A 114,756-nucleotide genomic window follows, 5' to 3' on the forward strand; every position below is an offset into this window, starting at 1 on the left:
GTCCTTGGCAACCGGGATCTGATGCTGCTCGGCAAAGGCGAGCAGGTCGGTGCGGCTCTTGAACGCCCAGTCGCGCCAAGGCGCGATGATCTTGATATCGGGGTTCAGGGCATAGGCGGACAGTTCGAAACGAACCTGGTCGTTACCCTTGCCGGTCGCGCCGTGAGCGATCGCATCCGCACCCGTCTTGCGGGCGATATCGATCAGATGCTTGGAAATCAGAGGCCGGGCGATCGAGGTGCCGAGCAGGTAGACGCCTTCGTAGACGGCATTGGCGCGGAACATCGGGAAGACGAAATCGCGCACGAATTCCTCGCGCACATCCTCGATGTAGATCTCCTTGATGCCGAGCATCTCGGCCTTCTTGCGCGCCGGCTCCAGCTCTTCGCCCTGGCCGAGATCGGCGGTGAAGGTGACGACTTCGGCGCCGAGCTCCGTCTGCAGCCACTTCAGGATGATCGAGGTGTCGAGACCGCCGGAATAGGCGAGAACGACTTTCTTCACGTCTTTGTATGATGCCATGATGATGAGGTCCGTTGCATAAAAGGCCGGCAAAACCCGGTGTCGCGGCACTTTTAGCGAGATTGGCGCGTGACGCAAGGCCAAGTGCGACGGTGATGGTGCCGATACCGTTTGACAGCGCCAAAGCGGAGCCCATATTCGCCAGCGTCCGCAAATGCTCGAGGAGAGGCTGCCCCGTGACGAATATTCAAGACATTTTCAAGAAGTCCAATGTTGCCGTCATCACCGGCGGCGCCTCCGGCATCGGTCTTGCCGCGGCGAAATACTTCGCCGGACGCGGCATGAGCGTCGCTATCGCCGATCTCGGCGGCGATCGGCTGGCCGACGCCGCCAATGAACTCAAGGCCATTGCCGGCGAGGAAAATGTGATGGCGGTCGAGACCGACGTCGCAGTCAAGGAATCCCTGGAGGCGCTCGAGCGCGCCGTGCTCCAGCGTTTCGGCCGTGTGCACGTGCTGATGAACAATGCCGGCATCGGCCCGGAAACCTCGATCTTCAGCCCGCAGGCGAACTGGGACCATATCTTCGCCGTCAACCTGATGGGTGTGATCAATGGCACGCGCACCTTCGGCCCGAAGATGCTGTCGCACGGTGAGCCCGGCCTGATCATCAACACCGGCTCCAAGCAGGGCATCACTACACCGCCCGGCAACCCCGCCTACAACATCTCCAAGGCTGGCGTGAAAGCCTTCACCGAAGCATTGCAGCATGAGCTTCGCAACACCGAAGGCGGAAAGATCTCCGCCCATCTTCTGATCCCAGGCTTCGTCTTCACCGGCCTCACCAAGGGCGACCGCGCGGAGAAGCCGGCCGCGGCCTGGACGCCGGAACAGACCGTCGATTTTATGGTCGAAAGCCTCGAACGCGGCGATTTCTATATCCTTTGCCCTGACAATGATGTGGCGCGTCCGGTCGACGAACGCCGGATGGCCTGGGCGGCCGGCGATATCATCGAGAACCGTCCGCCGCTGTCACGCTGGCACAAGGACTATGCTGACAAGTTCAAGGCCTTCCTCGAACAGAAGTGATCGGCGCCATCATCAGGTTTGATTGGTAATTTTCTGAAGGCCGGGTAAGAGATCCCCAGATCCTTCCGGCTTTCAGAGTGTGTCATGGATTTTCTGCCCAGCCTGCCGACCCTTCTGGCCTTTGCCGCCGCGACGCTGCTGCTCGCGGCAACCCCAGGCCCTGACATGACGCTGTCGATCAGCCGCGCGCTCGCCCAGGGCAAGAAGGCGGCTCTCTTCGTTGTCGTCGGCACCAGCCTCGGCATCGTCGTCCACACCATGCTGGTCGCTTTCGGCATTTCGGCGCTGATCACCGCCTCGCCAACCGCCTTCCTGATCCTGAAGACCGGCGGTGCCGCCTATCTGCTCTGGCTGGCGGTGCAGGCGATCCGCTTCGGCTCGAAGCTCACCGTCGCCAAGGTCGAGGAGCAGAAGGGCACGCCACTTTCGAACATCTCGTCGGGCTTCTGGGTCAATCTTCTGAACCCCAAGGTCATAATCTTCTTCATGACCTTCCTGCCGCAATTCGTCAGCGCCGGCGATCCGGCCGTCACTCAAAAGCTGCTCTTTCTCGGCTTCTGCTTCATCCTGATCGGCATGCCGGTCAATGCCAGCGTCGTCTTTGCCGCCGACTGGCTGGCCTCCTGGCTGCAGAACAACAAGAAGGTGCTGCGCGGCATAGACTATACCTTCGCCGGCGTCTTCTCGATCTTCGCCGCGAAGATCCTGCTCACCCAGGCGAGATAGCCGCGGTTGCGAAGCAATCCGCCCGCGGTCGGCTTATCGATCCGCCCGCGGTCGTGAAACGATCCGCCGCCAGCTACACCAATATTCGCGAGACGCCATGCCGGAGCAGGCAGTGACCGCGAATTTCGTCGACCTCCAAAATTATTCCATGCCTTTCGCGCGATTACTTGTGATCAACATATGATCGTAAGTCGGTAATTGTGGCTAGGCCACGCCACCTTCGCTGCCCACATATCCTTTACGGCTCACGAAGAGCTACCTTGAAAGGATAAGTCAATGATTACGTTCCGCAATATCATAACAGCAGGAGTTGTTGCGCTGACGTTTGCCGCCACGTCCCTTACAGCGACAACACCTGCCTTAGCTCACGGCGGCGGAGGCCATGGCGGTGGCGGCTTCTCGCGTGACGGCGGCCACTTCGGCGGTGGTGCGCATATGGGCGGCGGCAATTTCGCCGATCGCGGCTTCGGAGCGCATCATTTCGGCGGAGCCGGCCATTTTGGCGGACACCGCGACGGCCGTTTCGCCTTCCATGATAGAAATCGTCTGTTCTTCGGCGATGACGACTATGACCCGGAACAGTGCCAGCCGGAATGGCTCAACCAGTATGGCCATCGCGTGCTGGTGGAAGTCTGCTCTTGATGACGGTCCCACAGGCCTCTGAGGAGTCGTGAAACGATCAGTTGCCCGCTAACCGATCAGCAACGCATCGTCATCCAGCGTCTGGCCGCGCATCTTGCGAAACATTGCGATCAGATCCTCGACCTGCAACGTCTTGCGGCTGTCGCCGGCGACATCGAGCACGATCTCGCCGCCGTGCAGCATCACCGTCCGGTGGCCATAATCGAGCGCCTGGCGCATCGAATGCGTCACCATCAGCGTCGTCAGCTTGCGCTCGGAAACGATTTTCTGGGTCAGGCCCATGATGAATTCCGCCATGCCGGGGTCGAGGGCGGCCGTATGTTCGTCGAGCAGCAGCACTTCCGAGCCCGCCAGCGTCGCCATGACAAGCGAGACCGCCTGCCGCTGGCCACCGGAGAGCAGGTCCATGCGGTCCTTCATGCGGTTCTCCAGCCCGAGATTGAGCTCGGCGATCCTCGCGCGAAAATGGTCGCGCCGTTTTGCGCCAAGCGCCGAAACAAGCCCGCGCCGCTCGCCGCGCCGCGCCGCAAGCGCCAGGTTCTCCTCGATCGACAAGGCACCGCAGCTTCCGGTCAGCGGGTCCTGAAAGACACGGGCGACAAGTCCGGCGCGCGCCGCCGTCGTCTTGCGCGTCACGTCGCTGTTTCCGATCAGCACCTGCCCCTCGCTTGCCAGCACATCGCCGGCGAGCACGCCGAGCAGCGTCGATTTGCCGGCGCCGTTCGAGCCGATGACGGTGACGAAGGAGCCCTCCTCGATCGTCAGGCTGACGCCCGAAAGCGCCTGCTTCTGCAGCGGCGTGCCACGCCCGAAGACGACCTTGATGTTCTTGAGGTTGATCACGACGCCGCACCTCCGCGCAAACGGGGAAGGATGAGCGCCACGGTCACCAGCACGGCCGTGACGAAATTGAGATCGGACGCCTGCAGGCCGATGACGTCGCTCGAAAGCGCCAGCTGGATCGCGATGCGGTAGAGGATCGAGCCGAGCACGCAGCCGATCAGAGCGATCAGCAGACCGCGGCGCCCGAGCAGTGTCTCGCCGATGATGACGGCAGCAAGACCGACGACGATCGTGCCGACGCCTGAGGTGACGTCGGCAAAGCCGTTCGTCTGGGCAAACAGGGCGCCGCCGAGCGCCACCAGCGCATTCGAGATCGCCATGCCGAGATAGATCTGCCGGCTGGTATCGACGCCCTGGGCCCGCGCCATCCTTGCATTGGCGCCGGTCGCCCGCATTGCCAGCCCCGCATCGCTTTCCAGGAAACGCCAGACCAGGATGAGGGCGATGACGACCAAAACACCGACGAAGAGCGGCCGCACGTAGAAATCGCGAAGGCCATGGCCAAAGAACGGGCTGATCATCGTGTCGGCATTGATGAGCGCGACATTGGGTTTGCCCATCACGCGCAGATTGACGGAAAACAGTGCGATCATCGTCAGGATCGAGGCGAGCAGGTTGAGGATCTTGAAGCGTACGTTGAGCAGCGCCGTCACCATGCCCGCAGCGGCACCGGCCGCCATGGCGATCAGAGCCGCAAGCCAGGCATTGACGCCGGCAATGATCAACACGGCCGTCACCGCCGCGCCAAGCGGAAAGGAGCCATCGACCGTCAGGTCGGGAAAGTCGAGAACTCGAAAGGCGAGATAGACGCCGAGAGCGACGAAAGAATAGACCAAGCCGAGCTCGACGGCCCCCCAGAATGCGATTTGGCTCAAGGCTTTCAGCCCCTTTTTATGTCCGTTCCGCCCGTCGCGAAACGGAGCCTTTTAATACAAACAACCGCTCCCGTGCAAACGAGAGCGGCTGAATACGACGAAGGCGTTAGACGTACCGGCCGACTATTCGATGACTTTGTTAGCGCGGGAAAGCACGCTTTGCGGCAGCGTGACCCCCATCTTCTCGGCCGCCGCCTTGTTGACGACGAGGTCGCTGCCGGCAGCAGTCTTGACCGCGATATCGCCGGGGTTTTCGCCCTTCAGCACGCGCACGACGATCTCGCCGGTCTGCTTGCCGACATCATAATAGTTGAAGCCGAGGGCGGCGATCGAACCGCGCGAAACCGAATCCGTATCGGCGGTAAAGAGTGGCAGCTTGCTCTCCTCGGCAACCGCGACAGCGCCTTCGAGCGCGGAGATGATCGTGTTGTCGGTCGGAATGTAGATCGCATCGGCGCGGCCGACGAGCGCACGCGCAGCTCCCTGGACCTCGGCCGACTTGGTGGCGGCCGATTCGACCACCTTCAGGCCAGCCTTTTCGGCTTCGGCCTTCAGCACGGCGAGCAGCGAAACGGAATTGGCCTCGCCGGAATTGTAGAGATAGCCGATGGTTTTCACATCAGGCAAGATTTCCTTGATCAGCGCTATGTGCTCGGCGACCGGCGACATGTCGGAAAGGCCGGTGACATTGCCGCCGGGCTTGTCCATGTTCTTGACGAGTTGGGCGCCGAGCGGATCGGAGACGGCCGTGAAGACGACGGGAATGTCACGCGTCGAGGAGACGACGGCCTGAGCTGATGGCGTCGAGATCGGCACGATGACATTGGGCTCGTCGCCGGCGAACTGGCGGGCAATCTGGGCTGCCGTCGCCGGATTGCCCTGCGCCGATTCGAACACGAATTTCAGATTCTCGCCCTCTTTGTAGCCGGCGGCCGTCAGCGCATCGAGAACACCCTTGCGCGCCGCATCCAGCGCCGGATGCTCGACGATCGCGGTCACGGCAACGGTGACGTCATCGGCCTTTGCGGGCAGGGAAAGGGCTAAAGTGGCGACAAGAGCGAGCAAAATCGGGCGCATGGGGATCCTCCTGAATGATTTTGGCGCCACTTTTAGGAAAAGCACCCCCTGAAATCAATCGCGGAGAATTGTAGCGAGGATCAAACTTGCTGATCAGTCGTCGGCGCCGTGATTGGCGATCATCATCGCCTCGAAGGCCAGACGTTCGGTCTTGCGCATGCGTTCCGATTCCGATTTCAGCTGGCCGCAGGCGGCAAGAATGTCGCGGCCGCGGGGCGTGCGGATCGGCGAAGCATAGCCTGCCGAATTGATGAAATCGGCGAACTTCTCGATCTGCTCCCAGTCGGAACACTGGTAATTGGTGCCGGGCCAGGGATTGAACGGAATGAGGTTGATCTTCGCCGGCACGCCCTTCAAGAGCTTGATCAGCCCCTTGGCGTCTTCCAGGCTGTCATTGACATCCTTCAGCATCACATATTCGAAGGTGATGCGCCGCGCGTTCGAAAGGCCCGGATAGGTCCGGCAGGCCTCGATCAGCTCCTTCAGCGGGTACTTCTTGTTGATCGGCACGAGAATGTCGCGCAGATCGTCGCGCACCGCATGCAGCGAAATCGCCAGCATGACACCGATTTCCTCGCCGGTGCGGAAGATCTCCGGCACGACACCGGAGGTGGAAAGCGTCACGCGGCGCCTGGACAGCGACAGGCCGTCACCATCCGTGGCGATCAGCAATGCCTGCTTGACGGCATCGAAGTTATAAAGCGGCTCACCCATGCCCATCATGACGATGTTGCTGACCTTGCGGCCCTCGGCAGGCATGATCGTACCCTGCGGCGCTTCACGGTCCGGGAAATCCCCAAGTCGGTCGCGGGCAAGCAGCAGCTGCGAAAGAATTTCCTCCGCCGTCAGGTTGCGCACCAGACGCTGCGTCCCTGTATGACAGAAGGAACAGGTGAGCGTACAGCCGACCTGGCTTGAGATACAGAGCGTGCCGCGGCCCTCTTCCGGAATGTAGACGGCCTCGATCTCGACGGGACGCCCGGCGCCCCGCGGGGGAAAGCGCAGCAGCCATTTGCGCGTGCCGTCGTTGGAGACCTGCTCCTCGACGATCTCGGGACGTTCGATGGTGAAATGCTGCTTCAGCATCTCGCGCATGTCCTTGGCGACATTCGTCATATGGTCGAAGTCGGAGACCCCTCGCACATAGATCCAGTTCCAGAGCTGCGAGACGCGCATCTTGATCTGCTTCTCGGCCACACCCTTTTCCCGCAGTGCCGCCCCCATCTCCTCGCGCGACATGCCGATCAACGACGGCTTCTCGAGGCTGGCGGACGTGCGCGCCTGCGGCTTGGTGACAACGATCGCATCCATGACGGACATAGTCTTTAATCCCGAATTCGAACACGTAACCGCCCCGCAAGCCCTGCGAACTTCAGGGCTAAGCCGGAAGACTGGCGGGTGCATGACGGCACATTAGCAGAAATTGAATGGCGGAACGGCGACTGAAATCGCGATCTGTCCGCTGTTGGCGCCGGCTTTAGCATCATTTTGCCCGCGCGTCACCATAGATGGAAATGACAAGGGCCGGCGCAAGGCCGGCCCATGAAATTCTTCGGCCTAAAGGACCGCTTACTTGCAGGTTTCGATCTGCTTCAGCGCAGCCGAGATACCCGAGAGCGAATAGCTGTAGGAGGTGCCCGTGCCCTTGCGCGAAACGGCATTGACCGTCATCGAATGACCGGTCTTCATTGCCGCGACGAGGGCCGGCTCCTGGGCAGCATTCTCGACCCAGCCAGCCTTGTCCTTGGTGAACATCACGAAGGTCTTGTTGTCGATGACGACATTGATCTTCGAATTTTCCTTGACCGTGTAGCCCATCATCGCCTGCGGCTCGTAGGAGATGTTCTGGCCCGGACGCTGGGAGACGATGAAGAAATTGTCGCCGTGGTCGACGCTTGCCGGCTGCTTTGCCGTCGGAACGGAAAGCACGTAGCAGACGGTGCTGCTGCCTGACTTGTAGGAGTAGGCGCCCCATGCCTGGAACTGCTGGATGCGGTTCGGCGCGGCCTGCTGCGCTGTCGCAACTCCGGCCATAACAAGGGTGAGTGCGAGAGCGGATACGATACTTTTTACAAACATGGATTCCTGCCGGTTCTTGCGATTCAAGGCCCGAAGCGATCATAGCGGGCGCCGCATAATCACGATCTGCTTTATTTTGACTTAATTCAGGTTACCAAATGGTCAACAATAGCTGCGATTTGTATGTGCCTGTGTCATTTCAGCTCGAGTGTCAATTTTCGCCCCTTTGACGGTATCGACCGCGACACCGTGCCCCAATGGCACTGGCCGTCCGTTCGGCTGAATTTAAGACACAAAGATTCAGGCAAGAGTTTGACCTTTCCCAAATCCGTTGTACCTCATTAAGACTTGGAAATCCGGGACGAAATTATTGCCGCAGGGGGCTGGTGAGGGGACATGGATGCCGAGGAAAGACAGCGTTTCGCTGCCCTCGCGAAGGCCGTCGCGAACGATCGCGACCAGCAGGCCTTTTCCATCCTGTTCGACTATTTCGCACCCCGCCTGAAGGCCTGGCTGATGCGCCAGAGGATGACATCAAGCGAGGCCGAGGAACTGGTCCAGGAGATCATGATCGTGCTCTGGCACAAGGCAGAGCTCTATGATGCCACGCGATCCTCCCTTTCGACCTGGCTTTTCCGCATTGCCCGCAATCGCCGCATCGACATGCAACGCCGCGCCAATACCCGCATCTTCGATGAGACCGATCCGGCCCTGCAGCCGCCGGGCGATATCGGCGCGGAAGAAATCATCGCCAATGACGATCGCGACGCCAAGATACGCGCCGCCGTCGGACAATTGCCGGAGGAACAGCGCGACATGCTGCGCGCCGCCTTCTTCCTCGGTCAATCGCATTCGGAGATCGCCGAATCGACCGGGCTGCCGCTCGGCACGGTGAAGTCGCGTATCCGGCTTGCCTTCGGCAAGCTCCGCAAGGTGCTGGAACGCGAAATCGCCTGACGTATGTCGCCCAAAAGTGTGCAGCGGACGCGCTTTAGATCGTCTTCATTGCTTCTTCCGGCCGATCGGCGAGAACGCGGTCGGCCGCTTCGTAGTGGCCCGGCCGGATGTGGCCGCGCACCATCGCGAAGGCGGCCGAGAGCACGGCGATGTCATCGGAAAAGCCGATGACCGCGAAAACATCCGGGATCATGTCGATCGGCATGACGAAATAGGCGAGTGCCGCAAGCAGCACGCCGCGCACCTTCGTCGGCGTCTGCGGATCGAGCGCGCAATAGAAACCGGCGACCACATCGCGTGAGAAGGGGATCTGCCGCACCGCCCGCCGGAATGTCGGCCAGAATTTCTGCCTGACGGTCTTCTCGCGTCGGCTCTGCGTGTCCTCGTCGCCCGGCAAGAGGATTTCCCCGAATTTGACCTCGTCCATCCCTGCATCCCTTTCGTCCAAGCGAACATATGGTGACGGCGCCCAGTCTTTCAATCGGCCCCTTTCAATCGGCCCCGCTTTCAAACAACACCGCGCGCCGCAGCCTTCTCCATTGCTTTGGCGAGCTTGAAATCCAGCTCCGTCAGTCCGCCAGCATCATGCGTGTTCAGCGTCACATCCACCCTGGAATAGACGTTGAACCATTCGGGATGATGGTTGAGCTTCTCGGCCGCAAGTGCTGCCTGCGTCATGAAGCCGAAAGCCTCGACGAAATTAGCGAACTTGAACGTCTTCGATATCGACGAACCCGCATCATTGAGCACCCAGCCCGAAAGCTCGGTCAGTTGCGCCTCAACTGCCGTCCGTTCCAGTCTTTCCATTTTCATGCCATGGTCCTCTTCTCTGTCCGACAGGTTTACCGATGAAACGCATCAGCATCCTCTTCGTTTGCATGGGCAATATATGCCGTTCTCCGCTCGCGGAGGGAATTTTTGGACATCTCGTCGCCGAGGCAGGGTTGACCGGCGGTTTTACGATCGATTCCGCCGGCACCGGCGGCTGGCATGAAGGCGAGTCGCCCGACCAGCGTTCGATCGCCACCGCGAATAACCACGGCATCGACATATCGGGGCAGCGCGCCCGGCGCATTCAGTCGAGGGATTTCAGGGATTTCGATCTGATCCTCGCCATGGACCGCGACAACCTGGCGGCGCTCGAAAAGAGCGCGCCGCATGGGGCGAATATCCACCTTTTCGGTGACACCGCGCTGGGAACGGGAGAGGACATTCCCGATCCCTATTATGGCGGCCCGGGCGGTTTCGAGCTGGTCTACACCAGGCTCTTGACCGGCTGCTGCAGGCTGCTCGAAACGCTGGGCGTCGAGCGCGCCTCGTGTAGCGGAAACACTTCCTCGGTGAGGTAAGGCCCGCCGCCGACCGATTCGCGCGACGAAAGCAGCACGAAGCGCGGTGCGGTGAAGGTTGCTGTGTGGAAGTTGCCGCGTCCGGCCAGATATTGCACGACATCGTCGAGCCGCGAGGATTTGAGCCGCGCCAGCGTCACATGTGGCATGAATTTGCGGGGATCCGGCGGCAGGCCGATGCGCTGGCAGATGCGCTCGATCTCGCCCTGCAGAGCATGCATTTCAGGCGACTGCGAGACGCCGGCCCAGACGGAATGTGGTTTCTTGGAGCCGAACGAACCGATGCCTTCCAGCCGGAACTGGAATTCCGGCCGGTCGATCCGGTCGAGGCGTTCAACGATTTCATCGGCCGTGCGGCCGTCGACATCACCGATGAAGCGCAGGGTGATGTGGTAATTTTCCACATCGATCCATCGTGCTCCGGGGAGGCCACCGCGCAGCAATGAAAGACTCATCGCCGCATTGCGCGGAATTTCGAGGGCGGTAAACAGTCTCGGCATCACGAGCACTCCCCGAATCTTTTGCAGGTGCTCACACGGAATCACGCAATCAACAACCGCGCAAGCCCCTATTTCTTCACAGAAGAAATCGTTTCGACGAAATTTGTGACAGCAGGCTCCATCTTTTCGACCATGACGTCGACGCCTTTCGTATTTGGATGCATGCCGTCGTCGAGCTTCAACCCGGCCTCCAGCGCGACGCCGTCGAGGAAGAAGGCATAGAGTGGAAGCCCATGTTTTTCCGAGAGCTTCTGATAGATCGGGTTGAATCGTCCGGCATAATCCGCCCCCATGTTCGGCGGCGCTATGATACCGGCAAGCAGCACGGCAATCCCGCGCTCCTTTAGCCGGGTAATCATTTGATCGAGATTCTTTTCGCTCTCCTCCGGCGGGATGCCGCGCAGCGCATCGTTGGCGCCAAGCTCAAGAATGACGCCATCGGTGCCGTCGGGTACCGACCAGTCGACGCGCGCGAGCCCTGCTGTCGTCGTGTCGCCGGAGACCCCGGCATTGGCAATGGTGACGTCGAGCCCCTTCGCCTTCAAGGCCGCCTGCAGCTTTTCCGGAAAGCCATCGCCGGGCGGCAACTGGTAGCCCGCCATCAAACTGTCCCCAAAACCGACGAGATTGATCGTCCGGGCATCGGCTGCAGTAGCAAGGATCAGCGAGACGGCAATGACGGTGAATTGAAGGGCGGCAACTTTAAATCTCATGCTGGCTTCCCTAGATTGGCGAGGTGCCGTTATGCGGCCATTCGATTACGGACTTATATAGGGCGATTTCTGTTGGCAAAAACCATTATCGAGTTGAAGGGCGCCGATCTGACCCTTGGCAGCGCAGCCGCCTCCGTCCATGTGTTGAAGGGCATCGATCTCGATATCGCTGCCGGTGAATCCGTCGGCATCGTCGGCCCTTCCGGTTCCGGCAAATCCACCCTGCTGATGGTGCTTGCCGGGTTGGAGAAACTCGACAGCGGTGAGATCAACATCAACGATACGCCGCTCCATAGCCTCAGCGAGGACCAGGTCGCCGATTTCCGCGGCCGCAACATCGGCATCGTCTTCCAGTCCTTCCACCTGATCGCCAACATGACGGCGCTGGAAAACGTCGCCGTGCCGCTCGAGCTCGCCAATGTCAGCAACGCCTTCGAGATCGCTCATCGCGAGCTGAAATCGGTCGGCCTCGGCGAACGGCTGAACCACTACCCCGGCCAGTTGTCCGGCGGTGAACAGCAGCGCGTGGCGATCGCCAGGGCGCTCGCCCCGTCACCGGCCCTGCTGATCGCCGATGAGCCGACCGGCAATCTCGATACCGAGACCGGCCGCCAGATCGCCGACCTTCTGTTCTCCAAGCAGGCCGAACGCGGCATGACCCTGCTTCTCGTCACCCACGACGTCTCGCTTGCAAACCGATGCTCGCGCCAGATTCGCGTCCGCTCCGGCAGGATCGAAGGCGACAGCGCCGCCCGCCGCAGCGAAGCGGCGATCGCATGAGGATCATCACGCCACGCGTCTCGCTCGCTTTTCGCCTGGCACTGCGTGAGCTGCGCGGCGGCATCCGCGGCTTCTACATCTTTCTTGCCTGCATCGCGCTCGGCACGGGCGCGATTGCCGCCGTCAATTCCGTTTCGCAGTCGATCACCGATACGATCGCCTCGCAGGGGCAGGAACTGCTGGCCGGCGACGTCCGTTTCGAACTCAACAACCGCGAAGCCACACCTCAGGAAATAGGCTTCCTCGAAGGCCTCGGCACCGTTTCGGTGTCAACGGGCCTACGTTCGATGGCCCGCAAGCCCGACGGTTCCGATCAGGCGCTGGTCGAGGTCAAGGCCGTCGATGACGCCTACCCGCTCTACGGCAAGTTCGTGGCCGAGCCGGACTATCCGCTTGCCGCACTGCTTTCGGGCCAAAGCGGCACCTATGGCGCGGTCGCAGCCCCACTGCTTCTCGATCGGCTCGGGCTTGCGGTCGGCGACGAATTGCTGCTCGGCAACGTCAAGCTCAGCATCACCGGCACGGTGAAAACCGAGCCGGACGCACTGTCGGAAGGTTTTGGCTTTGCGCCGCGTCTGCTCGTCGGCCGCCAGGCGCTCCAAGCCTCCGGGCTGATCCAGACGGGAAGCCTGGTCGAACACGCCTACAAGATCCGGCTGGAAGACAAGGCCGCGATGTCGGGCATCCAGGCGCGCGCCTCCAAAGAATTCCCCTCCGCCGGCTGGGCGATCCGCACCAGCGACCGTGCCGCGCCCTCGCTCACCGAAAACATCACCCGCTTCTCGCAGTTCCTGACGCTGGTCGGCCTCACCGCACTGATCGTCGGCGGCGTCGGTGTCGCCAATGCGGTGCGCGCCTTTCTCGATTCCAAACGCACCACCATCGCCACTTTCAAATGTCTCGGTGCGCCGGCGCAGGTCGTCGTTCTGATCTATCTCATCCAGATCGCCATCATCGCTCTCGGCGGCATTCTGATCGGCCTCGTCATCGGCGCCCTGTCGCCGATGTTCGCCGCGCAATTCCTGGCGCAATTCCTGCCGGTCTCCACGACGCCGACACTTTATCCCGGCGCCCTGCTGCTCGCCACGCTCTTCGGCATCCTGACGACGCTCGCCTTCGCCATCCTGCCGCTCGGCCACGCCCGCGAAGTGCCGGCGACCGCACTCTTCCGCGAGCAGGGCTTCGAGGCCCGCCGTCTGCCCTCCTGGCCCTACATCCTGCTTGCCGCCCTGTTCATGGCCGCCCTTGCCGGGCTTGCCATCCTCACTGCCTATGACCGCTTCATCGCCGTCGTCTTCGTCGGCGCGATCGTCTTCGCCTTCGTCGTCCTGCGCCTGGTCGCCGCGCTGATCGCCTGGCTCGCGCGCCGCAGCCCGCGCGTCAATTCGCCAGCGCTGCGACTTGCGATCGGCAACATCCACCGCCCCGGCGCACTGACCCCCTCGGTCGTGCTCTCGCTCGGCCTTGGCCTGGCATTGCTGGTGACCCTCACCCTGATCGACGGGAACCTGCGCCAGCAGCTGACCGGCCGGATGAACGAGGGTGCGCCGAACTTCTTCTTCGTCGATATCCAGAGCGCCGAGGTCGATGCCTTCCGCGATCTCGTCCAGGGCCAGGCGCCGCAGGGCAAGCTTGTTGAAGTGCCGATGCTGCGTGGCCGGATCATCGCCTTCAACGGCGAGGACGTCACCAAGATGAACGTGCCGGCAGCCGGCCGCTGGGTGCTGAACGGCGATCGCGGCATCACCTATGCCGAAACCCTGCCGGAGAACGCCGCCCTCACCGAAGGCAAATGGTGGGACAAGGATTACAGCGGCGAGCCACTCGTCTCCTTCTCCTCGGAAGAGGCGCATGAGCTCGGCCTCAAGATCGGCGATAAGGTCACCGTCAACGTGCTCGGCCGCAACATTACGGCGAAGATCGCCAATCTGCGCCGCGTCGAGTGGGAATCGCTGTCGATCAATTTCGTCATGGTCTTCTCGCCGAATACCTTCCGCGGCGCCCCGCATGCGTGGCTGGCGACGCTGACCGATCCCTCCTCGACACCGGCCGAAGATGCGGCGATCCTGAAATCGGTCACCAATACCTATCCGACGATCACCAGTGTGCGCGTCAAGGACGCGATCGATATCGTCAACCAGCTGGTCGGGCAGCTTGCGACCGCGATCCGCGCTGCGGCCTCCGTCGCCCTCATCGCCTCGATCCTCGTCCTTGCCGGCGCGCTTGCCGCCGGAAATCGGGCGCGCACCCACGACGCGGTGGTGCTGAAGACGCTCGGCGCCACGCGCGCCATGCTGATCCGCGCCTTCAGCTACGAATATCTGATCCTCGGGCTTGCGACTGCGATCTTCGCGTTGATCGCCGGCGGCGTTGCCGCCTGGTTCATCGTCGCCCGCATCATGCGTCTGCCCTCGACCTTTCTGCCCGACGTGGCGGGACTGACGCTTGTGACCGCGCTCGTCCTGACGGTCGGCATCGGCCTTATCGGCACCTGGCGCATCCTTGGGAAAAAGGCGGCCCCCGTTTTGCGCGAGCTTTGACCGGGCAGCGGCACTCAAACCCTTCACCTTACGGCGATTTAACCGGCCGAGGCTTTGCAAGCCTCTTGTTTGCAATGGGCGAAAGCCTCATATTGTTCGCAGGCATGCTGGAGCTCCGCAGCGGCGCCCGGGTCGAAAACCCCGACACCGTATTTCCATCGGAGCTTGTAAGAGGAAATTATGGCTGATCTTCGTAACTATCAAAGCCGCGCTCAGACCGGCGAGATGATTGATCAAGGCCTGCGCGCTTATATGCTCAAGGTCTACAACCTGATGGCGCTGGGTCTGGCGATCACCGGTGTGGCCGCATATCTGTCGTTCCAATTCGCCTTCGCCAATGGCGAGCTGACCGCTTTCGGTCAGGCGATCTATGTGAGCCCGCTGAAGTGGGTGGTCATTCTGGCGCCGCTGGCCCTGGTGTTCTTCCTGAGCTTCCGGATCAATACCATGACGGTGGCCGCCGCCCAGACGACCTTTGCGGTCTATGCCGCGCTCGTCGGTCTGTCGCTCTCGTCGATCTTCCTGATCTACACGGGCCAGAGCGTCGTCCAGACTTTCTTCGTCACCGCCGCCTCCTTTGGCGCGCTGTCGCTTTACGGCTACACGACGAAGCGTAACCTGTCGGCGATGGGCTCGTTCCTGATCATGGGTCTCTTCGGCCTGATCATCGCCTCGATCGTCAACATCTTCCTGGCGTCGTCCGCCGTGCAGTTCGCAATCTCGGTGCTCGGCGTCCTGATCTTCGCAGGCCTAACCGCCTACGATACACAGCGGATCAAGGAATTGTACCTGGAAGCCGATGACGTCGCCGTCGCCGGTCGCAAGGCGATCATGGGCGCGCTGACGCTCTATCTCGACTTCATCAACCTCTTCATGTTCCTGCTGCAGTTCATGGGCAACCGTAAATAAGCAGGACAGACTGAGATCGAAAAGGCGGCTTCGGCCGCCTTTTTTGTTGCGCGGGCTTTCGCGGGGTGGTTTGAAGGCCTTACCCACTCCTATGGACCTGCCGCGAAATGTCCTTCCTCCTGCGCGATGCCTCGAACGCCGATATTCCCGCCATTGCCGATATCTATCGCGAATCCGTCCTGAACGGCGTCGCGAGCTATGAGATCGTGCCGCCCTCCGAGGCCGAGATGGCGCTGCGTTTTTCGGCGATCGTCAGCCAGCAATATCCCTATATTGCCGCAACCGATGCGGATGGAACCCTGCTCGGCTACGCCTATGCCTCAGCCTTTCGCACGCGTCCTGCCTATCGCTGGCTGGTCGAGGATTCGATCTATCTGGCGCCTGAAGCCCGGGGCCGGGGCATCGGCAAGGCGCTGCTCGCCGAACTGATCGACCGCTGCACCGGACTCGGTTTCCGTCAGATGGCAGCCGTCATCGGCGGCGCCAGCCCCGCCTCGATCGCGCTTCATCGCACGGCCGGCTTCGAGGAGGTTGGTCTAATGAAGGGCACCGGCTACAAGCACGGCCGCTGGCTGGACACGATGTTCATGCAGCGCGCGCTCGGCGAAGCCATGACGAGCGATCCGGATCCGTCCGTCTATCCCGGCACGCTGTTTGACGGCTGATGCGGGTTTATTTGTCGACCAGCTTCAGGGCCTTGTCGAACACCTTCAGCACCTGGTTCAGCTCGTGACCGCGCTTCAGGATCGTGCCGTTGGTGTTGATCACGGAATAGGCGCCCTGCTTGGCGGCGAGCTTCGGGTTTTTCTCGATGCGGAAGAGCGGCATTTCGCCGGAACGCTTGAAGACGGAAAAGACTGCCCGGTCCTTCAGGTGATCGATGGCGTAGTCGCGCCATTCACCGTCACCGACCATACGGCCGTAGATCCAGAGGATCGCGTCCAGTTCGCGCCGGTGAAAGGTCACCGGAAGCGGGTCCTTGCTTTGCTTGTATTCCCTGAGATCGACGACGACTGAGGAACTGTGGTCGACGGAACGGCTTTCGCCGTGTCGCAAATCCGGCTGATCTGTCATCAGTCTCACAAGGCCTCCACATGTGACAGGAGAGTGACAGTTTGCCCGAGCCGCTGCAAATTGCAAGAGTGCCGTCCGCCACATTCGGCCGCACCACAGCGCCGCGCGTCTCTCGCGCAAGGACGCTCTAGCACTTGAGTCTGCGCATCATGCCTCCCGAAAGCTGGGTCCGATTTTCGGAAGCCGTGATGTGCTGGGCAGACCAACGCTTTCTCTACAGCGCCGCATTTCAGTCAAAACAGCGCCTCATTTGCAGGAGATTTATGAATTCCAGTTTGGCGCCAGCGCGCCAAAGGGCCCGGCGGAGCGTATCGACCTTAACCCCAGCCCCGAATACGCTCGGCCGGGCCGCCCCAGCATTTCATCCGTAACCGGATGAAATTTCAGATATTTTTTCCAGCCATCACTACGGTCGCGCCAAGTATCGCAGCCGGATCGCCGTCTGCGGTCGCCGATTGCAGCAGAATCGCGCAGCCCTCGAGCTGCGGCCGCTGCAGGACGCTGGCCGGCAGCGTCAGACTGGTCGCCTTGCCGTCCCACATGCCGACGGTTTCGACATTGGTGACGCTATGCAGATAGGAGATCTTCTGGCCGCTGTTCTCGCCCTTTTCGACGTCGATTGTCTTTTCCTTGTCGAAATAGACCATCACGACATTGGCTTTGCCCTGCCCCGCGCCGATCTTGATCTCCAGCTCATCGCCGCGCATCGCGGCACTGATGGGAACGGTCAGGCCGTTGCCTTCGCTGCTAAAGGTGTCGATCTTGCTGTTGATGCCGTTGAGATCGGCGCCGGCCAGATGGCCGCGTCCGTTGACGATGGCTTGCGGCGTGTAGACGTTGCTGCGGCCCATCGTCCTGGCATAGCCATACTGCCGCTCGGTGTTTTCCTTGGAGCTTAGCGTATCGGCCCAGCCGAGATAATTCCAGTAATCGACATGATAGGCGAGCGCGATGACATCGCCCTGGTTCACCAGCTTGCGGAAAGCGGCATCAGCGGGAGGACAGGAGGAGCAGCCCTGCGCCGTGAAGAGTTCGACGACACCTTTCGGCGTGCCGTCTTCAGCCTGCAACGGGCCTGAGAGAACAACGCCGGCGATCAGCGGAATCAAAAAACGGGGGGACATTCACCTGCACCTCTTTTTCAGCGCCGACGGCCTGTTCGAACCGGAGGCTCTGACATATGAACGTACGAATAATCCTTCCGGGCCCAAACGAAAAGTCACGAACGGGTGAGACGTAGCTCGACGGGAACTTGCGCAAAACAAATCATCGTGAGCCCCGTTTAAATACTGTCGCCGCAAAGAAAAGCCGCCGGAAACTGCTCTCCGGCGGCCATTATCAGTCAAGTCTCCTAGATCCGGATGATTTTAGGCCGACCCGGCCTAAAATCTGAATCCGGATCTAGATCAAAGAAGAAGAGCATGATGTCGTCCGAAAACCGCTCACACTTTTCGGCATCATGCTCTGAAAATCAGGCAGCGAGATCACGCAGAACCGTCTGCAGGATGCCGCCATTGTTGAGGTAGATCACCTCGTCGAGCGTATCGACGCGCGACAGCAGCGGAACCTCCTTCACGGTGCCGTCGCCATAGGTGATCCTGGCGATCTTCTTTTCGCGCGGCTTGATCTTTTCCAGGCCTTCGATGGTGACGAGTTCATCGCCCTTGAGGCCAAGGCTCTGCCAGGTCGTGCCCTCTTCGAAGACGAAGGGAATGATGCCCATGCCGACGAGGTTCGAGCGATGGATGCGCTCGAAGGACTGGGCGACCACCGCCTTGACGCCGAGCAGGTTGGTGCCCTTGGCAGCCCAGTCACGCGAGGAGCCGTTGCCGTATTCGACACCGGCGAAGATGACGAGCGGCACGCCTTCCTGCTTGTACTGCATCGCGGCGTCGTAGATCGAGGTCTCTTCCTTCGACGGGTAATGGATGGTGTAGCCACCCTCCTTGCCGTTCGGGCCGAGCATGTGGTTGCGGATGCGGATATTGGCGAAGGTGCCGCGCATCATCACTTCATGGTTGCCGCGGCGCGTGCCGTACTGGTTGAAGTCGGCAACGGCGACGTCGTGGCCGATGAGGTAGGCGCCGGCTGGCGATGCCGCCTTGATCGAACCGGCTGGCGAGATGTGGTCGGTGGTGATCTTGTCGCCGAACAGACCAAGCACGCGGGCGCCCTTAATGTCGGAAACGCCGGTGCCCTTCTTGCCCATGCCGACGAAGTAAGGCGGGTTCTGCACGTAGGTCGAATTGTCGTCCCAGGCATAGGTCTGCCCCGGCGGAACCTGGACGGCCTGCCAGTTGACGTCGCCCTTGAAGACATCGGCGTACTTGGATTCGTAAAGCTCGCGGGTCACGTATTTCAGGATGAATTCCTGGACTTCCTTCGAAGTCGGCCAGATGTCCTTGAGATAAACAGGGTTGCCGCTCTGGTCTTCACCGATCGGCTCCTTGGTCAGATCCATCTGCACGGTGCCGGCAAGCGCATAAGCGACAACCAGCGGCGGAGATGCGAGATAGTTCGCCTGCACGTCAGGCGAGATGCGGCCTTCGAAGTTACGGTTGCCGGAGAGAACGCCGGAAACGATAAGACCCTTGTCGTTGATCGTCTTCGAGATCGGTGCCGGAAGCGGGCCGGAATTGCCGATGCAGGTGGTGCAGCCGAAGCCGACGAGGTTGAAGCCGAGCTTGTCGAGATCGGCCTGCAGGCCCGACTTGGCGAGATATTCGCCGACGACTTGGCTTCCAGGTGCCAGCGAGGTCTTCACCCACGGCTTCGTCTTCAGGCCCTTGGCAACGGCGTTGCGGGCAAGAAGGCCGGCGGCGATCAGCACTGACGGGTTGGAGGTGTTGGTGCACGACGTGATGGCAGCGATCGCCACGTCACCGTGGCCGAGATCGAAATCGGTGCCTTCAACCGCATAGCGGTTGTTCAACTGGCCGGGCTTCTTGTAGTCGGCATCCATGGAGCCGGCAAAACCGGTCGCGATGTTCTCAAGCGAAATGCGGCCTTCCGGACGCTTCGGGCCAGCCATCGACGGCACGACGTCGTTAAGATCGAGTTCCAGCGTATCGGTGAAGACGAGCTCGGAGCCGTCGCCCTCGCGCCACATCCCTTGCGCCTTCGAATAGGCTTCGACGAGGGCGATCCGGTCATGCGTACGGCCGGACATGGTAAGGTAGTTGATCGTTTCGCCGTCAACCGGGAAGAACCCGCAGGTGGCGCCATATTCCGGGCCCATGTTGCCGATCGTCGCGCGGTCGGCGAGCGGCATATTGTCCATGCCAGGGCCGAAGAATTCGACGAACTTTGAAACGACGCCCTTCTTGCGCAGCATCTGCACGACGGTGAGAACGAGGTCGGTCGCCGTGACGCCTTCCTTGAGCTTGCCGGTCAGCTTGAAGCCGATGACTTCGGGAAGCAGCATCGAGACCGGCTGGCCGAGCATCGCAGCTTCCGCTTCGATACCGCCCACACCCCAGCCGAGAACGCCGAGACCGTTGATCATCGTCGTGTGGCTGTCGGTGCCGACGCAGGTATCGGGATAGGCGATCGTCTCGCCGTCCTCTTCCTTGGTCCAGACGGTCTGGCCGAGATATTCGAGATTGACCTGATGACAGATGCCGGTGCCGGGAGGCACGACGCGGAAATTCTTGAAGGCCTGCTGGCCCCACTTCAGGAAGCGGTAGCGCTCGCCGTTGCGCTGGTATTCCAGCTCGACGTTGCGGGCGAAGGCCTGCGGCGTGCCGAATTCGTCGACGATGACGGAGTGGTCGATGACTAGATCGACGGGAACGAGCGGGTTGATCTTCTCGGGATCGCCGCCGAGCGACACCATCGCGTCGCGCATCGCGGCGAGATCGACGACGGCGGGAACGCCGGTGAAGTCCTGCATCAGCACGCGCGCCGGGCGATAGGCGATTTCGTTTTCGACCGCACCCTTATTGTTCAGCCACTCGGCAACGGCCAGGATGTGCTCCTTGGTGACCGACTGGCCGTCTTCGAAGCGCAGCAGGTTTTCGAGCAGCACTTTCATCGAATAGGGAAGCTTCGACACGCCGGCCAGACCGTTTGCCTCAGCCTTGGGCAGGCTGTAATAGACATAGTCCTTCCCGTTGACGGAAAGCGTGGAACGACAATTGAAACTGTCAAGAGATTTAGACACGAGATACCCCGTTTCTGATAGCCAACACAGTCGTGCGAACGCCTATGCACTTAATGCACATCAGGATGCGGGTACGGCCATTTCCGCTGTCCGCACGTGGAACAGACGCTCCAAGTTCGGCGCAAGGATGAAATTCACGCCGACCGCTGGCGTGGTTGCAGGTCTTATAGATAATTTCCTAAAAACTTGCCATACCCGAGGACAGTCAAAATCGGACATTTTTTGACCCCGCCGCAAGCCGAAACCAGGAAAGAGCCGACGCATGCATCTCACCGCCGAAAATCTAGCTGCAAGGCGCGGTGAGGATCTCATTTTCGTTAACATTTCCTTTCACTTGGCAGCCGGTGAGGCGCTTATCCTGACCGGTAGAAATGGATCGGGAAAGTCCACTTTGTTGCGTGTGGCCGCCGGCCTCCTCAGGCCGGAAAAAGGCACCGTCAAATTTCACGATGGAGAGAGCGGGGCAGACAGACATGCCGGCGAAGCAAGCCACTACCTCGGCCATAGAAATGCGATGAAGAATGAACTTACGGTTGCAGAAAACCTCGATTTCTGGCGCAGCTTTCTCGGCAATACAGGCTCCGCTGCCGCCCTTTCCGTCGAGGACGCCGCTGACGCCGTCGGCCTTTCCGGCATCACCCACCTTCCCTTCGGTTATCTCTCCGCCGGCCAGCAGCGCCGGATAGCCTTCGCCAAGCTGCTCGTCGCCCACCGCCCCGTCTGGATCCTCGACGAACCGACCGCGGCACTCGACGCCAGCGCTGACCGGCTGTTTGCCGATTTGATTGGAGCGCATCTGGAAAAGGGCGGCATCGTGCTGGCGGCAACGCATCAGCCTCTGGGGCTGAAGAATGCGCAGGAATTGAAGATGACGGGCTTTGCCGGTGTGGATGCGGGGGTGTGGGGGTGATGTATCTCCGTATGGCTACCCCCCTCTGCCCTGCCGGGCATCTCCCCCACAAGGGGGGAGATCACAAGCCGCTCAGCTTTCCCGCCTCGCAACCGGATTGCCGATTTGGATGGCCGATTGTTTGGGGAAGCGAGAGCATCCAGCCGATCTCCCCCCTTGTGGGGGAGATGCCCGGCAGGGCAGAGGGGGGTGCCCCGTCCACCGCACATGCAGAGAGCTGCCCCGCATGACCGCCCTCTTCCTCCGCGACCTGAAGCTCTCGATTCGCGCCGGCGGCGGTGCGCTGATCGGCGTGCTGTTCTTCCTGACCATCGTCGCCGTCATTCCCTTCGGCGTCGGCCCCGATCTCAAGCTGCTGTCGCGCATCGGCCCCGCCATCGTCTGGATCGGCGCGCTGCTCGCCGCCCTTCTCGGCCTCGACCGCCTGTTCCAGGCCGAGCGCGACGACGGATCGCTCGATCTGATGCTGATGCAGGAAACGCCGCTCGTCCTCACCGTGCTGGTCAAATGCCTTGCCCATTGGACGGCCACCAGCCTGCCGCTGGTCATCGCCTCGCCGCTGCTCGGCCTCTTCATGAACATGGACGAGACGGCGATCGGCGCGACCATGCTGACGCTGCTGGTCGGCTCGCCCGCCATCACCTTCATCGGCGCCGTCGGCGCCGCCGTTGCCGTGGCACTGCCCCGCGGCGGCCTGCTGGTCTCGATCCTGGTGCTGCCATTGACCATCCCGGTGCTGATCTTCGGCGTCAGCGCCACCTATGCCGCAGTCGAAGATCCGGCTCCGTTTCTGCCGCCCTTTCTGATTCTCATCGCTTTGACACTCTTCTTCGCGGTCATCGGCCCAGCAGCCGCCGCCCTGGCGCTGCGAAACACGGCGGATTGATGGGGCATTCGATTGCAGGAAAAACCGGATCAAGGTATGGAAGCGACATGAGCGAAACGAGCCTTGCCATCAGCAAATTCAGCGATCTCGCCAACCCGACGCGATTTCTGGCGCTGGCGGCGCGCGCCATTCCGTGGCTGGCCGGCATCACCGCCCTCTGTTTTATCGTCGGCCTCTACCTGAGCTTCGCCACCGAAGGCGATTACCAGCAGGGCGAGACCGTGCGCATCATGTATATCCACGTCCCCTCCGCCTGGCTTTCGATGATGTGCTATACGATCATGAGCGTCTCGGCGATCGGCACGCTGGTCTGGCGCCATCCACTGGCCGATGTCTCCGCCAAAGCCGCAGCCCCGCTCGGCGCCGCCTTCACCCTGCTCGCGCTCGTAACCGGCTCGCTCTGGGGCAAGCCGATGTGGGGCACCTGGTGGGTCTGGGATGCGCGGCTGACCTCCGTCTTCGTTCTCTTCCTGATGTATCTCGGGCTGATTGCGCTCAGCCGCGCCATCGACGATCCGTCGAAGGCCGCGCGCGTCAGCGCCGTGCTCATCCTCGTCGGCTTCGTCAACATCCCGATCATCAAATTCTCGGTCGAGTGGTGGAACACGCTGCATCAATCGGCAAGCGTGCTGCGCCTCGACGGCCCGGCGATCGATCCGGAATTCCTGCGGCCGCTGTTCATCATGGCAATCGCCTTCACCCTGCTCTTCTTCACGCTGCACATCATGGCTATGAGGAACGAGATCTGGCGCCGCCGCATCGCCGCCCAGCGCCGCCTTGCTGCCCGCATGGCGAGCCGGGAGGATTAAATCGTGACGCATGCCTTCTACGTCTACGCCTCCTACGGCTTCGCGGCCCTGGTGACGATCGCTGTGACGGTCTGGACCTGGGCCGATGGCCGCGCCCGCCGCAGGGAACTTGCTGCACTCGAGGCCGCCGGCATCCGCCGCCGCTCGGCGCGCGCAAGGGACGGCGAATGAACGACACACCGGAAAAGACCACCGACAAACCGCGCGGGTTGGGTCGCTATACGTTGGCGCTTCTGCCGCTGATCGTCTTCGGCGGCATTGCGGCGACAGCCGCAAAGATGCTCTACGACCAGGATTTCCATGGCAAGAACATCGCGGAAATCCCCTCCGCCCTGATCGGCACCAAGGCGCCCACGCTGAACCTGCCGCCGCTCGACGGCGCCAACCTGCCGGCGCTGACCGATGCCGCAATCAAGGGCAAGCTGACCCTCGTCAACGTCTTCGCCTCATGGTGTCTCCCCTGCCGGGACGAACATCCGGTATTGAAGGAACTGGCAAAGGACGGACGGCTGAACATCGTCGCCATCAATTACAAGGACCAGAGCGACAACGCCCTGCGTTTCCTCGGCGAACTCGGCAACCCCTATCAGGCGATCGGCATCGATCCGAACGGCAAAGCGGCAATCGACTGGGGCGTCTACGGCATTCCGGAAAGCTATCTGGTCGGGCCAGACGGCACGATCCTCTACAAGCGCGTCGGCCCCTTCGACGATATCAGCCTGAAGGAAGGGCTGTTTCCAGCGATGGAAAAGGCGCTCGGCAAGCCGGTTTCGTAGCGATTACTCCACAAAGACCCCTCCCCAACCCCTCCCCACAAGGGGGAGGGACTAACTCGTGGCACCCGCCTCTAGCAAATATCAGCCTCTCTGCGGATGAAACGGTGAAACGGAAAGCGGCGGAGCGGCATCTAAGCCCCTCCCGTTTGTGGGGAGGGGTTGGGGAGGGGTCCTATTGGGACAAAGAAGCGTTAAAGCCCGCTCTGCCAGACCTTGATCGCCTCTACCGGCCAGATCAGCATGACAACGTTGAGCGTCAGGTTGTCGCGGATCACGTAGCCGGTGAAAATCTCGAAGAAGATGGCGATCGCCACCGTGAGCGCCACTGGCGCGCGCCGCGCGAAGAAGAAGCCGACGCACATGAAGATGGTGTCCATCGCCGAATTCAGGATGCTGTCGCCGTAATAATCGAGCGCGATCGTCGCCGTGCGGTAGCGGTCGATGATGAGAGGCGAATTCTCGAGCAGTTCCCAGCTGGATTCGATCACCAGCGCCAGCAGCAGCCTTGCCGCCAGCGGCTTGCCGCGCAGGATGAGATGCGCGAGCCCGTAGAACAGGAAGCCGTGGATGATGTGCGACGGCGTATACCAATCCGACAGATGCTGCGAATTGCCGCTGGTATTGACCCCGCCCTCCCACAGCTTGACATAACCGCAGGCGCAGATCGGCACGCGGCCCATCAGATATTCGGCGGCAATCTGAATGATCAGAACCGCAAGGCAGGCGGCGAACCAAAAGGTCTGGTGCCTTACGCGGTATTCGGCCTCTGCAGCGCTCACTTCTCGCCGTCCGTTTCCAGATTGATGCTATGCTTCAATACCAGCGGCATCTGCGCCAGCGTGAAGATGATGGTGATCGGCATCGTGCCCCAGACCTTGAAGGCGACCCAGGTACCGTCGGAAAAATTGCGCCAGACGACTTCGTTCAGCACGGCGAGGAAGAGAAAGAAGATGCCCCAGCGGATGGTGAGCTTGCGCCAACCCTCGGCATCGAGCTGAAAGGCGGCATTGAAGACATAGCCGAGCAGCGACCTGCCGAAGGCCAGCCCGCCGAGAAGCGCCACCCCGAACAGCGCGTTGACGATGGTCGGCTTCATCTTGATGAAGGTCTCGTTCTGCAGCCAGATCGACAGCGAGCCGAAGATGAGGACGACGATGCCGGATACAAAGGGCATAATCGGCAGATGGCCGAGCACGATCTTCGACACGATCAGCGAGATGATCGTCGCCGCCATGAAGAGGCCGGTCGCGACGAACAGCGGTCCGCCCAATTCGGAAAGAGCAGGAAACGTCTCCACCAGCCACTGGCCACGCAGATTGGCGAAGAAGAAGATCAGCAGCGGCCCGAGTTCCAGCGCCAGTTTCAGCAGCGGATGATGCCGGTCGGCCGCGGTCGGGGTGATATCGCTTTCGGTGCTCATGCGTTCTTCAAACCTGTTTTCCTGGAAACCTGTTTCCGGCCGTGCCTTGCAGGCCTTCGGCGGCATATCTGTGGCATCATTGCCCAAGTCCGGCAATGGCATGGGCAAAATCCTCGGCCTCGAACGGTTCCAGATCCTCGACGCCCTCGCCAACGCCGATGAAATAGACCGGCAGCTTGTGCTTGGCGGAAATGGCAACGAGAATGCCACCGCGCGCCGTGCCGTCGAGCTTGGTCATGATCAGCCCGTTGACACCGGCGACATTGCGGAAGATCTCGACCTGGCTGAGCGCGTTCTGCCCCGTCGTGGCATCGAGCGTCTGCAGCACGGTATGCGGCGCATCGGGATCGAGTTTGCCGAGCACGCGCACGATCTTCTCGAGCTCGGCCATCAGCTCGGCCTTGTTCTGCAGGCGGCCGGCGGTATCGACGATCAGCACGTCGCATTTTTTCGCCTTCGCCTGTTCGAAGGCATCATAGGCAAGGCCGGCGGCATCGGCGCCGAGCTTGGTGCCGATGAATTCGGATTTCGTCCGGTCGGCCCAGATTTTCAGCTGCTCGATCGCCGCCGCACGGAAAGTATCGCCGGCGGCCAGCATCACCTTCAGCCCCGCGCCGGAAAGCTTCGCCGCAAGCTTGCCGATCGTTGTCGTCTTGCCCGTGCCGTTGACGCCGACGACGAGGATGACATGCGGCTTGTGCGAGAGGTCGAGCTGCAGCGGCTTGGCGACCGGCTTCAGGACCTTGGCGATTTCGGACGCCATGATCCGGCTGACATCCTCGCCGGTGACATCCTTGCCGTAGCGTTCGGAAGCAAGCGTGTCGGTGACGCGCATGGCAGTCTCGACGCCGAGATCGGCCTGGATCAGCAGATCTTCGAGATCCTGCAGCGTCTCGTCATCAAGCTTGCGCTTGGTGAAGAGCGCAGTGATCTGGCTGGTCAGCTGCGAAGAGGTGCGCGCAAGGCCGTTGCGCAGGCGCTGGAACCAGCTGAGCTTCGGCTGCAAGATAACCGGCTCCGGCTCGACGACCGAACGGCCGGTGGCGAAACCCTTGGGGAGGATGGGGGATTCTGGCCTCGGCTGCTCGATGGCCGCCTCGGAGGGCTGCGCAAGCGGGATGTCCTCTTCTGCCTTGTCCGGCATCTCCGCAGCCGGAGGGATCGGCGGAATGGAGATGTCGTCTTCCACGTCAGGCGCCAAAATCTCTTCGGGCAGCGTCTCTATAATCTCGACGACGGCTTCGGCAGCATTAGGCGTCTCATCGTCAATGGCATCGTCCGAGGAACCGGAAGGCAAGGCGTCCGCAACTTGTTCGACTTCGGCTTCGGCCTCCAGCAGCGAGAGCGGCACCAGGCCGAAATCGCTCATCTGATCCGCAGGAGGAAGCGGCACTGCCTCCTCGATGATACTTGGCTCCTCGATGATACTTGGCGCCTCGACCCCACCGTCGCCGATATCGGCGGCCGGGCCGCCGGCCATGTCCATTTCCTCGGGCAGAACGGGATCATCGGCGACCGGCAAGACCGCGTCCGGCGACTGCTGTTCGAACTCGGCCTCCACCGCGCTCGTCTCCGCCGGCTTGTCCTTGCCGAAGGTAAAGACCTTTTTGATGAAACTGAGCGCCATGGGAATTCCGTGAAAGTCAGGCCGCTGCTGCGGCCGTCAATTGCATGTCGAGATGCTTGCCATTGTGGCCGGTGATCGTGACCGGCACAAGTTCGCCGGGACGAAGGCCGGGTGCCGCGACCAGCGTGAAGTTCTCCGTATGCGCCAGGCCGTTGTTTTCAACAAGCAGCCATTGCCGGGTTCCGATCATCCCATCGAGATGGGATTGATGCAGCCTATGTCCAGTGGCGCGCAGCCTTGCGGCGCGATCCTTGACCAGCGACCGGTCGAGCTGCGGCATGCGCGCTGCCGGCGTGCCGGGACGCGGACTGTAGGGGAAGACATGCAGATGGGCGATACCAGCCTCTTCGGCCAACCGGACGGCATTCTCGAACATCTCTTCGGTTTCCGTGGGAAAGCCGGCGATCATATCGGCACCGAAGCTCATCTCGGGGCGGAGGCGGCGCGCATCCTCGATGAAACGCAGCGCATCGGCGCGCAAATGCCGGCGCTTCATGCGCTTCAGGATCATGTCGTCGCCGTGCTGCAGCGACAGATGCAGATGCGGCATGAAGCGTGGCTCGTCGGCGATGAGATCCATCAGATGGGCATCGGCTTCGATGCTGTCGATCGAGGAAAGCCGCAGGCGGCGAATATCAGGGATCTGTTTCAGCAGCGTCTTGGCCAAAAGCCCGAGCGTCGGGGCGCCGGGCAGATCGCCGCCATAGCTGGTGGCATCGACGCCGGTCAGCACGATCTCGCGGTAACCGCCGTCGACGAGATTGCGGGCCTGGTCGACGACAGCTCCCATCGGCACGGAGCGGGAATTGCCGCGGCCATAGGGAATGATGCAGAAGGTGCAGCGATGGTCGCAGCCATTCTGCACCTGGATGAAGGCGCGCACGTGGCCGTCGATATGCCTGACCATCTGCGGCGCCGTCGCCTTGACACTCATGATATCGTTGACGCGGAGCTTCTCTTCGGCCGAAACGCCGAAGTCCGGCAGGCCGCGATAGGAGGCGCTCGTCAGCTTCTCCTCGTTGCCGAGCACGGCATCGACCTCTGCCATCGCGGCGAAGGTTTGCTTTTCCGTCTGCGCGGCGCAGCCGGTGACGATGATGCGGGCATGCGGATTGTCACGCCGTGCCCGGCGGATCGCCTGGCGTGCCTGGCGCACGGCCTCGCCGGTCACGGCACAGGTGTTGACCAGGACGGCGTTGTTGAGCCCGGCCTTTTCAGCCTGCGCCTTCATCACTTCGGATTCATATGTGTTGAGGCGGCAGCCGAAGGTAATGACCTCGATGCCGCTCACTGCGCCTCCGCCTCTCGGGTACCCTCGCGCGACCAGAGACCGGTCGAAGGATCGAGCCTGCCCGACCATTCCCATTCGGCCGGACCGGTCATGATGACGTGATCGTCGCGCTCGCGCCATTCGATCGAAAGCGTGGCCGGCGGCTTGGCGCTTGCCACATTGATCGTCACCTTGCGGCCGGTGCGGCCGGTGCGCGCAGCACTGACGGCAGCCGAACAGGCGGCCGAGCCACAGGCGAGCGTCAGTCCCGCGCCGCGTTCCCAGGTGCGCGTCGTCAGGGATGTCGGCGAGGTCACTTGCGCCAGCGTGATATTGGCCCGCTCGGGAAACATCGGGTGGTTTTCGAGCAGCGGTCCGAAACGGGCGAGATCATAGGACATCACGTCCCTGTCCACCCAGAAGATTGCATGCGGATTGCCCATCGACATCGCCGAGGGCGAATGCAGTACCGGGTTGTCGATCGGGCCGATCTGCAGTTCGATGCGGCTGGTGTCGTGGAATTCTTCCGCCAGCGGGATCCTGTCCCAATCGAACACCGGCCGGCCCATATCGACCGAAATCGTCCCGTCCTCGTGCTCGACGGCGTTGAGGATGCCGGCGACCGTCTGGAAGGTGAAGACCTTCCTGCCGGTCTCGGCTGCCAGCGCCTGCACGACGCAGCGCGTGCCGTTGCCGCAGGCCTGCGCCTTCGAGCCATCGGAATTCAGGATATCGATGAAGGCATCGGTGCCTTCGGCCTTCGGATCATGGATCGCCATGATCTGATCGAACTCAGTCTGCGGATCGGCATTGAGCGCAACCGCCGCCGCAGGCGTCACCTTGTCCGGCCGGCCGCGCAAGTCAACAACCAGGATCTTGTTGCCAAGCCCGTTCATCCTCGCGAATTCGACCGTTGTGCTCATGGTATCATTCCGTCTGCCTTTCCGGTGTATATGGCGGAAATGCGAAGGAATTACCAGTGGGTGGGTGCCGGGCAGGCGTAGCAGCCCGCCGATCCTTTCGAGGCAGTTTTGCTTTTATCGCTGTGCACCGTCGGGATCGAAAGACGCAGCATGGGCTTCGACAATAGCTGCGGTGATGACCTTTCTCAGCTCGTAGACCAGCGAGCGGGACCGCTTGCGATCCAGATCCTGTGCCGCCTTCGCAAGATTCAAGCCTTCGTTCAGGACAATATGATGGGCCCGCGCCAGCGCCCAGCTCTCAATATCAGCATTTAGCATTCGATATCTCCGCCGATTCATTCGGCATCAAGGATATTCACGAATCATTTTACAGGACGCACTTAAGTAGAAAGTAGAATCACAAGCCGAATAATTTGCAACTGGCGTTGACAGCGAATTCGGGCCTGCGACTGGAATATTTATCGGCAAAAGCTGAAAGCATGGCGGACTACTTAGGCTGATACATCGGTTTGTTTGAATATGTACTTTGGCTGCAACCACTAGGTGATACGGCTTCTGAGAAGTCCGTCATGTGGTCATTTGTCCGCATCGCCTTGACTTTCGCGCGGCTTTCCTGTTTATCGCGCCCAATCCGCGACGAGCCACACGACTCCGAGCCGCCGACCGGGACCTTGAGATCCCGGAGGTCAACACCCGACAGCGCGATGCGCCCTCGGGTGCTTTTTGGCTTTGCGTCTTGTTTTCGTCAAGGAAAAGCACGACGTTTCCGGGCATATCCAAACCCGCCCGAAACGTATCAAGGAAGAGCCGATGTTTGAAAACCTCCAGGACCGTCTTGGATCCATTCTGAATGGACTGACAGGCCGTGGCGCGCTTTCGGAAGCCGATGTTTCCGCAGCGCTGCGCGAGGTTCGCCGTGCGTTGCTGGAGGCCGACGTCGCGCTCGACGTCGTGCGTTCCTTCACCGACCGCGTGCGTGAAAAGGCCGTCGGCGCCGAGATCCTGAAGTCGATCAAGCCCGGCCAGATGGTCGTCAAGATCGTCCATGACGAACTGATCGAGATGCTGGGTGGCGAAGGCGTCGGCATCGACCTGCATGCGCCGGCCCCAGTCGTCGTCATGATGGTCGGTCTGCAGGGCTCCGGCAAGACGACGACGACGGCAAAGATCGCCCATCGCCTGTCGACGCGCGAGAAGAAGAAGGTGCTGATGGCATCGCTCGACACGCGCCGTCCAGCAGCCCAGGAGCAGCTTCGCCAGCTCGGTGCGCAGGCCAATGTCGACACGCTGCCCATCATATCAGGCCAGTCGCCGACGGATATCGCCACCCGCGCCGTGCAGGCGGCAAAGCTCGGCGGCCACGACGTCGTCATCCTCGATACCGCCGGCCGCACGCATATCGACGAGCCCTTGATGGTCGAAATGGCCGATATCAAGAAGCGCTCGAACCCGCATGAAATCCTGCTGGTCGCCGATAGCCTCACCGGCCAGGATGCCGTCAACCTCGCCCGCAGTTTCGACGAACGTGTCGGGATCACCGGTCTGGTGCTGACCCGCATGGACGGCGATGGCCGCGGCGGTGCTGCCCTTTCGATGCGCGCAGTCACCGGCAAGCCGATCAAGCTGATCGGCGTCGGCGAGAAGATGACCGAGCTGGAGGAGTTCCATCCCCGCCGCATCGCCGACCGCATCCTCGGCATGGGCGACATCGTTTCGCTCGTCGAGCGCGCGGCAGAGAATATCGACGCCGAGAAGGCGGCCGCCATGGCCGCCAAGATGGCCAAGGGCAAGTTCGACCTCGACGACCTCGCCGACCAGCTGCGCCAGATGCAGAAGATGGGCGGCATGGGCGGCATCATGGGCATGATGCCCGGCATGTCGGGCATGAAGGACAAGATGGCCGCAGCCGGCCTCGACGACAAGCTTTTCGGCCGCCAGATCGCCATCATCCAGTCGATGACCAGGGCCGAGCGCACCAATCCCGACCTGCTCAAGCATTCGCGCAAGAAGCGCATCGCAGCCGGGTCCGGCACCGATGCCGCCGCCATCAACAAGCTTCTGAAGATGCACCGCCAGATGGCGGACATGATGAAGATGATGGGCGGCAAGGGCAAAGGCGGCATGATGAAGCAGATGATGGGTGGCCTTGCCGGCAAGATGGGGCTTGGCGGCGGCATGGGCGGCATGGGTGGCGGCATGCCCGATCTCTCGAATATCGATCCTCGACAGCTCGAGGCCTTGCAGAAGCAGGCGGAAGCGGCGGGGCTTGGAAAGCCGGGTGGGGGTATGCCCGGTCTCGGCGGTCTGCCGGGTGGTTTGTCGGGCCTCGGCGGCGCCAAGCTGCCGGGCCTTGGCGGTGGTTTCCCGGGATTGCCCGGATTGCCGAAGAAGAAGTGAAAGGATCGCTTGCCCCATGATTGATCCAAACGTCAAAGCCCAGCTCGCGAGCTATCGTCAGTCGATCGACAATATCGATGCCGCTCTCGTGCACATGCTGGCCGAACGCTTCCGCTGCACCAAAGAGGTCGGCGTGCTGAAGGCCAAATACAATCTGCCGCCGGCCGACCCGGCGCGCGAGGAATACCAGATCGAACGCCTTCGCCAGCTGGCGAAAGCCGCCAATCTGGATCCGGATTTCGCCGAGAAGTTTCTGAACTTCGTCATCAAGGAAGTCATCCGGCATCATGAGCAGATCGCTGCGGATCACGCTGAACAGGGCGCCGCGGCCCGATAACCGTACCGCTTAACGAAGCGGTCAAGAAAAGCCCAAGGAGTAAAGAACATGGCACTGAAAATTCGTCTCGCCCGCGGTGGCTCCAAGAAGCGCCCGTACTACCACGTCGTTCTCGCCGATGCGCGCAGCCCGCGTGACGGCCGCTTCCTCGAAAACCTCGGTTCCTGGAACCCGATGCTTGCCAAGGACGATGAGAAGCGCGTTCAGCTGAACGCCGAGCGCATCAAGCACTGGATCGAAAACGGCGCTCAGCCGACCGACCGCGTTCTGCGCTTCCTCGATGAGGCCGGCGTTGCCAAGCGCGAAGTCAAGAACAACCCGGTCAAGGCAAAGCCCGGCAAGCGCGCCCAGGAACGCGCCGCCGAAAAGGCTCAGAAGGTCGCCGACGCCGCCGCTGCTGCTGCTGCAGACGCCGCGGAATAATCGGGACATTCCCTTTCGAGCGGGCGGCATGGCGACATGCCGCCCGTTTTCGTTTCCAATCGCCCGCACTTCGTTTATGAGAAACCTGTCTTTCGGCTTCACATGAAGGAACCCATGACAAAGCTTGAAAACCCCGTTCTGATGGCGACGATCGGTGGCGCGCAAGGCCTCCGGGGCGAGGTGCGCGCCAAGGCCTATACGGCCGATCCCGGCGCGCTTGGCGACTACGGCCATCTCCACAGCATGGACGGCCGCAGCTTCGAAGTCCTCGAAATCCGCGAGATGAAGAATGTCGTCGTCGTCCGTTTCCGTGGCGTCAACGACCGCAATGCCGCCGAGGCTCTGAACGGGCTTGAACTCTATATCGAGCGGGACAACCTGCCGGACGAAGAGCTGGAGGACGACGAGTTCTACTATGCCGATCTCGAAGGGCTCGAGGCGCGGGACGACAAGGGTGTCAGCTATGGCACGGTCACCGGCGTCTTCGATTTCGGCGCCGGCGACCTGCTGGAACTCAAAGGTCCGGGCAAACGCCCGGTGCTGATCCCCTTCTCCGAAGCCTCGGTGCTGGAGATCGACCTCGAGGCCGGCACGCTGTTGATCGATCCGCTGGCGGCGGGTCTGGTCGACGATCCGGAAGAGCTTTCGAAATTCACCCCGGACAAGCCGAAAAAGAAGAAGTGACGCCATGGCTTTCCAGGCGAGCGTGCTGACACTTTATCCGGAAATGTTTCCGGGGCATCTGGGCTTCTCGCTCGCCGGCAGGGCGATGGAGCGGGGGCAATGGTCGCTGGATGCGGTGCAAATCCGCGACTTCGCCACCGACAAGCACCGCACCGTCGACGATACCCCGGCAGGCGGCGGCGCCGGCATGGTACTGAAACCCGACGTTCTCGCCCGCGCGATCGATAGCGCCTCAGAAAACGATCCCCGCCCGCGGCTGCTAATGAGCCCGCGCGGCCGGCCGCTGACGCAGCAGCGTGTGCGCGAGCTCGCGGCCGGCGACGGCGTCATCATCGTCTGCGGCCGCTTCGAGGGCGTCGACCAGCGGGTGATCGAGGCGCGCGGACTGGAAGAGGTCTCGATCGGCGACTACGTACTATCAGGCGGCGAGCCGGCGGCGCTGATCGTGCTCGATGCGATCGTCCGCATCCTGCCTGGTGTCATGGGCAACGATGTTTCCGGCCTGCACGAAAGCTTCGAAGGCGGACTGCTGGAACATCCGCATTATACCCGGCCGCAGGAGTGGGAAGGTCGGGAAATCCCCTCGATCCTCACCTCCGGCAACCACGGCGCCATCGACAAATGGCGGCATCAGGAAGCGGTGCGGCTGACCCGGGAACGGCGGCCGGATCTGCTCGAAAAAGGCTAGCGTATCGGCTCGAAAATCGGGGTCGATTTTCGGAAAGCACGATGCGTAGATTCAAAGTGTTACAGCGTCCTTTACGCGTCAGAAAAAGAGGTGCGGCGCTGTAAAGTGAGAAAAACGGCTGATTTCGCAGCCCTTTTCACAAAAATGCCGTCCAAGGGATGACAAGCCCTGGCCTTTCGTGTATTGGCGCACGCGGAAATGGGGTTTATCCCCGTCTGCCAGCAAACAAAGAATGGCGAATCCGCTCCCGCCCTTGACGGGCAAAGTCCTGAGGCCAGTTCCGAAGGATCAGTGTTGAGCGCTCTGGCTGTTTCAGAAGAACCAAAGGTTAAGACGATGAACATCATTCAGCAGCTTGAGGCCGAACAGGCCGCCAAGATCGAAGCCAAGCGCACGCTTCCCGAATTTTCCCCGGGCGACACCGTCCGTGTCAACGTGAAAGTCACGGAAGGCACCCGTACCCGCGTTCAGGCCTATGAAGGCGTCTGCATCGCCCGCTCCGGCGGCGGCCTGCAGGAAAACTTCACGGTCCGCAAGATCTCCTACGGCGAAGGCGTCGAGCGCGTATTCCCGGTCTACTCGCCGATGATCGAAAGCGTCGACGTCGTTCGCCGCGGTAAGGTCCGTCGCGCCAAGCTCTATTACCTGCGCGACCGTCGCGGCAAGTCTGCCCGTATCGTTGAAGACACCGGCGTCCGCGCCCGCAAGCTCAACGACGCCGAGCGCGCCGCCATTGCCGAGGAAAAGGCACGCATCGAAGCTGAAAAGGTCGCAGCAGCTCAGGCGCTCGCCGCCGAGAAGGCAGCAGCCGAAGCTGCGGAAGCCAAGGCCGCTGCCGAAAAGGCCGCCGCAGAAGCAGCCGCCGCTGCAGCGGAACCGGCAGCAGAATAAGATCTGCGCTACGCAAAATTCTTTGCTTGGAAAGGCGGCCTTCGGGTCGCCTTTTCTATTTTTTGCTTCGGTGCGCAGCCGGCGGCCTTGCCTCAGGCCTACCTTCCGTGACAGTTTTTGCCGTTCAATTTGGGAAACCGTTCAATGTTGTTTCGTCGTACCGTTCTTGCGAGCTTCGCCGCCCTTGCTCTTCTGCCCCTGACCGCCTCGGCCGCCGAGCTGCCTGATCTCGGCGGCAAGAGCGTCGTCGTCGTCACCGAGAATGCCTATCCGCCGCTGCAATTCGTCGATCCGAAATCCGGCAAGGCGATCGGCTGGGAATATGATGCGATGACCGAGATCGCCAAGCGGCTGAACTTTAAGGTCGAATACCAGAACACCAGCTGGGACGCGATGATCCAGGCGGTTTCCGACGGCCAGTACAACATCGGCATGACCGGCATCACCATCAAGGACGACCGCAAGCAGAAGGTGGATTTTTCCGATCCCTATATGCGTTCGCAGCAGTTCATGCTGGTGCGCGGCGACGAGAAACGCTTCACCGACGCCAAGTCCTTCGGCGAATTCAAGGATGGCCTGGTCGGCGCGCAGCCCGGCACCACCCCCTTCTACACCGCGGTCTACGAAGTGCTTGATGGCAACGAGCAGAACCCGCGCATCAAGCTCTTCGAAACCTTCGGCGCCACCGTCCAGGCCCTGAAGGCCGGCGACGTCGACGTCGTGCTGACCGACGGCACCGCCGGCAAGGGTTATGTCGATGCCTCGGGCGGCGCCCTGAAGCTGATCGGCGAGCCGCTCGGCACCGAGGATTTCGGCTTCATCTTCCCGAAAGGGTCCGATCTTGTCGCCCCGGTCAATGCCGCCATCGCCGCACTCAAGGCCGACGGCACGCTGGATGCGCTGAACAAGAAGTGGTTCCTCGACTACAAGATGGGCGAATGACGCCAAGCAATGGCCCTGCGACCATCTCCCGACAGATACGTCAAGGATGACTATCCCTGGTGGCTGGTCGCGCTTGTCGCGATCGGCCTCGTCCTTGCCGCCGTCATCGTCACCAATGATATCTATGCCCAGGTTTTCCGCACCGTCGTCAACGGTGTCGGAATCACGGTCTTCGTCACGCTGGTCGCCTTCGTGCTCGCCACCGTGCTCGGCCTCGGCATCTGCCTGCTTGGCATGGCCGACAGCCAGGTGTTGCGTCAGATTGCACGATTCTACATCGAGATCATCCGCGGCATACCGATTCTCGTACTGCTGTTCTACGTCGCCTTCGTCGGCGCGCCGGCCCTGGTCGCAGCCTATAATTTCCTGATTTCGCCGCTGGTGACATCAGGCGTGACCGAGCCCATCCTGGTGCGCGACCTCTCGCTGATGTGGCGAGCGATCATCGCGCTGACGGTCGGCTATTCCTCCTTCATCGCCGAAATCTTCCGGGCCGGTTTCCAGTCGGTCGATCTGGGCCAGATCGAGGCGGCAAAGGCCCTCGGCCTCTCGCGCTACCGGCGCTTCCGCTCCGTCGTCTTCCCGCAGGCGATCCGGGTGATTTTCCCACCGCTCTCCAACGATTTCGTCTCGATGGTGAAGGACAGCTCGCTCGTCTCCGTCCTCGGCGTCGCCGACATCACCCAGATGGGCAAGGTCTATGCCGCCGGCTCCTTCCGCTTCTTCGAAACCTATTCGATCGTCACCTATATCTATCTGATCCTGACGATCGGCCTGTCGCTGGCGCTGCGGCGGACGGAGAAATGGATGAAGTCGCGGTGACTGCACCAATTGCCGCACCACTGAGGGGCCTCAGAAGGCCTCCTGATGATTCAAATTGAAGCCGCCGCGAAAAATCGCTATATGCAGGGCCATGGAATCCAAGTTCAGATGCATTGGTGCGCATATTTTCGTGCTGCAGGACCATTATCGCCTGCCGGCTCGGTTTTTTGCGTGCGTGTCCGGTGCGCTCAACAGCCGACTTCGTTGATCGAATGACGGCCGGCGGAGCCTGATCTGCCATTTCTCGATTTTCCAAAAGCTTTAGAAAAACGGACTTAACGCCATGAGCGCACCGCGTACCCTCTACGACAAGATCTGGGACGATCATCTGGTCGACGAACAGGCAGACGGCACCTGTCTTCTCTACATCGACCGCCATCTGGTCCACGAAGTCACCTCGCCGCAGGCTTTCGAAGGCCTGCGCATGACCGGCCGCAAGGTTCGCGCGCCGGAAAAGACGCTCGCCGTCGTCGACCATAACGTTCCGACCTCGCCCGACCGCCATCTCGGCATCAAGAACGAGGAAAGCCGCATCCAGGTGGAAGCGCTGGCGACCAACGCCGCCGAATTCGGCGTCGAATATTATTCGGCAAGTGACAAGCGCCAGGGCATCGTCCACATCGTCGGTCCGGAACAGGGCTTCACCCTGCCCGGCATGACCATTGTCTGCGGCGACAGCCATACCTCGACGCATGGCGCTTTCGGCGCGCTGGCACACGGCATCGGCACCTCCGAGGTCGAGCATGTTCTGGCGACCCAGACGCTGATCCAGAAGAAGGCAAAGAACATGCTGGTGCGGGTCGACGGCGTGCTTCCGCCGCACGTCACCGCCAAGGACATCATCCTTGCCATCATCGGCGAGATCGGCACGGCCGGCGGCACCGGCCACGTCATCGAATTTGCCGGCGAAGCGATCCGCGCGCTGTCGATGGAAGGCCGCATGACCATCTGCAACATGACGATCGAAGGCGGCGCCCGCGCCGGCCTGATCGCCCCTGATGAAAAGACCTTCGAATACATCAAGGGCAAGCCGCGCGCGCCGAAGGGCGAGGCGCTGGAACAGGCAATCGCCTACTGGAAGACGCTGCAGACCGACGAGGGCGCTCATTATGACCGCGTCGTCGTGCTCGATGCTGCCAGCCTGCCGCCGATCGTCTCCTGGGGCTCCTCGCCCGAGGATGTCATCTCTGTCCAGGGCATCGTTCCGAACCCCGACGACATCCAGGACGAAACCAAGCGCACCTCCAAGTGGCGCGCGCTCGACTACATGGGCCTGAAGCCGGGCACGAAGATGACCGACATCACGCTCGACCGCGTCTTCATCGGCTCCTGCACCAACGGCCGCATCGAGGATCTGCGCGAAGTCGCCAAGGTGGTCGAAGGCAAGACGGTTGCCCCAACTGTCGACGCGATGATCGTGCCAGGCTCTGGCCTCGTCAAGGAACAGGCGGAAGCCGAAGGCCTCGACAAGATCTTCAAGGCCGCCGGTTTCGACTGGCGCGAGCCGGGTTGCTCCATGTGCCTTGCCATGAACGACGACCGCCTGAAGCCGGGCGAACGCTGCGCTTCGACCTCGAACCGCAACTTCGAAGGCCGTCAAGGCTTCAAGGGCCGCACGCACCTCGTCTCGCCAGCAATGGCAGCCGCAGCCGCGATCGCCGGGCACTTCGTCGATATCCGCGAGTGGAACTGATCTGATCCAGCCAATTGATCAACTTGCAAGCCGCCCGATGCACATCGGGCGGCTTCGCATTTATGGCGTCTGTCGCTTCGGCGTCCACATGCTGGGACCTGCACAGCCCTGCGCCTTCTCCGACGCGCAAAGAGCTCTGCAGCCCTCTGAATTGCTGCACTAAAGCCTTTGTTTTTGCGCATGTCGCTGTCGCAAAACCGCTGCACAGTTTTGCGCGACATGCCGTAAATTGCTTCCGATTTAACTAGGCTGTGAACTCATAAATCTGCTGGACTGATAGCCTACAGAGTCCGCTATGCCCCAATGGCCGACGCGTTGCTGCATAGCAGCGAAACGACGCTATGTGCCAAAAGCGGAATTGCCGATCAAGCAGGTTTGCGGCTGCCGGCTTACCAGCCGAGATCACCAAAACTGAAGGCATCACCGATCGTGGCATCCTGCCGTTCATATGAGCATTATGCCGATCCGCTCTTGCCGCGTTTCTCTGCAGGGAACATACCTAACCTCACAAAGCGGTATTTCCAACGGATGTCGGATAAGAGGAGCCCATGAAATGGATCTGCAGCTCACTGGCAAAAAGGCACTGGTAACCGGCTCAACTCGGGGGATTGGGCTTGCCATCGCTGAGCGTCTTGCGTTGGAGGGAGCCGACGTCGCGATTTGTGCCCGCAGCGGCGACGCCGTTGAGGACACGGTCAAGGCACTAGAATCCAAGGGAGGCAAGGCCTGGGGCCGGTCGGTGGACGTCAAAGACCCAGCAGCACTTCGGAGCTGGGTTGAAAGCGCTGCGGCGGCGCTTGGCGGTGTCGACATTTTGGTGGCAAATGCCAGCGCCTTATCTTTCGGCCTTAGCATCGAGGCGTTCCAGTCGGCCTTCGACGTCGATCTGATCCACACGGTGACGGCAGTTGAGGCGGTTATGCCGCACCTTGAGCGATCACGGGCGGGGAGCATCGTCGCCATTGGCTCGATTGGGGGAGTCGAGGATTCAGAACTCAATGCTTACACAGAGGTGTCCTATGGCGCCATAAAGGCTGCGCTGCACTTTTACATCAAGTCGCTCGCCCGGACCGTCGCACCCAAGGGTATCCGAGCCAATGTCGTCAGCCCCGGTTCGACGTTCTTTGACGGTGGTGCCTGGGATCAAATCAAGAGCGAGCAGCCCGAAGATTTTCGCAATGCGGTTGCCATGATCCCGATGGGCCGCATGGCGAGGCCCGAGGAGATCGCCAACGTCGTCGCATTCACGGCGAGCCCAGCGGCGAGCTACGTCACCGGCGCCAATCTGGTGGTTGACGGCGCCTTCACGCGACGCATCTAAGCTAACGTGTCACACGTGGAATTGAGGCCGGTGGGCCATGGACCGCCACGCTGCCGCTAGGGCCAATGTCGCTGCTGGGTCATTCGAGACCGGGTCGAACCGGCAGCAAGTCTGGCCATGTCAGTTATTGCGCCGGAACCGGAAGTAGATTCAGAACGTTAGCGACTCCGCCGATTGGATTGGGAGCTGGCTCGCCAGCAAGGAGCATGGGCGAACATTCCGCCGAAACGAAATCGCAAAGACCCGATCTGCTTCAGCCCCTATCTCTATCGCGCACGCAACCTGATCGAACGGTTCTTCAACAAAATTAAGCAATGTAGGCGTGTCGCGACCAGATACGACAAACTCGCGGCCAACTATCTGGCGTTCGTCAAACTCGCATCAATCCGAATTTGGCTACGCGCTAATGAGTCCACGCCCTAAGTCGTGGCGGGCGAGCCCGTTTGTGCATGGCCCACCTTCCCAATTTCATCCTTTCGGGCAATCGACATCGATATATTCCTGTGGCCTCATCGATAATCAGGCGCGACACGCGACAGATACCGTTCAGGCTTCGGCGAACACCGCGCCATCGGGGAAGCGCCATGAGGCAGAAATTAGTAGCGAGTTTACTGCGAGCCAGCCTGATCATGTTTGCACCGCTGGCATCGATCGACGCCGTCGGCGCCGCGCCGATGCATCCCGCCATACCGCCAGTCACGGTCGCCTCGGGCCAACTGCTGCAGGTTGCGCAGAAGAAGATACCGTCACTCAACGGATACCGCGGCTACAGCAGCGGCCGGCCCGGCTATATCAAGAGCGCGAACGGTTATTGGTATCCCTCACGCGCCTTCGACGATTATACCGGCTCAATTGGAAGACCGCAGAGCCTGGGCAATAGCTGCAGTTACGGCTTCGCCCCGACCAACGGATCGTCCAATTGCAATTATTGACTGAAGGCGGCATGCCTACGTCAAGTGGCGGCCGCCCGGGTGGTCTCTCCTCCGGGGCGACCGCTGATGCGCTCGGTAATGCTCAGAAGGCGGCCGTCAACGGATCCGGTCCCATGCGGGCGTCGGCGCTGTCGAGCTTGGCGATCGCGGCCATGTCGTCGGCATCGAGCTTGAAGTCGAACACCTGGAAGTTCTCCTCGATGCGCGACGGCGTCACCGATTTCGGGATAACGACGAGGCCGGTGTCGATGTGCCAGCGAATGATCACCTGAGCCGGCGTCTTCTGATGCTTTTTGGCGATCTCGCCTATATCAGCGTTCGAGATGAACTTGCCCTGGCCGAGCGGGCTCCAGGATTCGGTGGCAATGTTCAGCTTTTGATGAGCCTCCTGCGCCGCCTTCTGCTGGAAATCGGGATGCAGCTCGATCTGGTTGATGACGGGAACGACGCCGGTTTCGCCGATGATACGCTCGAGATGTTCAGGATAGAAATTCGACACGCCGATCGAGCGGGCGCGGCCCTCCTCCCGGATGCGCACGAAAGCCTTCCAGGTCTCGGTATAAAGGCCGCGATGCGGCGACGGCCAGTGAATGAGATAGAGGTCGACATATTCGGAACCGAGCTTCTTCAGGCTGCCGTCGAAGGCTCGCAGCGTATTGTCATAGCCCTGATCGGTATTCCTGAGCTTGGTGGTGACGAAGATATCTTTGCGGTCGAGGCCGGAAGAGCGAATGCCTTCGCCGACGCCCTCTTCGTTGTCGTAGCCGGAAGCCGTATCGATATGACGATAGCCGGCGGCGATCGCAGTGCGCACGGTGGGAGCGGCAATATCCTGTGGCGTCTGCCAGACGCCGAGGCCGACTTGGGGAATGGAATGTCCGTCATGGAAAGTGATGATAGGTTGAGCGGTCACAATATATCTCCGGGAGTTTGAAGAATTGGACGAGGCATGAATTGCGCCCGCGCTTGCGGACGTCCCTGAACGCATTTCAGCCGGAGCGTTCGGTCACCGGAAGCATATAGGCGACCGCATCCGGAAGACAATCAGACGACGCGGACAATCGTTCCCTTTCGAAGGTGGGGCAGCAGGCGGCGCATGTCGCGCAGGCTTACCGCCACGCAGCCCGCCGTCGGCTCGTAGCCTGGCCGGATGAGATGGAAGAAGATCGCCGAGCCGCGATTACGCGCACGCGAGGAGATGTTCCAGTCCATCACCAGACAGATATCGTAGAGCCCGTCGCTGCGCCGCATCTCTTCATGACTTGCGCGGAACGGCGTCCTGACGAGGCGGTTGTAGCTGGCATTGCCAGACTGATCGCACCAGAGCATGTCGGGGCGGATGCGGCGAATGGGAAGCGGAGTGACGAGCCGGCCGTTCCGCTCGCCGCGCCGGAAGCCTAATATCAGCCTCATCGAGGCGATCGGCGTGGCGCCGTCGCCCTCGCGTTTCATCACCGTGCGGCCGGAGCGGCCGATCGCAGCGGGCACGGTGATGGCGCCGAACCGGACGATCGCCCGGCTCTTGCGCCCCGGCGCAGCACGCACAACGATCGTCGACGGCGTCATACCCGGCCTCTGCCTTGCTTTTTCCATTTTTCTCGCATGTCGTGCCTTGTCTGGGGCTTCGATTGAAATCATATCGAAACCGGCCCGGCAACAGCCCGTTGCCCGATCCTTGCCAAACCAGGAATTTGGCGTAGGACTAGGGGACTTAACATGAGGACGCAAACGGCATGACCGCACGCACCATTCTTCTGGTGGATGACGACGATGACCTTCGGCAGACGCTGACGGAGCAATTGTCGCTGTATGAGGAATTCACGGTTCTGCAGGAAGCCAACGCCGGCAGAGGTGTCGCGACCGCCCGCTCGACGCCGATCGACCTGCTGATCATGGATGTCGGCCTGCCCGATATGGACGGCCGCGAGGCGGTGAAGCTGCTGCGCAAGGGCGGCTTCAAGGCGCCGATCATCATGCTGACCGGCCATGATACCGATTCGGACACGATCCTCGGTCTTGAAGCCGGCGCCAACGACTATGTCACCAAACCTTTCCGCTTCGCCGTTCTGCTCGCGCGCATCCGTGTGCAGTTGCGCCAGCATGAGCAGAGCGAGGACGCGACCTTCACCGTCGGGCCCTATCTCTTCAAGCCGAGCCAGAAGCTCCTGACCACCGATAACGGCCAGAAGATCCGGCTGACGGAAAAGGAAGCGGCGATCATCCGCTATCTCTACCGCGCCGAACAGAAGGTCGTTACCCGCGACGTGCTGCTCGAAGAGGTCTGGGGCTATAATTCCGGCGTGACGACGCATACGCTGGAAACCCACGTCTACCGCCTGCGCCAGAAGATCGAGCGCGATCCTTCCAATGCCGAAATTCTCGTCACGGAAAATGGCGGCTACAAGATCATACCCTAGAGCATTTCCGTTTTTCTCCGAATCACGGAAATGCTCTATCTCTTTGTTTTCACGCAATTCCCGGCAAAAGTGTTTCACGCTTTGCCTGGCAAAACCGCTAGGCACTTTTGCTGGAATTGCTCTAAGGCGAAAAGCCCGCATGGCGCTGACTGACGACATCCACATGCTCGCGCAGCTTCCTCTGTTCAAGGACATGAACGAGGATCAACTGCGGTTGGTCGCCTTCGGCGCCGACCGGCGCATGATCGCTGCCGGCCAGATGCTGTTTCGCCAGGGCTCGCCCGCCGAGAGTGCCTATGTCATCCTCAGCGGCAGCCTGGAGCTGAGCGCGACGAGCAGCGACGGCATGCAGAGGACAGAGGGGATCGCCGGTCCCGGAACCCTGGTTTCCGAACTAGCGCTGGTGACGCTGGTGGAGCGCAAGTTCACCGCGGTAGCGCGCGAGGACACCAGTATCATCCGCATTACCCGCGCCCTCTTCCACCGGCTGATCGAAGAATATCCGGACGCAGCCCGGCTGATCGAGAACCGCATCCGCGACAATCTCGCGGAGCTTGCGGCAAAGGCCGCAAGCCAGTTCTACCGCTTCAGCTGATCTTGATAGAGGCCGCGCGTCCGAGAGGATGCGCTAGAAATCGAAATGCGCCGTCACCGGCACGTGGTCGGAGGGACGATCCCAGCCGCGCGCCTCCTTCAGGATCTCGATCCGCTTCAGATGCGGCCCGAGATCCGATGACGACCAGATATGGTCGAGACGGCGGCCGCGATCTGCCGCCTCCCAGTCCTTGGCGCGGTAGCTCCACCAGGTGTAGAGCTTCTCGTTTTCAGGCACATGCTGACGCATCAGATCGAGCCAGGCGCCGCGCTTCATCACCTCGAGCAGCCCCTCGGTTTCGACGGGCGTATGGCTGACGATCTTCAGAAGCTGCTTGTGCGACCAGACATCGTGCTCCAGCGGCGCGATGTTGAGGTCGCCGACGAGGATGGCTGAGGTGTTGGCCTCGCCGTTGGCTTTCAGCAGCTTCATCTCCTCGATGAAATCGAGCTTGTGGCCGAATTTCGGATTGATCGTGCGATCCGGTTCGTCGCCGCCGGCCGGGACGTAGAAATTATGCAGCCGGACGCGGCGATTGCCGTGCTCGAAGATCGCCGAGATGTGGCGCGCATCGCCGACGCCGCAATAATCCTGCCGGTGATCTTCGGTCAACGGAATGCGCGAGGCGATCGCCACGCCGTGATAGCCCTTCTGGCCATGAATGATGATGTGATCATAGCCCATCGCCCGTAGCGGTGCCGCCGGAAACAGGTCGTTCGTCACCTTGGTTTCCTGCAGGCAGAGGATATCGGGCCTGTGCTTGAGTACGAGCTGCTCGACGATCGGCATGCGCAGCCGCACCGAGTTGATGTTCCAGGTGGTGATCGAAAAGCCCATGCCCATACCCTCTCACGCTTTCATGAAAGGGCTTTAAAACAAAGGTGGACGCTAGGGAACCGGCCGCGTGCAAAAGCGGCCGGCGATCAACCGAAAAGGTTTCAGTCGCGCGACTGAGGCGTGCCCGGAATGGTTTCATAGGGCACGCGGAAGACGCGATCGTCGAACTGCACGCCGGTCTTGACGTTGAAGATCATCACCGAGGTGTCCTTGCCCTGATTGTCGGTGATCGTCCACTGACGCAGGTCGTAGGTCTTCGGATCGAACATCATGGTGATGGTCGAGTTTCCGAACACCGTATTGTTGCCGAGCGCGATCGTCGTCAGGTCAGACTCTTCCTTCACGCCCTTCACCATGCCGGCCGACAGGTCGATATGCTGCGCCAGGAGCAGGCTGAGCGGGGTCTTGGAGAGCGGATAGAGATCCCAGGTCTTGAGCTTCGTATTGCCGATGGCGACGTTCTTGCCGTCGGCGATCACCCGCATCGGCGACGGATCGTCATAGTTGAAGCGCAGCTTGCCGGGGCGCTGGATGAAGAACTTGCCGCCGGTCTGCTCGCCGCGCGGGCCGAACTGCACGAATTCGCCCTGCATCGTCGTGACGCCGGAAAAATGATCGGCGATCGCCTGCGCCGTGCCGGAGGCTGGAGCTGCCGCCTGCGCATAAGCGCCGAAGGGAATGGCGCTCGCCATTGCAGCAACGGCGAAGGCGCCGAGAAGATCGCGGCGCGTTACCGTCAGGCCGGAGAGGAAGGTATCGGAGTGACTCATCTAAATCTCCTTTATGCGATCTGCATGCTGCCGAAAGGCGGCGTCTTCAAGGCGTTGCGATCGGCCTGCGAGAGGTAACGGCTTCGATGCTATCAGGTTTCCGCAAAAGCGGCTGCATCGGAAATATATGCCTGATATGTCAGCGGTCGAGGATGTCGCCTTCGGTGGGAACGAGGATCTCGCGTTTGCCGGCATGGTTGGCCGGTCCGATGATGCCTTCCTTCTCCATGCGCTCGACGAGCGAGGCGGCGCGGTTGTAGCCGATGCCGAGCCGGCGCTGGACGTAGGAGGTCGACGCCTTGCCGTCGCGCAGCACGATGGCGACCGCCTGATCGTAGGGATCTTCCGATTCGGAAAGATTGGACGTGCCGGCCGGACCGCCGCCGCCACCGCCGCCGTAATCGCCGTCCTCGTCATCATCGGCGGTGATCGCGTCGAGATATTGCGGCGAGCCCTGGGTCTTCAGATAGGAGACGATCTCTTCCACCTCGACATCCGAAACGAACGGGCCGTGCACGCGCTGGATACGACCGCCGCCCGCCATGTAGAGCATGTCGCCCATGCCGAGCAGCTGTTCGGCGCCCTGTTCGCCAAGGATGGTGCGGCTGTCGATCTTCGACGTCACCTGGAAGGAGATGCGGGTCGGGAAGTTTGCCTTGATCGTGCCGGTGATGACGTCGACGGACGGACGCTGTGTCGCCATGATCACGTGAATGCCGGCCGCGCGCGCCATCTGCGCCAGACGTTGGACGGCGCCTTCGATATCCTTGCCGGCGACCATCATCAGGTCGGCCATCTCGTCGATGATCACGACGATATAGGGCATCGGCCGCAGATCGAATTCTTCGGTCTCATACATCGCCTCGCCGGTATGGCGGTCGAAGCCGGTCTGCACCGTACGCGAGATCGCCTCGCCCTTCGACAGCGCCTGCTCGACGCGGGTGTTGAAGCCATCGATGTTGCGCACGCCGATCTTCGACATCTTCTTGTAGCGCTCTTCCATCTCGCGAACGGTCCATTTGAGCGCGACGACGGCCTTTTTCGGATCGGTGACGACAGGCGAAAGCAAATGCGGGATGCCGTCATAGACGGAGAGTTCGAGCATCTTCGGGTCGATCATGATCAGCCGGCACTGCTCCGGCGTCATGCGGTAGAGCAGCGACAGGATCATCGTGTTGATGGCGACCGACTTGCCGGAGCCGGTGGTGCCGGCCACCAGCAGATGTGGCATCTTGGCGAGATCGGCGATGACGGCTTCGCCGCCGATCGTCTTGCCGAGCGCCATGGCGAGCTTCGCCTTGCTGCCTTCAAAATCCCTGGAGGCGATGAGTTCACGCAGATAGACGGTCTCGCGCGTCTGGTTCGGCAATTCGATGCCGATCGCGTTGCGGCCGGGCACGACGGCAACACGGGCGGCAATGGCGCTCATTGAGCGGGCGATATCGTCGGCAAGGCCGATGACGCGCGACGACTTGATGCCGGGCGCCGGCTCCAGTTCGTAGAGCGTGACGACGGGGCCCGGACGGACATGGATGATCTCACCCTTGACGCCGAAATCTTCCAGCACGCCTTCGAGCATGCGGGCATTCTGTTCCAGCGCATCGGCCGAAAGCGTGGAGTCGCGCACGACATTCTTCGGTTCGGCGAGCAGATGCATCGACGGAAGCTGGAAACCCTCGGGACGGATGAACGAGCCCTGCGCCTCCCGCTCGATGCGGGCGCTGGGCTTCGGACGTGCGACCACCGGGACGACGCGCGGTTCCGGCTTGCCGGCCGCCTTTGCCGGTGCACGGATCATCCAGTCGTCGTCATCGTCGTCGGGCAGGATATCGGCCGGGCGCGGCGGCATGTCGGTATCAAAGGGCAAGTCGTCGTCATTGTCATCGTCGTCATCGATCGACAGCGACGGCGCAGAGACGATGCGCCGCGGCGAAGCCGCCCTTGGCCCCATCGATGGTTCCATCGAGGGCTCCATGCGCTCGCCGCGGACGGTCGGTGCCTTGGCACGCACGGGTTCGTTCAGCGTCCCGAACTCGTCATCGTTGAAATCATAAGGTGATTCGTAATCGCCCTGACGGCGCTTGCGCGGCCCCATGCCGAAGAGCCGGCGCAATCGGCCCTGGCTCATGTACCAGGCATGCGTCACGGCACCGCTGAAAGCGACCCAGCGGGACTCGTCTTCCTCGTCGTCCTCGTCTCCGACGACGCGGGCCTTGCTACGGGTATCAACGTAGTCCTCCTCGATCTCTTCGTCTGCGTCGCTGCGGCCGACGAGGCCGGATGCAAAGAGCATCATCCAGGCGGTCGGCGCGGCAAAGATGCAGCCGACGATCATGGCGAAGGTGCCTGTGGGATAAGCGCCGACGAAGAGTGCAGGAAAACGCAGGATCATGTCGCCGACGACGCCGCCGATGCCGTTCGGAATCGGCCAGGTGAGCGGCGGCGGAAAACAGCCGATGACGGCGGAAGAAAGCACCGAACCGGCAAACCAGGCGCCGATGCGGGCAGGAATACGGCTGAAGCGGCGGCCCGAGATCAGCGTCAGCGCCCAGGCGACGATCGGCAGCATCGAAACGACGCTGGCAAGGCCGAGGAATTGCATGACGATATCGGCAAAGGCGGCACCGCTGTAACCGAGAATATTGGTCGGCAGGTTGGCGGTGGCATAGGAATAGCTCGGATCCGCGACATTCCAAGTCGCCAGCGCCGCGACGCAGAACGCCAGCAGCAGAAAGATCGCAAAGCCGATCAGCGCCTGGATCTGCCGCAGCATGAATGCCGAGAAGGAGAACCGATCCGGACGGCCATCCATTGCCGGCGACGTGCTTCTTGCCATGTGTCTAACCCGTCCAATGCCTGAGGACACGCGAATCGCTAAAGCTTCGCCGTGCCAAAATGCGTCCGCTCTACCTAATCAGAGCCGGGTTAAAGCGATGTTAACCATGCATGCCTGGACGTGCATTCCGAGCAGGGAAATGAAAAAGACCCGAACCTTGGAAGGTCCGGGCCAAATGCGGTCTATGGTTAGATAGGCCGCGACGGGCCGTGCAGCGGCGCCCTTCTGCCGGTCGCCGCAAACCCTGTGATCAAGAAGAGTGGTAGGCGGCTTCGCCGTGGGTCGATAGGTCGAGACCTTCGCGCTCGGCTTCAACGGTTACACGCAGGCCGATGACGACGTCGACGATCTTGTAGAGGATCGCAGAACCGATACCCGACCACAGCAGCGTCGTCAGCACGCCCTTGGCCTGAGCCCAGACCTGGGTTGCCGTGCCGGCATAGGAGGCTGCGAAATCGGCTGTGGAATAATCGACGATGCCTGCACCGCCTAGCGCCGGGTTGACGAGGATACCGGTGCCGAGAGCGCCGATGATGCCGCCGATGCAATGGACGCCGAAGACATCAAGGCTGTCGTCGTAATTGAACTTGTTCTTCACGACGTCGACGAAGAAGTAGCAGACCGGCGAAACGATGAGGCCGAGAACGATCGCGCCCATCGGGCCGGCAAAGCCTGCCGCCGGGGTGATGGCAACGAGACCGGCGACCGCACCGGAAGCGCCACCGAGCATGGAAGCCTTGCCGCGGGTGAGGGATTCAACGATGCACCAGGACACAGCAGCAGCAGCCGTTGCGACGAAGGTGTTGATAAAGGCAAGCGAGGCATAGGCATTGGCTTCGAGGTTGGAGCCGGCGTTGAAGCCGAACCAACCAACCCAGAGCAGCGAGGCGCCGACCATCGTCAGCGTCATCGAATGCGGAGCCATGATTTCCTTCTTATAGCCCGTGCGCTTGCCGAGCATGATGGCGCCGACGAGGCCCGCAATACCGGCATTGATGTGAACGACCGTGCCGCCGGCGAAGTCGATTGCGCCGTAGGAGAAGATCAGGCCGGCTGGCGAGGTGTAGGAGCTCGGACCGCCCCAGAACCAGACCATGTGCGCCATCGGGAAGTAGATGAACGTGACCCAGAGCACGACGAAGAGCATGACGGCCGAGAACTTGATGCGCTCGGCGAATGCGCCGACGATCAGGCCGGGCGTGATGCAGGCGAAGGTCATCTGGAACACGATGAAGGTGTATTCCGGAATGGCGACGCCCTTCGAGAAGGTTTCGGCGAGCGACGACGTATTGACGCCAGCGAGGAACGCCTTGGAGAAGCCGCCGACGAAGCTGTTCAGCGAGCCGCCGTCGGTGAAGGCGAGCGAATAGCCATAGGTCACCCAGATCAGCGCCACGACGGCCGTGATCATGAAGACCTGCATCAGCACCGAGAGCATGTTCTTGGCGCGGACGAGACCGCCGTAGAAAAGCGCAAGGCCGGGGATGGTCATCAGAAGGACGAGCGCCGAGGAGACGAGCATCCAGGTATTGTCACCCTTGTCCATGGTGAAAGCAGGAGCAGCAGCGGCGGTGGCGGCAGCTGGCGCAGCCTCCTGCGCGAAAGCGACGGCCGGCGCCAGAAGGGCGGCCGAAGCTGCGCAAAGCCGCGCAAAGGTGGAAGAAAACTTCGAAATTGACATTGGATAAAGCTCCTTGATCTGCCGTTCTTACAGCGCTTCTGAATCGGTTTCGCCCGTACGGATGCGCACGGCATGGTCGATCGAATAGACGAAGATCTTGCCGTCACCGATCTGGCCGGTCTTGGCCGATGCCGCGATGGCCTCGACCGCCCTGTCGACGAGTTCTGATGCAACCGCGATTTCGATCTTGAGCTTCGGCAGGAAGCTGACTGCATATTCGGTGCCGCGATAGATTTCGGTGTGCCCCTTCTGGCGCCCGTAGCCCTTCACCTCGGTTACGGTCAGCCCCTGAATACCGATCGCCGTAAGGGCTTCGCGGACCTCATCGAGCTTGAACGGCTTGATAATGGCCATCACAATTTTCATCTGGTTTCCCATCCTTCGTTATCCTCGGCGCGGAGCCGACTCTCCTTGCCGCTGACGTTCCTGAACAGCGACCGGCGATACACATTCAAGGGGCGTGCCAGATTCGAGGCAGATCGTAAGTTATTGAAAAGTAAAGGTTATAATAAAGAGTGCCAATAAACAGGCAAATGATCGGCCAATAAGCGCACAAATAACGCGCAAATTTATAAAGTTGCACAATTTTTATTCATTTGCCTTTTTCCGAATCAGGCCTTCCTGCGCGACCGATGCGATCAGGCTACCCGATCGCGTAAACAGGCTACCCCGGGTTAATCCTCTGGCACCTGAAGCCGACGGACTGTCCTGCGTATAAAGCAACCAGTCGTCGAGCTTGCAGGGTCGGTGGAACCACATGGAGTGATCGAGGCTCGCCACCTGTAGGCTCTGGTCGAAGATGGACGTTCCGTGCGCATAGAGCGACGTATCGAGCAGCGTCATGTCCGAAAGATAGGCAAGCACCGCGGCCTGATAGAGCCGGTCGTCGGGAACCGGGCCGGTGGCGCGCACCCAGACGTCCTGTTTGGGATCGAGCTTCCTGTCGGAAAAATAATGCGTCAGCGAGACGGGACGGATCTCGATCGGTCGCTCACGTTGCCAGTATTTTCGGATCGCCTCCGGCGCATGCGCGAGATACTGTTCCTTGATCTGCTGCTCGCCGAGCAGCGCCTCGGGCATCTCGACCTCGGGCATCGCAATCTGGTGCTCGAAGCCCGGCTCCTCCACCTGGAAGGAGGCCGACAGCGCGAAGATCGCCTTGCCGTGCTGGATGGCGACGACGCGCCTCGTATTGAAGCTCGATCCGTCGCGAATGCGCTCCGCCTGATAGATGATCGGTACCGAGGGATCGCCGGGACGCATGAAATAAGCATGCAGCGAATGGACGAAACGTTCGCCCTCGATGGTGCGCTGCGCCGCCATCAGCGCCTGGCCGATCACCTGGCCGCCGAAGACCCGCTGCCAACCGACCTTGGGGCTGCGGCCGCGGAAGATATCGACCTCGATCGGCTCCAGGTCGAGCGTCGAAAGCAGCGTCTCCATCGCCGAGGGGCCTGATGTCTCGCGCGTCATTTTCTATGTCTCCCGGCGGTAGGAAGTGAAGTTGCGATGATCTATATAGATCACATCTGAGGCATAAGGTACGGGAGCGGCGCGATGCTGGACATGCTGGTTGTGGGTGGGGGTTATGTCGGCCTCTCCGCCGCTGTCGCGGTCAAACAGGCCGCGCCGCATCTGAATGTCGCGGTCGTCGAGGCGGCCCCCGAGCATGTCTGGAAAAATGATACGCGCGCTTCCGCCATCATCGCGGCGGCGGCGAAGATGCTCGAGGTCTTCGGCATCTGGAACGAGATCGAGCCGGAAGCCCAGCCGATCACCAAAATGATCGTCACCGACTCCAAGACCTCCGATCCGGTGCGTCCGGTTTTTCTGACCTTCGACGGTGAAGTGACCGAAGACCGGCCCTTCGCCCACATGATCCCGAATGTTGCGATGGTCGCAGCACTGCGCGGCGCTTGCGAACGGCTCGGCATCGACATCCGCCACGGGCTCGGCGCCGCGGAGCTGAAGACGCACGACACCCATGTCACCGTCACGCTTTCGGACGGCAGCGCGCTGGAAACCCGCCTGCTGGTTGCCTGCGACGGCGTGCGCTCGAAACTGCGCGATCTCGCCGGCATCAGGACCGTCACCTGGGACTACGGCCAGTCCGGCATCGTTGCAACAGTCGAACACGAGCGTCCGCATGACGGTTGCGCCGAGGAACATTTTCTGCCGGCCGGGCCCTTTGCCATCCTGCCGCTCAAGAACAACCGCTCCTCGCTCGTCTGGACGGAGCGGACGCCGGATGCCAACCGGCTGGTCGCCGCCGACGACCTGATCTTCGAGGAAGAGCTCGAACGCCGCTTCGGCCACAAGCTTGGGAGCCTGAAAGTGATCGGCGACAAGCGCGCCTTCCCGCTCGGTCTGACGCTGGCGCGCTCCTTCGTCGCGCCGCGTTTCGCGCTGGCCGGCGACGCCGCGCACGGCATCCATCCGATTTCGGGTCAGGGCCTCAATCTCGGCTTCAAGGATGTGGCGGCACTTGCCGAAACCGTCGTGGACGCCGATCGCCTCGGCCTCGATATCGGCTCGATCAATATCCTCGAGCGCTACCAGAGCTGGCGGCGCTTCGACACTTTCCGCATGGGGGTGACGACGGACGTCCTGAACCGGCTCTTCTCCAACGATGCGACGCCGATCCGAATCGCCCGCGACGTCGGCCTCGGCATCGTCGACCGGCTGCCGCGCCTCAAATCCTTCTTCATCGGCCAGGCGGCCGGAACGACGGCAAAGGACAATCCGCGCCTGCTTGCCGGAGAGACCATTTAACCGTTGTTTTTACGCAATTCCCTGGAATTGCTCTACAGCATGTCGCGCAAAAGTGTGCAGCGGTTTTGCGATAACGACATGCGTGAAAACAAGGACCTAAAGCGCGAGGAGCGAATCTGAAAGATCGCGACGCGCTTTAGTCGTCGAGGCGGCGGGCCTCGGACACCAGCATGATCGGAATGCCGTCGCGGATCGGATAGGCAAGCCGCGCCTTTTCCGAGACAAGCTCATTCTGCTCGCGATCATAGGAAAGCCGGCCCTTGGAGAGCGGGCAGACCAGGAGATCGAGCAGCTTTGGATCGACGCGGCTGAGTTTTTCATCCATGGCGGAAGTCTACTGCAGAACCGTGTCGGAGTCACCGAAGACGCGCGCCAGCACGATTTCGGTAATAGCGATTAGCGTCTCGGCCCGCGTCTTCAGGTCGGGCGCCTCCAGCAGCGCTTGCTTTTCCGCCGGCCCGAAGGGCGACATCATCGCCAGTGAATTGACGAGCGTCAGATTGCTCGCCCGCTCGACGCTCTCCCAGTCTGCCTCCAGCTTGTTGGCATCGAGATAGGCCTTAAAGGCGGTCAGGAGCGCTGCACGATCGACCGCCTCCTCCTCGTTCGCGGCCGAGAGATCGGCGATGAAAGGGGCGATACGGAAGATGCGGAAGGGATCGCTGGTCGCTTTCTCTTCCAGCAGCCGGAAGCGGCAGACGCCGGTCAGCGATACGATATAGCGTCCGTCGCCGGTCTCCGCGAAGGAGGTGATGCGGCCGAGGCAACCGACAGCCGCAAGGTTGGGCTCACCGCCCTTGTCCTCGTGTTCACCGAGTGCCGGCTGGACCATGCCGATCAGCCGGTTTCCGGTCAGTGCTGCATCCAGCATCGCCAGATAGCGCGGCTCGAAAATGTTGAGGGGAAGCTGCCCGGCCGGCAGCAGGAGGGCGCCGGTCAGGGGGAAGACAGCGATCGCATCAGGCAGATCGCCCGGCTTCAGGTATCTGGCATTCCCGACTTGCATGAAACCGTCCCGCATTCTTGTAACGGGCATGCCCGTTCTGACGAGAATGTGGTGCCCTCGTCCGAAAACGCAAGGGCAGATGCTCGAAACTTAACGCATACCCCGAAAATCGGAATCGATTTTCGGAAAGGACTACACGTAGATTCAAAGTGATAGGGCGCGCTTAGCGCATCCAGTTGGATGCGCGGCGCTCAAGCGCAATTCCAGGAAAATGCCAAGCCCTTTCCCCAGGAATTGCGTAAAAACAAAAAGCTGGAGCATTGCTGCGCTTCTATGAAAAAGCAGAGCCGGCTAGGAGAACAGCATCGCCGAAAGCTTGCGGCGCGCTGCAACCGTCGCCGGATCCTTGAAGCCCCAGACCTCAAAGAATTGGAGCAACTGTCGGCGGGCGCCATCATCGTCGAAGGCACGGTCCTTGCGCATGATCAGCAGCAGATGGTCGGCCGCATCGTCGCGCCGGCCTTCGACATTGAGGATCTTGGCGAGCTTCAGACGCGACTCGTGATCATCGGGATTAGCCGCCAGGTCGCGCTCAAGCGCAACGGGATCGCCGAGCTTGCGGGCCTCCTCGATCTGCTCGAGCTTCATCAGCACGGCCTGGATGCCGGCGTCTTTCGCCAGCTCTTCCGGCAATTCCGTCAGTATTTCGCGCGCCCGCTGATGCTGGTTTGCGGCGATCATGCATTCGGCCATGCCGGCAAGCGCCTTGGCATTCTCGGGGTCGGCCTGCATCACGGCGCCATAGAGCTGAGCAGCCTCATTGATATTGCCGGCGGCAAACAGTTCCGCCGCTTCCACAAGCACGGCTTCGATTTCCGCCGCCTCGTCGGCGCCGGCCGGACCGGCGATCCGGTCGATGAACTGCTGGATCTGGCTTTCCGGCACCGCGCCCATGAAACCGTCGGCGGGGCGGCCATTGACGAAGGCGATGACAGCAGGGATCGACTGGATGCCGAGCTGACCGGCGATCGAGGGGTGATCGTCGATGTTCATCTTGACCAGCCGGACGCGGCCCTTGGCTTCGTTGACCACTTTCTCCAAGACCGGCGTCAGCTGTTTGCACGGACCGCACCAGGGTGCCCAGAAATCGACCAGCACCGGCTGCTTGCGCGATTCCTCGATCACATCCTTGCCGAAATTCGCGGTCGTCGTATCCGTGATGTAGCTGCCGGCCGCAGCCGCGGGTTCCGGTGCCGCGCCGAAACTTGTCGTCGCCGTCATCTGATTTCCGAAGGAACCGCTATAGGGGTTGTCGCTGCCGCTCATAGGTATCTCCCGCCGCGCCGATCCTTCCGGCGTCTTTGCTAAAGCATGTCGCGCAAAACTGTGGTGCGGTTTTGCGATAAAGACATGCGCAAAACCAAAGACTAAAGCGCGGCAAGCGAATCTAAAAGATCGCGACGCGCTTTAGCGCTAAAATCGTATGTCAGGACGTCACTTTCAAGACAAGTGGCTTATGTCCCGTCGCTTCCATGAAACGGATGAGGTCACTGCTCGCGATCGAGGTCGTCGCATCATTGGATAGCGGATGGCAGTTGACGATCTCCTCGCGCATCAGCTCGGCATCGAGCACGAAGGTGACATTCTCCGCAGTATCGTTGATCGCGCCGAACGCCGTGACCGAACCCGGAGCCACCCCGAGATACTCCATCAGCTTCTCCGCTCTGCCGAAGGAGACCCGGCCGGACCCGCCGATCGCATTATGCACCTGCTTGAGGTCAACGGCAGCATTTTCCTCCACGGTCAGCAGAAAATACCTGTCCTTCTTGTCCTTGACGAAGAGATTCTTGGTGTGGCCGCCGGGGATCTCATCGCGCAGGGCCACCGATTCGGCGACAGTGAAGACCGGCGCATGGTCGATCGTCTTGTGGGCAATGCCGAGGCTATCGAGAAAGGCAAACAATTCTTCTCTTGTCTTCGGGGCATTTTCGGACATGGGGCAATCCATTGGACGGGAAGGAAAAAAAAGCGAGGCGTTCTGATTAAGTCCGTCCACATCGTTTGGCAATCTTTGCGACCGACGCTTTGCCCCGCATTTGCGGCCTTTCCGCCCGGGCTCTGCGAACACCAGAATTTTTCTTCGCCTCTCCGTCATTTCCCTGTTGCATTTGAAAACCCGTTAGGCCATATAGCGCCGGTCGCCGCGAGGCGGCGCCCACGGTCCAACAACTACCCCGGACCGATGCGGATTGAGCGGGTGTAGCTCAGGGGTAGAGCACAACCTTGCCAAGGTTGGGGTCGAGGGTTCGAATCCCTTCGCCCGCTCCAGTTTTCCAATTGCCCATACCGAAGACATAGGTAACAGATTGTCCCTGAGACAGGGATGACAACCTCGTGCCGAACGGGTTGCCTATGGTTTGCAAAGCCCTCTGCTCCAGATCGATATATCCCAGATCAAGCCGAGCCTCAGCCACTAGACCGACAGGTTCGACAGGTTGTAGGGCCGTTGGGGCTGGCAAAGGGCAGGCCTTTTAAGCCAGGGTCATGCCGCCATCGACATGAAGCTCGATCCCGTTGACAAAGCTTCCTGCATCGGAGGCGAGGAAGAGTGCGGCGCGCGCCAACTCTTCCGGTCGGCCGAGACGGCCGGCGGGGATCAGGGAAGCCATGTAATCTTCGAATGCCGGCCGCTCGGCCTCCGATACGCCCAGCTTGGCGAGGATTTCCGTCTCGACCGGTCCCGGGCTCAGGATGTTGACTCGGATCCGCCGCGACTTGAATTCGATCGCCCAGTTTTTCGCAAAGGCGGCGATTGCTGCCTTTGAACCGGCATAGACGGTATGGTCCGGGAGGACCTTCGTGGCCGCAAGCGAGCTCGTAACAATGATGTTTCCGCCGTCGCGGATCAGAGGGGCGATCGTCTGCACGCCGAAGAACACGCCGCGCGTATTGATTGCGAAATGCCGGTCATAGTCTGCCGGAGTCACCTCGGCGGAGGTGGCGAGATTAATGATCCCAGCATTGGCCATGTAGATGTCGAGCCCGCCGAAGCGGCTCTTCACGGTGTCCGCCAGCCTGCGATGATCTTCCAGGTCGGCGGCATCACCCACGAAGCCGATGGCCGACGGACCGATTTCTTGCACGGCGCGGTCGACAGCATCCTGCCGGCGCCCGGAAATGATGACCTGCGCTCCTTCTTCCGCGAACAGCCGAGCAGTCGCCTTGCCGATGCCGCTATTGCCGCCGGTGATGACCGCGACCTTGTCTTTGAGGTGTTGCATTGTTTATCTCCTTTCAACGAGAAATCAGATAAACGCAGCCACCCTTCGTCATTAGATCATGGGCGGGCACATGATCTGTGCCGCGGAGGTGCAAATGCCGAATCTGCTCAACGAGATGCCCGGATTGATGGCTTTTGTGCGGACGGTAGAGGCCGGATCGTTCAGCGCCGCGGCCCGCGATCTGGCGACGACACCGTCAGCGGTGTCGAAGAGCGTGGCGCGGCTGGAAAAGAAGATTGGCGCCCGGCTGTTCCTGCGCTCCACGCGCGCCCTGACGCTTACCCAGGACGGGCAACTTTTCTTCGACCGCGTTGCGCCGCTGTTGCGGGACCTGGATGCAAGTGAAGAGGCGATCAGGTCCGACGTTGCGCCCTCGGGTCGCTTGCGCATCAGCATGCCTAGCGAAATGGCCCCTCTACTGCTGCCACGCCTCTTCGGAAGCTTTGCAGCCGACTATCCGAACCTGCATCTCGAAGTCGGGCTTACGGATCGGTTCGTCGATCTGATCAGGGAGGACTACGACGTTGTGCTGCGCGTTGGAAATCCCGCGCCGGGGGACCTCATGGTTCGTCGCCTGGCCGACCTGCCGATGGCGATCGTCGCGTCTCCGGCCTTTCTGAAGACCTGGGGCAATCCTGCAACTGCCGAAGCGCTGACGGCTCTGCCCTTTGCCCGCTATGCGCTGGGTGGTGTCACGCAGCCTCTGCGCCTGCCGGACGGGACGAGCTTCATTCCCTTCGGGCGCGTCGATTGCGACTCAGGGGCCGCACTCATTCAGGCTGCGCTGAGTGGGCTGGGAGCGGCCTATCTTCTGCGATGTCTGGTCGCGAAAGACCTGGCAGACGGCACGCTTGTTACACTCGCGGCGGGGTTTGCGTTCCCTAGCGCTCCCTTTAATGCACTGCACGCCTTTGGCCGCACCGTGCCGTTGCGCGTAAAACTGGTCTGCGATTTCATCGCCCGCGAGGCAAAAGCCCTCGAAGCCATCTGAGCACCTGATGTTGGGGTTGGTCAGAATCCCGGTCGGTCTCCCATGCCCCGATCAGCTCACCGACGGAGCGGACCTCCATCTTGCGCATGACATTGGCACGGCGCAGCTTGACCATGACGTCGCTGATGCCGAGGTCGAAGGCGGTCTGATTGTTGAGGCGTCCGCGCGTCACCACCTCGCGTAGGATCTCGCGCTCGCGATGCGCCAGCGTCCCTAAACGTTCAAGATTGCGCTTGACGATGATCGCCTCCGTGCGCCGGGGCCATCAACGCGATACCGGCTATCACTGCATCGAGCAGCGCCTGGTCTGACACCGGCTTGGTGAGGAGATCCACAGCGCCCGCCTTCATCGTTTTGGCAGCGTTCCGCCACTTGGGAAAGGGCGGCGAGCTTCAATCAACGGCCCCGATCATTGCGGGACGTTTCTCTCGCGGCTGCATCCAACAAACCGGCGAGACCCCGGGCGATTGCCGCATGCGCATGCGTCAACAGCAATTGCTCTGCAGCGGCAGCAATCGTTCTGGCGCAGCCGCAGATCGGTTTCGCTAGATCATTAGAGGACACGCCAGCAGTGAGTGTGTCGCCGATCGCTAAAGACTTCACCCCCATTGACCGCGCCTCCCGCCTAGGAAGCGTAAGCCAACCAGGATTAGCACCAGGATAGAACACAGGAGTTTTCAAAGATGAACCAGATGATCAACAACACTCAGGAGGCAAGCATGAAACTGGACAACACCTCACATCCCAGTAGACCGGCACCCGAAGAGCTGGTTCCGTCGCGCTACGCGGTGCGGATCGGCGAGATTGACGTGCTGGTGATCAGCGATGGCGTACTACCGCTCCCAACCGCGATGTTGGGACACAACGCCGAGCCGGCCGCCCGGGCCGCCTGGCTGGGCGACATGTTCCTGCCGCCGGACGCCTTCGACTGGGCACTGAACGTGGTCGTGGTGCGCAGCGGCGGGCAGACCATCCTCATCGACGCTGGGCTAGGATTGGACCCGGACTTGAACTTGCCGCGGGCCGGGCAGTTGATGAAGCGACTGGAGGCCGCCGGCATCGATCTTGGATCCGTGACCGACGTGGTTCTTACACACATGCACATGGACCACGTTGGCGGGCTGCTCGTCGACGGGGTGAAGGACCAGCTGCGTCCGGACCTGCGGATCCATGTGGCCGCTGCCGAGGTCAAATTTTGGGAGTCGCCCGATTTCTCCCACGTCTCGATGCCGGCGGGCTTCCCCGACGCGCTTCGGGCGGCCGCCAAGCGGTTCGCCAAAGAGTATCGCAGCCATCTCAGGCTGTTCGACGACGAGTACGAGGTGGCGCCGGGCGTGGTCGTCTCTCGTACCGGCGGGCACACCCCTGGGCACAGCGTGGTCCGCGTGGCCTCCGGCAACGACCGTCTGATGTTTGCCGGCGACGCCGTGTTCGCGGTCGGGTTCGACCACCCCGACTGGTACAACGGCTTCGAACATGACCCCGAGGAGGCTGCCCGCGTTCGGGTCCGGCTTTTGCGGGAGCTTGCAGCGACCGGCGAACTGCTGGTGGCAACGCACATGCCGTTTCCTTCCGTTGGCCATGTTGCGGTCGACGGCGACGCCTTTCGTTGGGTCCCGGTCTTCTGGGACTACTGACCGCTTGTTGAATTAAGGCCGAACCAAAGCGTGCATCCTTGAAGGCCGTGCCCAGCTCGGCCTTCAAGCCCCAGCTTCAACCAGGCCTTCACCTATCCACCTATTCAACCACGCGCACCGCATGGGCGCGCAGCAAATGGAGCGTCTTATGAAAATCGTGATTATCGGCGGAACCGGCCTGATCGGTTCCAAGACCGCAGAGCGCCTGCGCAAGAAAGGGCATGAGGTCATTGCCGCTGCCCCGAAAACCGGCGTTAATACCCTCACCGGGGAGGGCTTGGCGGAAGCACTGAAGAATACCGACGTGGTGATCGACCTCGCGAACTCGCCATCCTTCGAGGATAAGGCCGTGCTCGAATTCTTTCAGACGGCGGGCAAGAACCTGATGGCAGCGGAAATCGAGGCCGGCGTGAAGCACCACATCGCGCTTTCCATCGTCGGCACGGATCGGTTGCCGGATAGCGGCTATCTTCGAGCCAAGGTCGCCCAGGAAAAGATCATCCGGGAAGCCGGCACTCCCTACACCATCGTGCGTTCCACACAGTTCATGGAATTTCTCGGCGGCATCGCCCAGGAGGGCACGGTTGGCGACACGGCCCGCCTGTCGACAGGTTCCCTGCAGCCGATCGCGTCCGACGACGTCGCCGATTTCGTGACTGACGCGGCGCTTGCCGCGCCGGCTAACGGCATTATCGAAATCTGCGGCCCCGAGCGCGCGCGTCTCTGCGATTTCGCCGCGCGCTACCTCAAGGCGATCGGAGATTCCCGCACCGTTGTCGCAGATCCGGATGCCCGCTATTTCGGCACCAAACTGGAAGACGGTTCACTCGTCTCCGACAACCATCCTCGCATCGGCCGCATCGGTTTCGACGATTGGTTTGCGACAACGCCCAGAAAATAACGAGTTGCGCATGGGCCGCCTGACCGCGGCCCATGCGCCTGTAGCATTACAATTTGATGACTACGCCAAACATATAAAAGATGTACAAAAACAATATGTTATAGAAAACTACGATCCACTCCAAGTCATGAAGGACGAGAAACATGATCAAGTCATTGGCTCTTGCCGTCGCATTGACGGCTCTGCTGTCAGGTTCGGCTCTTGCGCATGATGCGCCCGGTGGCGAGGAGGGCGCAAAGGTTACGCTGGTCTATGACCACAAACTGCCGAACGTACCCGGCAAGAGCATGAAGGGCGTTCTCGTCGAATATGCTCCGGGCGGTTTCTCGGAGGGCCATACACATCCAGTGTCCGCCTTCATATACGCGACCGTTCTCGAAGGCGCGATCCGCAGTCAGGTCAACGATGGCCCCGTAGCTGTCTATGGCGCGGGTGAAAGCTTTTCGGAATTTCCGGGCGATCGCCACGGTGTCAGCGAAAACGCCAGCAAGACTAAGCCGGCAAAGCTCCTCGCTGTCTTCGTGGTCGATACCGCTGAGCAGGAACTGACCTTCCCGATCAAGAAATAGGCGATCTGGCCGGGCACACGATGCCGTGCCCGGCAATTCTTTGACGCAAACCATGATCGGTGAACCCAGCTATGTCAGGTGATGACAACTTCCTGCCGCTTGTCCAACACTCTGGGAATTGCCGGGATCGTCGCGGGGCACATTCAGGGCGGAAACCGTCCGACAGGTCGCCTGATCGTCCAGATCCTTTTCTTTACCGGCATCTCGTGCCCTTTATGGCAAGCATCGCGCCGCACCAGCCCGATGGTACCCGGGCGCGCGAGCCATCCGGGGCCACGGGATGCGCGAGCGCGCGCATCGGTCTGCCTGGCAGCGGCAGCGAACTACTCGGCTCCGAGGTCACCAGTCTTCGCACTGATAGCATAGAGTTCTCTTACCACTTTCTGAACCATATCTCTCCGACCATCGGTTGATGGAGTCATGGGGCTTCGGCCTCAACCAGCTTACAGAAAACGCGGCGGACTTTCCCGATGCCGGGACAATGCAAAGCTTGTTTTGAGCAAATACGGAGACGATCAGGTTTCCAGGTGAGAACCAGTCGGTCTGCTCCTTGCGGCACGCCTTCAAATATTGCTTACGAGCCGAAAACGCTCGGGAAGAAATGATCGATGAAAGATGAGTTGGGTCAGGAACAAGCCGGAATATGGCAAGCTGCGCTCCTATTCAGAGCGCAGCGTCATGTCGGGATCCGATCACAGTTTGGTCACATGCTCCGGATCAGCTGAGGCCAGCGCTGCGGCGCGCTCGGGCTTCGGCGGATAGATCCAGACGGTGTTGATCTCCCGCTTGGTCGCCTTCGCTTTCTCGCCGACCATCTCCACCTTGCGATCCCATCCTCGCGTAAAGAGGGCTCCGGCATCGCCGAGGTCGAGGCAGGTGACATAGGCTTCCTGATGATATTGCCGTGCTGGCACGCCCAGCAGTTCAGCGGCGGCATTGTTGCCCGCGAAGGCGCCCATGCGTGTGGCGTGCTGGCACGACATCAATGCATAGTTGCCGCAGTCGTCGCAAGCGGCGCGCGCCGCATCCCCGGTGGCGAAGACGCCGGGTACGGACGGCACGCGCAGGCAGCCATCGACCAGCAGCCGGTCGAACTTGTCACGCTCGCCGGGAATTTTGGTGGTCAGCGGATTGGCCCGCATGCCTGCCGCCCAGATCACGGTCATGGTTTCGATATGCTCGCCGGTACTCAGCGTAACTCCGGATTTATCCAGCGATGAAACGCCGGCATTGAACCGCGTTTCCACACCGAGCTTGCGAAGTGCTTCCTCGATGATCGGGCGCGGACCTTCGCCCATGTCGGGGGCTACCGCGCTGCTGCGGTCGACGATAATGACACGCGGATTGACGGTTTTGTCGAACAGGGTCCGCAGCCGCGAAGGCATCTCGGTCGCCGCCTCGATACCTGTGAAACCGGCGCCGGCAACAACGATTGTGTCGCGCGCGGTCGAGGCTGGCATCTTCGCAAGCTCGTGCAGGTGGCGATCAAGGGCAATGGCGTCATCGACGTTATCGACGCTGAGGGCGTATTCGGCGAGGCCGGGAATATTCGGACGGAACAGCCGGCTGCCGGTGGCGAGCACAAGGCGATGATACTGAAGGGACCTTCGTTTGCCCTTGGCGCTGACGACGTCTACGGTGCCGGCCTTCGTGTCGACCGCTTCAACGCTGCCCTGCACGTAGGCGACATCGACGGCATCAAATACATCCTGCAAAGGTGCCGTCAGGCTCTCGGGCTTCGGCTCATAAAGCCGGGGGCGGATGACGAGCGTCGGTTCCGGGGACACCAGCACGATTTCGAGCTCTTCGGGCGAAACGCCTTCGATATCGCGCAGGCGGGCTGCGGAAAGTGCGGCGTACATGCCGGCAAACCCGGCGCCTACAATCACAAGTCTCATGTTATTCACTCCGTGGTTTGTAGTTTCAAAGGGCAGCGCGTCACCGTTGCCGCTCCCGATGGGCGGCGAGATGGTCGGTAACGATGGCGCGCGGATTGGTGAAGCGATGTCGCTCAGGCGGTGATGAAGGCCAGTATGTCGGCATTGACGACATCTGCATGGGTCGTGCACAGACCATGCGGCAGTTTCTCGTAGATTTTCAGCGTGCCGGCCTGCAGGAGCTTCGCCGACAATGGAGCGGCAGCACCGATGGGAACGATCTGGTCGTCATCGCCATGCAACACCAGCGTCGGCACGGTGATGCTCTTCAGGTCCTCGGTGAAATCCGTCTCCGAGAATGCCTTAATGCCTTCGTAATGCGCTTTCGCGCCGCCCATCATGCCCTGACGCCACCAATTTGAGATCACCGCCTGCGACGGCTCGGCACCTGGGCGGTTGTAACCGTAGAAGGGGCCGCTCGGAAAATCGCGATAGAACTGCGAACGGTTGGCAGCGAGCTGGCTGCGCAATCCGTCGAATGCCTCGATCGGCAAACCGCCGGGATTGGCGCCGGTCTTCAACATCAATGGCGGCACGGCCGCAATCAGGATCAGTTTGGCAACGCGACCTTTGCCGTAGCGCGCGACATACCGCGCGGCTTCACCGCCGCCGGTAGAGTGGCCGACATGGATCGCGTTGCGAAGATCGAGGTAGTCGATCATTGCGGCAACATCGGAGGCGTAGTGATCCATGTCATGACCGTCGCTCACCTGGCTCGATCGGCCGTGGCCGCGGCGATCATGAGCGATCACGCGAAAGCCTTTGCCGAGGAAGAAGAGCATTTGATTATCCCAATCGTCGGAGCTGAGGGGCCAGCCATGGTGAAAGACGATCGGCTGAGCGGACTTCGGTCCCCAGTCCTTGTAAAAAAGCTGAACACCGTCGCTGGTTGTAATGGAGGTCATTGTGCTGATCCTTTGGAGAATATTTGTTTCGGCGCCCGTCATCGCCGGACGGACAGTTGCTAAAATCGGATATGCAAGCCGCTACGGGTCGCTTCGTTGCGACCGACCCGTAATCGGTGTCCCAGACCATCCTTTGTCTCCGCAGGGTCCATTGGTATGGGCGCAATGGTGGTTTAGCGAAACACGTCTACGGCTGCGCCAGAGGGATTGGCGCCATTGCAGAGCAATTGCGGTTTAGCGGCTGCGCCGCAGTTCATCGCCCGGCGTTTTACCGGTCAGCTTTCGAAATGTGGCGGCCAAGGCTGTTTGCGAGGCGCAGTCAAGTGAGGTTACAACCAACGCCATGCCAAGGGGATTGCGCGGCATGGTCGTCGCGAGCTCGAGCCGATGGCGTGGAAGCGAAGAACCGGACCGTCCGGAATCTGAGGCGAGGGCGAAAGGAGATCGCGGTCAGCCGTGGCGGCGGCGCCAATCAGTCGGTGTTTCACCGGTCAATTTTCGGAATGCAGCTGCAAATGCTGTTTGCGAGGCATAGCCGAGGGAGGCTGCGACCAACGCGATCGAATTTTGAGGATCGCGCAGCATGTTTATGGCTTGCTCGAGCCGATATTGACGCAGCCAGTTGTGAGGTGAAAGCCCCGTGCTTTCCTTGAAAGCGCGACAGAAATGAAAACGCGACAGCCCGGAATCGGCAGCGAGGGCCGCGAGGGAGACGTCCGCGTCGGCGTCCGACCGCAATCGTTCGATGGCCCGGCGCAGCACGCTCGGCGCGAGGCCGCCGAGCGCCGGCTGATAGCTCGGTGCCTTGCCTGTGTGCGCGGCCAGCAGGCGCGTGGCCAGAAGGTCGGTCAACTGCTGCCTGAACAGTGTATCTAGTGCCGTATTGCCTTCCAGGACATCGGCTGCGCTCAGGAGCAATCTCGATGTAATGAGGTCCGGATGCGCCGTTCGCTCCAAGAGATCGGTCGGCGTGAAAGTATCGGTTTCGTCGGCGATGCGCGTCAGCGTCGAGCGGGGAAGATAGAGCTGAACGACATCAACCGGTTTTGGAATATCCCATCGGGAGCTTGATCCAGCCGGGATGATGATCACGACCCCGCGACGAAACGTTCCGCTCTCGATCGATCTTCCGGACCGCCGTTCCATGCGCTGTATCGCGCCGTTGTAAGCCATGATGACGTGGTCGGTCATGGGCTCGACGACATCATGCAAGGGGCCGTGATTCCAGTGGGCGATTGCACCGCCGGAGGGGTCTGCCGCAAGATGAATTGGCGCAGTCCTCAGAACGCGCGACATCTCGTTTGCAGGATTGTGGTCAGCAGCCGGCATTTCGTCCCGGCGAGCCTCGATTGCCTCATCCGGCGAGCTCTCGATAGGATCGCTGGAGCAAGGCAAGCTCATGGTTGCGCGCTCGTTGACAGGCGCTGCTTATGTGCGATCCCGACAACAATCGCGGGCTCATTGAGCATCCGCCTATGGTGGCCGACGTCGTCAATCCTACTACCCATGACATGCCCCAATGTCGCGAGCGATTTCGCCGTGCTTTTGATTATTCGCGTTGTGCGATGCAGGGTAAATATCAAAAACTTTCGAGGGCAAAAACCTATTCTCTAGGATAGGTTGCCTTCGCCATTGGACCTCGTTCTCAACCGATAAAATTAGATGTTTGCATAGCGCCACGATTGACGCCCTTGCGCCAACGCACGGCAAGGGACCGTATGGGTTCCGAAACTCATGTGGAGTGGGTGGGCGCATCGACTTCCAGTTCGGTGAACCTGTCGAGCGCTTCGCTGAATTCATCGGCCAGCCAGACCCCCACCATAATCTATATAGCACTTCGGAATCCCGAAATTGGTTGCGGTGTTGAAATCATTGGGTGTTTCCCCGCGGCGACACCGCCCAAAACGCGACGAATTTCGGAATCCCGAAGCGGGGGGATTTCGGGATTCCCAAGTGGGATTTTTTCTTTATGGCGACGCTGACGCGTTTGTCGGCAGCAATCGGCTCGCGGCATCCGACGGAAAAACCGAGTCGGTCGGTGGCTCACCGATGACGGCACCTTCCACCTCCACGCCGGCTTAGAAGATCAAGATTGTAATTTATTTTGGTTGATTGGTTCGTTTGTAAACTTATTGTCGAGGCAAAAGGACGCGTCTTCGGATCGAATCCCGAATGTTCAGTTTATCGCAGCACAAACTCCGTCGACCCACAGATCCGCACCCGGCGCGTCGATACCGGCGCTGGAGCCGGGTTGCCAGCATCGCCCATAGCTTTCTGACTGCTCCCAACATCAACTGAGGTTTCCCATGCGCATCGCCGTCGGTGGCATTCATATCGAATGCAGCACATACAACCCCGTCCTGAACGACGAGAAGGATTTCCGCGTGCTGCGCGGCGCGGCGCTGCTGGAAGCGCCGTATTTCGCCTTCCTCAGAGATTACGATGCCGAGTTTCTGCCGACGATCCATGCGCGCGCCATTGCGGGCGGTCCGGTTTCGCGCGCCACCTACGAGGCCTTCAAGGGTGAATTCCTCGAGCGGCTGAAGCCGATGCTGCCGCTCGACGGTCTCTATCTCGCCATGCATGGCGCCATGTATGTCGAGGGCATGGAGGATGCCGAAGGGGACTGGATCAGTTCGGCCCGTGCGCTGGTCGGCAAGGATTGCACGGTTTCGGCAAGCTATGACCTGCACGGCAACGTCACGCAGCGCATCATCGATGCGCTCGATATCTATTCCACCTACCGCACCGCGCCGCATATCGATGTCGAGGAGACGATGCGCCGCTCCGTCTCCATGCTGGTAAAGAGCCTGAAAACCGGCGAGAGGCCGATCGTTCTCTGGGCGCCGATTCCCGTCGTGCTGCCCGGCGAGCGCACCAGCACCGTCGATGAGCCGGCAAAGAGCCTCTATGACATGCTGCCTGGGATCGATGCGATCGACGGCGTCTGGGATGCATCGCTGATGGTCGGCTATGTCTGGGCCGACGAACCGCGCGCCACCGCCGCCGCCATCATGACCGGCACCGACCGCACCGTGCTGGAGCGCGAAGCGAAACGCCTCGTGAGGGCTTATTGGGATGCGCGCGAAGACTTTGTTTTCGGCTGCGAGACCGGCTCGGTCGAAGAATGCGTCGAAAAGGCGATCGCAAGCCCGACCGCCCCTGTGGTGCTTGCCGAATCCGGCGACAACCCGACCGGCGGCGGCGTCGGGGACCGGGCCGATGTTTTGGCCGAGCTGATCGCCAGGGATGCCACCGGCGTCGTCTTTGCCGGCATTGCCGACAAGGCAGCGACTGAGGCCTGTTATGCCGCAGGCATCGGTACGGAACTGGAGCTCAGCGTCGGCGCCTCGCTCGACACCAAAGGCAGTAAGCCCGTTCACGGCCGCTTCACGGTCAAATTCCGGCATGAGACATCAGATCCCACTGACCGCCAGGCGGTGGTTTCGATCAGTGGCATCGATCTGGTGCTTTCCGCCAAGCGTCGGCCCTATCACAACATCGCCGATTTCACCCGGCTCGGCCTCGACCCGCACCAAGCGAAGATCATTGTCGTCAAATCGGGCTATCTCTCGCCGGAACTGGCGCCGCTCGCCAATCCGAACCTGATGGCGCTATCAACAGGTGTCGTCGACCAGTTCGTCGAGCGGCTGCCGCGGCTGCGCAAGCAGCATCCGACCTACCCCTTCGACAAGGATTTTGCCTTCGAGCCGCAGGTCTTTCTCTCCGCACGCTCGACGCCGGCCTGAGCTTCACCTGAACCAATTGCGTTTTTCTGGATGACATTGTCGATCGCGGCGTCGCCCTGTCGCTGCGATCGACTGCTTTCCCGTATCGCGGCAATGGCGCAAATTGAGCAAAAAACGGGCAGATTTCCATTTGCACAAAAAAGCGCTTGACGGTCGGCGCAATTTGGTTTGCACTGAACCAATAGAAAATTGGTACGGACCATTTAAGCGAATGCCGATGGATGAGATGCAGGGCAATTCGAATTATGCGCTGGAGAGGCTGAGGGCTCTGCTGCGGTCCGAAACTCTCGACGCCGACGGTAAGCTGCCGACCGAGCGCACCCTTTCGGAAATGCTTGGCGTCGGCCGCCGTGCCGTCCGCCGCGCCCTCGAAGTGCTGGAGGCCGAGGGTCGCATCTGGCGCCGCCAAGGCTCCGGCACCTATGCCGGCCCGCGCCCCGACGGCTGGAGCGATCATGTCGGCTCCATCGTTGCCGGCACCGATCTCATGGAAGTCATGGAAGTGCGCCTGCGCATCGAGCCGCAACTCGCCCAGCTTGCCGCCATGCGCGCGAAGGCCGCCGATATCGAGCGCATGTACGATCTGGTGAAGAAGATTTACGAAAGCACCGATGCCGACGGGCGCGAACTCTGGGACGGGGCGCTGCACCGCCAGATCGCCCAATGCGCGGGCAACGGTTTCTTCCTCACCATCTTCGACGTCATCAACCGTGTGCGCCAAGACGAGGCCTGGCAGACGATCCGCGAACGCGCCCGCAGCGCCAGCCGGACGCGGCCCGTCACCTTCGGTCAGCACACGGCGATCGTCGATGCGATCGCCGCTCGTGATCCTGCCAGGGCGGGCGAAGCGATGCGCCAGCATCTGCTGACGCTGCAGGAAAGCCTCATCCGCATCACCTCGCTCGATCACAGCGAAGCGGAGGTCGACAAGACCCTCGCCTGAGCAGGGAGAAAAGAGACGGGCGGGCCATAACCGCCGGAATGGAAGCAAAAACCAAACAAACAAAACAGAGGAGAATGGAATGAAGATCGCCAAATTGCTGACCGCCACCGTTGCCGGCGCGCTGTTTGCGCTTCCTGCCTTCGCCGTCGACCTGAAGATCGGATTGCAGGACGATGCCGACGTGCTTGATCCCGCGCAGTCGCGCACCTTCGTCGGCCGCATCGTCTATACTGCAATGTGCGACAAGCTGGTCGACGTCTCGCCGGATCTGAAGATCGTGCCGCAACTTGCCACCGAATGGAGCTGGTCGGCCGACGGCAAAGAGCTCACCATGAAGCTGCGCCAAGGCGTCAAGTTCCATGACGAGACCCCGTTCAACGCCGAAGCCGTCGTCGCCACCATCGAGCGCAACATCACCCTGCCGGAATCACGCCGCAAGAGCGAGCTCAGTTCGGTCGCAAAGGTCGAGGCGACAAGCGAATACGAGGTCAAGTTCACCCTCAAGGCGCCTGACGTCACTCTTCTTGCCCAGCTTTCCGACCGCGCCGGCATGATCGTCTCGCCGAAGGCCGCCAAGGAACTCGGCGCCAAGTTCGGCGATCACCCGGTCTGCGCCGGTCCGTTCAAGTTCGTCGAACGCGTCCAGCAGGATCGCATCGTGCTCGAAAAGTTCCAGGACTACTGGAACAAGGACAAGATCTTCATCGACAAGCTCACCTATCTGCCGATCCCGGATACGACCGTGCGCCTCGCCAACCTGCGTTCCGGCGATCTCGACATGATCGAGCGCCTGGCCGCGACCGATGCTGAAGCCGTCAAAGCGGATTCGAGCCTCGTCTATGCCGATGCCGTCGGCACCGGCTACATGGCGCTCTATACCAATATCGGCAATGGTGCGCGTGCCGACAATCCTTTCGGCAAGGACAAGCGCCTGCGCCAGGCCTTCTCGCTGGCGATCGACCGCGATGCCGTCAACCAGATCGTCTATGAGGGCACGGCCGTCTCCGGCAACCAGCCCTTCCCGCCGAGCAGCCCGTGGTTCGACAAGGATATTCCCGTCCCCGCCCGCGATCTCGACAAGGCCAAGACGCTGATCAAGGAAGCCGGCTTCGACCGCGTGCCGATCGAGCTGCAGATCCCAAACAATCCCGTCGCTATGCAGATGATGCAGATCATCCAGTCGATGGTCGGCGAAGCCGGCTTTGACGTCAGCCTGAAATCGACGGAATTCGCCACGCTGCTGAGTGAGCAGACCGCCGGCAACTATCAGCTCAGCCGTTCCGACTGGTCCGGCCGAGTCGATCCCGATGGCAACATCCATCAATTCATCACCTGCAAGGGCGGCATCAACGACACGAAATACTGCAATCCCCAAGTGGACAAGCTGCTGAACGAAGCCCGTGCATCGACCGACGATGCCGTACGCAAGCAGAAATACGATGCCGCCGCCGTCATCCTCAACGATGATCTGCCGATCATCTATCTCGGCCATCAGTCCTGGATCTGGGCACTGCACAAGAACATCACCGGCTTCATTCCGTCGCCGGATGGCATGATCCGCCTCGTCGGCGTCAAGAAAGCCGACTGACCATCAGCAAATCATGCGGCGGAAACCCTCCGCCGCATGATCCCAGTCGTGTCAGGATCGCCCATGTATACCTACATTGCCAAACGGCTCTTGGTCGCCATACCGACGCTTTTGATCATTTCGATCTTCGTCTTCTCGCTGCAGAAGCTGCTGCCCGGCGATCCGATCCTCGCCATGGCCGGCGAAGAACGCGACCCGCAGGTTCTCGAATTCCTGCGCGAGAAATACCGGCTGAACGATCCCGTGCCCTATCAATATGTCCGCTGGCTGGGTGCGGCCCTTCAAGGCGATCTCGGCATTTCGCTGCGCACCAACCAGCCGGTTCTGCAGCTCGTCGGCGAAAAGCTGCCGGTCACCATCCAGCTCGCCATCATGTCGATGATCTTCGCCTTTGCGATCGGCGTGCCGATGGGCATCCTGGCGGCCGTCAAGAAGAACACGATGATCGACTATCTCGCCAACATCATCGCGCTGACCGGTCTCTCGATCCCGAATTTTTGGCTCGGCATCATGCTGATCCTCCTGGTTTCGGTCAATCTCGGCTGGTTGCCGGCATCGGGCTACGAACCCTTTTTCAGCAATCCGCTGCGTTCGCTGGAAACCATGCTGATGCCTTCCTTCGTGCTCGGCAATGCGCTGGCCGCGACGCTGATGCGCCATACCCGCTCGGCCATGCTCAGCGTGCTGAGCGCCGATTATATCCGCACCGCGCGCGCCAAAGGACTGCCGGAAAGCACTGTCGTGCTCGAGCACGGCTTCCGCAACGCGATGCTGCCGATCGTGACGTTGACCGCGCTGCTCTTTGGCGAACTGCTTGCCGGCGCCGTGCTGACCGAGCAGATCTTCACCATTCCGGGTTTCGGAAAGCTCATCGTCGACGCTGTCTTCAACCGTGACTACGCCGTCGTCCAGGGGGTGGTGATCTGCACCGCGATCGGCTTCATCCTGATGAACCTCTTGGCCGACATTCTCTACGTCCTGCTCAACCCGCGCATGAGGGCCGCCCTATGACCGCGATTGGAGAGACGGGCATTCCCTCCGCGATCGACCGCACGCCGAGCCGCGCCTGGCGCAAGCTGAAGGCCAACAAGGGCGCCCTCGTCGGCCTTGCGATCATCGCCTTCTTCGCGATCCTCGCGGTTACCGCCCCCCTTCTTCCGATTCCCGATCCGAACGCCACAAGCTGGTCGGCGATCCGCAAGGCCCCGTCCGCCGCCCATTGGCTTGGCACCGATGACATCGGCCGCGACATTCTTTCCCGGATGATCTGGGGCGCGCAGGCTTCGCTGATGGCAGGCGTCTTCTCGGTGGCGATCGCCGTTATCATCGGCGTGCCCTTCGGCCTTATCTCCGGTTATTTCGGCGGCTGGATCGACATGGTGATCTCCCGCATCACCGAAGCCTTTCTGGCCATGCCTTTCCTCATCACCGCGATCGCGCTTGCAGCCTTTCTCGGTCCGAGCCTGACCAATGCGATGATTGCGATCGGCCTTTCGGCCATGCCCGTCTTCGTGCGGCTGACGCGCGGCCAGGTGCTTTCGGTCAAGACCGAGGAATATGTCGAGGGCGCCCGCTCGATCGGCCTCCGGTCCTCGAGCATCATCACCCGCTATATCCTGCCGAACGTCTTTGCACCGATCCTCGTACAGGCGACGTTGACCATCGCCACCGCGATCATCGCCGAGGCGAGCCTCTCCTTTCTCGGTCTCGGGCAGCAACCACCGGCGCCGAGCTGGGGCTCGATGCTGAACGTCACCAAGAATTTCCTCTCCCAGGCGCCATGGATGGCGATGTGGCCGGGTGCCGCGATCTTCCTCGTCGTCATCGGTTTCAATCTTTTAGGCGACGGCCTGCGCGATGCGCTTGATCCGCGCGAAGCATGATTTCTCGAAAGGACATTTGACATGACCGCATTCACGACCCGTCCCGAGATCCTCGGCACCTTCGGTGTCGTCACCTCGACGCACTGGATCGCCTCGGCCGTCGGCATGAGCATTCTCGAAAAAGGCGGCAACGCCTTCGATGCGGCAGTGGCGACGGGCTTCGTGCTGCAGATCGTCGAGCCGCATCTTTGCGGCCCCGGCGGCGACCTGCCGGCGGTGATCTATTCGAAGAAAAAGGACAAGGTCGAGGTCATCTGCGCGCAGGGCCCCGCCCCCGCCGGCGCGACGATCGAACACTACACGGCGGAAGGCCTGAGCCTGATCCCCGGCGACGGGCTGCTTGCAACCGTCATCCCCGGCTCCTTCGATGGCTGGATGCTGATGCTGCGCGACTATGGCTCGATGAGCGTGCGCGATGTCCTGGAACCGGCGATCTATTACGCCGAGCACGGCCATCCGATGCTGCCGCGCGTCTCCGCCACCATCAAAGGGCTCGCCGCCTTCTTCGAGAAGGAATGGCCGACCTCCTATGAGACCTGGCTGCCTGGCGGCAGCGCCCCCGAAGCGCATGCGAATTTCAGGAATCCGGTGCTTGCCGAATCCTGGAAGCGCATCATCGCCGAGGCCGAGGCGAAAAGCGGCCGGGAGGCGCAAGTGCAGGCGGCGCGCGGCGCCTTCTATCGCGGCTTCGTCGCCGAGAAGATCGACGACTATCTCAAAACCGCCGAGGTGATGGATGCGAGCGGCAACCGCCACAAGGGTGTTCTGACCGCGACCGACATGGCGAACTGGTCGGCAACGATCGAGGAGCCGCTGACCTATGATTATCATGGCTGGACGATCGCCAAGATCGGTCCCTGGGGCCAGGGTCCGGTCTTCCTGCAGACCTTGTCGATCCTCAAAGGCTTCGATCTCGCCGCGATGGATCCCGCTGGCGCCGATTTCGTCCATACCGTCGTCGAGGCGATGAAGCTCGCCTTCGCCGACCGCGAAGTCTATTACGGCGATCCTGATTTTTCGGAGATCCCTGTCACGCATCTGCTGTCGGAGACCTATGCCGCCGAGCGCCGCAAGCTGGTCGGCACTGACGCCTCCTTCGATCTTCGCCCCGGCATCGTGCCAGGCTTCGAGGCGCAGCATGATCTGACGATGACGATGCTCGGCGCGGATTCGAAAACCGGCGCCGTCTATGAGCCGACCATGGCGCATCTTTCCGAAAAGCGCGGCGACACCGTGCATATCGATGTGATCGACCGCGACGGCAACATGGTCTCCGTCACCCCGTCCGGCGGCTGGCTGCAATCCTCGCCGACCGTGCCCGGCCTCGGCTTCTGCCTCAATTCCCGCGCCCAGATGTTCTGGCTGAAATCAGGCCTGCCGACGTCGCTTGCCCCCGGCAAACGGCCGCGCACAACACTGACGCCGTCGCTCGGCCTCTATGAGGGTCGCCCGACGCTGGCTTTCGGCACACCCGGCGGCGACCAGCAGGAACAGTGGCAGCTCTCCTTCTTCCTGCGTTATATCAATCACAAGCTGAACCTGCAGGCGGCGATCGACCAGCCGCTGTTCCACACCTCGCATTTTCCGGGCTCCTTCTATCCGCGCACCCGCGAACCCGGCAGCCTTATGGCGGAAGCGAATTTCGGCCCCGATGTCCTTGATGCCCTGCGCCGCAAGGGCCACAAGCTGACGGTCGCCGATCCCTGGACGATCGGCCGGCTGACTGCCGCAAGACGCGATGCCGACGGACTGTTGCGCGCCGCAGCCACCCCGCGCCTGATGCAGGCCTATGCGATCGGGAGATAGTCGTGACCTGGTCGATCGTCGCCCGTGATCCCTTGACCGGTCATCTCGGCATCGCCGTCGCGAGCCGCTTCTTCGCCGTCGGCGCCCTTGTGCCGCATATTCGCGGCGGCATCGGCGCCGTCGCGACCCAGGCCTTCGTCAGCCCGCTTTACGGCGTCGACGGCCTGTCGCTGCTTGCCGCCGGCAAAGCGCCGGAGGAGATCATCGCCGAGCTGACCGCGCGTGACGCCGGCTACAATCAGCGGCAGTTGCACCTCATCAATGCGAAGGGGCGCAACGCCGCCTTCACCGGCGCCGCGTGCATCGACTGGGCGGGGCATCTGATCGACGAAAACGTCTCGGTCGCCGGCAACATGCTCGCGGGTCCAGACGTCGTCGCCAAAACGCTTGCCACCTACAACAAGGCGATGGACAAACCCTTGGCCGAACGCCTGCTGCTGGCGATGCAGGCAGGCGAGGATGCCGGCGGTGACAAACGCGGCAGGCAGTCCGCCGCCCTCGTCATCCACCGCGATCAGGATTATCCGTGGCTGAGTATCCGCGCCGACGATCATCCCGATCCGCTCGGCGAACTTGTCCGCCTCCATGCAGTGGCGGGTGAACGCTACCTGCATGTCGCGGAGACAATGGCGACGCGGCAAAATCCGAACGGCATGACCGACAGGCGGGAGATCGATGAAAAGATCGCGACGCTGGAAGCGGCCCGCATCGCGGCAGGCAGGCCTTCCGCCTCCTTCGCCACGCCTTTGAAGACGTGAATCAGATAAAACTAAGGGAACGACATGAGTGATGTTTCTTCGACCCCCGCCTCTCCTGTTCTCTCCGTCCGGAACCTGACGACCTCCTTCCTCGTCGACGGCGACTGGAAGCCGGTGGTGCGCGACGTCTCCTTCGAGGTCATGCCTGGCGAGACGGTGGCGATCGTCGGCGAAAGCGGCTCGGGCAAGAGCGTCACCTCCCTCTCGATCATGCGATTGCTCGCCAAGGGATCGAGCCGCATCGATGGCGCCATTACCCTGAACGGCAAGGATATTCTCAGCCTTCCGGAAAAGGAGATGCGCCGGGTGCGCGGCAACGACGCCGCCATGATCTTCCAGGAGCCGATGACATCCCTCAACCCGATCTTCACCATCGGCCGCCAGATCTCCGAAGCGCTCACCTGCCACGGCGATATCGGCAAGGCCGAGGCGCGGGCCGAGACCGTGCGCCTGCTGGAAAAGGTCCGCATCCCCAACGCCGCTTCGCGCTTCGACGAATATCCGCACCAGTTCTCGGGCGGCATGCGTCAGCGCGTGATGATCGCCATGGCGCTCGCCAGCCGGCCGAAATTGTTGATCGCCGACGAGCCGACGACGGCGCTCGATGTGACGATCCAGGGCCAGATCCTCGACCTGATCAAGATGCTGCAGGAAGAAGAGGGCATGTCCGTGCTCTTCATCACCCACGACATGGGCGTCGTCGCCGAAATCGCCGACCGCACCATCGTCATGTATCGCGGCGAGGCGGTGGAAACCGGCACGACCGACGACATCTTCCATCGCGGCAGGCATCCCTATTCCCGCGCTTTGCTCTCCGCCGTGCCACGCCTCGGCTCGATGGCCGACCGGAAATGGCCGCTGCGTTTCCCCATCGTCGATACCACGACCGGCGAACGGCGCGAGCCGGTCGAGGTGGCCGATACCGTCGACCGCCGCCGGACGCCGATCCTCGAAGTCAAGAATCTCGTTACCCGTTTCGATATCCGCGGCGGGCTGCTCGGCCGCAAGACGGGCGCGATCCATGCGGTCGAGGACGTCTCCTTCGATCTCTTCCAGGGCGAGACGTTATCGCTCGTCGGCGAATCTGGCTGCGGCAAATCGACCACCGGTCGCTCGATCACCCGCCTCGTCCAGCCGAACGGCGGCAGTGTCAGCCTCGACGGTTATGATGTGCTGAGCCTTGACGCAGTCAGTCTCAGACGGATGCGCCGCAGCATCCAGATGATCTTTCAGGATCCATTCGCCAGCCTCAACCCGCGCATGACCGTCGGCGCCGCCGTCGCCGAACCGATCACCGAACATGGCCTCGGCACCGGCGCCCAGGCCCGCGACAAGGCGGCCGATCTTCTCGAACGCGTCGGGCTGAAACCCGACATGATGAAACGGTATCCGCACGAATTTTCCGGCGGTCAGCGCCAGCGCATCTGCATCGCCCGCGCGCTCGCACTCGATCCAAAGGTGATCGTCGCCGATGAAAGCGTTTCGGCGCTCGATGTCTCGATCAAGGCACAGGTCTGCAATCTGCTGATGGACCTGCAGCAAAGCCTCAACCTCGCTTTCCTGTTCATTTCCCACGACATGGCGGTGGTCGAGCGCGTCAGTCATCGGGTCGCGGTGATGTATCTTGGCGAAATCGTCGAGATCGGCCCGCGCGCCGAATTGTTCAGCAACCCGCAGCACGCCTATACGAAGAAGCTGATGGCAGCCGTGCCGGTTCCCGACCCCTCACGTCGCGGCATCAAGCGTAACCTCGGAACCGACGAGCTCAAGAGCCCCGTTCGCCCGGTTGGCTACGTCGCGCCGCCGCGCCGATACTGGGAAGTGACGGCAGGCCATCTGGTGCGGGTCGATGAAGCCGCCTGAGCGCGAAAACCCACTCTCTGGAGCATCTGATCACAAGTATTGCGGGAAAATAACTCGTGCCGGTGGCGCGTGGGCCGTCTTTTTTGCTGCACCGCTTATATGACTTATGCTAGATATTATTTTACCGATAATTATTAACGACCGATTCCACCCATTTGTGTTCTCTTATCCCTACGAATCAAAAAGGTTTGATTTGCCCGGGGACGGCCACCATGTTGAAGCATGGGGCGATGCAACAGTTGGGTAGGAGCCTATGCTGCAACGGATTGAAGACATTGATGCAGCGCTCGTCGACAGGCTGCAGCATTCGGCGTTCAAGTACTTCCTGAAATATTCCAATCCCGAAAATGGCCTGGTGGCGGATACCTCGATCGGCGGTGTGCCGGCGAGCATTGCGGCCGTCGGCTTCGCGCTTTCCTCCTATCCCGTCGGTGTCGAGCGTTGCTGGATCAGCCGTGAGGAAGCGGCCGAGCGTACGGTCAATACGCTGCGTTTCTTCGCCGAGGCGCGTCAGGGCGAGGAACGCCACGCGACCGGCTACCGCGGCTTCTTCTATCACTTCCTGCATATGGATACCGGCCATCGCGCCTGGAACAGCGAGCTTTCGACCATCGATACGGCGCTGCTTGTTGCCGGCATCCTGACATCAGCGCAATATTTCAATCGCGAAGACGACGAGACGGAGACTGAAATCCGTGAACTCGCCACCTTCATCTACGAGCGCGTTGACTGGCGCTGGGCGCTGAACAAGGGCGACACCATTTCCATGGGTTGGAAGCCCTCATCCGGCTTCCTGCGTTGGCGCTATCACGGCTTCGACGAGGCGATCATTCTCTATACGCTGGCGCTCGCGTCGCCGACGCACCCCATTCCGCAATCGAGCTACGACGCCTTCACGTCAAGCTATTCCTGGATGCTGCACGGCGAGCAGTCCTATCTCTATGCCGGGCCGCTCTTCATCCACCTCTTCTCGCATGCCTGGATCGATTTCCGCACCATTCAGGACAAGCCGATGGCGGAGCGGAACTGGGACTATTTCCGCAACACGCAGGTGATGATCAACGTCCAGCGTGACTATGCCGAACGCAATCCCGGTCAATTCGTCGGCTACAACAGGAATATCTGGGGTTTCTCCGCCTGTGACGGCCCGCCGCCGACACGGCGCATGCGCGGCGGCCGCCAGCCGAAGGTTCTGGGTTATGCCGCCCGCGGCGCACCGCTCGGCCCGGATGACGGCACGATCGCACCCTGGGCAGCACTTGCCTGCCTGCCCTACGACCGGCAGGCGGCTCTCGACGGCACCAAGGCGCTTCTGACCACCTATCCGAACCTGCTCTTGGAAGGCGGCTTCCCCGGCGGCTTCAATCCGACGGTCAAGACCAAGCGGCCGGAAGGCTGGGTCGACGACCGCACCGTCGGCATCGACCAGGGCCTTGTCGTCATGACAATCGAGAACGACCGTTCGGATTTCATCTGGAAACTGATGCGGCAATCGCCGGTCATCCGCCTCGGGCTCGAGCGCGCCGGCTTTACCGGTGGCTGGCTCGAAGGCATCGAGCCGGAAGAAGTGGTGCGCAAGTTCGGCTAGCGCATAAGCCCGGAAATCGAAGTGGATTTCCGGAAAGAATGACACGAAAACTAAAAAAGATAGAGCCCGCACGTCCAATAGGAGGTGCGGGCTCTTAGTTTAGTTCTCGAAGACATGCGCCTTGCCGGCGATATCAAGGCGAACGAGGTCTCCCCGCGCTGGAAGCGCGACGCTCGAGGTCTTGATCAGGATCGGCGGCAAGGCAACGCCGTCGAGCGAAACCGCAACGGTGCAGACCGCGCCGCCGAATTCCACCTCGACGACACGCCCGCCATAGTCGCGATCGCTTTCATCGGCGACGACGCGAATCTGCTCGGGCCGCAGCATGATTTCCGCCTTGCCCTGACGACTGCCCTCGACGGCGACACGGCCGAGGGCGCAGTCTGCGAGGCCGTTTCGGATGATGGCGGGAAGCAGCACCGCATCGCCGAGGAACAGTGCCGTCTCGCGATCGCGCGGATGCAGATACAATGATTGCGGCGACCCGGCCTGGATCAGCCGTCCTTCCCTGAGCACCGCGACCTGATCGGCAAAGGTCAACGCCTCTTCCTGGTCATGGGTGACGAGAATGGTGGTGATGCCGGCCGCCTGCAGTACGCGCGCAACCGCCTTGCGCATGTTTTCCCGCAGGCCGGTATCGAGTGCCGAGAAAGGTTCGTCGAGCAGCATCAGCCGTGGCTTGCGACCGAGCGCGCGGGCCAGCGCCACACGCTGCTGCTGCCCGCCGGAGAGCTGATGCGGGCGCCGCGCCAGCATGCCGCGGTCAAGCTCGACCATATCGAGCAACTCGACGATGCGCTTCTCGCGATCGGCTGCGCCTCGTTCGAAACCGAAGCCGATATTCTCGGCAACGCTTAAGTGCGGAAACAGCGCGCCGTCCTGCGAGACGATGCCGATGCCGCGCTTGTGTGCCGGTACTGTCGCCGGACCATCCGCCAGCAGGTCGCCATCCAGCGTCACTCTACCGACATCGGGTTGCTCGAAGCCGGCAATGATGCGCAGCAGCGTCGTCTTGCCCGAACCGGACGGGCCGACGACGGCCGTGCGGCTGCCGGCCGAGACCTCGAGCGAAATATCCTTCAGCGCCTGAACGGGGCCATAGCGCTTGCTGATGTTTTCGATCGTGAGCAGCGTCATTGGCCGGCGGTCCGTTTCGATTGGGTATAGAGCATCAGGGTGAGCGGCAGCGACAGCACGACCATCATGAAGGCGTAAGGGGCGGCCGAGACATAGTCGATCTCGCTGGTCAGCGACCAGAATTTCGTCGCCAGCGTGTCGACGCCGTTGGGCGACAGCATCAGTGTTGCCGTGAGTTCATTGGTGATGCCGAGTGCGGCCAGCGCGACGCTGGCGGCCGCTCCCGGTGCTGCAAGCCGCATGGTGATCTGCCGCACCGCCTGGCCCGGCGTGCGGCCGAGGCCCATCGCGGCGCGCTCCAGCTCCACCGGGGCCTGGGCAATGCTGGCGCGCAGTCCGACCATGGCGCGTGGCAGGAAAAGCATCACATAGGCGACGAGCAGCGTTGCGAAGGTCTGATAGAGCGGCAGCACGAGACGCACGGTGATCGTCACCAGCGCCAGCGCCACGACGACGCCCGGCAGCGAGCCGACATAATAATGGCAGGCTTCGAGCACGCGCTGGAGGCGGCCGGGCGCCCGCACGGAAAGCCAGGCCATCGGTGCTGCGGCAATCGTCGCCAGCACGCCGCCGACAATAGCTAGCACGATCGTCTGCAGGAAGGCGTTGCCGACCTCGATGCGCCAGATATTGGTGCCGCCAAGATAGAGCCAGCGGCCAAGCGTCACCAGCGGCACGCCGAGCGTCAGGACCGCCAGAATGACAGGAAGCAAAACGGCGGGCACCACGAACCAGCCCAGCCGGCGGCGGTCCGTGGGGCGTGGCGAGCCGGAGCCGACGCGGGCATAACGTTCGTTGCCGCGCACCAGCACCTCGAAGCCGAGTAGAAAAAGACAGCAGGCCACAAGCACGCCGCCGAGCATGTTAGAGGCCGGGCTGTTGTAGGAGGACTGGAACTGGTCGACGATCGCAGTCGCGAAAGTGTCGAACCGGATCATGACGAACAGGCCGTACTCCGAAAGCAGATGCAGGGCGATCAGCAGCGAACCGCCGCAGATGGCGAGCCTGAGCTGCGGCAGCACGGCGCGGAAGAAGACGCGCCAGGGATTAAGGCCCAACGAGGCCGCGGCATCCTCGATGGCCGGATCGAGACGGCGCAGCGCTGCGGCGACCGGCAGGTAGAGGAACGGATAGTAGGCGATGACCGAGACGAAGACGCCGCTCTGCAGGCCGCGCATGCCGGGAACGAGGCTGACCCAGGCATAGCTGTGCACGAAGGCAGGCACGGCGAGCGGAGCGATTGCCAGCCAGGCCCAGAGCCGCGCGAAAGGAATGTCCGTCCGTTCGGTCAGCCAGGCGAGCGTCACGGCAAGCGCGATCGACAGTGGAATGGTAATCGATTCCAGGAGAACCGTATTGACGAGAAGTTCGCCGACGCGCGGCCGGAAGACCAGGCTCTTCACCGTTTCCCAGCCGACATCGTAGGTCACCCAGCCGATGAAACCGAGCGGCACGAGACTGAAGATCGCGACGACGGTGGCGAGGAGGATCACCGAAGCGTGCGGCATGCGTCCGCGCGGCAAAACTATTCGCGTGGCCCTCGGCGCGACCGGCGCCTGGTTGCCGGATGCGAGCAATCTGTTGTCCTGCAGCAAGGCCGATGCCTTTACACGCTGAAAAAGGAAGGCAACCGCCTTTGAAGGGCGGTTGCCGGATATCGTCATGCCCTAAGGTTTTCTTGAGCCAAATGCAATAGTTTTGGCCGGAAGACGCCTGCGGCAGAAAGGTTAGATCAAGCCGGCAGCCGTCATCAGCTCGACGACCTTCTTGCTGTCGAGGGTCGAAGCTTCGACCTTCGGAGCATTGAGATCGGCAAGCGGAGTGAGCTTGTCGTTGGAAGGCGCATCCTTGCCGATGGCATATTCATAGGAATCCCCGTCCTTGAGGACTGCCTGGCCAGCCCTGCTGGTGAGGAACTTCAGGAAAGTCTGCGCTTCCTTCATGTGCTGCGTGGACTTCAGGATGCCGCCGCCCGAAACGCTGACAAAGGCGCCCGGATCCTGGTTCTTGAAGTAGTGCAGGCCAACATTCTTGCTGTTCTCGCCTGTTTTGGCCTGATCGCCGAACCAATAATAGTGATAGATGATCGCGCCTTCGACTTCGCCGGCGTTGACGGCCTTCATGGCGACGCTGTTGCCCTTGTAGGGCGTGGCGTTTTCCTTGAGAGCCTTCAGCCAGTCGGCTGTCGACTGCTCGCCCTTGAGCTGCAGCAGGGCAGCGACGATGGCCTGGAAGTCGGCACCGGCAGGTGCTGCACCCCAGCGGCCCTTCCAAGCGGGATCTGCGAGGTCGAGCATCGACTTCGGCAGCTTGTCTTCGGTGAGCTTGGTCTTGTCATAGGCAAAAACGGTGGTACGGGCGGCAATGCCGGTCCACATGCCGTCAGCCGGGCGATACTGATCCGGAACCTGATCCAGCGTTTCCTTTTCGATGGGGGCAAAGAGGCCCGCGCCATCGACCAGCGTCATTGCCGGCGAATTCTCGGTCAGGAAGACATCCGCCGGAGAGGCATCGCCTTCCTGGATGATCTGATTGGCGAATTGCATGTCGCTGCCCTGGCGCATGGTGACCTTGATGCCGGTCTCCTTGGTGAAGGCATCGATCCATTCACGACCCAGGCTTTCGTGCTGGGCATTGTAAACGACGAGACCTTCGTCCTGCGCACTGGCGCTGCCTGCGAGCGCGGTAGCGGAGAGAAGCGAAGCGGCAAGCGCGAGGGAAAAACGGTTAAGAGCAATGTTCATGATGGCCTCCGTGGCGATGTCACCCGAGCTCTCCAAGGGCGATGAGAGGCGTATATTTTTCCTGACTGCCGATTTCAAGTTTGGCTTGGCCAGAAAAGCCATCACAATATCTTGACTAAATATTTCATATTACAGGGGAATAAATCTCGATTTGGCAAAAAAGGCGACGCCTCCCGAGCGCCGCCTCTCTTTTGCAGCCTTTTGCCGCCGACTTATTCGACGTCGAACTTGACGCCCTGCGCAAGCGGCAGCGTCCTGCCGTAATTGATCGTGTTGGTGGAGCGGCGCATATAGGCCTTCCAGGAATCCGAGCCGGATTCGCGGCCGCCGCCGGTTTCCTTCTCGCCACCGAAGGCGCCGCCGATCTCGGCACCGGATGGTCCAAGGTTGACGTTGGCGATGCCGCAATCCGAACCGCGGGCGGAGACGAAGGTTTCGGCCTCGCGCATGTCGTTTGTGAAGATCGACGACGACAGTCCCTGCGGCACGGCATTGTGCAGCGCCAGCACGTCATCGAAATCGCTATATTTCATCACATAGAGGATTGGCGCGAAGGTCTCGTGCTCGACCGGTCCGGTCTGATCAGGCATTTCGACAAGCGCCGGGCGAACGTAGAAGGCGTCAGCCGAACCATTGTCGACGCGGTCACCGCCGGTCACCGTGCCGCCGGCTGACTTCGCCTCGCCAAGCGCTGCTTGCATCTTCTCGAAAGCCTGGCCGTCGATCAGCGGTCCCACAAGCGTGCCGGTCTCGAGCGGATTGCCGATGGTGACCGAGCCGTAGGCCTTCTGCAGGCGCGGCACCAGCTGGTCGTAGACGCTCTCATGGACGAAGAGACGGCGCAGCGTCGTGCAGCGCTGGCCGGCCGTGCCCATGGCGGAGAAGGCGACGCCGCGCAGTGTCAGGTCGAGATCGGCCGTCGGGCAGACGATCGCTGCATTGTTGCCGCCGAGTTCGAGAATGGCGCGGGCAAAACGCTGCGACAGGCGCGGACCGACGGCGCGGCCCATGGCCGTCGAGCCTGTGGCAGAAACCAGCGGGATCTTCGGATGATCGACCAGCACTTCGCCAACCTCGCGGCCGCCGATGATCAGCGTCGACAGATTGGCCGGTGCGCTACCGCCCTCGGCGACGAAACGCTTCAGCGCCTTTTCGAACAGCGCCTGCACCGCAAGCGCCGTCAACGGCGTCTTTTCCGAGGGCTTCCAGACGGTGGAATTTCCACAGACCATCGCAAGCGCCGCATTCCACGACCAAACGGCAACAGGGAAGTTGAAGGCGGAGATGATGCCGATCACGCCGAGCGGGTGCCAGCTTTCCATCATCCGGTGCTCGGAGCGCTCGGTGGCAATCGTCAGACCGTAGAGCTGTCGGGAAAGGCCGACCGCGAAATCGCAGATGTCGATCATCTCCTGCACTTCGCCGAGGCCTTCGGAGGTGATCTTGCCGACCTCGATCGAGACGAGACGGCCGAGCGCCGTCTTTCCGGCGCGCAGCTCCTCGCCGAGCAGGCGGACCAGTTCGCCGCGCTTCGGCGCCGGCACGGCACGCCATTCGAGGAAGGCCTGGTGCGCCGCTTCGATCGCCGCCTTCGTCTCGGAAACGGAATGTTCCCTGAGTTTGCCGATTTCCTTGCCGGTGACCGGCGAGGTGACGGAAAGCGTGCCGCCGTGATAGCGGCTGGCATCGACGCCGAGGTCGGCAAGCAGCTTGGCGGTTTCGGTGGCGAGATCGAGGACGGCGATGGTCATTGTCGTGTTTCCAATCTTATTGTGCTTAGAAGCGTGCATCGGCGAAATGGGCGACCTGAGCGCCGGCTTCGTACCATATTTCCTTGAGCGCACGGAAGCTCGGCTCGCTGGGTGCCGTTAGCGGCAGCGGCAGATCGGCTTCGCCAATCCGGCCGAGGATATGCTCCGCCAGCGTGCGGCCGAAGACCGTGCCGGGCGCAATGCCGCGGCCATTGTAACCCGAAAAGCCGACGACATTCGGGGCGAATTTGTGGAAGCGCGGCAGCGCATTGTCGGTCATGCCGATCTGGCCATACCATTCGCACTCGAATTCGACATCGCCGATAACAGGGAAAAGCCGCTTCAATGCACGTTTGGCCCAGCCCTTGTGTACGGCAAGCCCGGTATTGCGCAGCGCCCCGACGCTGCCGAAAACGAGACGGCCGGCCTGATCCATGCGGAAGGAGGAGAGAATTTCCTTGGTATCCCATGCGCCTTCCCGCCCTGGCAGGATCGACTGACGCAGATTGTGGCCGAGCGGCACGGTGGCAAAATTGAAATAGGGCAGATGCACCTGTTCGCTGCGCACCTGTTCCCACGGGCCGGTGCTGTAGGCATCCGTCGCAACGACGATCCATTCGGCGCTGACTTCGCCGCTTGCCGTCTTCACGGTCCAGCGGCTGCCGTTACGCTCCGTTGCGATGACCGGGCTGGCCGTATGAATGGCGACACCGGCCTTGACGGCGGCATGGGCAAGGCCGCGCGCATAGCCAAGCGGCTGCAGCGTGCCGGCGCGTTTGTCGAGCAGCGAACCGGTATAGGCATCGCTGCCGATGCGTTTTGCCGTTTCCGCCGCATCGAGCAGCGTCACGGCTGCGCCGCGGGCGGACCATTGCGCCGCGCGATCCTCGATCTCCTTCAGCCCGTCCGCGCCGACCGCGCAATGCAGCGTGCCGTTCCGTTCGAGTTCGCAGGCAATCTGATGTTTGTCGATCAGCTCCATGACCAGCTTCGGCGCATTGCCGAGCAGATCGAGCAGACGTTCGCCATGCACCGGGCCGAGCACGCCAGGCAGATCGTTCGGCATCACCCACATGCCGGCATTGATCAGCCCGACATTGCGCCCGGCACCGCCGAAGCCAATCTCCTTGGCCTCCAGCAGCACCACCTTCGACCCGGCTTCGGCAAGGTGCAGGGCGGAAGAGAGGCCGGTGTAACCGCCGCCGACGATGACGACGTCGGCCGAAATCGCACCGTCGAGAGGCGAGGTCGTCGGCGCTTCGGGCGCTGTCTTTTCCCAGAGGCCGTGGGAGCGCGGATCATTCAGCATGGCTCAGTCCGATCAGAGCGAAATCGCGGATACTCTAATGCATAAAAGAAAGTGTTGAACCTGCCATTTCACGCAACGGTCTTCAGCGGCAGGCCCGCAAGGCCGAGCGCGGCCAGTGCCGAATCCAGCGACGCAGCCTGGCGTTCGGCGTAAAGTGCCAGCTCGTCCTGAACGGTAGCACCCAGTGCTGCCTCGAAGGCGTCACGGTTCGAGCGGGTCGCATAGTTCTGCTGCTGGTCGGTGCCGAGGTTCGACTGGAAGATGCCGGCCGCGCTGACGGGCAGGAAGTCTTCGTAGACGATCGGCGTGAAGGCAAGGTAACCCTTGGCGATCAGCGACTCCGGATCGCTGGGCAGCGTGCTGCCGGCTGCGGCGGCAATGCCCGCAGGCGTCGCGGCATAGCGGAAGAAGGCCAGCCCCTCGTTGCGCAACTCATCCCAGCTGTCCGGCAGTGCCTTGAAACGTGCGGCGAGTTCGTCGTCGTAGGCGCCGGCCTTGGCGCCGCCGGCGCCCACCTGCACCTCGCCGCGAACCGAGGCGAGCAGCTGGTCGTAGAGCGCCCGGCCCTTCGCCGTCAACGCCACGCCGCGCTGTTCGATCTCCCCGAAGCGGGCGGTATGCGTCCCTTGAATCGCACCGTCATCATCGGAAAAGGCGATCGTTTCCTCCAGCGCCTTGAAACTCGTCTGTCGCAGCAGGATATCGCAATGACGGCGCGGCGGCCCTTCGATGACAGCCTTCGGCGTGATGCCGCGTTCCGGCATGCGGGCCTGGACTGCGTCGATATCGAGCGTGCGCGGCGTCAGATGGTTGATATGCGGCCCCTTGAAGCTGACGACGTCGGCGATCAGCCGATGCGCATCGTGCAGCCGCTTATAGGTTTCGGCGCTGACTGTCGCTTCGCCATGCCAGCGGAAGGTTTCCAGCGCCTCGGCGACGAATTCCGTCGCTTCCGCCTCGGTCAGTCCGCCGTTCTGCTCGTGGCGCTCGATCAGCGCGACGGCGCGCGGCGTATAGATCCGCCGTTTCGCCAGAATGGCTTCGGCTTCGCCGCGCAACCCCTCGTCCTCGATCAGCTCCAATCGCAGCAGCGAGGTGAAGACGCGGAATGGATTGACGTTGAGCGCTGCCTCGTCGATTGGCCGGAAGCTGGTGGAATGAACCGGCACACCGGCGACCGAAAGATCGTAATAGCCGACCGGCTGCATGCCCATGACCGCAAACAGCCGGCGGATAGTGAAGAGCTCGTCGGCCGTACCGAGCCGGATGGCGCCGTGGCGCTCGACATCGATGCGCTCCAGCTCGCCGGCTTGGGCTAGGCGATCGCGCAGGTCAGGATTCTTTTCAAGGCAGCCGGCATTCACATCCGCCACCAGTTCGATCAGCGTGCCGTATTGCGGCACCTCCGCCCGGTACATCTGCGACATCGCCTCGGTGAACAACGATCGGATGCGGTCTGGGGAAACGAAGGCTTGCGGCATTGGGAAACTCCGGCTCATTCCGTTTTTGCAGGATGAACCTCTTTACACGCGCGACAAAGCCGCAAATATCGCTATTTCGGAAATAGCCCATTCTGAAACGGAATAACCATGCTGACGTCTAGACGTTTTCTGCCATCGATTTCGCATCTCGCCGCCTTCGAGGCGGTTGCCCGCACCGGCAGCGTGACGGCAGCGGCGCGCGAACTCGATCTGACGCAGAGCGCCGTCAGCCGCCAGGTAAGCGCGCTGGAGGAGCAGCTTGGCGTCGAGCTCTTCCTGCGCGAACGCCAGACCATGCGGCTGACGCTTGCCGGCGACGGATATGCCCGCGAGATTCGCGAGGCCCTGCGGCGGATATCGAGCGCCTCGCTGAACTTGCGCGCCAATCCGCATGGCGGCACGCTCAATCTCGCCATCCTGCCGACCTTCGGCACACGCTGGCTGGCGCCGCGCCTGGGGCGCTTTCTCGCCGCCAATGCCGGCGTGACCATCAATCTGGTGACCCGGCTTTCGCCCTTCGATTTCCGCCTCGATTCGATCGACGCCGCCATCCATTTCGGCCACCCGCACTGGCCGGGCGCCGAACTCGCGCTTCTGATGTCGGAGCGCACGGTGCCGGCCTGCAGTCCGGATTTTCTGAAGCGATACGCGATCAAAGCGCCGGAAGATCTGCTCGCTGTTCCGCTTCTGCACCTGACGACTCGTCCTGACGCCTGGGAGCAATGGTTCGCCGGCAACGGCGTTTCCTTCGAAAGTGTGCACGGCATGCTCTTCGACCAGTTCGCCACCGCTGCGCAGGCGGCAATCGCCGGCCTCGGCGTCGCCCTGCTGCCGACATTCCTGATGCAGGAGGAGATCAGGCGCGGCGATCTCGTCGCCGCTGTCGACCGTGAAATGGAAAGTCGCGAGCGCTATTATCTCGCCTTTCCGCCCGAGCGCGCCGATTATGCGCCGCTTGCCGCCTTTCGTGACTGGATCGTCGCAGAAGCCACCGCCAACCCGGCTGTGTGACGAACGGCTTGCATCGGCATGGCGCTTTCGACCATTATGCCTACCAAACAACTTTGCAGGAAATCTCCATGAAGCCGATCTTCGTCCAGCTCCAATGCGCACCCGGCAAGACCTATGATGTCGCCGACGCCATCTACCAGACCGAACTGGTCTCGGAGCTCTATTCGACCAGCGGCGACTACGATCTGCTGCTGAAGGTCTATATCGAGGAAGGCCAGGATATCGGCAAATTCATCAACGACAACATCGCCAATATTCCCGGCATCGTCCGCTCGCTGACGACGCTGACCTTCAAGGCATTCTAGAGCAATTCCAGCAAAAGTGCGCTGCGGTTTTGCGTCCGGAATTGCGTGAAAACAAAAGAGATAGAGCGTTTCCGTGATTCGAGAAAAACGGAAACGCTCTGAATTCCCGTCAGACACGGTTAACCTTTTTCGCGAAGATTGGCCCTCGCAAGCGGTCGCCTAAACCGCGCCTTAACGCCGGGCATATCTGGTCGTTGTTATCACGAGCTCGCATCAGCGCGGGCCGGCACGTGCAGCGATAGGTGGAAAATGTCGATCGTCGAAGCGGATAGGACGCGCGCGAAGCCGCAGTTGGAAACGGCTCCGCTGATCGTCCATGTCGTGCGCCAGTTCCTGCCCAATCGCGGCGGCCTGGAAGACGTGGTCGCCAATCTCGCCCGCCAGACCGTGCGCCGCGGTTACCGTGTGCGCGTCGTCACGCTGGATTCGCTCTTCACCGCGCCTGAAGACAAGCTGCCGCTTCGCGAAGATATCGACGGCATTGAGGTGGTGCGCATTCCCTGGTTCGGCACCAGCCGCTATCCGCTGGCACCGCAGGTTTTTCGCCATCTCGCCGATGCCGATCTCGTCCATGTCCATGCCATCGACTTCTTCTTCGACGCGCTCGCCTGGGGACGGCGGCTGCACGGCAAGCCGATGATCGTCACCACCCATGGCGGCTTCTTCCACACGCGGAAATACGCGACGATCAAGAAGATCTGGTTCCGGACGCTGACTCGTGCTTCGGCGATGGCTTACCGCCGCGTCGTCTGCTGCAGCGCCTCCGACCTCAAGCAGTTTTCCGAGATCGTGCCCGACAGCCTCCTGATCGAAAACGGCGCCGATATCGGCAAGTTTGCCGACACCGCTTCACGCCGGGCAAAGCGCCGCATCGTCACGATCGGCCGGTTCTCGGTGAACAAGCGCATCGACCATCTGCTCGATGCAATGGCCGCGCTGAAGACCCGCGACCCGGAATGGCATCTCGACATCGTCGGCGCCGAATCCGACCTGGACCGGGCGGATGTCGAAGGCGCAATCGAAAGCCGCCATCTTTCCGGCCGCGTCACCCTGTATGTGTCGCCCGACAACGACACCATCCGGCGCATCATCACAGAAGCCTCGATTTTCGCCTCCGCCTCGGAATATGAAGGTTTCGGCCTGGTGGCGCTGGAGGCGATGAGCGCCGGTCTCCTGCCGGTGCTGAACGCCAACGATGCCTTTGCGACGCTTGCCGCCCGGCATCCCGTTCTCATGCTTGCCGATTTCACCAGTCCTGAGAGTGCCGCCACGGCGCTCGAAACGGCCTATGAACACCTTTCGCGCCAACCGGACACCGTTCGAGCGGAGCTTCTCGACGCCGCCCGCGGCTATTCCTGGGATATCGTCGCCGGACGCTATATCGATCTCTACAGATCGCTTGATGTCGTCGCCGCGGAAAGCATCTGATCCCGCCTAAAGCGCGTCGCGCTCTTTCAGATTTGCTTGCGGACTTTAGGTCTTTGTTTTCCGCATGTCTTAGGCGCAAAACCGCTGCACACTTTTGCGCGACATGTTTTAGCTGAAATCCCGGTCATGCTCTGGCGAGACGGATGATCTCGTCGAGCACGAATTTGCGCGATTGCGGCGGCGTCAGATTGTGGTCGGCATCCGGCAGCATCAGCAGGCGCACGTTCGGATAGCGGGAAAGTCTGGCGCCGCGCGGCCCGAAGTGGAAATAGACGTGGTCGAGCCCGACATCGCCCTCGCTGTAGATCAGCGTCAGCGGCACCTTGCGCTTGCCGAACAGCGCGAAGGAGTGCCGGACCTCGCGGGCGATATGGCGCCGGTCGGGAAGCAGCTCGAGCACCGGCGCGATCCACGGCGACAGCCGGCGGCCGGCGGCGATAACGATATTCTGCAGCGCTGCAACGACGTCCACCTGGCCGCGCAGCAGCCGCTTCAGCGTGTCGAGTCGCGCCAGGCGCTGGCTGTAATCATCCAGGCTGCGGGGGACGGAGACGACATGCTCTCTGCGCACCGGCATGTCAGGATCCCAGTAATAGACGAAGGGATTGATCGACACGACAGCCTTCAAGCGCTCGTCGGCGACGCCGGCGCGGAAGGCGACATAGCCGCCGCTGCATCGGCCGGCGACCATGACGGGGCCGGCGACGACGCCTTCGAGCAGATCGAGCGCAGCGACCGCATCTCCGGTCTGCGTATCCGAATAAAGCACCTGTTCCGGCGCATCCGGCCGCGGCGGGCTGTCGCCGACATTGGCGGAATCGAAACGCAGCGAAACGACGCCTTGGCGGGCGAGCTCGCGCGCCATATCAACCGTCGTCCGCCCCCAGCCGGCATGCCGGTCATAGGCCGTCGACAGGAAGAGCACCGCATTGCCCTTGATCTCGCCGAGCGGCCGGCTGACGACACCGACCAGATGATTATGGCTTCCGAATCGGACCGGCGTTTCCGCAAAATCATCGCCGGCAAGCAGCGGGTTGTCGATCGCCGCCGGCGAATGGGCGGCGGATGTCTCTGTCGTCGTTGCCTCCAGCCACGTCGTCAGCAGCGCGACGACAGCCATCGGCGTCTTGGCAAACAGCGGATTGGTGGCGAGCTCGTCATAACCTTCGAAGGCTGTCTGCTCGACATCGGCGCCAAGCGCCTTCAGCGCATCGGCAAAGCCGGTATCCTCGGCCTTGGCAGGACGCTCGAGGATCAGATAGCGGGAGGCCGCAAGCCCCTGCGGCGAGGCGATGTTGAGCTTTCCGAGCTCGGCAGCGATTTCCTCGGGCATGACGAGCCCGGCGATCTGCACCTTCGCGGTCTGGACATGCTCCTTGCCGAGGCCGAGATCGGCATCGATGATCTTGGACCACATGTTGAGTTCGCGCAGATAGGCCCTGCCGCTCAGCACCGGCGCCAGCATGACGAGGCTGTCGACGCCTTCGATCGAGGAACCGACGCGATGGGCAAGCGTCGCGCCGAGGCCCTGTGCGATGAGGATGATACGGTCGCAGCCGCTCAGCGACTTCAGCTTGTCGGCGGCCGCACGGATCGAGTTTTCCCAGGTTTCCAGCCTTGCCGGCAGCGCCCCGAAGTCGAGCGCGTCGCCGGTGCCGCGATAGTCGAAGCGCAGGCTCGGCACGCCGATATCCGAGAAATGCTCGGCCGCGACGCGGAAGAATTTGCGGCTGCACATCTCCTCGAAACCCCAGGGGCTGACGAAGAGCACGGCGGCCGAACGTTTCTTCGAGAGAGGATTCTCAGGCATGAACAGCCCGATCGTGCCGTCGAAGACGACAGGCAGGGCAGCGTTGCGCCCCGCACCCTCGGCCGGTTCCAGCGAGAATTCGCCGGGCGCGACCTTGGCGCGATCGGGATCGCCGGGAAGCCGAGGCGCGATGAAATTGATCGCATGGCCAACCGGTCGCCGCAGCAGGGACGGCATCTTGTCGAGAATGGAGCGCATGACTTCGACATCCTCGCCCGGCACCGCGCGCAACACCCGGAGTGCTGCAAAATAGGCGAATGCGCCGGCGATGATCGCGCCGACCAATCCGGCCGGACCCTGGACGAATTCCAGCACGGAAGTCGCTCCGCAAGCACAGAGGACGGAGGCGAGCGTCACCTTCGTCAGGCTTGCGTAGAGACCCGAAAGCTGGGATCCGAATCCTGTCTGTCTGATCATCATCACCGACATCGCAACGAATACGAGGATGCGCACGAGTGCGGCACCCTCGGCCGCAAGCCTAGGTACGATCAGTAAACAACCCGCTACCATCAGTAGGCCACCTATCACACTGATGTTCAGGCGGGAGCGGGCCCTGTCCATCGACAGCAGGTAGAGGCTGAGGATCTGCATGAAGGTATAGGCGGGAGCGACGAGTGCAAGCAGCGCCACCACTGTTCCGCTGCGGCGGAACGCTTCGCCGAACACCACGAGCACCAGTTCGCTGGAAATAGCGGCAAGCCCGAGGCTCATCGGCAGCACGATATAGGCCATGCTGCGGGTGACGGCGGCAAAGACCTCGACCGGCAATGTCGAATCGTCGCTGCTGTGGCGCCGCTCGGAATAATAGGGCAGCAGGCTGCCGGTCATCTGGATCGGCAATTGCAGCGCGATGTTCGCGATCGACAAGCCGACGGCATAATAGCCGACCATCTCCACCGACCAGAACTGCTGCAGAAAGAGCAGCTCGAGCCGGTTGAGGAAGATGGAATCGATGATGAACTGGATCGACAGGATGACGGAGGAGGAGGCGAGATACTTCAGCGAGACCCCGCACCAGTCGCGCCGCGCCAGAAGGATCGGCAGCGTGGCGAAAAACAGCACGAGTTGGCCGAGCGCATAACCGACGAGAACACCCTCAACGCCGTAGAAAACGGCGCCGACGGCAACGCCGGCAAGCTGCACGATCGAGACGGCGACCGTCAGCTTAAAGAAGGCGCCCAGCTTCTTTTCGCCGATCAGATAGAATTTGACGAAGGATCCGATCGCCTGGATGAAGAACAGCACGCCCGTGACCAGAGCGACGGATGGCGCGGTGTCGGCCCAGTGCATCTTTTCGGACGTCAGGAAGAACAGCGCATAGAGCGCCAGCAGCACGACGGTCGAGAACATCATGAAGCTGACGAGGATGGCGGCAAAACCCCGCCGGCGGCGCGCATCGAAGCCCTCCGCCGAAAGTTGCGGCAACGTCTTCAGCAGCGTGATGCTGGAGCCGAGCTCGGCGATCGAGGCGCCGGTCACCACCAGCCAGAGCGAAAAGGCGACGATGCCGTTGGCTTCCGGCCCGAGCATCCGCGCGGTTATGATCGAGGAAACGAAGCCCGTCAGAAGCAGCAGCATGCCTGCCGCCGCGTTCATCACTGAGTTCGCGATAATACCCTTCGACATCTGTCCATCCGTCAGGATCGGCCTAAAGCGCGTCGCGATCTTCAGATCGCTCCTCGCACTTTAGGTTTTTGTTTTTACGCATGTCGTTACCGCAAAACCGCTGCACACTTTTGCGCGACATGCTCTAAAGCCGCATACCCGCCATCTCTAATGCGAAAATGTTAAAATAAAGCGGAGTGACGACCTCAGCTTAGCTGGCCTGCATCGCCGCCAGCGTCTGGAGCGCCTTTTCGTAGCTGTTCTCCGCGAGGTAGCGCAGCAGGAACTCCCGCGCCTTCTCGGCTTTCTCGCGCGCACGCTCTGGTGCGCGGAAAATTTCCCTCAAGTACCCGGCCGCCTCCTCGGGTGAGGGGTCGGCCCAGACCACGCCCTCGAGCCCGGCAAATTCCGGATGGGTATCGACCACCGGAATGAGGGGAGAGGCAACCAGCCAGCTATTGTCGGGATCGCAGAAATCCGCTGTTCCCGACCAGGCCGTAGAAATGACGGGCGTACGTTGCATGATCGCCTCGGCAACCGTCAGCCCGAAACCTTCGGAACGATGCAGCGAAAGATAAGCGTCGGAACAGCGGATGAGGCCGTTGATATCGGCGTTCGACAGCCTGTCGGTGACGATCCTGATCCGGCTGTTGCCCTTAACCGAAGCGACCAGTTCGCGTAGGCCCTCGTCCTTGCCGATATCGCCGCTGGCCTTCATCAACAGGAAGGCGCTGGGGCATTCAGCAGCAAATTTCCGGAAGGCCTCGATGACGGCCTGCGGATTCTTTCGGTTGATCGAAGATCCGGCGCTGAAGATGAAGCTGACGAGAAAGGCGTCTTCGTCGATGCCGAATTTCTGGCGCATGCCTTCGGTCGCCGGCTTCTCGGTGACGGGATGCGGAACGACGACGACGGGCGCCGTGGTGAGAGGCGCAATCGCCCGCCTGGTAAATTCCGACGGCACGAAGACGGCATTCATGTAATGCATCGCATTGCGCCACTCCGCCGGAACGACTTCGAGCTCCCAGGCGAAATAGCCGATGTTGAAAGCGCGGGTGAAATTCGCAACGCCCTTCTTCAGGATGGCGCGCGGCAGCATCGGCGGATTGAGATGCCAGATCCGGCTTCCCGCGGGTTCGGTGGAGAGATGCGACGGCGTCCATCCGGCGAAGGAATTCTCGTCAGGATGTGTGCTGACGTCGGACAGCGAAATCGCCCGCCCCGCCTCCGACAATGCGTCGGCGCAGAGCCTTGCCGACTCGCCGACACCGACCGCCATCGAGAGATAACCGACGACTTCCACCGGCCTGCGTGGGTTGAAGGCAAGACGCGACCGCGGGATCAGCCGCTGCAGGACATGGGCGCGCAGAAGGCGGTATATCGTTCTCAAATCACGGTCTTTCCCAATGGATCGGCATCATTCTTCGCAGGGGCATCAGCCCTCGATTGCGACGCGATGCGAACTGCCTAGACTTCTGATCTCGCCCGCAGGCGGAACATCGCTTTCCGCGCCGGACAGCGCGTGGAGCTTCACGCGCCGCATCGCGCCGGGTGCAAGATGGAACCAGTCGTCGTCGGCCCGATGGCCTTCGACGTCGATATGCACCGATTGCGCCAGCCGGTCGGTCCTGAGATCGACGAACCAGCCGTCGTCGTCTCTGCCGAATGATGCTTCGATCCCTGCGTCATGCATCGCCTTCCCCCGTCCGCAGGGGAAATGGAAGCTCTCGGCGAGAATAGCGCCGTCCGCCAGCGAGCGCAGGCGCGCGACACTTGCATCATGCGCCGGCGGTCCGAAACGGAAAGCATAGGTCGTATCGAAGAAGGCGCCGAACAGCGCGGTGCAGGCAAGGCGCTCCGTGTCCCTTGCCGCCAGCTTGAAGGCCCTGCTGCCGCTGACGACCTGCTGTTTTCCCCCGCGCAGGCAGACGACCTCGAGCTCGACGTCGAGCGCGGCATCCGTCTCGTTGACGACATGCACGTCGAGACCGTTCGTTCCCTCGTCGGTGAAGACTGCCTGAACCGGCCGGAATGCACGGCGCATCGCATACCAGACGGGCTTCGGCTCTCCGGTGGAATCGATCACCCCCCAGCCGGGGCCGGGCAGCAGGTCCTGCAGCGTCCAGACGAGCGCGCCATTGCAGGCCGAGCCCTTGCGCCGCCATTCGGCAAAAGTCTCTTCGATCACCTCGCCAGTAACCGCGCGGGAGAGATCGAGATAGCGTTCCGGATCTTCGCGGCGCAGCTGGGCCGGATCGAAACCGTAGAGAAGCTGCAGGTAGAAGTCGCGAACATCCTCGAAATCCCACGATGCACTGCGGTCGCGGGGCACGCGGGCCTTCCATAGCGGGCTGTGGACGGCGGGCACGTCGAGATGACGTTGCAGCGTCCTTTGCTGCGGGACATGCGCGAAGGCGAGACTTTCGGAGGCAAAACGCACATCGGCGCGGCGCGCATCGGCAATCGGCAGCATATAGGCGCCGACGCCGTAATAATGGGCGATACCGGCATTCGGCGAAAAGGGCATCGCTCCGCCATAGGGCGAGTTCGGGACATAGGGCACGTCCGGGCGCATGCGCGCGACGACCGCCGGGATGATTTCATCGGTGACCGGTCCGCTCCAGAATTCCGCCGGCAGACCGAGCATTGCCGCCTGTTGATGGATTTCGCTGCCGCCGCAGAGCACGGCCAGCGAAGGCGACGCCTGCACGCCGTGCAGAAATTCCTCGACCTCTGCATGCACGTGACCGAGAAAAGCCTTGTCGTTGCGCGGATAATCGAAATTGGCGAACATGAAATCCTGCCAGACGAGCAGACCGAACTCGTCGCAGAGCGCGAAGAATTCAGGCGTTTCGTAGGCCATGGTGCCGCCGATGCGGATCATGTTCATGCCGGCTTCAGCGGCAAGCCGCAGGAACGGCTCATAATCCGCCCGCCCGCCCGGTAATCGCGCGATATCGGCCGTCGTCCACACCGCGCCGCGGCAGAAGATGCGTTCGCCGTTGACGATGAGCGCAAAGTCATCGCCATCCGCACCGCGGTCGACGTCGATGCGCCGGAAGCCGGTCCTGCCGAGCGGATATTCCACCCCGTCGGAGACAAGCGTCAGCTCATAGAGACGCGCAGCGCCATGCGTATGCGGCCACCAGGGCTCGATGTCGGAAAGCTTGAGGATAGCCGAGTAATGACTGTCGCCGACCTTTTCGAAGGGCTGCTCCATCCCACCGCAGCGCAGCAGCATTGAGGGATTCTCGGCATTGCTATGCAGGGAAACGCTGAGGCGGCCGACGCCACTCTCCTCGAATACGGCGCGGATCGAGACATTGTCGATCGAGATGGGATTGCGCCGCACCATCGAAATCGGCCGCCATGGCCCGACGGCATGGATATCGGGGCACCAGCCCGGCATATGGCCGAGCAGCGTCGTGCGGAAATTCTTCAGGCCCGCCGGCGTGATCATCTGCGGCCGCCAGCGCGCTCGCGGCCCCGGCTCCGACAGGCGGGGGCCGAGCGCCCGGAAGCACAAAGCCAGTTCATCGCCGCCCGAAAGCGTCACCGGAATCTCATGCGCCGTGAACATGCTCTCGGAAAACAGGATTTCCTGGCCGTTCAGGAAGACATGGCAGAGCGTCGCCAGTCCTTCGAAACGCAGGATCGCGTCGCCGGGCTCGGCATCGAAAAGCCGGCAGAGATACCAGGCATCCCGCGTGTTCAGCGGCTCGGGATTTTCACGGTCGAAGAGCCCGGCTTTTTCAAGCGCTGCGGCGACGGTGCCGGGAACGGGTGCGGGAATGAGCTGTGCAGAGAGCGGAATATCGTGCGGCACGGCGCAAGCGCCCGGCTCCGTCAGGATCAGGTTCCAGCCTTCGGAAAGTAAACTTTCCTCGGCACCGATGCTCGCCAAACGCCCCCGCATGGTCAGATCTCCGGCCTCAGATTCGCCCCGCAAGCGACGCCATCATGGAATCCCATGCATCGGCGGCCGGATCAAGTGCTGCCTGCAACGGCTCGAACTTCCTGCGGGTGACGGCGCGGGCAAGCTGGAACTGCACGGATTTCGCCACCTCCGAAATGCGCCTGGCATGCTCGGCGGCAGCCGCGAATTCATCAGGGGAGAGCCAGGTGAGGTGATCGGCCGCCAACTCGAAATTGGCGCCGACCTGGCGAAGCGTGTTGAAGGCGTATTTGTGGAAGAAGCCGAACGGCCGTTCCGCCACCGCCTCGACCTGTTGCGGAAAAACGCTTGCAAAGGCGCGGATCGGGTTTTCGCGGGGACGCCTGATGAAGTGAAAGCTGGCAAGTCGCCGCGCGGTCGAACGCAGATGCGCTTCATCAGCCGGTTTTTCCGGGAATCGGGCAAATTCCGTGTAGGGCAGGAACGGCGGGTCGTTTTCCGTCAGTTGCAGCTGGAACAGACCGTCGAAATCTTCGCCTTCGAGACGGAAATATCCGGCATTGTGGAAATAATCGACGCGCTTGGCCGCAACGTCCAGCCGGTTGATTGCAACCGTCGTCTTGCCGTGCTCCTGCCGGTAGGCGGTGCCACGGGTATCCGGCATGTAGAAGGAATCCATTTCGATCAGGCAGAGACGGCCCCGCGCGATCTGAACCTCAACATGGCGTTCGACACGGTCGTAGATGGCAAGCTCGGTCGCACGAATGCCGTAGAGCGCTTCGAGATCCTCGAGTGGCACCTTGAAGAAGGTAAACTGGTCGCCCTCGAAATCCTGCGTCAGGGTAAAACCCAGCATTGCCTCTGGCGCAACGCCCGATGTCGCCAGAACCTCGATCCAGAGATCGACATAGCAATTGGTTTCCGGCCAGGCGCGCTCGCCGGAATGCAGCGCATGCGCCCGGTAGGTTTCCGGGTCGATTCCCGAAAATACCGATGTCATCGATTTGCTCAGCCCCACAACGCTTTCCGTACGCTGGCCGGCCATTGCTTCACATCGAGCCCATGATGATGGAAGAGGGCAAGGGCGATGCGCTCCAGTCCGAAGCCGACGCAGGCGGTGTGCGCGACACTGCCGTCTTCGAGATTGAGACCCCATTTCGTGCCGAAGGCATCCTGATGGTAGTTGAAGCTCATGCAGGCGGTTGGGTTGGCAGCTGAGGTGATCGGGATCAGCAGCTCGAACTTCAGGTTCTGGTCGCGCTGATTATTGGCGAGCATCTTGCCGGCGCGGCCGAAGAACGGATCATTGGCGATGTCGATCGTCACCTCAAGACCGACGGCCTTCATCATCTCGACGCCGCGATCCATCCAGCGCTGACGGAAATCGGTGACGTGCAGCTCGGTGCCCATGCAGACATATTCACGCATGCGGAACAGCTGCTGGCGGGCCGGATCTTTCGACGGCTCATGGCGGAAGCAATAGGATTGCAGATCGAAGAGACCGCCCGTCTTCGGCAGGTTGCCGCGTTTGGCGATCGTCGGATAAAGCGGATAGCAGGCAGCCGGCGTCAGCACGATGTCGGTCGCCTCCTGCCCCTTGGTCCAGTCTTCGCCGACTTCCATGCATTGCAGCAGGCTGACATGATCGAGCTCGCTGCCGCAGAAGCTGTGCACCGTGCCGGCGAGCTGCGGAAAGCTCTTCATATAACCGCTCTTTTCGAAGAAGGCGCGGTTCATGCCGGGCGGAAAGCGCATGGCCTCCGCACCATCGGCGCCGCCGAACGTGTCGATCAGGCGCTCGAAGGCAGCGATCACGTCTTCGAACTGGCCGCTGCGGCCATAGAGCCCGTCGATGCCGGTATCGATCAGCAGACCGGATTCGAAAAGCCGGTCCAGAAACGAGGTCTGCATATCCATGACTGTCACCCCAGTAGGCTAGTGTCCTGCTTATGGACAAGAAGCATGCTCGACGTGTTGCCGAGGATGCGGTCATTCGAGATCATGAGCTGTGCGGAATGCGCGTCGCGCAGATGGCGTCCGAGGCTGAAGGGCGTGCCGTTCTTGTAGCCCATGATGCCGCAGATCAGCATGGCATGGTTGACGATTTCCAGAATCGTCTCGGACGAGGCGATTTTGACGTTGTTCATCGCCACCGCAAATCCCATCGAAGATAGCCTGTCGGCATCGGCCTTGGCATCTTCATAGGCCTTGAGGCCGGCAACCACGTTGGATTTCACCATCTGCAGCAGGTTCGAAACCTCGGCAAGGCGCAGCGCGCCCGGCGGCTGGGCATCCGGCGCCTTGCGGGCGGCAGCGCGCACGAAAGCCTGGGCGCGCACAACGGCATCGACGGCGATGCCGTACCAGACGCCGCTCCACAAGAGGTGCGAGGAGGCAAGCATGGATTGCGCCGCGATCTCCGCGAAAGGCTTCGGCAGGATCTGATGCGCCGGCGCTTCACCCTTGAACAGGAAGCCGTCAGAGCAGGTTCCGCGCATGCCGAGCGTATTCCAGACATGCGTTTTCTCGAGCGTGTACTGGTCCTTGAGGAAGGCCGTCAGCACCTGATCGGAGGAAGCCGCCTGCGCGTGGGCACGCGAGGTGATGAGAATGGCGTCGGCATGCGAGCCATAGGAAATGACGGTCGCATCCTTTTCGAGACGGCACGTGTCGCCATCGACCTCGACCGCACAGATGCTGTTGCGCAGGTTTCCGCCGATACCGCCTTCGGTGGTGGCGGATGCGATCAGCAGCTGCTCGGCGGCGATGCGACGCATGAAACCGCGATGCCATTCGCTGTCGGCGCCGTGTTCAACGAGGCTCGACAGCTTGATGTGATGCATGGCGAAGACCATGGCGCTTGCTGCGCAAACCTGGCCGAGCAGCGAGCACAATTCAGCGATCTCGGTGATCGAGGCGGATTCGCCGCCGAGATGGCGCGGCACCTGGATGCCGAGCAGCCTTTCGGCCTTCATTGCATCAACGGCTTCCCGGGGGAAACGGGCTTCAGCATCGACGGCATCCGCATGCTTCGCAGCGATTTCGGCGACGCGGGCCACCCTTGCGACAAGACCGTCCTGCATGATCTTGACGGGGAAATTCATCACGCGACCTTCCGGCTGTCCCGGATGAGATCGACGGTCCTGGCGATGGCCGAGATGCTCGCGAAGGATTTGCGGTTCAGGAGATTGTCGGGAAATTCGATGTCGAAGGCCTCTTCGAGGCCAAGCATCAACTGCACAGAAGCAAAGGACGTCAAACCTGCCGCATAAAGATCGGCGTCGTCGGCGACCTTGTCGATCGACCCAGGAAGCTTGCCGAATTTGGCTACGAGGTCGCGGATTGCCTTATTCATCCCATCACTCCAAGATTCTCATGATCCCGAACCGGCGTTCATCGCCTTGTCATGAGCGTTCTTTTAGTGCGGAAAACAGAACATTCCGCTAATTAATTGAGTTAAATATGACTAAGGCTCATAGTTAGGGTTTTAGCGACCCTTCCTGCACCGTCGTAAACACCCATTTTATATCAATGGCTTAAGTTAATTTTGACGCTGCGACACACTCTGGTTTCTGGCGTGGCGAGTACAGAAATGACACGCAAAACGCAGCGTTTGTCTCAATCGGCGGGCGGATAGGAATGCTCGCCACCGCGATAATCGGTGACGGAATAACATCCGTCGCCTGTCGCCCTGATCGCGCTCCCACTGACGACGGCCTTGCCGTGACCGCCTGGGATATCGAGGATGTAGGCCGGCTGGCAGAGCCCGGAAATCCGCCCGCGCAGCGCCGCGACGATCTCCTGCCCCTCTTCGATCGTCACTCTGAAATGACTGGTGCCGGGCGCCAGATCCGGATGATGCAGGTAATAGGGTTTGACGCGGATCTCGACGAAGGCCTTCATCAGCATCGCGAGCACGTCGGGATCGTCGTTGACACCCTTGAGCAGCACCGACTGGCTGACCATGGCGATGCCGGCATCGACGAGGCGGGCGCAGGCCGCCCGCGCTTCCGGCGTCAGTTCGCGCGGATGATTGGCGTGCAGCGCCACATAGACCGTCTTGCCGCTTGCCCTCAGCGCGTCGATCAGCGCCGCATCGATCTTCCCGGGATCGACGACCGGAACGCGCGTGTGGAAACGCACGATCTTCACATGCGCGATCCCGGCAAGCGTCTCCATAATCTCGTGGAGCCGACGCGGAGAAAGCACCAGCGGATCGCCGCCGGTGAGGATGACCTCCCAGATCTCCTCGTGACCGCGGATATAGTCGAAAGCTGCCTGCATCGCTGCCGCATCGAGCGTGCCGAGGCCCTGCGGCCCCACCATTTCGCGCCGGAAGCAGAAGCGGCAATAGACCGGGCAGACATGCACGGCCTTGAGCAACACGCGATCGGGATAGCGGTGAACGATGCCTTCGACGGGGCTGTGGGCATGATCGCCGATCGGATCGGCGCGTTCTTCGCGAGCGACAGTGAGTTCGGCTGCATCAGGCACGAATTGCCGAGCGATCGGATCATCGGGATCGGTGCGGTCGATGAGCTTGCTGACGACGGGCGTCAATGCGATCGCGTAACGCGCGGCAACCTCCTCGAGGGTTGCGCGATCGGCAGACACGACCAGTCCTGCCTTGACGAGATCGTCGACGCTCTTGATCGGTTTGACGACATTCATCTTCCATACTCCGCAACCGGCGCCCAGAGCACCTGGTCGATGCGCGATGCTCCCGTTGCCAGCATCACCAGCCGGTCGAAGCCGAGCGCGATGCCGCTTGCCTCAGGCATCAGCGACAGCGCGGCGAGGAAATCCTCGTCGATCGGATAAGTCTCGCCGTAGATCCGGGCCTTCTCGGCCATTTCGATCTCGAATCGTCGCCGCTGTTCGGCAGCGTTGGTCAGTTCGCCGAAGCCGTTCGCCAGCTCGACGCCGCAGGCATAGAGCTCGAAACGCTCCGCAACCCTGGGGTCGCGTGCCGAGGGACGCGCAAGTGCCGCCTCCGAGATCGGATATTCGTCGAGGATGGTGATGCGGCCGAAGCCGAGATGCGGCTCGATCTTTTCGACCAGCACCCGGCTGAAGAGATCGGCCCAGCCGTCGTCATCGGCAACACGCATACCGACGCGCCTGAGCTCGGCCGCCAGATGGTCGCGATCGGTAGAACCGTCGGCGGCGACCGAGGCGAGAAGATCGATGCCGGCATGACGCTCGAACGCTTCGGCAACGCAGATCCGCTCCGGCCCGGCAAAGGGATCGCTCTCGGCGCCGCGATAGGCAAGCTTCCCGGTCTTTACCGTCTCAGTCGCAAGCGCCAGGATCCGCACGCAATCCATCATCAGGCTCTCGTAGCTTTCGCCGGCCCGATACCATTCGAGCATGGTGAATTCGGGATGGTGCAGCGGCCCGCGCTCGCGATTGCGATAGACATGGGCAAAACACGAGATGCGTTCCTCGCCCGCCGCAAGCAGCTTCTTGCAGGCGAATTCCGGTGAGGTGTGCAGGTAAAATGGCGCCTTTTGCCCATCCGTCGTCAGTGCTTCCGTGGCGAAGGCATGCAGATGTGCCTCGTTACCGGGAGAGACCTGCAGCACCGCCGTATCGACCTCGATGAAATCCTCGCGCGCGAAAAACCCGCGCAACGCCGCCTGGATCGCATTGCGCCCGATCAGGAACGGACGGCGGTCGGCATGCACGGACGGGGTCCACCAGGGGGACGCTTTCGCCGAAGAGTTCATTCCAAGCTTTCTTCGCCGGAGAAGCCGGTATGGGGGGTGGCTATTTCCCGGATTTTAGGTTAGTTGCGCCCCAAAGAAAAACATTTGCGTCTTCGGAGCGTCTCGGCAGTCATCTACGACGCCGAAAGCCGAGTTACAAGGAAGTCTTATGGTCAAGGTCATCGCCTCTTCGGTCCGCAAGGGCAACGTTCTCGATGTCGACGGCAAGCTCTACGTCGTTCTCACCGCCCAGAACTTTCATCCGGGCAAGGGCACGCCGGTCACCCAGGTCGACATGCGCCGCATCGTCGACGGCGTGAAGGTTTCCGAGCGCTGGCGCACCACCGAACAGGTCGAGCGCGCCTTCGTCGAGGACGTGAACCATCAGTTCCTCTACGAGGACGGCGAAGGCTTTCACTTCATGAACCCTGGAAACTACGATCAGGTCGTCGTCGATGTCGACACGATGGGGGACGACAAGGCTTATCTGCAGGAAGGCATGACCTGCGTTCTGTCAATGCATGAAGGCATTGCGCTGGCGATCCAGATGCCGCGCCACGTCACGCTCGAAATCATGGAGACCGAACCGGTCGTCAAGGGCCAGACGGCATCGTCCTCCTACAAGCCGGCCATGCTGTCGAACGGCGTTCGCACCCTGGTGCCGCCGCACATCAACGCCGGCACCCGCGTCGTCATCGCGACGGAAGACAATTCCTACGTCGAACGCGCCAAGGACTGATCCTGGTTTCAGCCTATCCAAGAGGCCGGCTCACGCCGGCCTTTTTTGTATCCGCCGCCTTTAGAACAGGATGTCGTCCGAAAACCGCTCACACTATTCGGCATCATGCTCTAGAGATGCGGGTTGCGCGGCCGGTATTTCTTGACGAGCTTCTGGTTGATCTCGGCAGCGCCCGGCATGTTCGCGCTGAGATAAACTGGCGCATCGCCGGATTTCGAAAGCTCCGAGGCGACTTCGGCGAAGATCGCATTGATGACCGTCACGCCGACCGCCGTCGAGACTGGTCCAACCCGAAGCCCCGTGCCTTCGAGATCGACAACGGCGTCACCCGGTGGCAGCCCGTTGTCGAGCACTACATCTGCCACGTCGGCGAGCCGCCGGCGGCCATTGGCGATCGCTGAGGAATAGGCGATCGAAGTGATGGCAATCACCTTTGCGCCGATTTCGCGCGCATAATCGGCGGCCTCGATCGGCGCGGCGTTCACGCCCGAATTGGAGGCGATGATGATGACATCGCCCGGCTGCATGCCGTAACGCTCCAGCATCGGCCGCACCAGGCCCTGCGTGCGCTCATAGACCGAACTGATGACCGCACCCTCGTGCAGCATGGCCGAGCCGACAAGCACCGGCACGGTGAAGGCGAGCCCGCCGGCACGATAGTGCACCTCTTCCGCCAGCATATGCGAATGGCCGGTGCCAAAGACATAGACGCGCTTGTCGCCGTGGGCAGCATCGAGGATGACGGCTGCTGCCTGCGCCATTGGCTCGGCAAGCGTCCGCTTGAGTTCTTCCAGCCGGCCGATCAGATTGGAGAAGTAGGCATCGGTGATATCAGTCATCCGGCTTATCCTTGATTTCAGGCCGCTTCGCCGCTGAGCCAGGTGGCGGTGACGGCAAGCGCATCGGTGAGATGCACGAGATCGGCACGAGTACCCGGCGAGAGATGGCCGCGATCGGCAAGCCTGAGGAACCGGGCCGGATAAAGGGTCGCCATGCGCAAAGCCTCGGCGAGCGTCAGGTCGAGATAGGTGACGCCGTAACGGATCGTCGAAATCATGTCGACGTCGGAACCGGCCAGCGTGCCGTCGGAAAGCACCAGCTTCGAGCAGAAGCCGCCCCTTTCGCGCCGGACGGTGCGCCCGTTCAGCGTGAACGAATCCTTCTCCGATCCGACGAGCGACATCGCGTCGGTGACGAAAAACAGCTTGCCTTCGCCGCGTTTGGCGCGCAGCGCCGTGCGCAAGGCCTTCGGATCGACGTGATGGCCATCGGCGATGATGCCGCACCAGGTCGAGGGATGATCGATCGCCGCGCCGACGAGACCGGGCGCACGGTGTCCAAGCTGGCTCATGGCGTTGAAGAGATGCGTGACGCCCCGCGCGCCGGCATCGAAACGTTCTTCCGCCGCCTCGCTCGAACAATCGGAATGGCCGATGCTGATGGTGACGCCGGCTTCCGCAAGCTCGCGCACCTGGGCAACCGTCACCTGCTCGGCGGCCATGGTCACAAGCAGCGTGCCGATCGCCTCGCGTGCCCGGATGAAGGCCTTGACGTCGCGGTCTTCCACCGGTCGCATCAGTTCGGCCAGATGCGCACCCTTCCTCGCAGGCGCCAGATGCGGACCTTCGAGATGCAGACCGGCAACGCCGCGGTTCGCCTTGACAGCCTCCTTGGCGGCCTCGATGGCGGCAATGGACGCTTCTGATGTATCGGTGATCAGGGTCGGGAGCAGCGACGTCGTGCCATAGGGCCGGTGCCCGCCGGCGATAATATCCATCGAGGCGGCGGAAGGCTCGTCGTTCAGCATCCGCCCGGCGCCGCCATTGACCTGCGCATCGATGAAGCCGGCCGACAGAACACCGCCCGCAAGTGTCACGACCTCGCCATCCGGCAGATCGTTTCTGGCAGCGATCGCTTCGACGCGGCCATCGGCAACGATGAGCGCCTTGTCGTCATGGAAACGCTCGCCGTCGAAGATGCGGGCGCCGACGAAGATCTTGCGGACCATCAGACCGTCTCCGTCACCTTGAGCAGGTTCGCCGGCTTGTCGGGATCAAAGCCCTTGCGGCGCGTCACCGACTCGATCAGCCGGTAGTAGACGAGCAGCGACACCAGCGGGTCGACGAGGCCGTTGCCCGTCGTCGGCACGCGCAGATGAACACCGGAAAGCGGCTGCGCCGAGAAGCCGACGGTGGTGGCGCCGAGCTTCTGCAGGCGCTCCAACGCCTGGACATTGTTGGCGAAGGCCGCATCGTCGGGTGCGAAGGCGACGATCGGGAAGCCCGGCTGCACCAGGCGCATAGGGCCGTGCATCAGTTCCGCCAGCGAGAAGGCCTCGGCATGCAGGCCGGAGGTTTCCTTGGCCTTCAGCGCCGCTTCGAGCGCGATCGCGAAGGCCGGGCCGCGGCCGGCTGTATAGAGCGAGGTCGCGTTGAAGAGCACCTCCTCGGCTGCCGCCGTGTCGATCCCGGCGGTCGCAGAAAGCGCCGCCGGCAGCTTGTCGAGCGCAGCCTGCATGTCGGACGCGCCGCCGATCGCAGCCGTCACGCCGGCAAGGGCGGCGACCGAGGCGATGAAGGATTTCGTCGCCGCGACGCTCTTTTCCGCACCAGCATTGAGGCCGAGAACGATATCAGCCTGTTTCGCAAGCGGGCTGTCGGTGACGTTGACGACGGCGATCGTCGTCGCTCCGCCCTTCTTCGCCGCATCCTGCAACGCGACGATATCGGGGCTGGCACCCGACTGCGAGACGGTGAAATGGACGCCACCCTTCAGATGCAGCGCCGCACCATAGACGGAAGCGATCGACGGACCGACCGAGGCGACCGGAACACCGCAGGTAATCTCGAAGAGATATTTGAAGAAGGTAGCGGCGTGGTCCGAGGAGCCACGCGCCGCCGTCGTCACCACGCTCGGGCGGGCGGACGAAAACAGCCGGGCAATCTCGGCAAAGACCGGTTTTTCCTTTTCGAGAAGCGTGGCCACCACCTCTGGCGATTGGCCGGCTTCTTGCAGCATCAGTGACTGGTTGTCATTCATAGGTCATCTCCGATTCTCAATTCGGCTACGAAATCATAGGCATCGCCGCGATAATGCGAGCGGGTGTATTCGACGACGCGCTGGTCTTCCAGGCGCGAGACACGTTCGATCAGGAGCGCCGGCGCGCCTGATTTGACGTTCAGGATTGCGGCAGAGGACGGGTCGAGCGTGACCGCCGTCAGCCGCTGCAGCGCGCGCACGGGCCTGTGGCCGCTGGCCGTCAGCGCATCGTAGAGCGATCCCTCGCCACCGGCATCGTGCCCGAGGAACTTGATCGGCACCACGGCGCGTTCAATCGCCAGCGGCAGGCCGTCGGCAAGGCGCAAGCGGTCGAGTCTCAGCACCGGCTCGTCGCCGCCAAGGCCGAGCAGGAAGGATTCCTCCGGCGAGGGCGTATTGACCGCCCGCGACAATATCCGTGCGGCCGGCAGACGCCCGCGCGAACGCATGTCGGCGGAGAAGGAGGAAAGCCGCCAGAGCGACTGTTCCATGCGCTCCACTCTGCTCGACACGAAAGTACCGCTTCCATGACGCGATTCCAGTGCGCCAGACGCCATCAGATCGCGATAGGCGGTGCGCACGGTGACACGGCCGAGCTTCAGAGCTTCGGCAAGGTCGCGCTCGCCCGGGAGTGCGGTGCCGGGCTTCAGCAGCCCTTCCTGAATGAGGCCGGTCAGCGTCTGCGCCAGCCGCTTGTAGAGCGGCCCGGTCAATGCCTCGTCACGCAGGCCGCGGCTGTTCAGTTCCGCTATCAGACTGGTTCTATCCATTGGCACACAATAGAACCTATATAGAACCAATCGGCAAGGCAGAATCGAGTGCCGAAAGAAAAAACCCTCGCCGGCAGACCAGCAAGGGTTTCATAGCGATCAAATTTGACAACCATGCGTCCGCAGCGCCGCGCGTTTAGAAACGCGCCGGCGCTGGAGGATGCTCAGTTCTTGGTGAAGATATAATCCGTCTCCTGGCGCAACACTTCGCCGGGGCGCAGAACCGCATTCGGAAAACCTTGGTGATTGATGGCATCCGGCCAGATCTGCGTCTCCAGGCAGAAGCCGGCGAATGGACCGTATTTGCGCCCGCCGATGCCGGGAGCCCCGGTATCGAGCTTGAAGCCGGCATAGAACTGTACGCCGGGCTCGGTGCTGCGCACTTCCAGCGACACACCGGAATAAAGGCTGCGGGCGAGCGCGACACTCCGCTTGGCGGTGCGCTCGCCCGACAGGCAGAAATTATGGTCGTAGAACACCTGTTCGCTGCCGACGAAGCGCTTCATCGGCGCCATCTCGCGGAAATCGAATTCGGTGCCCTCGACGGAACGGATCTCGCCGGTCGGCACCTGTTTCTCATCGGTCGGCAGATAATGATCGGCGGCAATCATGATATCGTGGCCAAGCGCATCATCGCGACCGTCGAGATTGAAATAGGCGTGCTGGCAGACATTGGCGAGCGTCGGCTGGTCGCTGGTCGATTCGTAGGTGATCGACAGTTCACCGTTGCCATGCACCCAGAAAGTCGCCTGGATGGTGCAATTGCCGGGATAGCCGGCGCGGCCATCGGGATCGACGATCTTCAGCACCACGCGGTCGACGTCATGCTCGACGATCGTCCAGTTGCGTTTGGCGATATTGTCGCTGCCGCCATGCAGATGCGTCACGCCGTTTTCATTCAGTTCGAGCTGATAGTCCTCGTCGTCAAGCGTAAACCTGCCACCGCCGACACGGTTGGCACAGCGGCCGGGTGTCGCGCCGAAATAGGACGAATAGAGGGGGTAGCTGTCGAAATCGTCAAAGCCGAGCTGCAGCGGCGCGTCATGTCCCTCGAGACGCAGATCCTGGATGACCCCGCCCCAGCTTATGATCTTGGCCGTCAGACCGCCGCCCTTGATCACGACGCGATAGACGGTTTCGCCCGCCTTCGTCTGCCCGAAAACGTCCCGCTCCAACTTATCCGACATGATCGACCGTCCATTCTATCTCTGCTGCAAATTCCTCAATTCGGAATAGATTTGAGGAATTTGCAGCGATTCAAAGTGCATTGCACGTCCGATGAAGACGCGCGGTGTGGTGGGGTTCAGGACAGGAACCTGCCCGCATTTGCTTCAATCCGCAACCGGCGGATTAGAAAGAAAATGCCGCAGCGGTGATGCGGCGGCACCGGCTCGAGGCGCGATCGGCAACGGTCAGAGGTCCGTGCCGATCTCTTCCACATCAAAGGGCGTCGTCTGGTAGATTTCGTTGATCCAGTTGCCGAACAAGAGATGCGCATGGCTGCGCCAGCGGTTCTGCGGCGCAAGCGCCGGATCATTATGCGGGAAATAATTGTGCGGCATCTTGATCGGCACGCCGGCATCGACGTCGCGAAAATACTCGTCGGAAAGCGAGGTGGAATCATATTCGACATGGTTGAACATGTAGAGCCGCCGGCCCTTCTTCTCATGCACGAGACACACGCCCATCTCGGCCGATTCCATCAGGACCTCCAGGCTTTCGGATTTCTCGATATCGGCGCGGCGCACTTCGGTCCAGCGCGACACCGGCACTTCGAAATTGTCGGAAAAGCCGTTGAGATAGATGGACGAAGGCTTCAGGTTGCGATGGCGGTAAACCCCGAAGGCCTTCTCTTTCAGCTCATATTTCGGAACGCCGTGGAAATGATAGATCGCCGCCATCGCGCCCCAGCAGACGTTCATCGTCGAATGGACATTTGTTTCCGTCCAGTCGAGAATCTCCTGCATCTCCGCCCAATAGGTGACGTCCTCATAGGGCAAAAGCTCGATCGGCGCCCCGGTGATGATGAAGCCGTCGAACTTGCGGTGCTTTACCTCCTCCCAGGTCTGGTAGAAGGCAAGCAGATGATCTTCGGACGTGTTCTTCGCCTTGTGGCCGCCGATACGGATGAGCGACAGTTCCACCTGCAGCGGCGAGGCGCCGACGAGACGGGCCATCTGCAGTTCGGTCTTGATCTTGTTCGGCATGAGGTTGAGCAGCCCGATCTGCAACGGTCGGATATCCTGACGGATCGCCAACGTCTCGGTCATCACCCGCACACCTTCCTGAACCAGGGTTTCGAAGGCGGGCAGCGTATCGGGGATCTTGATGGGCATTGCGGTCACTCGATCAAAAACAAAAACCGGCGGCGAAAAAAATCGCTACCGGTCCGCACGCGGCCCTTTAGCGACTTTTTTAACGTGGCTGCAAGCCGGCCGGCCAAATCACCACGGAGCGCTTTAATTAGACCCAGTCGGGTCGCGAATCAACTGTCGACTGCAGTCAAGTGACCTCTGCCGCATCATCACAGTTTAATGAATGATAGAATCTGTTGATAGACCCGTAACGCCACCATGTTATTTATAGGGGCATGGGCGATTTGGAAAAGCGTAATGGCAGATAAAATCGAGGGGAGGCCGGGCATCCGGAGGCAGGATAGGGTAGGGTATGATTTCAGCCTGACATATCGCCTCGGCGTCATGTTCTCAGCATTCTGGAATTCGGACGTGCGTGGCAGGGTGCTGTTTCTGGCGACCGTGCTGATCCTCGTTATCCTGGCGACGTCCTACGGCCAGGTCATTTTGAACGAGTGGAATGCTCCCTTCTATGACTCGCTGGAGCGCCGCGACCTCGGCGAATTCTTCCACCAACTTGAAATCTTCGCGATGATCGCCGGCACACTGCTGCTGCTCAACGTGCTGCAGGCCTGGCTGAACCAGATGACCGCGCTCTATATGCGCGAAGGCCTGTCACGCGATCTCGTCGACCAGTGGCTGAAGCGCAAGCGGGCGCTGCGGCTTGCCTCCAGCGGCCTGATCGGCGTCAATCCGGACCAACGTCTGCACGAGGATTCCCGCAACCTTGCCGAAAGCACGACAGGATTGGTTCTCGGCCTGCTGCAGTCGACCATTCTCCTGGTGAGCTTCATCGGCGTGCTCTGGGAGCTTTCGAGCGGCTTCATCTTCCGCATCAGCGGCCACAGCTTCTCCATTCCGGGCTACATGGTCTGGGCGGCGATTTTCTATGCCGCTTCCGCCTCGGTGCTGAGCCAGGTCGTCGGCCGCAAGCTGGTCAAGCTCAATGCCGACCGTTTCTCGAAGGAGGCCGAGCTTCGCTTCACGCTGATGCACGCCAATGAGAACATGCCGGCGATCACTGTCGCTCGCGGCGAGGAGAACGAGCGCCGGCGCATCAACACCGACATCAGCTCGGTACTGACAGTCGTCAAGCGGCTCGCCATGGCCAATACCAATCTCACCTGGGTTTCAGCCGGCTACGGCTGGCTGGTAATCGTCATCCCGATCATCGTTGCCGCCCCCGCTTATTTCTCCGGCGGCCTCACCCTCGGCCAGCTGATGATGTCCGTCGGCGCCTTCAACCAGGTCAACACGGCGCTGCGCTGGTATGTCTCCAATTTCGGCCCGATCGCCGAATGGCGCGCCACGCTGATGCGCGTCACCGATTTCCGCCAGGCGCTGCTCGACATGGACGAGGACTTCGACCTGAAGGACAGCATCGCCTATGAAAATACCGCGCCCGACACGCTGACGCTGAAGGATGTGGTGATCGTCGCCAAGGTCGGCGAAGATATCGAGGAATGCGGCGGTTTCCGCCTGCGTGAAACCAATGTCGTGATCAAGGCCGGCGAAAAGATCATGATCAACGGCGATCACAGCGTCAACCGCAAGCTGCTGTTCCAGGCGATGGCCGGCCTCTGGCCGTGCGGCAGCGGCACGATGGGCCTGCCGCCAATCGACGACATGCTCTTCGTTCCGCAGGTTGCCTATGTTCCCGGCGGAACGCTGCGCGAGGCGCTGGCCTTTCCCGAACGTCCCGAAACCTACGAGAAAGCCGCCGTCGAGGCGGCCCTCGACAAGGTTGGCCTGCATCCGCTGATCGCAAGGCTCGATACCCGCGCCCGCTGGGACAAGTTGCTCGACAGCGATCAGCAGAAAGCGATCGGATTTGCCCGCCTCCTGCTCGTGCGCCCGCGCTGGATCATCTTCGACGAAGTGCTGGAAGGCATGGAGCCGGAATTGCAGGAAACGATGGCCAAACTGCTCATCTCCATGCCCGAAAGCGGCATGATCTATATCGGCCGCTCCGAGGCCTATCTCGAGGCGCTGAAGCCGCGCGTTCTGCATCTGCAGGCGCTGCCGTCAATATCCGAGGAGCCGCCTGTCGTCCAGACCGGCGCCAGCGCCAGTGCGGGCGCTGCCGCGGTGCCCGCGCCGGCGCTTTAATGCATGCCGCCCCAGTGTGGAGCGGTTTTGGGATGACGGCATGCATAAGACAAGGATTTGAGCCGCTGGTCACATCGGCGGCGTAATGCCGTCGAGGCCGACGGCGATCTGGCTGGCCGAGATGCTGCCGTCCGCCGCCTTCTCGCCGGTGACGACGACGCCGGCGCCGGGCTTCAGATCATCCTTGGTCGCAGGCGCCAACGTCACGATCGGCGTGCCATCGGCAATCGCGATGGTCTTTTCCTTGCCCTGATAGGTCAGCGTGATCGTGTGACCCTCGACGGATTTGACGGCGTTGCTGACGGTCGCGTTGGTCATCTGGCTGTTCGGCTGCGCATCCCAGGGACGGTTGCCCTCACCGGTTCCCTTCATCGACGCCGGAAAGATCAGCACCTCGATCGCCCCGTCCGGGCCCGTGCCCTTTGGAAGTGAAGCGACGCCGACGAAATCGCCGGGCTTGATATCCTCGACCGAGGCTTTCTTGATGCCGCCGACCTTCCAGCCGGATTTCAGCACGATCGTCGCATCGCTGCCCTCGCGCGTCTTGACGACGAGCGTATCGCCGCTGAGGCTTTCGATTGCGCCACGAACACGAATGCGCTGAGCATCCTGCGCCTGCGCGGCTTGCGATAGGGCAAGCGTCACGAGGCTGCCGGCGACAAACGCCGTGAAAATTCCGGAATAGGGCTTGCGAGACATATGACTTTTCCTTGTCGCCATTGCGATCGGCAATATCCCCGGCTGCCGGACGGCACCTTATGCCGGAGGACGACACACTGACGAATCAAGGAAAAGTGAGCCTTCAGCCTCGAGAAAATCTCAGCCTTCCAGCTCTTCCCGCAGCATTTCGAGCTCCAGCCACTCCTCTTCCATGTCAGTCAGGCTGGCGCGCAGTTTTTCCATCTCGCTGGCAAGCCGGTTGAAGGCTGCAGGATCGCGCGTGAAAAGATTGGGATCTGCCATCACCTGTTCGCGCTTGGCGATTTCGGCTTCGGCCTTCGCCATTTCCTTCGGCAGGTTTTCCAATGCGAATTTCTGCTTGAAGGAGAGCTTGCTCTTCGAGCTGCCTGAAGCTGTTGCCTCCTGCGTCTTCGGCTTCTCCGCCGCCTTCTCGGCTTTTCTGCGCTCCTCGAGCGCGCCCTTGCGCTGCGCAAGCATGTCCGAGTAGCCGCCGGCATATTCAATCCAGCGACCATCAGGTGCATCCGGCACGGCGGGTGCGATCGTCGAGGTCACAGTGCGGTCGAGGAAATCGCGGTCGTGGCTGACGAGAATAACGGTGCCGGGAAAGCCTGCGACAATCTCCTGCAGGAGATCGAGCGTTTCGATATCGAGATCGTTGGTCGGCTCGTCGAGGATCAAAAGATTCGTCGGGCGCGAAAGGATGCGCGCCAGCATCAGCCGGGCGCGTTCGCCGCCGGAGAGGTTTCTGATCGGCGTACGCGCCTGTTCCGGCTGGAACAGAAATTCCTTCATGTAGCCGGTGACATGGCGCTGCTCGCCGTTGACGAGCAGGTTTTCGCCGCGCCCGTCCGTCAGATAATTGGCAAGCGTATCCTCGGGGTCGAGATCCTCGCGCTTCTGGTCGAGCGTCGCGATCTCCAGATTGGTGCCGAGCTTCACCGTGCCGCTATCAGGCGAAAGCTGCCCGGTCAGCATCTTCAGCAGCGTCGTCTTGCCCGCGCCGTTCGGTCCGACGAGACCAATGCAGTCGCCGCGATGCACGCGGATCGAAAACGGCGTGACGATTGCCCGCTCGCCGAAGCTCTTGGTGATCTTGTCGGCCTCGATCACCAGCTTGCCGGATTCCTGCGCGTCCGAAACCGTCGCCTGCACCGTGCCCTGCGGTCCCTTATGGCCGCGATAGTTCGAGCGCATCGTCTGCAACTCGCCGAGACGGCGCATGTTGCGCTTGCGCCGCGCCGTGACGCCATAGCGCAGCCAGTGCTCCTCGCGCTCGATCGACTTGCCGAGCTTGTGCTGCTCCAGTTCCTCGGCCTCCAGCACCTGGTCGCGCCAGGCTTCGAAATGCGCAAAGCCGCGGTCGAGCCGGCGTGAGGTGCCGCGGTCGAGCCAGACGGTTGCTGTCGAGACCTTTTCGAGGAAACGCCGGTCGTGCGAGATCAGCACCAAGGCGCTGCGCGTCTTTTGCAGCTCGCTTTCCAGCCATTCGATCGTCGGCAGGTCGAGATGGTTGGTCGGTTCGTCGAGCAGAAGAATGTCCGGCTCCGGCGCCATAACCCGGGCAAGGGCAGCGCGCCGCGATTCGCCACCGGACAGCATTCTGGGGTCTTCATCGCCGGTCAGCCCGAGATGCGACAGCAGATAGGTGACACGATAGGGGTCGTCGCCCGGCCCGAGGCCGGCCTCGGCATAGGCCTGCACCGTGTTGAAGCCGGCAAAATCCGGCGCCTGTTCGAGATAACGCACCGTCGAAGACGGATGGCGGAAGATCTCGCCGGACTGTGCCTCGACCAGGCCGGCGGCAATCTTCAGCAGCGTCGACTTTCCCGAGCCGTTACGCCCGACGAGACAGATTTTGTCACCGGCCTCGATCTGCAGGCTAGCACCCGCCAGAAGCGGTGCGCCGCCGAAGCTCAGGAAGATATCGTCGAGTTTTAGAATGGGAGGGGCCAAAAATCAGACTCCGGAAAGATCGTAGGGCCGGGCGAGCACGATTGCCCGGCCGCTGCGGAGCGAAAAGCGAACGGTGCCTTCCGCAACATTGGAAATGGTGCGCGACGAGCCGAAAGGCAGATGGAAATCCGCCAGCGGATAACGCGCATTCTCGATGGAAAGTCCTATCAGCTCGCTGAATCCGGGCACGGAAAACAGGCTGCCCTTGGGAAGGTCCAGTTCGATCGTACCGGCAACCAGCGGCACTGCCTCTTCCTTGCCCGAGGTCAGCAGCAGGTCGAAACCCTCTTCCGCCAGGCTGACGGCCGACAGCAGGTGCTGAAGCGCGTGGTCGGAGCGTTCACCGCCGAGCGCGCCAGCGAGGATGAGCCGTCGTGCGCCCCGCGCGATTGCTTCCGCCACTGCGATTTCGCCGTCCGTCGCCGCCTTCGCTGCCGGATACGGCTGTTTCGGCACATTGGGAAATGCATCCGCGAGATCGGCCGGCGTCGAATCGAAATCACCGACCCAGAGCTCCGGCGTAATACCGAGTGCTGCCGCATGCCGCATGCCGCCATCGGCCGCAATGAAGCGGCTGTCGGCGATGGCATGGCGCAGGCGCTCCGTCAGGCTGAGTTCGCCGCCAAGGAGAATGGTGAAGGTGGATTGGCTCATGGGCATTGCCCTTAGCGCAAACGGGGGGTCGAGGGGAAGGGGCGCCGCTTGCCTGAAAGCGCCGCGCATCCAACACCAACAGGACGCCCGATCATTTTGAACTGCCGGCTAGCCCGGCGTATCCTTGTCGCGCGACAGGAAGACCGCCTCGTAGCCGCCGATGAAGCGCTCGAAAAGCGCTGCGAAGCGCTCGACATCTTCCTGCGGCCAGTCGGAAACGATCTCGGAAATGATCGCAAGCTTCTGCGCGACGATCTCGGCAAGCAGGTCCTGGCCGACCTCGGTCATGACGACGACGATCCGCCGCGCATCGGCCTGCGAGGCCTCGCGGCGCAATACATTGCGCCCGACCATGTCGGCGACCACCCGGCTTGCCCGTGACGGATCGATGCGCAGCATCTCCGCGATCATGCCGACCGTGACCTCGCCGGCAGGCTGCGCCCTCCGCACGGCATCGAGCACGTCGAGATGCGAAAGCTCAAGGCCTGGTGCAGCACTCTGGATCGCCAGCCGGCCGATCAGCCGCCGCCCGGTCATCAGCCGCATGCGC

At 61.6% G+C, this 114,756-nt stretch carries 106 protein-coding genes, 1 tRNA gene, 2 pseudogenes and 1 riboswitch (2 of these 110 cut by a window edge); of the genes and pseudogenes, 47 read left to right on the top strand and 62 right to left on the bottom strand.

Features of this window, described 5'->3' with window-relative positions; translation table 11 throughout:
• Positions 1-522, bottom strand: partial view of an argininosuccinate synthase gene (locus ELH03_RS20405; protein ID WP_128400348.1) — the start only. Its footprint begins 702 nt before the window's first position; the window shows 522 of its 1,224 coding nt (coding positions 1-522); its start codon is at positions 520-522; the stop codon falls past the left edge of the window.
• Between the two features lie 176 nt (positions 523-698).
• On the opposite strand from ELH03_RS20405, the gene ELH03_RS20410 reads away from it, so the two are divergent.
• Positions 699-1,550, top strand: coding sequence for an SDR family NAD(P)-dependent oxidoreductase (locus ELH03_RS20410; RefSeq protein WP_130762461.1), 852 nt, complete (start codon positions 699-701; stop codon positions 1,548-1,550).
• A gap of 84 nt (positions 1,551-1,634) precedes the next feature.
• Positions 1,635-2,276 carry a LysE family translocator gene (locus ELH03_RS20415; RefSeq protein ID WP_128411851.1) on the top strand — a complete coding sequence of 214 codons (642 nt, stop codon included), beginning with the start codon at positions 1,635-1,637 and terminating at the stop codon, positions 2,274-2,276.
• Between the two features lie 360 nt (positions 2,277-2,636).
• Here ELH03_RS20415 and ELH03_RS38775 read toward each other — a convergent pair whose 3' ends face one another.
• The 6 genes from ELH03_RS38775 to ELH03_RS20445 form a co-directional block, all read right to left on the bottom strand.
• Positions 2,637-2,891 (bottom strand): hypothetical protein, encoded by a 255-nt coding sequence (locus tag ELH03_RS38775; RefSeq protein WP_164902634.1) that lies wholly within the window; start codon positions 2,889-2,891, stop codon positions 2,637-2,639.
• Positions 2,892-2,966: 75 nt separating this feature from the next.
• Entirely contained in the window at positions 2,967-3,761 is a 795-nt protein-coding gene (locus tag ELH03_RS20425; protein WP_128411853.1) for an ABC transporter ATP-binding protein, read from the bottom strand.
• Complete coding sequence (locus ELH03_RS20430; protein ID WP_011653881.1) at positions 3,758-4,636, bottom strand: ABC transporter permease; 879 nt, start codon at positions 4,634-4,636, stop codon at positions 3,758-3,760. Before ELH03_RS20430 ends, ELH03_RS20425 begins: the two co-directional genes overlap by 4 nt.
• A gap of 123 nt (positions 4,637-4,759) precedes the next feature.
• A complete protein-coding gene (locus tag ELH03_RS20435) occupies positions 4,760-5,713 on the bottom strand; it encodes an ABC transporter substrate-binding protein (protein ID WP_128411854.1) in 954 nt (317 codons plus the stop codon).
• A 93-nt stretch (positions 5,714-5,806) separates the two neighbouring features.
• A complete protein-coding gene (gene rlmN / locus ELH03_RS20440) occupies positions 5,807-7,033 on the bottom strand; it encodes a dual-specificity RNA methyltransferase RlmN (RefSeq protein ID WP_128400353.1) in 1,227 nt (408 codons plus the stop codon).
• Between the two features lie 249 nt (positions 7,034-7,282).
• Complete coding sequence (locus ELH03_RS20445; RefSeq protein ID WP_003543638.1) at positions 7,283-7,792, bottom strand: invasion associated locus B family protein; 510 nt, start codon at positions 7,790-7,792, stop codon at positions 7,283-7,285.
• 336 nt (positions 7,793-8,128) lie between these two features.
• Here ELH03_RS20445 and ELH03_RS20450 point away from each other — a divergent pair, with 336 nt between their 5' ends.
• Positions 8,129-8,689: a sigma-70 family RNA polymerase sigma factor gene (locus ELH03_RS20450; RefSeq protein WP_128400354.1), complete on the top strand. Its 561-nt coding sequence runs from the start codon at positions 8,129-8,131 to the stop codon at positions 8,687-8,689.
• 34 nt (positions 8,690-8,723) lie between these two features.
• Here the strand turns inward: ELH03_RS20450 and ELH03_RS20455 are convergent, their stop codons facing one another.
• Positions 8,724-9,116 carry a YkvA family protein gene (locus ELH03_RS20455; RefSeq protein ID WP_018072065.1) on the bottom strand — a complete coding sequence of 131 codons (393 nt, stop codon included), beginning with the start codon at positions 9,114-9,116 and terminating at the stop codon, positions 8,724-8,726.
• A gap of 80 nt (positions 9,117-9,196) precedes the next feature.
• Positions 9,197-9,502, bottom strand: a complete 306-nt coding sequence (locus ELH03_RS20460; RefSeq protein ID WP_128400355.1) for a 4a-hydroxytetrahydrobiopterin dehydratase — start codon at positions 9,500-9,502, stop codon at positions 9,197-9,199.
• 35 nt (positions 9,503-9,537) lie between these two features.
• Here ELH03_RS20460 and ELH03_RS20465 point away from each other — a divergent pair, with 35 nt between their 5' ends.
• On the top strand, positions 9,538-10,038 hold the full coding sequence (locus tag ELH03_RS20465; protein ID WP_128411855.1) for a low molecular weight protein-tyrosine-phosphatase: 501 nt from the start codon (positions 9,538-9,540) through the stop codon (positions 10,036-10,038).
• On the opposite strand, the gene thpR is transcribed toward ELH03_RS20465, so the two are convergent.
• Positions 9,945-10,538 (bottom strand): RNA 2',3'-cyclic phosphodiesterase, encoded by a 594-nt coding sequence (thpR, locus tag ELH03_RS20470; RefSeq protein ID WP_128411856.1) that lies wholly within the window; start codon positions 10,536-10,538, stop codon positions 9,945-9,947. The genes ELH03_RS20465 and thpR overlap by 94 nt on opposite strands.
• A 68-nt stretch (positions 10,539-10,606) precedes the next feature.
• Positions 10,607-11,251 (bottom strand): arylesterase, encoded by a 645-nt coding sequence (locus tag ELH03_RS20475; protein ID WP_128411857.1) that lies wholly within the window; start codon positions 11,249-11,251, stop codon positions 10,607-10,609.
• A 72-nt stretch (positions 11,252-11,323) separates the two neighbouring features.
• Between ELH03_RS20475 and ELH03_RS20480 the strand changes: the two genes are divergently transcribed.
• The 4 genes from ELH03_RS20480 to ELH03_RS20495 all read left to right on the top strand — a co-directional run bounded on the left by ELH03_RS20480 (position 11,324) and on the right by ELH03_RS20495 (position 16,145).
• On the top strand, positions 11,324-12,031 hold the full coding sequence (locus tag ELH03_RS20480) for an ABC transporter ATP-binding protein (RefSeq protein ID WP_128400359.1): 708 nt from the start codon (positions 11,324-11,326) through the stop codon (positions 12,029-12,031).
• Positions 12,028-14,571: an ABC transporter permease gene (locus ELH03_RS20485; RefSeq protein ID WP_128411858.1), complete on the top strand. Its 2,544-nt coding sequence runs from the start codon at positions 12,028-12,030 to the stop codon at positions 14,569-14,571. Before ELH03_RS20480 ends, ELH03_RS20485 begins: the two co-directional genes overlap by 4 nt.
• 180 nt (positions 14,572-14,751) lie before the next feature.
• Positions 14,752-15,480 carry a Bax inhibitor-1/YccA family protein gene (locus ELH03_RS20490; protein WP_128400361.1) on the top strand — a complete coding sequence of 243 codons (729 nt, stop codon included), beginning with the start codon at positions 14,752-14,754 and terminating at the stop codon, positions 15,478-15,480.
• A gap of 107 nt (positions 15,481-15,587) precedes the next feature.
• Positions 15,588-16,145, top strand: coding sequence for a GNAT family N-acetyltransferase (locus ELH03_RS20495; RefSeq protein ID WP_128400362.1), 558 nt, complete (start codon positions 15,588-15,590; stop codon positions 16,143-16,145).
• Between the two features lie 7 nt (positions 16,146-16,152).
• On the opposite strand, the gene ELH03_RS20500 is transcribed toward ELH03_RS20495, so the two are convergent.
• The 3 genes from ELH03_RS20500 to acnA all read right to left on the bottom strand — a co-directional run bounded on the left by ELH03_RS20500 (position 16,153) and on the right by acnA (position 20,716).
• A complete protein-coding gene (locus tag ELH03_RS20500; RefSeq protein ID WP_018448249.1) occupies positions 16,153-16,554 on the bottom strand; it encodes a DUF2794 domain-containing protein in 402 nt (133 codons plus the stop codon).
• 383 nt (positions 16,555-16,937) lie between these two features.
• Positions 16,938-17,678, bottom strand: coding sequence for a DUF1223 domain-containing protein (locus ELH03_RS20505; protein WP_128400363.1), 741 nt, complete (start codon positions 17,676-17,678; stop codon positions 16,938-16,940).
• A gap of 347 nt (positions 17,679-18,025) precedes the next feature.
• Positions 18,026-20,716 (bottom strand): aconitate hydratase AcnA, encoded by a 2,691-nt coding sequence (gene acnA / locus ELH03_RS20510; protein ID WP_128411859.1) that lies wholly within the window; start codon positions 20,714-20,716, stop codon positions 18,026-18,028.
• A gap of 262 nt (positions 20,717-20,978) precedes the next feature.
• Between acnA and ccmA the strand changes: the two genes are divergently transcribed.
• The 5 genes from ccmA to ELH03_RS20540 all read left to right on the top strand — a co-directional run bounded on the left by ccmA (position 20,979) and on the right by ELH03_RS20540 (position 24,097).
• Positions 20,979-21,626, top strand: coding sequence for a heme ABC exporter ATP-binding protein CcmA (ccmA, locus tag ELH03_RS20515; RefSeq protein ID WP_130659340.1), 648 nt, complete (start codon positions 20,979-20,981; stop codon positions 21,624-21,626).
• 226 nt (positions 21,627-21,852) lie between these two features.
• Complete coding sequence (gene ccmB / locus ELH03_RS20525) at positions 21,853-22,512, top strand: heme exporter protein CcmB (RefSeq protein ID WP_062941327.1); 660 nt, start codon at positions 21,853-21,855, stop codon at positions 22,510-22,512.
• A 47-nt stretch (positions 22,513-22,559) separates the two neighbouring features.
• Entirely contained in the window at positions 22,560-23,321 is a 762-nt protein-coding gene (locus tag ELH03_RS20530; protein ID WP_128400367.1) for a heme ABC transporter permease, read from the top strand.
• Between the two features lie 3 nt (positions 23,322-23,324).
• Positions 23,325-23,492, top strand: a complete 168-nt coding sequence (gene ccmD / locus ELH03_RS20535; RefSeq protein ID WP_047620282.1) for a heme exporter protein CcmD — start codon at positions 23,325-23,327, stop codon at positions 23,490-23,492.
• Complete coding sequence (locus ELH03_RS20540) at positions 23,489-24,097, top strand: DsbE family thiol:disulfide interchange protein (RefSeq protein ID WP_018243972.1); 609 nt, start codon at positions 23,489-23,491, stop codon at positions 24,095-24,097. Before ccmD ends, ELH03_RS20540 begins: the two co-directional genes overlap by 4 nt.
• Positions 24,098-24,288: 191 nt before the next feature.
• Here ELH03_RS20540 and ELH03_RS20545 read toward each other — a convergent pair whose 3' ends face one another.
• The 6 genes from ELH03_RS20545 to ELH03_RS20570 form a co-directional block, all read right to left on the bottom strand.
• Positions 24,289-24,876: a DUF2585 domain-containing protein gene (locus ELH03_RS20545; RefSeq protein ID WP_128400369.1), complete on the bottom strand. Its 588-nt coding sequence runs from the start codon at positions 24,874-24,876 to the stop codon at positions 24,289-24,291.
• Positions 24,873-25,517 (bottom strand): septation protein A, encoded by a 645-nt coding sequence (locus tag ELH03_RS20550; protein WP_128400370.1) that lies wholly within the window; start codon positions 25,515-25,517, stop codon positions 24,873-24,875. The genes ELH03_RS20545 and ELH03_RS20550 overlap by 4 nt, the downstream gene beginning before the upstream one ends.
• A gap of 76 nt (positions 25,518-25,593) precedes the next feature.
• The gene (gene ftsY / locus ELH03_RS20555) at positions 25,594-27,144 is read right to left on the bottom strand and encodes a signal recognition particle-docking protein FtsY (RefSeq protein ID WP_128400371.1); all 1,551 of its coding nucleotides are present in this window, start codon (positions 27,142-27,144) and stop codon (positions 25,594-25,596) included.
• Between the two features lie 16 nt (positions 27,145-27,160).
• Positions 27,161-28,435: a tRNA (N(6)-L-threonylcarbamoyladenosine(37)-C(2))-methylthiotransferase MtaB gene (mtaB, locus tag ELH03_RS20560; RefSeq protein ID WP_128400372.1), complete on the bottom strand. Its 1,275-nt coding sequence runs from the start codon at positions 28,433-28,435 to the stop codon at positions 27,161-27,163.
• Positions 28,432-29,337 (bottom strand): diaminopimelate epimerase, encoded by a 906-nt coding sequence (dapF, locus tag ELH03_RS20565; protein ID WP_128411861.1) that lies wholly within the window; start codon positions 29,335-29,337, stop codon positions 28,432-28,434. The genes mtaB and dapF overlap by 4 nt, the downstream gene beginning before the upstream one ends.
• A gap of 114 nt (positions 29,338-29,451) precedes the next feature.
• Positions 29,452-29,676: a hypothetical protein gene (locus tag ELH03_RS20570; protein ID WP_017962453.1), complete on the bottom strand. Its 225-nt coding sequence runs from the start codon at positions 29,674-29,676 to the stop codon at positions 29,452-29,454.
• Between the two features lie 471 nt (positions 29,677-30,147).
• On the opposite strand from ELH03_RS20570, the gene ffh reads away from it, so the two are divergent.
• The 12 genes and pseudogenes from ffh (at position 30,148) to ELH03_RS20640 (ending at position 40,467) form a co-directional block, all read left to right on the top strand.
• Positions 30,148-31,734: a signal recognition particle protein gene (ffh, locus tag ELH03_RS20580; RefSeq protein WP_128411862.1), complete on the top strand. Its 1,587-nt coding sequence runs from the start codon at positions 30,148-30,150 to the stop codon at positions 31,732-31,734.
• 16 nt (positions 31,735-31,750) lie between these two features.
• Positions 31,751-32,071 (top strand): chorismate mutase, encoded by a 321-nt coding sequence (locus tag ELH03_RS20585; RefSeq protein WP_018481791.1) that lies wholly within the window; start codon positions 31,751-31,753, stop codon positions 32,069-32,071.
• Between the two features lie 48 nt (positions 32,072-32,119).
• Positions 32,120-32,494: a 30S ribosomal protein S16 gene (gene rpsP / locus ELH03_RS20590; RefSeq protein ID WP_130766600.1), complete on the top strand. Its 375-nt coding sequence runs from the start codon at positions 32,120-32,122 to the stop codon at positions 32,492-32,494.
• A 114-nt stretch (positions 32,495-32,608) separates the two neighbouring features.
• Positions 32,609-33,178, top strand: coding sequence for a ribosome maturation factor RimM (gene rimM / locus ELH03_RS20595; protein WP_029767597.1), 570 nt, complete (start codon positions 32,609-32,611; stop codon positions 33,176-33,178).
• Positions 33,179-33,182: 4 nt separating this feature from the next.
• Entirely contained in the window at positions 33,183-33,866 is a 684-nt protein-coding gene (gene trmD, locus ELH03_RS20600) for a tRNA (guanosine(37)-N1)-methyltransferase TrmD (RefSeq protein ID WP_128400375.1), read from the top strand.
• Between the two features lie 336 nt (positions 33,867-34,202).
• Complete coding sequence (gene rplS / locus ELH03_RS20605) at positions 34,203-34,757, top strand: 50S ribosomal protein L19 (protein ID WP_003582945.1); 555 nt, start codon at positions 34,203-34,205, stop codon at positions 34,755-34,757.
• 144 nt (positions 34,758-34,901) lie between these two features.
• The gene (locus ELH03_RS20610; protein WP_128400376.1) at positions 34,902-35,699 is read left to right on the top strand and encodes a basic amino acid ABC transporter substrate-binding protein; all 798 of its coding nucleotides are present in this window, start codon (positions 34,902-34,904) and stop codon (positions 35,697-35,699) included.
• A 9-nt stretch (positions 35,700-35,708) separates the two neighbouring features.
• Positions 35,709-36,521 (top strand): amino acid ABC transporter permease, encoded by an 813-nt coding sequence (locus tag ELH03_RS20615; RefSeq protein ID WP_018243986.1) that lies wholly within the window; start codon positions 35,709-35,711, stop codon positions 36,519-36,521.
• A gap of 283 nt (positions 36,522-36,804) precedes the next feature.
• A complete protein-coding gene (gene leuC / locus ELH03_RS20625; protein WP_018243987.1) occupies positions 36,805-38,214 on the top strand; it encodes a 3-isopropylmalate dehydratase large subunit in 1,410 nt (469 codons plus the stop codon).
• 553 nt (positions 38,215-38,767) lie between these two features.
• Positions 38,768-39,535, top strand: coding sequence for an SDR family NAD(P)-dependent oxidoreductase (locus tag ELH03_RS20630; RefSeq protein WP_128400378.1), 768 nt, complete (start codon positions 38,768-38,770; stop codon positions 39,533-39,535).
• A 195-nt stretch (positions 39,536-39,730) separates the two neighbouring features.
• Positions 39,731-39,958 (top strand): annotated as a pseudogene (locus ELH03_RS20635) (transposase); the annotation flags it as partial.
• A 161-nt stretch (positions 39,959-40,119) separates the two neighbouring features.
• A complete protein-coding gene (locus ELH03_RS20640) occupies positions 40,120-40,467 on the top strand; it encodes a cell surface protein (RefSeq protein ID WP_128400379.1) in 348 nt (115 codons plus the stop codon).
• Positions 40,468-40,549: 82 nt separating this feature from the next.
• Here ELH03_RS20640 and ELH03_RS20645 read toward each other — a convergent pair whose 3' ends face one another.
• A complete protein-coding gene (locus ELH03_RS20645) occupies positions 40,550-41,380 on the bottom strand; it encodes an aldo/keto reductase (RefSeq protein ID WP_128411863.1) in 831 nt (276 codons plus the stop codon).
• Between the two features lie 131 nt (positions 41,381-41,511).
• Entirely contained in the window at positions 41,512-42,033 is a 522-nt protein-coding gene (locus tag ELH03_RS20650) for a L,D-transpeptidase family protein (RefSeq protein WP_128411864.1), read from the bottom strand.
• 167 nt (positions 42,034-42,200) lie between these two features.
• On the opposite strand from ELH03_RS20650, the gene ELH03_RS20655 reads away from it, so the two are divergent.
• On the top strand, positions 42,201-42,884 hold the full coding sequence (locus ELH03_RS20655; RefSeq protein ID WP_105007655.1) for a response regulator transcription factor: 684 nt from the start codon (positions 42,201-42,203) through the stop codon (positions 42,882-42,884).
• Positions 42,885-43,023: 139 nt separating this feature from the next.
• Positions 43,024-43,479 carry a cyclic nucleotide-binding domain-containing protein gene (locus ELH03_RS20660; RefSeq protein WP_018481801.1) on the top strand — a complete coding sequence of 152 codons (456 nt, stop codon included), beginning with the start codon at positions 43,024-43,026 and terminating at the stop codon, positions 43,477-43,479.
• 33 nt (positions 43,480-43,512) lie between these two features.
• Here ELH03_RS20660 and ELH03_RS20665 read toward each other — a convergent pair whose 3' ends face one another.
• The 6 genes from ELH03_RS20665 to tesB all read right to left on the bottom strand — a co-directional run bounded on the left by ELH03_RS20665 (position 43,513) and on the right by tesB (position 51,076).
• Positions 43,513-44,316 carry an exodeoxyribonuclease III gene (locus tag ELH03_RS20665; protein ID WP_128400381.1) on the bottom strand — a complete coding sequence of 268 codons (804 nt, stop codon included), beginning with the start codon at positions 44,314-44,316 and terminating at the stop codon, positions 43,513-43,515.
• 101 nt (positions 44,317-44,417) lie between these two features.
• A complete protein-coding gene (locus tag ELH03_RS20670) occupies positions 44,418-45,086 on the bottom strand; it encodes an outer membrane lipoprotein carrier protein LolA (RefSeq protein WP_128400382.1) in 669 nt (222 codons plus the stop codon).
• 139 nt (positions 45,087-45,225) lie between these two features.
• Positions 45,226-47,922: an FtsK/SpoIIIE family DNA translocase gene (locus tag ELH03_RS20675; RefSeq protein WP_130766601.1), complete on the bottom strand. Its 2,697-nt coding sequence runs from the start codon at positions 47,920-47,922 to the stop codon at positions 45,226-45,228.
• A gap of 250 nt (positions 47,923-48,172) precedes the next feature.
• Complete coding sequence (locus ELH03_RS20680; protein WP_064649637.1) at positions 48,173-49,603, bottom strand: ammonium transporter; 1,431 nt, start codon at positions 49,601-49,603, stop codon at positions 48,173-48,175.
• Between the two features lie 27 nt (positions 49,604-49,630).
• Positions 49,631-49,981 carry a P-II family nitrogen regulator gene (locus ELH03_RS20685; RefSeq protein WP_003543684.1) on the bottom strand — a complete coding sequence of 117 codons (351 nt, stop codon included), beginning with the start codon at positions 49,979-49,981 and terminating at the stop codon, positions 49,631-49,633.
• Positions 49,982-50,191: 210 nt separating this feature from the next.
• On the bottom strand, positions 50,192-51,076 hold the full coding sequence (tesB, locus tag ELH03_RS20690; RefSeq protein WP_128411866.1) for an acyl-CoA thioesterase II: 885 nt from the start codon (positions 51,074-51,076) through the stop codon (positions 50,192-50,194).
• An 84-nt stretch (positions 51,077-51,160) separates the two neighbouring features.
• On the opposite strand from tesB, the gene ELH03_RS20695 reads away from it, so the two are divergent.
• Positions 51,161-52,375 carry a ubiquinone biosynthesis hydroxylase gene (locus ELH03_RS20695; RefSeq protein WP_130766602.1) on the top strand — a complete coding sequence of 405 codons (1,215 nt, stop codon included), beginning with the start codon at positions 51,161-51,163 and terminating at the stop codon, positions 52,373-52,375.
• Between the two features lie 136 nt (positions 52,376-52,511).
• On the opposite strand, the gene ELH03_RS20700 is transcribed toward ELH03_RS20695, so the two are convergent.
• The 4 genes from ELH03_RS20700 to ELH03_RS20715 all read right to left on the bottom strand — a co-directional run bounded on the left by ELH03_RS20700 (position 52,512) and on the right by ELH03_RS20715 (position 55,317).
• Positions 52,512-52,700: a Trm112 family protein gene (locus ELH03_RS20700; protein WP_017966162.1), complete on the bottom strand. Its 189-nt coding sequence runs from the start codon at positions 52,698-52,700 to the stop codon at positions 52,512-52,514.
• 9 nt (positions 52,701-52,709) lie between these two features.
• A complete protein-coding gene (locus ELH03_RS20705) occupies positions 52,710-53,396 on the bottom strand; it encodes an LON peptidase substrate-binding domain-containing protein (RefSeq protein ID WP_197730010.1) in 687 nt (228 codons plus the stop codon).
• A gap of 276 nt (positions 53,397-53,672) precedes the next feature.
• Entirely contained in the window at positions 53,673-54,647 is a 975-nt protein-coding gene (gene trxA, locus ELH03_RS20710; RefSeq protein WP_128411869.1) for a thioredoxin, read from the bottom strand.
• A gap of 160 nt (positions 54,648-54,807) precedes the next feature.
• Entirely contained in the window at positions 54,808-55,317 is a 510-nt protein-coding gene (locus tag ELH03_RS20715; protein ID WP_128411870.1) for a prolyl-tRNA synthetase associated domain-containing protein, read from the bottom strand.
• 257 nt (positions 55,318-55,574) lie between these two features.
• Between ELH03_RS20715 and ELH03_RS20720 the strand changes: the two genes are divergently transcribed.
• Positions 55,575-55,649: transfer RNA gene (locus tag ELH03_RS20720), tRNA-Gly, on the top strand.
• Positions 55,650-55,852: 203 nt separating this feature from the next.
• Here the strand turns inward: ELH03_RS20720 and ELH03_RS20725 are convergent.
• Positions 55,853-56,602, bottom strand: a complete 750-nt coding sequence (locus ELH03_RS20725; protein WP_128400387.1) for an SDR family NAD(P)-dependent oxidoreductase — start codon at positions 56,600-56,602, stop codon at positions 55,853-55,855.
• Positions 56,603-56,660: 58 nt separating this feature from the next.
• Here ELH03_RS20725 and ELH03_RS20730 point away from each other — a divergent pair, with 58 nt between their 5' ends.
• Positions 56,661-57,593, top strand: coding sequence for a LysR family transcriptional regulator (locus ELH03_RS20730; RefSeq protein WP_164902018.1), 933 nt, complete (start codon positions 56,661-56,663; stop codon positions 57,591-57,593).
• Here the strand turns inward: ELH03_RS20730 and ELH03_RS20735 are convergent.
• Positions 57,556-57,949 (bottom strand): annotated as a pseudogene (locus tag ELH03_RS20735) (response regulator transcription factor); the annotation flags it as partial. The gene ELH03_RS20730 and the pseudogene ELH03_RS20735 overlap by 38 nt on opposite strands.
• A 327-nt stretch (positions 57,950-58,276) precedes the next feature.
• Here ELH03_RS20735 and ELH03_RS20745 point away from each other — a divergent pair.
• The 3 genes from ELH03_RS20745 (at position 58,277) to ELH03_RS20755 (ending at position 60,700) form a co-directional block, all read left to right on the top strand.
• Positions 58,277-59,230: an MBL fold metallo-hydrolase gene (locus ELH03_RS20745; RefSeq protein WP_128411872.1), complete on the top strand. Its 954-nt coding sequence runs from the start codon at positions 58,277-58,279 to the stop codon at positions 59,228-59,230.
• A gap of 148 nt (positions 59,231-59,378) precedes the next feature.
• A complete protein-coding gene (locus ELH03_RS20750) occupies positions 59,379-60,131 on the top strand; it encodes an SDR family oxidoreductase (RefSeq protein ID WP_128411873.1) in 753 nt (250 codons plus the stop codon).
• A 143-nt stretch (positions 60,132-60,274) separates the two neighbouring features.
• Positions 60,275-60,700 carry a cupin domain-containing protein gene (locus ELH03_RS20755; protein ID WP_128411874.1) on the top strand — a complete coding sequence of 142 codons (426 nt, stop codon included), beginning with the start codon at positions 60,275-60,277 and terminating at the stop codon, positions 60,698-60,700.
• A gap of 692 nt (positions 60,701-61,392) precedes the next feature.
• Here the strand turns inward: ELH03_RS20755 and ELH03_RS20760 are convergent.
• The 3 genes from ELH03_RS20760 to ELH03_RS20770 form a co-directional block, all read right to left on the bottom strand.
• Complete coding sequence (locus ELH03_RS20760; protein WP_128411875.1) at positions 61,393-62,598, bottom strand: NAD(P)/FAD-dependent oxidoreductase; 1,206 nt, start codon at positions 62,596-62,598, stop codon at positions 61,393-61,395.
• Positions 62,599-62,711: 113 nt separating this feature from the next.
• The gene (locus ELH03_RS20765; protein WP_128411876.1) at positions 62,712-63,542 is read right to left on the bottom strand and encodes an alpha/beta fold hydrolase; all 831 of its coding nucleotides are present in this window, start codon (positions 63,540-63,542) and stop codon (positions 62,712-62,714) included.
• 450 nt (positions 63,543-63,992) lie between these two features.
• Complete coding sequence (locus ELH03_RS20770; protein WP_130659343.1) at positions 63,993-64,943, bottom strand: helix-turn-helix domain-containing protein; 951 nt, start codon at positions 64,941-64,943, stop codon at positions 63,993-63,995.
• 905 nt (positions 64,944-65,848) lie between these two features.
• On the opposite strand from ELH03_RS20770, the gene ELH03_RS20775 reads away from it, so the two are divergent.
• The 9 genes from ELH03_RS20775 (at position 65,849) to ELH03_RS20815 (ending at position 77,720) form a co-directional block, all read left to right on the top strand.
• Positions 65,849-67,291: a M81 family metallopeptidase gene (locus ELH03_RS20775; protein ID WP_130766604.1), complete on the top strand. Its 1,443-nt coding sequence runs from the start codon at positions 65,849-65,851 to the stop codon at positions 67,289-67,291.
• Positions 67,292-67,502: 211 nt separating this feature from the next.
• Positions 67,503-68,234, top strand: coding sequence for a FadR/GntR family transcriptional regulator (locus tag ELH03_RS20780; RefSeq protein WP_128410272.1), 732 nt, complete (start codon positions 67,503-67,505; stop codon positions 68,232-68,234).
• Positions 68,235-68,313: 79 nt separating this feature from the next.
• Positions 68,314-69,822 carry an ABC transporter substrate-binding protein gene (locus ELH03_RS20785; RefSeq protein ID WP_128410273.1) on the top strand — a complete coding sequence of 503 codons (1,509 nt, stop codon included), beginning with the start codon at positions 68,314-68,316 and terminating at the stop codon, positions 69,820-69,822.
• A 63-nt stretch (positions 69,823-69,885) separates the two neighbouring features.
• Positions 69,886-70,833 (top strand): ABC transporter permease, encoded by a 948-nt coding sequence (locus ELH03_RS20790; protein ID WP_128410274.1) that lies wholly within the window; start codon positions 69,886-69,888, stop codon positions 70,831-70,833.
• On the top strand, positions 70,830-71,705 hold the full coding sequence (locus tag ELH03_RS20795) for an ABC transporter permease (protein ID WP_130806783.1): 876 nt from the start codon (positions 70,830-70,832) through the stop codon (positions 71,703-71,705). Before ELH03_RS20790 ends, ELH03_RS20795 begins: the two co-directional genes overlap by 4 nt.
• 21 nt (positions 71,706-71,726) lie before the next feature.
• Entirely contained in the window at positions 71,727-73,511 is a 1,785-nt protein-coding gene (locus ELH03_RS20800; protein ID WP_130766605.1) for a gamma-glutamyltransferase family protein, read from the top strand.
• A gap of 2 nt (positions 73,512-73,513) precedes the next feature.
• Entirely contained in the window at positions 73,514-74,269 is a 756-nt protein-coding gene (locus ELH03_RS20805) for a DUF1028 domain-containing protein (protein WP_128410277.1), read from the top strand.
• 24 nt (positions 74,270-74,293) lie between these two features.
• Complete coding sequence (locus ELH03_RS20810) at positions 74,294-76,132, top strand: ABC transporter ATP-binding protein (RefSeq protein WP_128410278.1); 1,839 nt, start codon at positions 74,294-74,296, stop codon at positions 76,130-76,132.
• A 253-nt stretch (positions 76,133-76,385) separates the two neighbouring features.
• Complete coding sequence (locus ELH03_RS20815) at positions 76,386-77,720, top strand: glucoamylase family protein (protein WP_018072016.1); 1,335 nt, start codon at positions 76,386-76,388, stop codon at positions 77,718-77,720.
• 99 nt (positions 77,721-77,819) lie between these two features.
• Here ELH03_RS20815 and ELH03_RS20820 read toward each other — a convergent pair whose 3' ends face one another.
• The 6 genes from ELH03_RS20820 to hglS all read right to left on the bottom strand — a co-directional run bounded on the left by ELH03_RS20820 (position 77,820) and on the right by hglS (position 86,160).
• The gene (locus tag ELH03_RS20820; RefSeq protein ID WP_128410279.1) at positions 77,820-78,857 is read right to left on the bottom strand and encodes an ABC transporter ATP-binding protein; all 1,038 of its coding nucleotides are present in this window, start codon (positions 78,855-78,857) and stop codon (positions 77,820-77,822) included.
• The gene (locus ELH03_RS20825) at positions 78,854-80,521 is read right to left on the bottom strand and encodes an ABC transporter permease (protein ID WP_128402126.1); all 1,668 of its coding nucleotides are present in this window, start codon (positions 80,519-80,521) and stop codon (positions 78,854-78,856) included. Before ELH03_RS20825 ends, ELH03_RS20820 begins: the two co-directional genes overlap by 4 nt.
• Positions 80,522-80,584: 63 nt before the next feature.
• Positions 80,585-81,601: an iron ABC transporter substrate-binding protein gene (locus tag ELH03_RS20830; protein ID WP_128402125.1), complete on the bottom strand. Its 1,017-nt coding sequence runs from the start codon at positions 81,599-81,601 to the stop codon at positions 80,585-80,587.
• 212 nt (positions 81,602-81,813) lie between these two features.
• Entirely contained in the window at positions 81,814-83,352 is a 1,539-nt protein-coding gene (gene amaB, locus ELH03_RS20835; protein WP_128402124.1) for an L-piperidine-6-carboxylate dehydrogenase, read from the bottom strand.
• Positions 83,353-83,377: 25 nt separating this feature from the next.
• Positions 83,378-84,661 (bottom strand): NAD(P)/FAD-dependent oxidoreductase, encoded by a 1,284-nt coding sequence (locus ELH03_RS20840; RefSeq protein ID WP_128410282.1) that lies wholly within the window; start codon positions 84,659-84,661, stop codon positions 83,378-83,380.
• Positions 84,662-84,729: 68 nt separating this feature from the next.
• Positions 84,730-86,160, bottom strand: coding sequence for a 2-oxoadipate dioxygenase/decarboxylase HglS (gene hglS / locus ELH03_RS20845; protein WP_128402122.1), 1,431 nt, complete (start codon positions 86,158-86,160; stop codon positions 84,730-84,732).
• A gap of 90 nt (positions 86,161-86,250) precedes the next feature.
• Between hglS and ELH03_RS20850 the strand changes: the two genes are divergently transcribed.
• The 3 genes from ELH03_RS20850 (at position 86,251) to ELH03_RS20860 (ending at position 88,886) form a co-directional block, all read left to right on the top strand.
• Positions 86,251-87,153, top strand: coding sequence for a LysR family transcriptional regulator (locus ELH03_RS20850; RefSeq protein ID WP_128402121.1), 903 nt, complete (start codon positions 86,251-86,253; stop codon positions 87,151-87,153).
• Between the two features lie 68 nt (positions 87,154-87,221).
• Positions 87,222-87,458, top strand: coding sequence for an Lrp/AsnC ligand binding domain-containing protein (locus ELH03_RS20855; RefSeq protein WP_003543721.1), 237 nt, complete (start codon positions 87,222-87,224; stop codon positions 87,456-87,458).
• 249 nt (positions 87,459-87,707) lie between these two features.
• Entirely contained in the window at positions 87,708-88,886 is a 1,179-nt protein-coding gene (locus tag ELH03_RS20860) for a glycosyltransferase family 4 protein (protein WP_128402120.1), read from the top strand.
• 124 nt (positions 88,887-89,010) lie between these two features.
• Here the strand turns inward: ELH03_RS20860 and ELH03_RS20865 are convergent, their stop codons facing one another.
• From ELH03_RS20865 to epmA, 9 genes are all read right to left on the bottom strand, one after another.
• On the bottom strand, positions 89,011-92,322 hold the full coding sequence (locus ELH03_RS20865; protein ID WP_128402119.1) for an oligosaccharide flippase family protein: 3,312 nt from the start codon (positions 92,320-92,322) through the stop codon (positions 89,011-89,013).
• A gap of 190 nt (positions 92,323-92,512) precedes the next feature.
• Positions 92,513-93,691, bottom strand: coding sequence for a glycosyltransferase family 4 protein (locus ELH03_RS20870; protein ID WP_128402118.1), 1,179 nt, complete (start codon positions 93,689-93,691; stop codon positions 92,513-92,515).
• Between the two features lie 45 nt (positions 93,692-93,736).
• The gene (locus ELH03_RS20875; RefSeq protein ID WP_128402117.1) at positions 93,737-96,217 is read right to left on the bottom strand and encodes a glycoside hydrolase family 2 protein; all 2,481 of its coding nucleotides are present in this window, start codon (positions 96,215-96,217) and stop codon (positions 93,737-93,739) included.
• Positions 96,218-96,233: 16 nt separating this feature from the next.
• On the bottom strand, positions 96,234-97,214 hold the full coding sequence (locus tag ELH03_RS20880; protein ID WP_197727770.1) for a DUF1839 family protein: 981 nt from the start codon (positions 97,212-97,214) through the stop codon (positions 96,234-96,236).
• Positions 97,205-98,113, bottom strand: coding sequence for an amino acid--[acyl-carrier-protein] ligase (locus tag ELH03_RS20885; RefSeq protein WP_128402115.1), 909 nt, complete (start codon positions 98,111-98,113; stop codon positions 97,205-97,207). The genes ELH03_RS20880 and ELH03_RS20885 overlap by 10 nt, the downstream gene beginning before the upstream one ends.
• Positions 98,114-98,118: 5 nt before the next feature.
• Positions 98,119-99,300 carry an acyl-CoA dehydrogenase family protein gene (locus tag ELH03_RS20890; protein WP_047620243.1) on the bottom strand — a complete coding sequence of 394 codons (1,182 nt, stop codon included), beginning with the start codon at positions 99,298-99,300 and terminating at the stop codon, positions 98,119-98,121.
• Entirely contained in the window at positions 99,300-99,551 is a 252-nt protein-coding gene (locus tag ELH03_RS20895; RefSeq protein WP_128402114.1) for an acyl carrier protein, read from the bottom strand. Before ELH03_RS20895 ends, ELH03_RS20890 begins: the two co-directional genes overlap by 1 nt.
• 263 nt (positions 99,552-99,814) lie before the next feature.
• On the bottom strand, positions 99,815-100,867 hold the full coding sequence (locus tag ELH03_RS20900) for a lysine-2,3-aminomutase-like protein (RefSeq protein ID WP_128402113.1): 1,053 nt from the start codon (positions 100,865-100,867) through the stop codon (positions 99,815-99,817).
• Positions 100,864-101,925: an EF-P lysine aminoacylase EpmA gene (gene epmA, locus ELH03_RS20905; RefSeq protein ID WP_128402112.1), complete on the bottom strand. Its 1,062-nt coding sequence runs from the start codon at positions 101,923-101,925 to the stop codon at positions 100,864-100,866. Before epmA ends, ELH03_RS20900 begins: the two co-directional genes overlap by 4 nt.
• A gap of 148 nt (positions 101,926-102,073) precedes the next feature.
• Between epmA and efp the strand changes: the two genes are divergently transcribed.
• Positions 102,074-102,643, top strand: a complete 570-nt coding sequence (gene efp, locus ELH03_RS20910; protein WP_018244036.1) for an elongation factor P — start codon at positions 102,074-102,076, stop codon at positions 102,641-102,643.
• Between the two features lie 110 nt (positions 102,644-102,753).
• Here efp and ELH03_RS20915 read toward each other — a convergent pair whose 3' ends face one another.
• From ELH03_RS20915 to metA, 6 genes are all read right to left on the bottom strand, one after another.
• Positions 102,754-103,482 (bottom strand): SIS domain-containing protein, encoded by a 729-nt coding sequence (locus tag ELH03_RS20915; RefSeq protein ID WP_128402111.1) that lies wholly within the window; start codon positions 103,480-103,482, stop codon positions 102,754-102,756.
• Between the two features lie 17 nt (positions 103,483-103,499).
• Complete coding sequence (gene nagA, locus ELH03_RS20920; protein ID WP_128402110.1) at positions 103,500-104,651, bottom strand: N-acetylglucosamine-6-phosphate deacetylase; 1,152 nt, start codon at positions 104,649-104,651, stop codon at positions 103,500-103,502.
• Positions 104,651-105,682 carry an SIS domain-containing protein gene (locus tag ELH03_RS20925; protein WP_128402109.1) on the bottom strand — a complete coding sequence of 344 codons (1,032 nt, stop codon included), beginning with the start codon at positions 105,680-105,682 and terminating at the stop codon, positions 104,651-104,653. The genes nagA and ELH03_RS20925 overlap by 1 nt, the downstream gene beginning before the upstream one ends.
• Positions 105,679-106,452, bottom strand: coding sequence for a GntR family transcriptional regulator (locus ELH03_RS20930; RefSeq protein WP_003543751.1), 774 nt, complete (start codon positions 106,450-106,452; stop codon positions 105,679-105,681). The genes ELH03_RS20925 and ELH03_RS20930 overlap by 4 nt, the downstream gene beginning before the upstream one ends.
• 164 nt (positions 106,453-106,616) lie before the next feature.
• Positions 106,617-107,639 carry an aldose epimerase family protein gene (locus tag ELH03_RS20935; RefSeq protein ID WP_128402108.1) on the bottom strand — a complete coding sequence of 341 codons (1,023 nt, stop codon included), beginning with the start codon at positions 107,637-107,639 and terminating at the stop codon, positions 106,617-106,619.
• A 225-nt stretch (positions 107,640-107,864) separates the two neighbouring features.
• Positions 107,865-108,788 (bottom strand): homoserine O-acetyltransferase MetA, encoded by a 924-nt coding sequence (gene metA, locus ELH03_RS20940; protein ID WP_128402107.1) that lies wholly within the window; start codon positions 108,786-108,788, stop codon positions 107,865-107,867.
• Between the two features lie 47 nt (positions 108,789-108,835).
• Positions 108,836-108,913: riboswitch (SAM riboswitch) on the bottom strand.
• Positions 108,914-109,025: 112 nt separating this feature from the next.
• Here metA and ELH03_RS20945 point away from each other — a divergent pair.
• A complete protein-coding gene (locus ELH03_RS20945; RefSeq protein WP_197727771.1) occupies positions 109,026-110,915 on the top strand; it encodes an ABC transporter ATP-binding protein/permease in 1,890 nt (629 codons plus the stop codon).
• A gap of 69 nt (positions 110,916-110,984) precedes the next feature.
• Here the strand turns inward: ELH03_RS20945 and ELH03_RS20950 are convergent, their stop codons facing one another.
• The 4 genes from ELH03_RS20950 to ELH03_RS20965 all read right to left on the bottom strand — a co-directional run.
• The gene (locus tag ELH03_RS20950) at positions 110,985-111,614 is read right to left on the bottom strand and encodes a hypothetical protein (RefSeq protein ID WP_128402105.1); all 630 of its coding nucleotides are present in this window, start codon (positions 111,612-111,614) and stop codon (positions 110,985-110,987) included.
• Positions 111,615-111,734: 120 nt separating this feature from the next.
• Positions 111,735-113,552, bottom strand: coding sequence for an ABC-F family ATP-binding cassette domain-containing protein (locus tag ELH03_RS20955; protein WP_128402104.1), 1,818 nt, complete (start codon positions 113,550-113,552; stop codon positions 111,735-111,737).
• A gap of 3 nt (positions 113,553-113,555) precedes the next feature.
• Entirely contained in the window at positions 113,556-114,212 is a 657-nt protein-coding gene (locus ELH03_RS20960) for a thiamine diphosphokinase (RefSeq protein WP_197727772.1), read from the bottom strand.
• Between the two features lie 102 nt (positions 114,213-114,314).
• Positions 114,315-114,756 carry the 3' portion of a MarR family winged helix-turn-helix transcriptional regulator gene (locus tag ELH03_RS20965; protein ID WP_128402102.1) on the bottom strand. The gene runs 86 nt beyond the window's last position, so 442 of the gene's 528 nt are visible here — the last part of the coding sequence; its start codon lies off the right edge, out of view; the stop codon is at positions 114,315-114,317.

Origin of the sequence: Rhizobium beringeri (assembly GCF_004306515.1) — a bacterium.
Lineage (GTDB): Bacteria > Pseudomonadota > Alphaproteobacteria > Rhizobiales > Rhizobiaceae > Rhizobium > Rhizobium beringeri.

Coding starts and splice junctions, on each gene's coding strand:
- ELH03_RS20415 (WP_128411851.1), top strand. CDS start 1,635: ATGGATTTTCTGCCCAGCCTGCCGACCCTTCTGGCCTTTGCCGCCGCG.
- ELH03_RS38775 (WP_164902634.1), bottom strand. CDS start 2,891: ATGGCCATACTGGTTGAGCCATTCCGGCTGGCACTGTTCCGGGTCATA.
- ELH03_RS20435 (WP_128411854.1), bottom strand. CDS start 5,713: ATGCGCCCGATTTTGCTCGCTCTTGTCGCCACTTTAGCCCTTTCCCTG.
- rlmN (WP_128400353.1), bottom strand. CDS start 7,033: ATGTCCGTCATGGATGCGATCGTTGTCACCAAGCCGCAGGCGCGCACG.
- ELH03_RS20445 (WP_003543638.1), bottom strand. CDS start 7,792: ATGTTTGTAAAAAGTATCGTATCCGCTCTCGCACTCACCCTTGTTATG.
- ELH03_RS20450 (WP_128400354.1), top strand. CDS start 8,129: ATGGATGCCGAGGAAAGACAGCGTTTCGCTGCCCTCGCGAAGGCCGTC.
- ELH03_RS20455 (WP_018072065.1), bottom strand. CDS start 9,116: ATGGACGAGGTCAAATTCGGGGAAATCCTCTTGCCGGGCGACGAGGAC.
- ELH03_RS20460 (WP_128400355.1), bottom strand. CDS start 9,502: ATGAAAATGGAAAGACTGGAACGGACGGCAGTTGAGGCGCAACTGACC.
- ELH03_RS20465 (WP_128411855.1), top strand. CDS start 9,538: ATGAAACGCATCAGCATCCTCTTCGTTTGCATGGGCAATATATGCCGT.
- thpR (WP_128411856.1), bottom strand. CDS start 10,538: ATGCCGAGACTGTTTACCGCCCTCGAAATTCCGCGCAATGCGGCGATG.
- ELH03_RS20475 (WP_128411857.1), bottom strand. CDS start 11,251: ATGAGATTTAAAGTTGCCGCCCTTCAATTCACCGTCATTGCCGTCTCG.
- ELH03_RS20485 (WP_128411858.1), top strand. CDS start 12,028: ATGAGGATCATCACGCCACGCGTCTCGCTCGCTTTTCGCCTGGCACTG.
- ELH03_RS20490 (WP_128400361.1), top strand. CDS start 14,752: ATGGCTGATCTTCGTAACTATCAAAGCCGCGCTCAGACCGGCGAGATG.
- ELH03_RS20495 (WP_128400362.1), top strand. CDS start 15,588: ATGTCCTTCCTCCTGCGCGATGCCTCGAACGCCGATATTCCCGCCATT.
- ELH03_RS20500 (WP_018448249.1), bottom strand. CDS start 16,554: ATGACAGATCAGCCGGATTTGCGACACGGCGAAAGCCGTTCCGTCGAC.
- ELH03_RS20505 (WP_128400363.1), bottom strand. CDS start 17,678: ATGTCCCCCCGTTTTTTGATTCCGCTGATCGCCGGCGTTGTTCTCTCA.
- ccmA (WP_130659340.1), top strand. CDS start 20,979: ATGCATCTCACCGCCGAAAATCTAGCTGCAAGGCGCGGTGAGGATCTC.
- ccmB (WP_062941327.1), top strand. CDS start 21,853: ATGACCGCCCTCTTCCTCCGCGACCTGAAGCTCTCGATTCGCGCCGGC.
- ELH03_RS20530 (WP_128400367.1), top strand. CDS start 22,560: ATGAGCGAAACGAGCCTTGCCATCAGCAAATTCAGCGATCTCGCCAAC.
- ELH03_RS20540 (WP_018243972.1), top strand. CDS start 23,489: ATGAACGACACACCGGAAAAGACCACCGACAAACCGCGCGGGTTGGGT.
- ELH03_RS20550 (WP_128400370.1), bottom strand. CDS start 25,517: ATGAGCACCGAAAGCGATATCACCCCGACCGCGGCCGACCGGCATCAT.
- ftsY (WP_128400371.1), bottom strand. CDS start 27,144: ATGGCGCTCAGTTTCATCAAAAAGGTCTTTACCTTCGGCAAGGACAAG.
- dapF (WP_128411861.1), bottom strand. CDS start 29,337: ATGAGCACAACGGTCGAATTCGCGAGGATGAACGGGCTTGGCAACAAG.
- ELH03_RS20570 (WP_017962453.1), bottom strand. CDS start 29,676: ATGAATCGGCGGAGATATCGAATGCTAAATGCTGATATTGAGAGCTGG.
- ffh (WP_128411862.1), top strand. CDS start 30,148: ATGTTTGAAAACCTCCAGGACCGTCTTGGATCCATTCTGAATGGACTG.
- ELH03_RS20585 (WP_018481791.1), top strand. CDS start 31,751: ATGATTGATCCAAACGTCAAAGCCCAGCTCGCGAGCTATCGTCAGTCG.
- rpsP (WP_130766600.1), top strand. CDS start 32,120: ATGGCACTGAAAATTCGTCTCGCCCGCGGTGGCTCCAAGAAGCGCCCG.
- rimM (WP_029767597.1), top strand. CDS start 32,609: ATGACAAAGCTTGAAAACCCCGTTCTGATGGCGACGATCGGTGGCGCG.
- trmD (WP_128400375.1), top strand. CDS start 33,183: ATGGCTTTCCAGGCGAGCGTGCTGACACTTTATCCGGAAATGTTTCCG.
- rplS (WP_003582945.1), top strand. CDS start 34,203: ATGAACATCATTCAGCAGCTTGAGGCCGAACAGGCCGCCAAGATCGAA.
- ELH03_RS20610 (WP_128400376.1), top strand. CDS start 34,902: ATGTTGTTTCGTCGTACCGTTCTTGCGAGCTTCGCCGCCCTTGCTCTT.
- ELH03_RS20615 (WP_018243986.1), top strand. CDS start 35,709: ATGGCCCTGCGACCATCTCCCGACAGATACGTCAAGGATGACTATCCC.
- leuC (WP_018243987.1), top strand. CDS start 36,805: ATGAGCGCACCGCGTACCCTCTACGACAAGATCTGGGACGATCATCTG.
- ELH03_RS20630 (WP_128400378.1), top strand. CDS start 38,768: ATGGATCTGCAGCTCACTGGCAAAAAGGCACTGGTAACCGGCTCAACT.
- ELH03_RS20640 (WP_128400379.1), top strand. CDS start 40,120: ATGAGGCAGAAATTAGTAGCGAGTTTACTGCGAGCCAGCCTGATCATG.
- ELH03_RS20650 (WP_128411864.1), bottom strand. CDS start 42,033: ATGACGCCGTCGACGATCGTTGTGCGTGCTGCGCCGGGGCGCAAGAGC.
- ELH03_RS20655 (WP_105007655.1), top strand. CDS start 42,201: ATGACCGCACGCACCATTCTTCTGGTGGATGACGACGATGACCTTCGG.
- ELH03_RS20660 (WP_018481801.1), top strand. CDS start 43,024: ATGGCGCTGACTGACGACATCCACATGCTCGCGCAGCTTCCTCTGTTC.
- ELH03_RS20665 (WP_128400381.1), bottom strand. CDS start 44,316: ATGGGCTTTTCGATCACCACCTGGAACATCAACTCGGTGCGGCTGCGC.
- ELH03_RS20670 (WP_128400382.1), bottom strand. CDS start 45,086: ATGAGTCACTCCGATACCTTCCTCTCCGGCCTGACGGTAACGCGCCGC.
- ELH03_RS20675 (WP_130766601.1), bottom strand. CDS start 47,922: ATGGCAAGAAGCACGTCGCCGGCAATGGATGGCCGTCCGGATCGGTTC.
- ELH03_RS20680 (WP_064649637.1), bottom strand. CDS start 49,603: ATGTCAATTTCGAAGTTTTCTTCCACCTTTGCGCGGCTTTGCGCAGCT.
- ELH03_RS20685 (WP_003543684.1), bottom strand. CDS start 49,981: ATGGGAAACCAGATGAAAATTGTGATGGCCATTATCAAGCCGTTCAAG.
- tesB (WP_128411866.1), bottom strand. CDS start 51,076: ATGACGCGCGAGACATCAGGCCCCTCGGCGATGGAGACGCTGCTTTCG.
- ELH03_RS20695 (WP_130766602.1), top strand. CDS start 51,161: ATGCTGGACATGCTGGTTGTGGGTGGGGGTTATGTCGGCCTCTCCGCC.
- ELH03_RS20700 (WP_017966162.1), bottom strand. CDS start 52,700: ATGGATGAAAAACTCAGCCGCGTCGATCCAAAGCTGCTCGATCTCCTG.
- ELH03_RS20705 (WP_197730010.1), bottom strand. CDS start 53,396: ATGCGGGACGGTTTCATGCAAGTCGGGAATGCCAGATACCTGAAGCCG.
- trxA (WP_128411869.1), bottom strand. CDS start 54,647: ATGAGCGGCAGCGACAACCCCTATAGCGGTTCCTTCGGAAATCAGATG.
- ELH03_RS20715 (WP_128411870.1), bottom strand. CDS start 55,317: ATGTCCGAAAATGCCCCGAAGACAAGAGAAGAATTGTTTGCCTTTCTC.
- ELH03_RS20725 (WP_128400387.1), bottom strand. CDS start 56,602: ATGCAACACCTCAAAGACAAGGTCGCGGTCATCACCGGCGGCAATAGC.
- ELH03_RS20730 (WP_164902018.1), top strand. CDS start 56,661: ATGGGCGGGCACATGATCTGTGCCGCGGAGGTGCAAATGCCGAATCTG.
- ELH03_RS20745 (WP_128411872.1), top strand. CDS start 58,277: ATGAACCAGATGATCAACAACACTCAGGAGGCAAGCATGAAACTGGAC.
- ELH03_RS20750 (WP_128411873.1), top strand. CDS start 59,379: ATGAAAATCGTGATTATCGGCGGAACCGGCCTGATCGGTTCCAAGACC.
- ELH03_RS20755 (WP_128411874.1), top strand. CDS start 60,275: ATGATCAAGTCATTGGCTCTTGCCGTCGCATTGACGGCTCTGCTGTCA.
- ELH03_RS20760 (WP_128411875.1), bottom strand. CDS start 62,598: ATGAGACTTGTGATTGTAGGCGCCGGGTTTGCCGGCATGTACGCCGCA.
- ELH03_RS20765 (WP_128411876.1), bottom strand. CDS start 63,542: ATGACCTCCATTACAACCAGCGACGGTGTTCAGCTTTTTTACAAGGAC.
- ELH03_RS20770 (WP_130659343.1), bottom strand. CDS start 64,943: ATGAGCTTGCCTTGCTCCAGCGATCCTATCGAGAGCTCGCCGGATGAG.
- ELH03_RS20775 (WP_130766604.1), top strand. CDS start 65,849: ATGCGCATCGCCGTCGGTGGCATTCATATCGAATGCAGCACATACAAC.
- ELH03_RS20780 (WP_128410272.1), top strand. CDS start 67,503: ATGCCGATGGATGAGATGCAGGGCAATTCGAATTATGCGCTGGAGAGG.
- ELH03_RS20785 (WP_128410273.1), top strand. CDS start 68,314: ATGAAGATCGCCAAATTGCTGACCGCCACCGTTGCCGGCGCGCTGTTT.
- ELH03_RS20790 (WP_128410274.1), top strand. CDS start 69,886: ATGTATACCTACATTGCCAAACGGCTCTTGGTCGCCATACCGACGCTT.
- ELH03_RS20795 (WP_130806783.1), top strand. CDS start 70,830: ATGACCGCGATTGGAGAGACGGGCATTCCCTCCGCGATCGACCGCACG.
- ELH03_RS20800 (WP_130766605.1), top strand. CDS start 71,727: ATGACCGCATTCACGACCCGTCCCGAGATCCTCGGCACCTTCGGTGTC.
- ELH03_RS20810 (WP_128410278.1), top strand. CDS start 74,294: ATGAGTGATGTTTCTTCGACCCCCGCCTCTCCTGTTCTCTCCGTCCGG.
- ELH03_RS20815 (WP_018072016.1), top strand. CDS start 76,386: ATGCTGCAACGGATTGAAGACATTGATGCAGCGCTCGTCGACAGGCTG.
- ELH03_RS20820 (WP_128410279.1), bottom strand. CDS start 78,857: ATGACGCTGCTCACGATCGAAAACATCAGCAAGCGCTATGGCCCCGTT.
- ELH03_RS20825 (WP_128402126.1), bottom strand. CDS start 80,521: ATGACGATATCCGGCAACCGCCCTTCAAAGGCGGTTGCCTTCCTTTTT.
- ELH03_RS20830 (WP_128402125.1), bottom strand. CDS start 81,601: ATGAACATTGCTCTTAACCGTTTTTCCCTCGCGCTTGCCGCTTCGCTT.
- amaB (WP_128402124.1), bottom strand. CDS start 83,352: ATGACCATCGCCGTCCTCGATCTCGCCACCGAAACCGCCAAGCTGCTT.
- ELH03_RS20840 (WP_128410282.1), bottom strand. CDS start 84,661: ATGCTGAATGATCCGCGCTCCCACGGCCTCTGGGAAAAGACAGCGCCC.
- hglS (WP_128402122.1), bottom strand. CDS start 86,160: ATGAGCCGGAGTTTCCCAATGCCGCAAGCCTTCGTTTCCCCAGACCGC.
- ELH03_RS20850 (WP_128402121.1), top strand. CDS start 86,251: ATGCTGACGTCTAGACGTTTTCTGCCATCGATTTCGCATCTCGCCGCC.
- ELH03_RS20855 (WP_003543721.1), top strand. CDS start 87,222: ATGAAGCCGATCTTCGTCCAGCTCCAATGCGCACCCGGCAAGACCTAT.
- ELH03_RS20860 (WP_128402120.1), top strand. CDS start 87,708: ATGTCGATCGTCGAAGCGGATAGGACGCGCGCGAAGCCGCAGTTGGAA.
- ELH03_RS20865 (WP_128402119.1), bottom strand. CDS start 92,322: ATGTCGAAGGGTATTATCGCGAACTCAGTGATGAACGCGGCGGCAGGC.
- ELH03_RS20875 (WP_128402117.1), bottom strand. CDS start 96,217: ATGCGGGGGCGTTTGGCGAGCATCGGTGCCGAGGAAAGTTTACTTTCC.
- ELH03_RS20885 (WP_128402115.1), bottom strand. CDS start 98,113: ATGGATATGCAGACCTCGTTTCTGGACCGGCTTTTCGAATCCGGTCTG.
- ELH03_RS20890 (WP_047620243.1), bottom strand. CDS start 99,300: ATGAATTTCCCCGTCAAGATCATGCAGGACGGTCTTGTCGCAAGGGTG.
- ELH03_RS20895 (WP_128402114.1), bottom strand. CDS start 99,551: ATGAATAAGGCAATCCGCGACCTCGTAGCCAAATTCGGCAAGCTTCCT.
- ELH03_RS20900 (WP_128402113.1), bottom strand. CDS start 100,867: ATGAATGTCGTCAAACCGATCAAGAGCGTCGACGATCTCGTCAAGGCA.
- epmA (WP_128402112.1), bottom strand. CDS start 101,925: ATGAACTCTTCGGCGAAAGCGTCCCCCTGGTGGACCCCGTCCGTGCAT.
- efp (WP_018244036.1), top strand. CDS start 102,074: ATGGTCAAGGTCATCGCCTCTTCGGTCCGCAAGGGCAACGTTCTCGAT.
- ELH03_RS20915 (WP_128402111.1), bottom strand. CDS start 103,482: ATGACTGATATCACCGATGCCTACTTCTCCAATCTGATCGGCCGGCTG.
- nagA (WP_128402110.1), bottom strand. CDS start 104,651: ATGGTCCGCAAGATCTTCGTCGGCGCCCGCATCTTCGACGGCGAGCGT.
- ELH03_RS20925 (WP_128402109.1), bottom strand. CDS start 105,682: ATGAATGACAACCAGTCACTGATGCTGCAAGAAGCCGGCCAATCGCCA.
- ELH03_RS20930 (WP_003543751.1), bottom strand. CDS start 106,452: ATGGATAGAACCAGTCTGATAGCGGAACTGAACAGCCGCGGCCTGCGT.
- ELH03_RS20935 (WP_128402108.1), bottom strand. CDS start 107,639: ATGTCGGATAAGTTGGAGCGGGACGTTTTCGGGCAGACGAAGGCGGGC.
- metA (WP_128402107.1), bottom strand. CDS start 108,788: ATGCCCATCAAGATCCCCGATACGCTGCCCGCCTTCGAAACCCTGGTT.
- ELH03_RS20945 (WP_197727771.1), top strand. CDS start 109,026: ATGTTATTTATAGGGGCATGGGCGATTTGGAAAAGCGTAATGGCAGAT.
- ELH03_RS20950 (WP_128402105.1), bottom strand. CDS start 111,614: ATGTCTCGCAAGCCCTATTCCGGAATTTTCACGGCGTTTGTCGCCGGC.
- ELH03_RS20960 (WP_197727772.1), bottom strand. CDS start 114,212: ATGCCCATGAGCCAATCCACCTTCACCATTCTCCTTGGCGGCGAACTC.